General features: G+C 42.7%; 115 protein-coding genes, 4 tRNA genes, 2 pseudogenes and 1 CRISPR repeat array (2 of these 122 only partly in view). Of the genes and pseudogenes, 72 read left to right on the forward strand and 49 right to left on the reverse strand.

Translation table 11 applies throughout. The features are described 5' to 3' along the window. Nucleotides 1–156, forward strand: partial view of a hypothetical protein gene (locus tag A3L04_RS04695; RefSeq protein ID WP_068578741.1) — the final stretch only. 471 nt of this gene lie to the left of the window's left edge; the window shows 156 of its 627 coding nt (coding positions 472–627); its start codon lies off the left edge, out of view; its stop codon occupies nt 154–156. Here A3L04_RS04695 and A3L04_RS04700 read toward each other — a convergent pair. Next, nucleotides 153–1,007 carry a damage-control phosphatase gene (locus A3L04_RS04700; protein WP_068578739.1) on the reverse strand — a complete coding sequence of 285 codons (855 nt, stop codon included), beginning with the start codon at nt 1,005–1,007 and terminating at the stop codon, nt 153–155. The two genes, A3L04_RS04695 and A3L04_RS04700, sit on opposite strands and share 4 nt — an antisense overlap. A 70-nt stretch (nt 1,008–1,077) precedes the next feature. Here A3L04_RS04700 and A3L04_RS04705 point away from each other — a divergent pair, with 70 nt between their 5' ends. Then, complete coding sequence (locus tag A3L04_RS04705) at nt 1,078–2,055, forward strand: AIR synthase family protein (RefSeq protein WP_068578737.1); 978 nt, start codon at nt 1,078–1,080, stop codon at nt 2,053–2,055. Here the strand turns inward: A3L04_RS04705 and A3L04_RS04710 are convergent. From A3L04_RS04710 to sppA, 3 genes are read right to left on the reverse strand one after another with little or no spacing between them, the layout of a single operon-like run. After that, complete coding sequence (locus A3L04_RS04710) at nt 2,015–3,040, reverse strand: AI-2E family transporter (RefSeq protein ID WP_172799792.1); 1,026 nt, start codon at nt 3,038–3,040, stop codon at nt 2,015–2,017. The two genes, A3L04_RS04705 and A3L04_RS04710, sit on opposite strands and share 41 nt — an antisense overlap. After that, the gene (locus tag A3L04_RS04715; protein WP_068578734.1) at nt 3,034–3,486 is read right to left on the reverse strand and encodes a PH1570 family protein; all 453 of its coding nucleotides are present in this window, start codon (nt 3,484–3,486) and stop codon (nt 3,034–3,036) included. Before A3L04_RS04715 ends, A3L04_RS04710 begins: the two co-directional genes overlap by 7 nt. Before the next feature lie 4 nt (nt 3,487–3,490). Next, a complete protein-coding gene (gene sppA, locus A3L04_RS04720; protein ID WP_068578732.1) occupies nt 3,491–4,483 on the reverse strand; it encodes a signal peptide peptidase SppA in 993 nt (330 codons plus the stop codon). 128 nt (nt 4,484–4,611) lie between these two features. Between sppA and eif1A the strand changes: the two genes are divergently transcribed. The 8 genes from eif1A to A3L04_RS04760 all read left to right on the forward strand — a co-directional run bounded on the left by eif1A (nt 4,612) and on the right by A3L04_RS04760 (nt 11,668). Next, nucleotides 4,612–4,953, forward strand: a complete 342-nt coding sequence (eif1A, locus tag A3L04_RS04725) for a translation initiation factor eIF-1A (protein ID WP_068323711.1) — start codon at nt 4,612–4,614, stop codon at nt 4,951–4,953. A gap of 6 nt (nt 4,954–4,959) precedes the next feature. Next, on the forward strand, nt 4,960–5,760 hold the full coding sequence (locus A3L04_RS04730) for a serine protein kinase RIO (protein WP_068578730.1): 801 nt from the start codon (nt 4,960–4,962) through the stop codon (nt 5,758–5,760). Next, nucleotides 5,733–6,401 carry a KH domain-containing protein gene (locus A3L04_RS04735; RefSeq protein ID WP_068578728.1) on the forward strand — a complete coding sequence of 223 codons (669 nt, stop codon included), beginning with the start codon at nt 5,733–5,735 and terminating at the stop codon, nt 6,399–6,401. The genes A3L04_RS04730 and A3L04_RS04735 overlap by 28 nt, the downstream gene beginning before the upstream one ends. A gap of 9 nt (nt 6,402–6,410) precedes the next feature. Continuing rightward, the gene (gene top6B / locus A3L04_RS04740; RefSeq protein WP_068578726.1) at nt 6,411–8,105 is read left to right on the forward strand and encodes a DNA topoisomerase VI subunit B; all 1,695 of its coding nucleotides are present in this window, start codon (nt 6,411–6,413) and stop codon (nt 8,103–8,105) included. Beyond that, nucleotides 8,080–9,228 carry a DNA topoisomerase IV subunit A gene (locus tag A3L04_RS04745; protein WP_068578724.1) on the forward strand — a complete coding sequence of 383 codons (1,149 nt, stop codon included), beginning with the start codon at nt 8,080–8,082 and terminating at the stop codon, nt 9,226–9,228. The genes top6B and A3L04_RS04745 overlap by 26 nt, the downstream gene beginning before the upstream one ends. A gap of 6 nt (nt 9,229–9,234) precedes the next feature. Then, nucleotides 9,235–10,482, forward strand: a complete 1,248-nt coding sequence (locus A3L04_RS04750) for a DUF530 family protein (protein WP_068578722.1) — start codon at nt 9,235–9,237, stop codon at nt 10,480–10,482. A gap of 6 nt (nt 10,483–10,488) precedes the next feature. Further along, a complete protein-coding gene (locus A3L04_RS04755) occupies nt 10,489–10,914 on the forward strand; it encodes a DUF1699 family protein (protein ID WP_068578720.1) in 426 nt (141 codons plus the stop codon). Between the two features lie 166 nt (nt 10,915–11,080). Beyond that, nucleotides 11,081–11,668 carry a hypothetical protein gene (locus A3L04_RS04760; RefSeq protein WP_068578718.1) on the forward strand — a complete coding sequence of 196 codons (588 nt, stop codon included), beginning with the start codon at nt 11,081–11,083 and terminating at the stop codon, nt 11,666–11,668. Here A3L04_RS04760 and A3L04_RS04765 read toward each other — a convergent pair. Both A3L04_RS04765 and A3L04_RS04770 read right to left on the reverse strand, forming a co-directional pair. Next, nucleotides 11,646–12,974, reverse strand: coding sequence for a TldD/PmbA family protein (locus tag A3L04_RS04765; protein WP_068578716.1), 1,329 nt, complete (start codon nt 12,972–12,974; stop codon nt 11,646–11,648). The genes A3L04_RS04760 and A3L04_RS04765 overlap by 23 nt on opposite strands. Before the next feature lie 5 nt (nt 12,975–12,979). After that, nucleotides 12,980–14,347, reverse strand: a complete 1,368-nt coding sequence (locus A3L04_RS04770; protein WP_068578714.1) for a TldD/PmbA family protein — start codon at nt 14,345–14,347, stop codon at nt 12,980–12,982. Nucleotides 14,348–14,506: 159 nt separating this feature from the next. On the opposite strand from A3L04_RS04770, the gene A3L04_RS04775 reads away from it, so the two are divergent. Next, complete coding sequence (locus A3L04_RS04775; RefSeq protein ID WP_231963785.1) at nt 14,507–15,265, forward strand: hypothetical protein; 759 nt, start codon at nt 14,507–14,509, stop codon at nt 15,263–15,265. Continuing rightward, nucleotides 15,262–15,612, forward strand: a complete 351-nt coding sequence (locus A3L04_RS04780) for a hypothetical protein (protein ID WP_068578710.1) — start codon at nt 15,262–15,264, stop codon at nt 15,610–15,612. The genes A3L04_RS04775 and A3L04_RS04780 overlap by 4 nt, the downstream gene beginning before the upstream one ends. On the opposite strand, the gene A3L04_RS04785 is transcribed toward A3L04_RS04780, so the two are convergent. Continuing rightward, the gene (locus A3L04_RS04785) at nt 15,606–16,106 is read right to left on the reverse strand and encodes an ACT domain-containing protein (protein WP_068578708.1); all 501 of its coding nucleotides are present in this window, start codon (nt 16,104–16,106) and stop codon (nt 15,606–15,608) included. The genes A3L04_RS04780 and A3L04_RS04785 overlap by 7 nt on opposite strands. A 161-nt stretch (nt 16,107–16,267) precedes the next feature. Here A3L04_RS04785 and psmA point away from each other — a divergent pair, with 161 nt between their 5' ends. From psmA to pth2, 18 genes and pseudogenes are all read left to right on the forward strand, one after another. Beyond that, complete coding sequence (gene psmA / locus A3L04_RS04790) at nt 16,268–17,050, forward strand: archaeal proteasome endopeptidase complex subunit alpha (RefSeq protein WP_068578706.1); 783 nt, start codon at nt 16,268–16,270, stop codon at nt 17,048–17,050. A gap of 30 nt (nt 17,051–17,080) precedes the next feature. Beyond that, nucleotides 17,081–17,702, forward strand: a pseudogene (locus tag A3L04_RS04795) (ribosome assembly factor SBDS). Beyond that, nucleotides 17,699–18,484, forward strand: a complete 786-nt coding sequence (rrp4, locus tag A3L04_RS04800) for an exosome complex RNA-binding protein Rrp4 (protein ID WP_068578701.1) — start codon at nt 17,699–17,701, stop codon at nt 18,482–18,484. The pseudogene A3L04_RS04795 and the gene rrp4 overlap by 4 nt, the downstream one beginning before the upstream one ends. Continuing rightward, nucleotides 18,468–19,217 carry an exosome complex exonuclease Rrp41 gene (rrp41, locus tag A3L04_RS04805; protein WP_068323756.1) on the forward strand — a complete coding sequence of 250 codons (750 nt, stop codon included), beginning with the start codon at nt 18,468–18,470 and terminating at the stop codon, nt 19,215–19,217. The genes rrp4 and rrp41 overlap by 17 nt, the downstream gene beginning before the upstream one ends. Further along, entirely contained in the window at nt 19,210–20,040 is an 831-nt protein-coding gene (gene rrp42 / locus A3L04_RS04810) for an exosome complex protein Rrp42 (protein WP_068578699.1), read from the forward strand. Before rrp41 ends, rrp42 begins: the two co-directional genes overlap by 8 nt. Before the next feature lie 40 nt (nt 20,041–20,080). Next, nucleotides 20,081–20,157, forward strand: a tRNA-Thr gene (locus A3L04_RS04815). Nucleotides 20,158–20,159: 2 nt separating this feature from the next. Continuing rightward, a tRNA-Pro gene (locus A3L04_RS04820) sits at nt 20,160–20,237 on the forward strand. A gap of 395 nt (nt 20,238–20,632) precedes the next feature. Continuing rightward, nucleotides 20,633–20,935, forward strand: coding sequence for a hypothetical protein (locus A3L04_RS10960; RefSeq protein WP_162287186.1), 303 nt, complete (start codon nt 20,633–20,635; stop codon nt 20,933–20,935). A gap of 50 nt (nt 20,936–20,985) precedes the next feature. Continuing rightward, a tRNA-Thr gene (locus A3L04_RS04830) sits at nt 20,986–21,062 on the forward strand. A gap of 112 nt (nt 21,063–21,174) precedes the next feature. Then, complete coding sequence (locus tag A3L04_RS04835; RefSeq protein WP_068579629.1) at nt 21,175–21,423, forward strand: DNA-directed RNA polymerase subunit H; 249 nt, start codon at nt 21,175–21,177, stop codon at nt 21,421–21,423. 19 nt (nt 21,424–21,442) lie between these two features. Then, entirely contained in the window at nt 21,443–24,796 is a 3,354-nt protein-coding gene (locus tag A3L04_RS04840) for a DNA-directed RNA polymerase subunit B (RefSeq protein WP_068578695.1), read from the forward strand. 3 nt (nt 24,797–24,799) lie between these two features. Next, entirely contained in the window at nt 24,800–27,523 is a 2,724-nt protein-coding gene (locus tag A3L04_RS04845) for a DNA-directed RNA polymerase subunit A' (RefSeq protein WP_068578693.1), read from the forward strand. 5 nt (nt 27,524–27,528) lie between these two features. Next, nucleotides 27,529–28,719 carry a DNA-directed RNA polymerase subunit A'' gene (rpoA2, locus tag A3L04_RS04850; RefSeq protein ID WP_068578692.1) on the forward strand — a complete coding sequence of 397 codons (1,191 nt, stop codon included), beginning with the start codon at nt 27,529–27,531 and terminating at the stop codon, nt 28,717–28,719. 3 nt (nt 28,720–28,722) lie between these two features. Further along, nucleotides 28,723–29,022 carry a 50S ribosomal protein L30e gene (locus tag A3L04_RS04855; protein WP_014734531.1) on the forward strand — a complete coding sequence of 100 codons (300 nt, stop codon included), beginning with the start codon at nt 28,723–28,725 and terminating at the stop codon, nt 29,020–29,022. An 8-nt stretch (nt 29,023–29,030) separates the two neighbouring features. Beyond that, nucleotides 29,031–29,468 carry a NusA-like transcription termination signal-binding factor gene (locus A3L04_RS04860; RefSeq protein WP_068578690.1) on the forward strand — a complete coding sequence of 146 codons (438 nt, stop codon included), beginning with the start codon at nt 29,031–29,033 and terminating at the stop codon, nt 29,466–29,468. Nucleotides 29,469–29,478: 10 nt separating this feature from the next. Then, nucleotides 29,479–29,922 (forward strand): 30S ribosomal protein S12, encoded by a 444-nt coding sequence (locus tag A3L04_RS04865; RefSeq protein WP_014734529.1) that lies wholly within the window; start codon nt 29,479–29,481, stop codon nt 29,920–29,922. Nucleotides 29,923–29,927: 5 nt separating this feature from the next. Further along, nucleotides 29,928–30,575 (forward strand): 30S ribosomal protein S7, encoded by a 648-nt coding sequence (gene rpsG, locus A3L04_RS04870; protein ID WP_068578688.1) that lies wholly within the window; start codon nt 29,928–29,930, stop codon nt 30,573–30,575. Nucleotides 30,576–30,606: 31 nt separating this feature from the next. Beyond that, the gene (gene pth2 / locus A3L04_RS04875) at nt 30,607–30,963 is read left to right on the forward strand and encodes a peptidyl-tRNA hydrolase Pth2 (protein ID WP_068578686.1); all 357 of its coding nucleotides are present in this window, start codon (nt 30,607–30,609) and stop codon (nt 30,961–30,963) included. Here pth2 and A3L04_RS04880 read toward each other — a convergent pair. Next, nucleotides 30,938–32,287 (reverse strand): ATP-binding protein, encoded by a 1,350-nt coding sequence (locus A3L04_RS04880; RefSeq protein ID WP_068578684.1) that lies wholly within the window; start codon nt 32,285–32,287, stop codon nt 30,938–30,940. The two genes, pth2 and A3L04_RS04880, sit on opposite strands and share 26 nt — an antisense overlap. Before the next feature lie 74 nt (nt 32,288–32,361). Between A3L04_RS04880 and truD the strand changes: the two genes are divergently transcribed. Continuing rightward, nucleotides 32,362–33,594, forward strand: coding sequence for a tRNA pseudouridine(13) synthase TruD (gene truD / locus A3L04_RS04885; RefSeq protein ID WP_068578683.1), 1,233 nt, complete (start codon nt 32,362–32,364; stop codon nt 33,592–33,594). Here the strand turns inward: truD and A3L04_RS04890 are convergent. The 3 genes from A3L04_RS04890 to A3L04_RS04900 form a co-directional block, all read right to left on the reverse strand. Further along, nucleotides 33,563–33,811, reverse strand: a complete 249-nt coding sequence (locus A3L04_RS04890; RefSeq protein ID WP_068578681.1) for a hypothetical protein — start codon at nt 33,809–33,811, stop codon at nt 33,563–33,565. The genes truD and A3L04_RS04890 overlap by 32 nt on opposite strands. Before the next feature lie 35 nt (nt 33,812–33,846). Next, complete coding sequence (locus tag A3L04_RS04895) at nt 33,847–34,782, reverse strand: tRNA (cytosine(49)-C(5))-methyltransferase (protein ID WP_068578679.1); 936 nt, start codon at nt 34,780–34,782, stop codon at nt 33,847–33,849. Nucleotides 34,783–34,986: 204 nt separating this feature from the next. Further along, nucleotides 34,987–35,463 (reverse strand): Lrp/AsnC family transcriptional regulator, encoded by a 477-nt coding sequence (locus tag A3L04_RS04900; protein WP_068578676.1) that lies wholly within the window; start codon nt 35,461–35,463, stop codon nt 34,987–34,989. A 225-nt stretch (nt 35,464–35,688) separates the two neighbouring features. On the opposite strand from A3L04_RS04900, the gene A3L04_RS04905 reads away from it, so the two are divergent. From A3L04_RS04905 to A3L04_RS04945, 9 genes are read left to right on the forward strand one after another with little or no spacing between them, the layout of a single operon-like run. Next, on the forward strand, nt 35,689–36,312 hold the full coding sequence (locus A3L04_RS04905; RefSeq protein WP_239233795.1) for an aspartate/glutamate racemase family protein: 624 nt from the start codon (nt 35,689–35,691) through the stop codon (nt 36,310–36,312). Nucleotides 36,313–36,317: 5 nt separating this feature from the next. Further along, entirely contained in the window at nt 36,318–37,403 is a 1,086-nt protein-coding gene (locus A3L04_RS04910) for a DUF917 domain-containing protein (RefSeq protein WP_068578673.1), read from the forward strand. Continuing rightward, the gene (locus tag A3L04_RS04915; protein WP_231963784.1) at nt 37,378–38,307 is read left to right on the forward strand and encodes a DUF1177 domain-containing protein; all 930 of its coding nucleotides are present in this window, start codon (nt 37,378–37,380) and stop codon (nt 38,305–38,307) included. Before A3L04_RS04910 ends, A3L04_RS04915 begins: the two co-directional genes overlap by 26 nt. Next, nucleotides 38,304–38,963 (forward strand): AroM family protein, encoded by a 660-nt coding sequence (locus A3L04_RS04920; RefSeq protein ID WP_068578670.1) that lies wholly within the window; start codon nt 38,304–38,306, stop codon nt 38,961–38,963. Before A3L04_RS04915 ends, A3L04_RS04920 begins: the two co-directional genes overlap by 4 nt. A 2-nt stretch (nt 38,964–38,965) precedes the next feature. Then, nucleotides 38,966–39,916 (forward strand): aminopeptidase, encoded by a 951-nt coding sequence (locus tag A3L04_RS04925; protein ID WP_068578668.1) that lies wholly within the window; start codon nt 38,966–38,968, stop codon nt 39,914–39,916. Between the two features lie 16 nt (nt 39,917–39,932). Continuing rightward, nucleotides 39,933–41,519 (forward strand): OPT/YSL family transporter, encoded by a 1,587-nt coding sequence (locus A3L04_RS04930; protein ID WP_068578666.1) that lies wholly within the window; start codon nt 39,933–39,935, stop codon nt 41,517–41,519. A 57-nt stretch (nt 41,520–41,576) separates the two neighbouring features. Beyond that, nucleotides 41,577–42,629, forward strand: coding sequence for an aminopeptidase (locus tag A3L04_RS04935; RefSeq protein WP_068578664.1), 1,053 nt, complete (start codon nt 41,577–41,579; stop codon nt 42,627–42,629). Nucleotides 42,630–42,652: 23 nt separating this feature from the next. Continuing rightward, a complete protein-coding gene (locus tag A3L04_RS04940; RefSeq protein WP_231963872.1) occupies nt 42,653–43,162 on the forward strand; it encodes a nitroreductase family protein in 510 nt (169 codons plus the stop codon). Further along, entirely contained in the window at nt 43,134–43,424 is a 291-nt protein-coding gene (locus A3L04_RS04945; protein WP_068578660.1) for a DUF6092 family protein, read from the forward strand. Before A3L04_RS04940 ends, A3L04_RS04945 begins: the two co-directional genes overlap by 29 nt. A gap of 53 nt (nt 43,425–43,477) precedes the next feature. After that, nucleotides 43,478–44,373: a CRISPR direct-repeat array (repeat unit 30 nt; unit sequence CTTTCAATTCTCTTCTAGTCTTATTGGAAC). 472 nt (nt 44,374–44,845) lie between these two features. Here A3L04_RS04945 and A3L04_RS04950 read toward each other — a convergent pair. Beyond that, nucleotides 44,846–45,274: an archease gene (locus A3L04_RS04950; protein ID WP_068578658.1), complete on the reverse strand. Its 429-nt coding sequence runs from the start codon at nt 45,272–45,274 to the stop codon at nt 44,846–44,848. A 260-nt stretch (nt 45,275–45,534) separates the two neighbouring features. Here A3L04_RS04950 and A3L04_RS04955 point away from each other — a divergent pair, with 260 nt between their 5' ends. From A3L04_RS04955 to A3L04_RS04985, 7 genes are read left to right on the forward strand one after another with little or no spacing between them, the layout of a single operon-like run. After that, a complete protein-coding gene (locus tag A3L04_RS04955; protein ID WP_068578656.1) occupies nt 45,535–45,843 on the forward strand; it encodes a hypothetical protein in 309 nt (102 codons plus the stop codon). 38 nt (nt 45,844–45,881) lie between these two features. After that, complete coding sequence (locus A3L04_RS04960; RefSeq protein ID WP_068579627.1) at nt 45,882–47,150, forward strand: TIGR00375 family protein; 1,269 nt, start codon at nt 45,882–45,884, stop codon at nt 47,148–47,150. Nucleotides 47,151–47,201: 51 nt separating this feature from the next. Then, entirely contained in the window at nt 47,202–47,582 is a 381-nt protein-coding gene (locus A3L04_RS04965) for a DUF2178 domain-containing protein (protein ID WP_231963783.1), read from the forward strand. After that, complete coding sequence (locus tag A3L04_RS04970) at nt 47,583–47,783, forward strand: helix-turn-helix transcriptional regulator (RefSeq protein ID WP_068578653.1); 201 nt, start codon at nt 47,583–47,585, stop codon at nt 47,781–47,783. A 17-nt stretch (nt 47,784–47,800) separates the two neighbouring features. Beyond that, complete coding sequence (locus A3L04_RS04975) at nt 47,801–48,160, forward strand: hypothetical protein (protein ID WP_068578650.1); 360 nt, start codon at nt 47,801–47,803, stop codon at nt 48,158–48,160. Next, on the forward strand, nt 48,147–48,872 hold the full coding sequence (locus tag A3L04_RS04980) for an ABC transporter ATP-binding protein (RefSeq protein ID WP_068578648.1): 726 nt from the start codon (nt 48,147–48,149) through the stop codon (nt 48,870–48,872). The genes A3L04_RS04975 and A3L04_RS04980 overlap by 14 nt, the downstream gene beginning before the upstream one ends. Continuing rightward, nucleotides 48,865–50,139 carry an ABC transporter permease gene (locus tag A3L04_RS04985; protein WP_068578646.1) on the forward strand — a complete coding sequence of 425 codons (1,275 nt, stop codon included), beginning with the start codon at nt 48,865–48,867 and terminating at the stop codon, nt 50,137–50,139. Before A3L04_RS04980 ends, A3L04_RS04985 begins: the two co-directional genes overlap by 8 nt. On the opposite strand, the gene A3L04_RS04990 is transcribed toward A3L04_RS04985, so the two are convergent. The 3 genes from A3L04_RS04990 to A3L04_RS05000 are packed head-to-tail and all read right to left on the reverse strand — an operon-like array spanning nt 50,126 to nt 52,823. Beyond that, a complete protein-coding gene (locus A3L04_RS04990; RefSeq protein ID WP_068578644.1) occupies nt 50,126–50,638 on the reverse strand; it encodes a metallophosphoesterase in 513 nt (170 codons plus the stop codon). The two genes, A3L04_RS04985 and A3L04_RS04990, sit on opposite strands and share 14 nt — an antisense overlap. Then, on the reverse strand, nt 50,635–51,666 hold the full coding sequence (rtcA, locus tag A3L04_RS04995; protein WP_068578643.1) for an RNA 3'-terminal phosphate cyclase: 1,032 nt from the start codon (nt 51,664–51,666) through the stop codon (nt 50,635–50,637). Before rtcA ends, A3L04_RS04990 begins: the two co-directional genes overlap by 4 nt. Then, nucleotides 51,663–52,823, reverse strand: coding sequence for a hypothetical protein (locus tag A3L04_RS05000; protein ID WP_068578641.1), 1,161 nt, complete (start codon nt 52,821–52,823; stop codon nt 51,663–51,665). The genes rtcA and A3L04_RS05000 overlap by 4 nt, the downstream gene beginning before the upstream one ends. Nucleotides 52,824–52,917: 94 nt before the next feature. Here A3L04_RS05000 and A3L04_RS05005 point away from each other — a divergent pair, with 94 nt between their 5' ends. The 4 genes from A3L04_RS05005 to A3L04_RS05020 all read left to right on the forward strand — a co-directional run bounded on the left by A3L04_RS05005 (nt 52,918) and on the right by A3L04_RS05020 (nt 54,826). After that, entirely contained in the window at nt 52,918–53,964 is a 1,047-nt protein-coding gene (locus A3L04_RS05005; protein ID WP_068578639.1) for a M42 family metallopeptidase, read from the forward strand. A 43-nt stretch (nt 53,965–54,007) separates the two neighbouring features. Beyond that, complete coding sequence (locus A3L04_RS05010; RefSeq protein ID WP_068578637.1) at nt 54,008–54,352, forward strand: DUF7132 family protein; 345 nt, start codon at nt 54,008–54,010, stop codon at nt 54,350–54,352. 33 nt (nt 54,353–54,385) lie between these two features. Further along, nucleotides 54,386–54,473: transfer RNA gene (locus A3L04_RS05015), tRNA-Leu, on the forward strand. A gap of 23 nt (nt 54,474–54,496) precedes the next feature. After that, nucleotides 54,497–54,826, forward strand: a complete 330-nt coding sequence (locus A3L04_RS05020) for a nascent polypeptide-associated complex protein (protein ID WP_068578635.1) — start codon at nt 54,497–54,499, stop codon at nt 54,824–54,826. Here A3L04_RS05020 and A3L04_RS05025 read toward each other — a convergent pair. The 3 genes from A3L04_RS05025 to A3L04_RS05035 form a co-directional block, all read right to left on the reverse strand. Further along, nucleotides 54,812–56,179 (reverse strand): HEAT repeat domain-containing protein, encoded by a 1,368-nt coding sequence (locus A3L04_RS05025; protein ID WP_068578633.1) that lies wholly within the window; start codon nt 56,177–56,179, stop codon nt 54,812–54,814. The genes A3L04_RS05020 and A3L04_RS05025 overlap by 15 nt on opposite strands. Beyond that, the gene (locus tag A3L04_RS05030; RefSeq protein WP_068578631.1) at nt 56,176–57,633 is read right to left on the reverse strand and encodes a HEAT repeat domain-containing protein; all 1,458 of its coding nucleotides are present in this window, start codon (nt 57,631–57,633) and stop codon (nt 56,176–56,178) included. Before A3L04_RS05030 ends, A3L04_RS05025 begins: the two co-directional genes overlap by 4 nt. A gap of 77 nt (nt 57,634–57,710) precedes the next feature. After that, nucleotides 57,711–58,166, reverse strand: a complete 456-nt coding sequence (locus A3L04_RS05035) for an Lrp/AsnC family transcriptional regulator (RefSeq protein ID WP_068579624.1) — start codon at nt 58,164–58,166, stop codon at nt 57,711–57,713. Between the two features lie 147 nt (nt 58,167–58,313). Here A3L04_RS05035 and A3L04_RS05040 point away from each other — a divergent pair, with 147 nt between their 5' ends. Together A3L04_RS05040 and A3L04_RS05045 are read left to right on the forward strand one after the other, a co-directional pair. Beyond that, entirely contained in the window at nt 58,314–58,544 is a 231-nt protein-coding gene (locus tag A3L04_RS05040; RefSeq protein ID WP_014734507.1) for an LSm family protein, read from the forward strand. A gap of 11 nt (nt 58,545–58,555) precedes the next feature. Then, nucleotides 58,556–58,744 carry a 50S ribosomal protein L37e gene (locus tag A3L04_RS05045; RefSeq protein WP_068578629.1) on the forward strand — a complete coding sequence of 63 codons (189 nt, stop codon included), beginning with the start codon at nt 58,556–58,558 and terminating at the stop codon, nt 58,742–58,744. On the opposite strand, the gene acdAI is transcribed toward A3L04_RS05045, so the two are convergent. Both acdAI and A3L04_RS05055 read right to left on the reverse strand, forming a co-directional pair. Further along, the gene (gene acdAI, locus A3L04_RS05050; RefSeq protein WP_068578627.1) at nt 58,738–60,126 is read right to left on the reverse strand and encodes an acetate--CoA ligase II subunit alpha; all 1,389 of its coding nucleotides are present in this window, start codon (nt 60,124–60,126) and stop codon (nt 58,738–58,740) included. The two genes, A3L04_RS05045 and acdAI, sit on opposite strands and share 7 nt — an antisense overlap. A 94-nt stretch (nt 60,127–60,220) precedes the next feature. Continuing rightward, the gene (locus tag A3L04_RS05055) at nt 60,221–61,120 is read right to left on the reverse strand and encodes a dihydroorotate dehydrogenase (RefSeq protein ID WP_068578625.1); all 900 of its coding nucleotides are present in this window, start codon (nt 61,118–61,120) and stop codon (nt 60,221–60,223) included. A gap of 77 nt (nt 61,121–61,197) precedes the next feature. Here A3L04_RS05055 and A3L04_RS05060 point away from each other — a divergent pair, with 77 nt between their 5' ends. The 4 genes from A3L04_RS05060 to malP all read left to right on the forward strand — a co-directional run bounded on the left by A3L04_RS05060 (nt 61,198) and on the right by malP (nt 66,459). Next, nucleotides 61,198–62,454: an amidohydrolase family protein gene (locus A3L04_RS05060; RefSeq protein ID WP_068579621.1), complete on the forward strand. Its 1,257-nt coding sequence runs from the start codon at nt 61,198–61,200 to the stop codon at nt 62,452–62,454. A 78-nt stretch (nt 62,455–62,532) separates the two neighbouring features. Continuing rightward, a complete protein-coding gene (locus tag A3L04_RS05065; protein ID WP_162287187.1) occupies nt 62,533–63,405 on the forward strand; it encodes a DUF835 domain-containing protein in 873 nt (290 codons plus the stop codon). Next, nucleotides 63,402–63,959, forward strand: a complete 558-nt coding sequence (locus tag A3L04_RS05070) for a [protein ADP-ribosylglutamate] hydrolase (RefSeq protein WP_068578622.1) — start codon at nt 63,402–63,404, stop codon at nt 63,957–63,959. The genes A3L04_RS05065 and A3L04_RS05070 overlap by 4 nt, the downstream gene beginning before the upstream one ends. Further along, nucleotides 63,949–66,459, forward strand: a complete 2,511-nt coding sequence (malP, locus tag A3L04_RS05075; protein ID WP_068578620.1) for a maltodextrin phosphorylase — start codon at nt 63,949–63,951, stop codon at nt 66,457–66,459. The genes A3L04_RS05070 and malP overlap by 11 nt, the downstream gene beginning before the upstream one ends. Here the strand turns inward: malP and A3L04_RS05080 are convergent, their stop codons facing one another. From A3L04_RS05080 to rd, 5 genes are all read right to left on the reverse strand, one after another. Then, nucleotides 66,460–67,266 carry a slipin family protein gene (locus A3L04_RS05080; protein WP_068578617.1) on the reverse strand — a complete coding sequence of 269 codons (807 nt, stop codon included), beginning with the start codon at nt 67,264–67,266 and terminating at the stop codon, nt 66,460–66,462. Next, the gene (locus tag A3L04_RS05085; protein WP_394326720.1) at nt 67,263–68,612 is read right to left on the reverse strand and encodes an NfeD family protein; all 1,350 of its coding nucleotides are present in this window, start codon (nt 68,610–68,612) and stop codon (nt 67,263–67,265) included. The genes A3L04_RS05080 and A3L04_RS05085 overlap by 4 nt, the downstream gene beginning before the upstream one ends. 41 nt (nt 68,613–68,653) lie before the next feature. After that, nucleotides 68,654–69,976 (reverse strand): NAD(P)/FAD-dependent oxidoreductase, encoded by a 1,323-nt coding sequence (locus tag A3L04_RS05090; protein WP_068578611.1) that lies wholly within the window; start codon nt 69,974–69,976, stop codon nt 68,654–68,656. A gap of 103 nt (nt 69,977–70,079) precedes the next feature. Then, complete coding sequence (locus A3L04_RS05095) at nt 70,080–70,427, reverse strand: class II SORL domain-containing protein (RefSeq protein ID WP_068578610.1); 348 nt, start codon at nt 70,425–70,427, stop codon at nt 70,080–70,082. A gap of 10 nt (nt 70,428–70,437) precedes the next feature. Beyond that, complete coding sequence (gene rd / locus A3L04_RS05100; RefSeq protein WP_068578607.1) at nt 70,438–70,599, reverse strand: rubredoxin; 162 nt, start codon at nt 70,597–70,599, stop codon at nt 70,438–70,440. A 145-nt stretch (nt 70,600–70,744) separates the two neighbouring features. Here rd and A3L04_RS05105 point away from each other — a divergent pair, with 145 nt between their 5' ends. The 4 genes from A3L04_RS05105 to A3L04_RS05120 are packed head-to-tail and all read left to right on the forward strand — an operon-like array spanning nt 70,745 to nt 74,866. Beyond that, nucleotides 70,745–72,511, forward strand: a complete 1,767-nt coding sequence (locus tag A3L04_RS05105) for a DUF3160 domain-containing protein (protein WP_068578605.1) — start codon at nt 70,745–70,747, stop codon at nt 72,509–72,511. A gap of 15 nt (nt 72,512–72,526) precedes the next feature. Next, entirely contained in the window at nt 72,527–73,897 is a 1,371-nt protein-coding gene (locus A3L04_RS05110) for an ATPase domain-containing protein (protein ID WP_068578602.1), read from the forward strand. Next, the gene (locus A3L04_RS05115) at nt 73,890–74,189 is read left to right on the forward strand and encodes a NitrOD5 domain-containing protein (protein WP_068578600.1); all 300 of its coding nucleotides are present in this window, start codon (nt 73,890–73,892) and stop codon (nt 74,187–74,189) included. The genes A3L04_RS05110 and A3L04_RS05115 overlap by 8 nt, the downstream gene beginning before the upstream one ends. A gap of 2 nt (nt 74,190–74,191) precedes the next feature. Beyond that, nucleotides 74,192–74,866: a hypothetical protein gene (locus A3L04_RS05120; protein ID WP_068578598.1), complete on the forward strand. Its 675-nt coding sequence runs from the start codon at nt 74,192–74,194 to the stop codon at nt 74,864–74,866. 10 nt (nt 74,867–74,876) lie between these two features. Here A3L04_RS05120 and A3L04_RS05125 read toward each other — a convergent pair whose 3' ends face one another. After that, complete coding sequence (locus A3L04_RS05125) at nt 74,877–76,094, reverse strand: FprA family A-type flavoprotein (protein ID WP_068578595.1); 1,218 nt, start codon at nt 76,092–76,094, stop codon at nt 74,877–74,879. Nucleotides 76,095–76,413: 319 nt separating this feature from the next. Here A3L04_RS05125 and A3L04_RS05130 point away from each other — a divergent pair, with 319 nt between their 5' ends. Continuing rightward, nucleotides 76,414–77,106 carry an SDR family oxidoreductase gene (locus A3L04_RS05130; protein WP_068578593.1) on the forward strand — a complete coding sequence of 231 codons (693 nt, stop codon included), beginning with the start codon at nt 76,414–76,416 and terminating at the stop codon, nt 77,104–77,106. On the opposite strand, the gene A3L04_RS05135 is transcribed toward A3L04_RS05130, so the two are convergent. The 4 genes from A3L04_RS05135 to A3L04_RS05150 all read right to left on the reverse strand — a co-directional run bounded on the left by A3L04_RS05135 (nt 77,103) and on the right by A3L04_RS05150 (nt 81,175). Then, nucleotides 77,103–77,489 (reverse strand): transcriptional regulator, encoded by a 387-nt coding sequence (locus tag A3L04_RS05135; protein ID WP_068578591.1) that lies wholly within the window; start codon nt 77,487–77,489, stop codon nt 77,103–77,105. The two genes, A3L04_RS05130 and A3L04_RS05135, sit on opposite strands and share 4 nt — an antisense overlap. A 31-nt stretch (nt 77,490–77,520) precedes the next feature. After that, nucleotides 77,521–78,798, reverse strand: coding sequence for a phosphomethylpyrimidine synthase ThiC (gene thiC, locus A3L04_RS05140; RefSeq protein WP_068578589.1), 1,278 nt, complete (start codon nt 78,796–78,798; stop codon nt 77,521–77,523). Between the two features lie 78 nt (nt 78,799–78,876). Beyond that, on the reverse strand, nt 78,877–80,775 hold the full coding sequence (locus tag A3L04_RS05145) for a GNAT family N-acetyltransferase (protein WP_068578587.1): 1,899 nt from the start codon (nt 80,773–80,775) through the stop codon (nt 78,877–78,879). A 43-nt stretch (nt 80,776–80,818) separates the two neighbouring features. After that, nucleotides 80,819–81,175 (reverse strand): Mth938-like domain-containing protein, encoded by a 357-nt coding sequence (locus A3L04_RS05150; protein WP_068578585.1) that lies wholly within the window; start codon nt 81,173–81,175, stop codon nt 80,819–80,821. 356 nt (nt 81,176–81,531) lie between these two features. Between A3L04_RS05150 and A3L04_RS05155 the strand changes: the two genes are divergently transcribed. Beyond that, nucleotides 81,532–82,350, forward strand: a complete 819-nt coding sequence (locus A3L04_RS05155; protein WP_068578583.1) for a type II restriction endonuclease — start codon at nt 81,532–81,534, stop codon at nt 82,348–82,350. On the opposite strand, the gene A3L04_RS05160 is transcribed toward A3L04_RS05155, so the two are convergent. From A3L04_RS05160 to A3L04_RS05185, 6 genes are all read right to left on the reverse strand, one after another. Further along, nucleotides 82,336–83,637, reverse strand: coding sequence for a DNA methyltransferase (locus A3L04_RS05160; RefSeq protein WP_068578581.1), 1,302 nt, complete (start codon nt 83,635–83,637; stop codon nt 82,336–82,338). The two genes, A3L04_RS05155 and A3L04_RS05160, sit on opposite strands and share 15 nt — an antisense overlap. Before the next feature lie 4 nt (nt 83,638–83,641). After that, the gene (locus A3L04_RS05165; RefSeq protein ID WP_068578580.1) at nt 83,642–83,953 is read right to left on the reverse strand and encodes a hypothetical protein; all 312 of its coding nucleotides are present in this window, start codon (nt 83,951–83,953) and stop codon (nt 83,642–83,644) included. A 494-nt stretch (nt 83,954–84,447) separates the two neighbouring features. After that, nucleotides 84,448–84,663: a hypothetical protein gene (locus A3L04_RS11250; protein ID WP_157092439.1), complete on the reverse strand. Its 216-nt coding sequence runs from the start codon at nt 84,661–84,663 to the stop codon at nt 84,448–84,450. A gap of 323 nt (nt 84,664–84,986) precedes the next feature. Further along, the gene (locus A3L04_RS05175; protein ID WP_068578577.1) at nt 84,987–85,751 is read right to left on the reverse strand and encodes an ABC transporter permease; all 765 of its coding nucleotides are present in this window, start codon (nt 85,749–85,751) and stop codon (nt 84,987–84,989) included. A 4-nt stretch (nt 85,752–85,755) separates the two neighbouring features. Next, on the reverse strand, nt 85,756–86,742 hold the full coding sequence (locus tag A3L04_RS05180) for an ATP-binding cassette domain-containing protein (protein ID WP_088859111.1): 987 nt from the start codon (nt 86,740–86,742) through the stop codon (nt 85,756–85,758). Beyond that, on the reverse strand, nt 86,743–87,207 hold the full coding sequence (locus tag A3L04_RS05185; RefSeq protein ID WP_331711183.1) for a PadR family transcriptional regulator: 465 nt from the start codon (nt 87,205–87,207) through the stop codon (nt 86,743–86,745). Between the two features lie 436 nt (nt 87,208–87,643). On the opposite strand from A3L04_RS05185, the gene A3L04_RS05190 reads away from it, so the two are divergent. Both A3L04_RS05190 and A3L04_RS05195 read left to right on the forward strand, forming a co-directional pair. Beyond that, a complete protein-coding gene (locus A3L04_RS05190; RefSeq protein WP_088859112.1) occupies nt 87,644–89,914 on the forward strand; it encodes a glycosyl hydrolase family 18 protein in 2,271 nt (756 codons plus the stop codon). A gap of 146 nt (nt 89,915–90,060) precedes the next feature. After that, nucleotides 90,061–91,031, forward strand: a pseudogene (locus A3L04_RS05195) (imidazolonepropionase); the annotation flags it as partial. Nucleotides 91,032–91,036: 5 nt separating this feature from the next. Here A3L04_RS05195 and A3L04_RS05200 read toward each other — a convergent pair. The 8 genes from A3L04_RS05200 to A3L04_RS05235 form a co-directional block, all read right to left on the reverse strand. Next, nucleotides 91,037–91,972, reverse strand: a complete 936-nt coding sequence (locus tag A3L04_RS05200) for a BadF/BadG/BcrA/BcrD ATPase family protein (protein WP_068577012.1) — start codon at nt 91,970–91,972, stop codon at nt 91,037–91,039. A gap of 10 nt (nt 91,973–91,982) precedes the next feature. Then, nucleotides 91,983–92,702, reverse strand: a complete 720-nt coding sequence (locus tag A3L04_RS05205) for a hypothetical protein (protein ID WP_068577010.1) — start codon at nt 92,700–92,702, stop codon at nt 91,983–91,985. Between the two features lie 4 nt (nt 92,703–92,706). Further along, nucleotides 92,707–93,600 carry an ABC transporter permease gene (locus A3L04_RS05210; RefSeq protein ID WP_068577008.1) on the reverse strand — a complete coding sequence of 298 codons (894 nt, stop codon included), beginning with the start codon at nt 93,598–93,600 and terminating at the stop codon, nt 92,707–92,709. Nucleotide 93,601: 1 nt separating this feature from the next. Continuing rightward, nucleotides 93,602–94,582 carry an ABC transporter permease gene (locus A3L04_RS05215; RefSeq protein ID WP_068577005.1) on the reverse strand — a complete coding sequence of 327 codons (981 nt, stop codon included), beginning with the start codon at nt 94,580–94,582 and terminating at the stop codon, nt 93,602–93,604. A 57-nt stretch (nt 94,583–94,639) separates the two neighbouring features. Next, the gene (locus A3L04_RS05220) at nt 94,640–96,457 is read right to left on the reverse strand and encodes an ABC transporter substrate-binding protein (RefSeq protein WP_068577004.1); all 1,818 of its coding nucleotides are present in this window, start codon (nt 96,455–96,457) and stop codon (nt 94,640–94,642) included. Between the two features lie 107 nt (nt 96,458–96,564). After that, on the reverse strand, nt 96,565–97,608 hold the full coding sequence (locus A3L04_RS05225; protein WP_068577003.1) for an SIS domain-containing protein: 1,044 nt from the start codon (nt 97,606–97,608) through the stop codon (nt 96,565–96,567). A gap of 53 nt (nt 97,609–97,661) precedes the next feature. Next, nucleotides 97,662–100,391: a putative glycoside hydrolase gene (locus tag A3L04_RS05230; protein WP_068577001.1), complete on the reverse strand. Its 2,730-nt coding sequence runs from the start codon at nt 100,389–100,391 to the stop codon at nt 97,662–97,664. A gap of 106 nt (nt 100,392–100,497) precedes the next feature. Beyond that, nucleotides 100,498–101,772 (reverse strand): neutral/alkaline non-lysosomal ceramidase N-terminal domain-containing protein, encoded by a 1,275-nt coding sequence (locus A3L04_RS05235; protein ID WP_068576999.1) that lies wholly within the window; start codon nt 101,770–101,772, stop codon nt 100,498–100,500. A 91-nt stretch (nt 101,773–101,863) separates the two neighbouring features. On the opposite strand from A3L04_RS05235, the gene A3L04_RS05240 reads away from it, so the two are divergent. Genes A3L04_RS05240 through nagA form a run of 4 tightly spaced genes read left to right on the forward strand, consistent with a single transcriptional unit; the run spans nt 101,864 to nt 105,871 of the window. Then, a complete protein-coding gene (locus A3L04_RS05240) occupies nt 101,864–103,039 on the forward strand; it encodes a M14 family zinc carboxypeptidase (protein WP_068576997.1) in 1,176 nt (391 codons plus the stop codon). Between the two features lie 6 nt (nt 103,040–103,045). Beyond that, nucleotides 103,046–103,975: a GNAT family N-acetyltransferase gene (locus A3L04_RS05245; RefSeq protein WP_068576995.1), complete on the forward strand. Its 930-nt coding sequence runs from the start codon at nt 103,046–103,048 to the stop codon at nt 103,973–103,975. 2 nt (nt 103,976–103,977) lie between these two features. Next, nucleotides 103,978–104,709: an SIS domain-containing protein gene (locus A3L04_RS05250; RefSeq protein WP_068576992.1), complete on the forward strand. Its 732-nt coding sequence runs from the start codon at nt 103,978–103,980 to the stop codon at nt 104,707–104,709. A 13-nt stretch (nt 104,710–104,722) separates the two neighbouring features. After that, nucleotides 104,723–105,871 carry an N-acetylglucosamine-6-phosphate deacetylase gene (nagA, locus tag A3L04_RS05255; protein WP_068576990.1) on the forward strand — a complete coding sequence of 383 codons (1,149 nt, stop codon included), beginning with the start codon at nt 104,723–104,725 and terminating at the stop codon, nt 105,869–105,871. Between the two features lies 1 nt (nt 105,872). Here the strand turns inward: nagA and A3L04_RS05260 are convergent, their stop codons facing one another. From A3L04_RS05260 to A3L04_RS05280, 5 genes are all read right to left on the reverse strand, one after another. Then, complete coding sequence (locus A3L04_RS05260) at nt 105,873–106,409, reverse strand: Lrp/AsnC family transcriptional regulator (protein ID WP_231963857.1); 537 nt, start codon at nt 106,407–106,409, stop codon at nt 105,873–105,875. A 73-nt stretch (nt 106,410–106,482) separates the two neighbouring features. Beyond that, nucleotides 106,483–107,445: a Gfo/Idh/MocA family protein gene (locus A3L04_RS05265; protein WP_068576989.1), complete on the reverse strand. Its 963-nt coding sequence runs from the start codon at nt 107,443–107,445 to the stop codon at nt 106,483–106,485. Between the two features lie 5 nt (nt 107,446–107,450). After that, nucleotides 107,451–108,254: a sugar phosphate isomerase/epimerase family protein gene (locus tag A3L04_RS05270; protein ID WP_068576987.1), complete on the reverse strand. Its 804-nt coding sequence runs from the start codon at nt 108,252–108,254 to the stop codon at nt 107,451–107,453. Then, nucleotides 108,251–109,468 carry a hypothetical protein gene (locus A3L04_RS05275; RefSeq protein ID WP_068576984.1) on the reverse strand — a complete coding sequence of 406 codons (1,218 nt, stop codon included), beginning with the start codon at nt 109,466–109,468 and terminating at the stop codon, nt 108,251–108,253. The genes A3L04_RS05270 and A3L04_RS05275 overlap by 4 nt, the downstream gene beginning before the upstream one ends. Before the next feature lie 114 nt (nt 109,469–109,582). Continuing rightward, on the reverse strand, nt 109,583–110,701 hold the full coding sequence (locus A3L04_RS05280) for a TRM11 family SAM-dependent methyltransferase (protein WP_068576982.1): 1,119 nt from the start codon (nt 110,699–110,701) through the stop codon (nt 109,583–109,585). A 77-nt stretch (nt 110,702–110,778) separates the two neighbouring features. Between A3L04_RS05280 and A3L04_RS05285 the strand changes: the two genes are divergently transcribed. The 3 genes from A3L04_RS05285 to metG form a co-directional block, all read left to right on the forward strand. Then, complete coding sequence (locus A3L04_RS05285) at nt 110,779–111,732, forward strand: hypothetical protein (RefSeq protein ID WP_068576980.1); 954 nt, start codon at nt 110,779–110,781, stop codon at nt 111,730–111,732. Continuing rightward, nucleotides 111,729–112,583, forward strand: a complete 855-nt coding sequence (locus A3L04_RS05290) for a DUF7343 domain-containing protein (RefSeq protein ID WP_068576976.1) — start codon at nt 111,729–111,731, stop codon at nt 112,581–112,583. Before A3L04_RS05285 ends, A3L04_RS05290 begins: the two co-directional genes overlap by 4 nt. A gap of 80 nt (nt 112,584–112,663) precedes the next feature. After that, nucleotides 112,664–113,979, forward strand: partial view of a methionine--tRNA ligase gene (metG, locus tag A3L04_RS05295; RefSeq protein ID WP_068576975.1) — the 5' portion only. It continues 859 nt past the right edge of the window; only the first 1,316 of its 2,175 coding nucleotides appear in the window; its start codon is at nt 112,664–112,666; its stop codon lies beyond the right edge, outside the window.

A 113,979-nucleotide genomic window follows, 5' to 3' on the forward strand; every position in this document is an offset into this window, starting at 1 on the left:
AGTGAGATAACCCTCCACTATGCACTTCCAAAGCTTGACGGAAAGCTACTTTTAACTCCGGGCCTAATTGAGTTTCAGAAAAGGGAACTTGGATACGAGGAGGATGTTAGTGACGAGGAATTAGTAGAGTATTTTGAGGGGAAGAAAGAGCTCTAGATGTTCCTCTTGCATACCAGAGCTCCCTGTGGCACTCCAAGACCTCTAGCCACCGCGGGACATTTTGCCTTCAAGAGGAAGAACACCCTCTCATCCTTTATTTCGCTCAGGGTTTCAAAGTTCCCTTGGCCCTTCGCTATTATGACGTCCGCTTTCTCAAATATTTCCCTAAATTCTTCACTGATTTCATCAAGGGGAACTCCCACAACTCTAGTTCCTGTTGAGATTATCTTGCCAAACCTCTCGAAGCCATCCCTCTTCAGGTCTTCCACGGTGACATCGTTTATTATCGGGCCCTCTTTTCCTGCTATGTATATTTCAGCTTTTGATATCTCTCTGATTTTCTCCAGAAGGATGGAGTCAAAATAGTGCTCTCCAACGTTGTCCGTGAGGTACAGAATTACCTCTGCTTCTTTTATTCTTTCAGTCAGCTCATTACTCTCATCCACGTACAAGTCTTCCTTGAGCATTTCCTCAACCTGCCTCTCAAGGTCTTCGGGAGAGAATCCCACGGAGAAGTCGATTATATTTCCAATTATGGAGAGCTTTATGGCTGTTTTTACATCTATTTCGAGTCTGTTCCTTAATAGCGAGACAACTTTCTTCGCTACTTCCCTCGACTTTTCCTTGTATTCCCTGAAAGGATCGTCATTTTTAAGGAATTTATAAAGCTCAAGGAAAACTTTGCTACCGGCTATTGCTGGTATAGCATCTTCATGATACTCCCTTGCTATTGCTTTTGCTGCTAAGAACATTGCATTTCTCCTCTTTTCTAGATCCTCTGTTGCCATCTCAACGATCTTCTTGCACTGATTGGCCATGCACGTGAAACATTCATAGTGAACCTTCATTTCACCACCCTCGAATGGGTTGTGGGATAGGTTAATAACCGTTCGCATTCTTCGTTATGGGGGGAATAAAATGCTGGTAGGGAAAGTTCCTCCTGAAATATTGAAAGATGTTATATTCAGAGGCTTAAAGCATGGTGACAGGGTTATAGTTGGTCCTGGGGTTGGAATAGATGCTACCGCCATAGATTTTGGTGACTATGTTCTCGTTGCATCCACAGATCCAATAACTGGGGCTGAAGAGCGGATTGGATTCTATGCGGTTCACGTTAATGCGAACGATGTTGCAACCTTTGGGGCAGTGCCTAAGTGGTTTTTGATTACTGTTCTCCTGCCTGAAGGGGCTGATGCAGAGTTAGTTAAGGAGATCATGGAGGAGATGAAGAAAGTAGCCCAGGAAATGGGTATAGCTATTGTTGGTGGGCATACGGAAGTTACCCCTGGGTTAAAGAAGCCTATAGTCGTTGGAACTATGCTTGGAGAAGTTGAAAAAGAGATGCTGGTTGTTCCAAAGCCTAGGCCTGGTGATGCTATAATCCTAACAAAGGGAGCTGGGATCGAAGGAACGTCAATAATTGCACACGAGAGGGAGGATGAGCTCAGGTCAGTCTTTGGCAAGGATTTCGTCGAAAGGGCGAAGGCCTACATATATGAAATCAGCGTGGTTAGGGAGGCCTTGATGGCTAGAGAATTTGCCACAGCAATGCACGATCCTACCGAGGGAGGAGTTGCGAACGGCCTGCATGAGATGGCGGATGTTGGCGACTTGGGCTTCAGGATTTTTGCCAATAAAGTCATAGTTAGGGAGGAAACTAGGAAGATATGCGCATTTTATGATCTCGATCCCTTAGCATTAATAAGTTCTGGCTCTCTCTTGATTTCAGTACCTAGAGATCACGCCAAGGTTCTAGTGGAGAGGTTGCTGGCTAAGGGAATAAATGCCAGCATAATTGGTGAGTTCTTGGCTGAAAAGAAGAGGGTTATTATAGAGGACGGAGTTGAGAGACCTCTCAGGCGTCCTGAGACTGATGAGCTTTGGAAGGTTGTTTAGTCTCGTACTCCTTCCAAACCTCTATCAACGCAAAGAGGAGTCCTATTGCTATAGGCCCCAGGATTATTCCAACTGCCCCAAAAGCCATTATTCCTCCAAATATTCCTACTAAAGCTACCACAGAGCTTACCTTTGCCCTGTGTTTGGTTAGCTTTGGCTTTATGGTGTAGTCTGGCAGGGGGGATATCATGATGAACCCGTAAATTGCAAATAGAACAGCTACTCCTGGAGATCTATTCCAGAGCAACATCGCCCCTATCAGCCACATTATCCATCCGCCCATGAAAGGTAGCAATTCAAGAATTATGCAGAGAATACCTGCCGCTATGGAGCCAGCCGCATTGCTGAGTTTGAAGACGTAAAATCCTATTGAAAGGAAGAAGCCTTTGGTTACGCTGAAGAACAGCCATGTTTTGAGTATTGCATCGACGGTGTCTTTTACCTTCGTTAACATTCTCTCACTTATCTCCCTGTTTGTGGATGGGAGTAGCTCGTAAACCTCTCTAGCCAAGAAGTCAGCATTTGCAAGGGTTGCGTAGAATACAGCCAGGAACACTATTAGTTGGAGGGCCAGTTTTGGCAGGGAAAGGGTGTACTGAAGGAGCATCCCTCTTAACTTTTCGGGGAAGCTCGTTGCCATGGCATCAAACAAGGATGAGAGGGCCCCAGGAACTTTGAGCGTTCCAAGCCAAGAGAAGAAAGCGTCGAGGTATGTGTATAGATTTTTCAGGGTGTCGGTTATCCATAGTGCAACCCCTATTAGGAACAAAATTGAGAGAAGTGAAACTATGGCAGAAACGATAATCAGACTCCATTTCTTTCCAACTTTATTGCCAAGCTTTACGTAGAAGGGGTAAGCTATGTAGGTTGCGGCTATCCCAAAGACTATGGGGGTTATCAACTCCTTTAAGGTCTTCCAGACAAGGAAAAGTATTATGGCAACTAAAGCAGCCCAAACTATCTTTTCTCTCTCCAACCCTACCACTTCCAGATATATCTCAGTATCTGCTTCGCTAGGGAGGGCTTGTTGAATACGAACAGCCTCCCTCTCGGGTCGAGGATGAAGTTTTTGCCCACAACTAGATAGCCCTCTTTGGTCTTGTACACCTCTGCATCCTTTATATCAACATCAACGTTCAGCTTTTCAATCATGTTCTCTATCTTCTGTCTCACTTGATCAGTCATGAATTTTATTTGCTTTAAGTTAACTTTCTCCCCCTCTATTTCTGAGGGATCCATGTAGATTTCCCAGAACTCCTTTGCACATTCAAAGGGATACACGTATTCTGATCCGTATTCCGGGTAGTACATCTCATAAATTAGGGCCAGCAGTACCTTCCTTCCGTCTCCCCCAAACACCTTTACCTCTACGTTAAACTTATCGTCCTTGAATCCGTTCTCAAAAACCTCGAGCTTCTCCTCACACTGCATGCTCTCACCCCTTTATGTAGGGGTATACATAATTCGCCGGCATGTACAGAGCCGCACTCTCCGATATCTCGAATTCCTGGGGCTTTGAATCGAACATTATGACCTTTGCTGAGGTCACGTTCATCAGCTTAAGCAGTGTCCTTATCGCTGAGTCAAGGTCTCCAGTTTCATCAACTAGTGTTCCTTTCACGTCTTTCGCAAACCATACCCTTCCATCCGCGTATTTCTTGGTTTCATTTAGTGTCATGTTTCTTCCTTCGCTGACGACGTTTAGGAATTCATTAAAGTACATCTCTATCTGATCCTTAATCATTTTTCTTTCTTCTGGAGTTAAATCTCTCCAGTCGGCTCCCATATCCTTGTATGGTCCCGTCTTAAACACCTCAACTTTTATTCCGTTCATCTCGTAGTATTTCTCAGCGTTAAAGTGAACGTATATTACCCCTATGCTCCCAACCTCTGCCAGTGGGTCAGCAACTATCTTATTGGCAGCACACGCAATGTAGTACGCTCCCGAATCCATGTACCCTCCAGAGTATGCAACTATAGGCTTAAGGTAGCTTAACTTTTTCAGCTCTTCGTATATTATCCTGACGGGTCCTGCCATTCCTCCCGGGCTCTCTATCCAGAGAAGAACTCCTCCGATTGAAGAGTTTTCGCGGATTTCCCTTATGATCTTTACAACGTGCAGGGCGAGCTGGTCATCTATGGGCCCAAAAATGGGAACTATTGCAATGCTAACGTTGCCTTTCCCCTTTTCCTGGGATAATAGAGATTTTAAGTACTCAATTTCGTTCTTCATATCCTCTATCTTCAACTTCAGGAGAAGGGTTTCGTTTGTTGTTTGATTTAAGCTACTAACTTGAACTTGGGGAATCGTTTGATTGTACGATTTAAGGGCCCCAATTTGCATGTAAAGCAGAACGTTTGCTATTGCCGAGAACCCGAGTATTAAGAGTAGGATGAATGTAATATATTTCCAGACTCCATTTGTCATTTTTGCACCTCCCACTTTTTATCGCGGTTCCTCCTTTATATACCTTCCAAACCTTATGCAAAAATTTTTAAAGTTGCCATTTAAGGTGTATGTGGAAAAATTTTTGCAAAAATCAGGAGGTGATGCTCATGCCTAAGAAGGAGAGGAAGGTTGAGGGTGAAGAGGTTATAAGAGTTCCGCTTCCAGAAGGAAACCAGCTGTTCGGTGTCGTTGAGCAGGCACTGGGTGCAGGGTGGATGGATGTTAGATGTGAAGATGGGAAGGTCAGAAGGTGCAGGATCCCAGGAAGGCTCAGGAGGAGGGTCTGGATCAAGGTCGGTGACCTTGTGATAGTTCAGCCGTGGCCAGTTCAAAGTGATAAGAGAGGGGATATAGTCTACAGGTACACGCAGACCCAAGTAGATTGGTTGCTTAGAAAGGGCAAGATAAGCCAGGAATTCCTGACTGGTGGCTCCCTGCTATTAGAGTGATGAACTATGGAGAGACTTGACAGGGAAATTGCAGAGGTTCTTGGTCTTACAGAAAAGAGGGAGAAGGATAGTGAGCTCTTTAAAGTTTTCAGCGAGGTATTCGACAGGACAACAGTTGAAACGATAAGTTACTTTTACAGGAGAGGCAAGATAGAAAGGTTATATGGCGTCTTAAGCACGGGCAAAGAAGCTAATGTGTTTGCAGGCTACGATGCCAAGGGAAACAGGATCGCCGTGAAGATATACAGGACGTACACAACGGAATTCAGGAGGATATGGGAGTATCTCGCTGCTGATCCTAGGGTTGGATACCTTCCTAAAGACATTAGAAAGCTTGTGTTTGTCTGGACGAGAAGGGAGTTCAAGAACCTGCAGAGGGCTATGAAGTACGCCGTTAGAGCTCCAGAACCAATAGCCTTCCGCAATAACATCTTGATTATGGAATATATAGGTGATGAAATGCCAGCTCCAAGATTAAAAGATGTTGAGAAGGATCTGGAGCTTAAAGACTTTGAGGAGCTTTATGACTTCGCAATGGGGGCTATAGAAAGGTTGTGGAAAAGGGGAGACATGGTTCATGGAGACCTAAGCGAGTACAATATACTCATTTGGAATGAGCCCGTGATAATAGACTGGTCCCAGGCCACAGTTAAAAGGAACAGAATGAGTCTAACTCTCCTTTACAGGGATATAAGGAATATAATCAACTACTTCGGCAAAAAAGGTGTGAGCGTTGAAGATCCTGAGGAAAAGTTCCGCGAGTTGGCGGGTGATGAATTATGGGAGAGGAATTTGAGGAGCTTATGAAGAAGTATGAGAAGGTAACTAAGGACGGCGAGATAGTTAGGGATGAAGAAGATGATGAAGAATGGGAAGAATTCTTCAAGCAGGAAGAGTACGTTAAAATACCCAAGGAGAGGATCGCCGTCCTTATAGGAAAGAAGGGTAGCACTAAAAAAGAAATTGAGAGGAGAACCAAGACCAAGATAGAGGTAGATAGCGAGACTGGGGAGGTTTGGATAACCTCAACAAAAGAAACTGACGATCCTCTTGCCGTTTGGAAGGCGAGGGATATAGTTTTGGCTATAGGGAGAGGTTTCTCTCCAGAGAGGGCCTTTAGGCTACTCAACGAGGGAGAGTATCTCGAAATAATAAACCTCCCCGATATAATTATTGGCAATGAGAAAAACGCCCTACCCAGGGTTAGGGGTAGGATAATTGGCAGGAAGGGTAGGACAAGGCAGATAATTGAGGAAATGAGTGGAGCGAGCGTAAGCGTTTACGGAAAGACTGTGGCAATAATTGGCAACCCAATTCAGATAGAGATTGCAAAAACGGCGATAGAGAAGCTCGCTAGGGGCTCACCTCATGGGACGGTCTACAGATACCTAGAGAGGAGGAAGAAAGATCTCGAACTTGAGGGCTCGATGTATTATGAAAACCTGTGAGGTGTTGTTATGGCCGAAGCAAGGGATCTATTTAAGGAGTTTAAGGTTCAGAGTGTAAGTGAGTTCTTCAGAAGGAACGCGGCAATGCTTGGTTACACTGGGAAGGTTAGATCACTGACAACAATAATCCACGAGGCGGTAACGAATTCTTTAGATGCATGTGAAGAGGCTGGGATACTTCCCTATATTAGGGTTGAAATTGAGGAGCTCGGAAAGGAGCACTACAAGGTGATAGTTGAGGACAACGGTCCTGGGATTCCTGAGGATTACATTCCACACGTCTTCGGTAAGATGCTCGCTGGAACTAAGGCTCACAGGAACATACAGAGCAGGGGACAGCAAGGTATAGGCATATCAGGAGCGGTAATGTTTGCTCAAATAACAAGCGGTAAAGCTACTCGCGTTATCACATCCACTGGTGGGGACATAGTTGAGGCCTGGGTTAAGATAGACGTTCAGAAAAACGAGGGCAAAATTGTGAAGAAGATCAAGCATCCAAATCCCAAAGGCTGGAGAGGTACGAGGATAGAGCTCGAGGTTAAGGAAGTAAAATACGTTCGGTCAAAGCAGGGTGTTTACTGGTACCTGAAGCTCACGGCAATTGCTAATCCTCACGCTCATATAGAGTTAATTGAACCGGATGGAAAGCTGATTGTATTTCCAAGGTCGAGCGATGAGATTCCTGAACCGCCTGTAGAGATGAAGCCCCATCCAAAGGGAGTAATGACGGACGACGTTTACACCATGGCCCACAGGAGCAAGAGGAGTAGCGTTAGGAGGTTCCTAGTTTCTGAGTTCTCGAGGATCAGCGACAAGAAAATTGATGAGCTCATAGAGTACATAGCCGCTCTCAGGCTGATAAAATCAGAGGAGAGAAAGGAGATCAGAGAGCAACTATACGAAAGGCTGGCCAAGGGAGAGGTAGATGCCGTCCTCAAGTCCTTTGGCAGGAAGTGGAAGAAGGTCGTGGAACAGGTAGCCAAGATCATGGAGAAGCCCCCCGAGAAGTTAACTTGGCACGAGGCGGAGGAGATAGTTGAAGCCTTTAAGCTGATGAAGTTTTTAGCACCACCAACTCACGGCCTAAGGCCCATTGGGGAGGAAAACATCGAGAAGGGTCTCAAGGCAATTCTGAGGCCTGAGTTTGTAACGGCAATAACTAGGCCTCCAAAGGTGTACGCTGGAGGTATACCGTTCCAGGTGGAGGTTGGGCTGGCCTATGGAGGACACATAACAAGTTCTGAAGTTTTAAGGTACGCTAATAGGGTTCCACTTCTCTTTGATGCAGGTTCATGTGTAATAACTTCGGCAGTGAGGAGCATAGACTGGAAGAGATATAGAATAGATTCGTTTGACACCGCTCCCCTAGTCGTTTTGGTCAACGTTATCAGCGTTCACGTTCCCTACACGAGCACTGGCAAGCAGAGTATTGCTGACATCGATGAGATATACAACGAGATAAGGCTCGCTTTGATGGATACTGCAAGGAAGCTGGCCTTCTACCTTGGAGGTAAGTTCAGGAGGTTGTATCAGGTTAAGAGAAGGAAGACTCTTGAGAAGTACCTTCCTGAGATTGCTAGAGCCTTGCACATTCTAACCGGGGAGCCAGAGGAGAAGATCAAGGAGTACTTCCTGAATCTTATAGAGAGCAAAATTGAGGTTGAGGAGGTGAGTGAGGTTGAAGCTGAAGCGACAGAAGCCTAGGGAGAAGTTTTCTTACGATCCTCAAAAGGTTCTCAAAAAGCTTGAGGAGGTAGCTCAAAAGATACTGGAAGAGGTTAAGGCCGGTAAGAATCCCTACTTTGACGTTCCGACGAGGGGATTAAATAACGTATACTTTGACGAAGAGGCGAGACTAATAAGGATGGGTGATAAGCTCTCGAGGAGGTACTTCCTCAACGTGGCTCATGCAAGAAAGTTCATGCAGACCCTAATCTTAATGGCCTACGTTAAGAGACTGGTGAGTGAGGGGAAGCACGCGAGCTTAAGAGAAGCGTACTATGCCAACAAGCACACCATCCCAGGGACTAAGGAAAACACATTCGAAGATCAGAGCGAGAGCGATCCGATAATAGAGGATCTTGAAAGGATGCTTGGTGTTCTGAGAGAGGAGATGCACATTACGGCGGATAGAAGAGGGTACATCTATGGAGATATAGTCATTAAGGATGGCGAAGATGAGTTCAATGCATCTAAGCTCGGTACGGGCGGCTGGGCCGTCCCTGGGACGGTTGAGCACATTCAGTTTCCGGAGGTAAATGTTGACTACGTTCTCGTCGTCGAGACAGCTGCAATGGCCGATAGGCTGATCGAGGAGAAATATCCGAAGAGGGAGAACTGTTTAATCGTGGCAACCCAGGGTCAGGCTTCGAGAGGTGTTAGGAGGCTAATCCACAGGCTCCACTATGAAGAGGGCCTCCCGATAATAGTATTCACGGATGGAGATCCATACGGTTGGTACATTTACTCTACGATAAAACAGGGATCAATTAACCTCGCCTATCTAAGCGAGAAGCTTGCAACCCCCGATGCGAAGTTCGTGGGAATGACTATGGATGACATAAAGGAGTACGGTCTTGAAAACGTTACCGAGAAGCTCAAGGGTATTCCTCCAGATAAGAAGGGAGGGCCAACCGGGGACTACAAGAGGATAATCGAAGAGCTCAACTACCCATGGTTCCAGAACAAGGAGTGGCAGAGGCAGCTGAAGCTCGCACTCAAGTGGGGAGTGAGGATTGAACAGCAGGCTCTGGCAAACAAGAGTTTGGAGTTTGTGGCGAAGGAGTATTTGCCCGAGAAAATAAGGGAGGGTAAGCTTCTTCCGTGATGAGCCATGCCGACTACTGAGGAGCTAATAGCTAGGATAAACAAAACATTGGACGATATAGCAATAGACACCCCAGGGTTATTTGATGATCTCGATGTTCCTAAACTATTTTTTGTATTTAAGAACCGGCTGGAAGTTTTGAAAGATCTAGAAGAAGAGCTGGAAAGAAGGGTTGGCGAACTTGGTCCTGCTCCAATATTCAAGGACAAAAAATCAAAAGATCCTCACCTGTCTTGGATATACAGAAAGAGGCACTACAGGTCATTAACCCTCGAAAGGCTGAGAGCCGCGATAACCGCTCACAGAATGGCCCTTGCAATTCTCGATGCAAACTATGTACTAAGGAAGGGAAAGGTGGACATTCCCCCAGATGCCCTAAAGAGAAGCGATCTCCAAAAGGTAAAAGCTGTTGAAAGACCTGTAAAGCTCGGTAGGATAGATATACTACCATATCTGGCCTACTCTGGGGATGTCCTAAGATTGCTTGGTCAGAGGGGTATTGAGATAAGAGAACACTTCAAGCTAATAAAGGGCAAGCTCAGGGAAGAAGGTACGGTAAGAAAGGAGAAGTTTAGGATAGAGGTTGAGTACTGGGAAAATGGAAAGTTAAAGAAGGAGAAGCTTGATCTGCCCGTAGATGCTGACATAGAAGGGGAACTCAGGAAAAAGTATGGGAAAAGGTTTAGATGGAGGGTTTTGAGCTACGTGAAGACTGTCGGTGTTTTAATAAATAACCATTACACCGTTGATAACCTTGCGCTTGCTTATTCTACTCTGAACCCAAAAGAGGGCGTTAGATTGCTGGCTCTCGATATTTTCAGGTACTACTTCTTAACATCTGAAAAAGAGAGGGAGAATGTCTCCATATACCCTGGGATAAGGTCGTGTATAGACTGCCACTACTCCCTGTTTGATATTCCATTCAAGGAGAGAGCAGACTTCAAGGTTGGATTTGGTAGTCTGCTCCTGATAAGGAAGTGCGAAATAGAGAAGATGCTGGTTAGGAGAAGGAGTGACATAACTAGATTGCCCAACTACGTATTGGGCGGGGTAATATTGTATGGCATTTCAAGCTTTACGGAAGAGGAAGTTGCAAACCTACTTGAGATAGACATTGGAGAGCTTAGGGAAGGCATTAGGAAGTTCGTTGTCTCGGGCCTTCACAAAGTCGTGTTCTCGGATGTAAGCAAGTTTGAGAAGTTTATGCCGAAGAGCGAGAAGGCGAAGAAGTTCCTTGAGCTCCTCCAGGGGTGATATTTTATGAGAGTTGAGATAACTGCGAGAAACGTGAGAGAGTTGCTGAGGAAGATAGATGAGAATCTTAATGAGGATGTAACTGAAGTTTACATTAACTTAAGGCCCACAAAGGAGGTTGTAGTTAGGATACTCGAGAATGCTCCTAACGTTAAGGTGATAGGGTGCCCTCCTAGCCTTTATCCGAAGGTGTCTAAGAAAGTAATTAATGCCCTTGAGAGGATGGGGATAAAGGTTATCCCGATAGCCAAAGGAAGAGGTAGGCCTAGAAAGTACTCGGAGAAAACGGTAAATTTAATTCAGGAGATGCTCAGCCGAGGTAAGAGCCCCAGGGAGATAAGTAGATCCCTGGGAATACCTTTAAGAACCCTGTACTACCTTATCTCCCTCTACAACTTAAAGCCTCTAGTTGTTGAAGATGAAGAGGATTGAAAAAATTTTGAGTTGTAGAATAAGAGGTAGGAGTACCTTTTGTTTTTATGACAAACTTCCTAAGAAGCAATCTGAATGCAGAAGCTGTTGCTAGTTCTTATCAAAATTCCTGCTTACAAATATATTATAAAGCAAATAACATGAAATAAAAGCTGAGGGATTTAATTTGGGTAAGAACGAAAGAATTATAATAGTGACCTCAATTTTTGTGGTTCTTGTAGGCCTTCTGACCGCCCTCTACTATGGGAGGAGTGATCACATATACAGATGCTCTGTTGCATTGTTCGGCCTATCAATTCCCCTCTGGTTGCCAGAGGTTTACACTCCTAAGGGCACGTTAAAGAAGCTCTTAGCTCCTGTGTATGATACTGAGGTCATGGCCTTCTTGGGAGTCTTCATAGCGGTTCACGTTTCCCTGGTTAATGTTCCCTTCACGACTGTCGATCTGTTCCACAAGGAGTGGAGAGATGCTGACATGATAAGCCACTTTCTTGGTGGTTTGGTGCTCTGGCTCATGATCGCGAGGATCTTAGTGGAGTTTAACATTCCATGGCGTGACATTTTAAAGTACTCGGTGGTTGCTTTTTACATTTTGGCAATTGGCTGGGAGGTTGCTGAAAAGGTAAGCGAATCAGAGATATCATTCATCACAGAAACCGTTGGCAACAAAATGAGGGATCTCATTATGGACTCCCTGGGAATGATAAGTGGAATAAAAATAAGAAAGAAAATCACTTCTTTCCGGCGATCTTGACGTTCTCAAACTTTATGTATGGTGTTATCACAGTGTACATTGCTGGTAATGCCCTCTGTTCCTTGCTGACTTCCGTGGCCTGCTTCAATAGCTCGTAAATGTTCCCGGCAATTAGGAAGACGCTTGATCCAACGATCTCTCCGTCCTCTATTAGGTAAGCTGGATTTGCCGTCACGGCAAAGTTACCGTTGTCGGGGTTACTTGAGTGTGCACCCTGAACGCCATCGACGAAGTAGCCGTGCTTGATTTCCCCAATTATATCCTCGAGTGACCTCTTGCCCTCTTCAATGACGACTGTGTTGAGACCTATGCTGACACCTCCGCCCCTCCAGTCTCTTTGCCCGTGCCCCGTGCTCTCCGTGCCGTATATCTTTGCCCAGTAGTTGTCCCATACGAACCCCTTGAATATTCCTTTCTCTATGAGCATCGTCTTTCTCGTTGGAACCCCTTCCCCATCGAAGACAGCCTTTGCTATGCTGAGCTCGTGGAACGTGTCATCGTACATCGTTATAACCTCACTCGCGATGCTCTCTCCAACCTTATCAGCTAGTGGCGTGGTCTTCTTCACTAACCTCTCACCGCTGAAGGCCGGGAAGAGCGTGTAGAATAGTAAGCCTGAGGTAGCCCAGGGGCCAAAGATTATTGGTACTTCTTCGTTCTTTGCCTCCTTGACCTTATAGGCCCACTGAACCTTCTGCACGCCTTTCTCAACTACTCCCTCAACGTCCAAGTTAAGATTATCTTTAGCATCGAATTCGAATATTCCTGGGGTGACTACACCCTCCTTCTTCCCAACGAATTCAAAGAACAGGTGTGAGTAGCCGAACTCTTGGGTCACGTTTATCCCTTGGGAGTTGTAAATTCCTACCTCAACCCATGAAGCTCCTGCAGATCCTCCAGCTACAGTTATGTGCTCATCCTTCTCTCTTGCGAGCTTTATTCCTTCAAGGACGAAGTTAACGAGCCTATCTGGTGAGACCTCCTTTAGCTCTTCATTGACCTTTGGCTTTTCCCTGTACTTTCCTGGGCTTGGGAGGGAGTGCCACTTTTCATCTGGGTTATTTAGTTTGGCCATCTTTGCGGCCGACTCTATGGCCTTCTTCACTTCTTCCTTATCGGCGGTGTCTATTATGGCAATTCCGATCCTCTTGTCTTTAATTCCTCTGATTATCGTGACGACGTTCGTTCTCGTTGAGGCCATTGATATTTCGTTAAGCTCAACGTCGACGCTTACGTCCCTTCCCCTCTGGACGACTATCTCAAGCTCGTCAAAAAACTTCTCACCGTACTTAATCAGCTCCTCCATCTCCATCACCCGATGAGAATTCCTCCATCGAACCTCATGTGGGGTCCACCTGAGCTAACAAATGCCGTCTGTCCCTTTCCACAGAATCCAACCTCAAGCCCGAAGTCCTTACCTACTGCTGTTATCTTCTTCAGGGCCTCAATTGCAACTCCCGTGATTGAAGTATCCCTTATCGGTTCTGCAATCTCTCCGTTCCTTATCACATAGCCCTCCTGAATTCCCACTTGGAACGCAGAGTTGAGCTGGGCCTGTCCTCCCCTGAAGTCTACAACGTAGTAGCCGAACTTGATGTCCTCTATCATCTCCTCAAATGACCAGTCTCTCGGCTCGAAGATCGTGTTCCTCATCCTTATTATCGGTGGGTACCTGTAGTCTTGGGCCCTTGCATGTCCATTTGGCTCCATGCCCCACTTTGCAGCGTACTCCCTGTTCAGCATTATCTCCTTCAGTATTCCGTTCTCGATGATGTGTATGTCCTTGACTGGGACCCCCTCATCGTCGTACTTGTCGTTTCCAAAGCCTCCCTCGACGTACCTCTCGCTCATCGTTACGAACTCTGGGGCAATCTGCTTGCCCATGAGATCCTTGAACGGTGAGTTTATGGTGAGGTCGGCCTCAGCTAGGTGGCCGAGTGCCTCATGGGCTATGATCCCGACGACTATCGGGCCGGCAACTATTGGCCACTCTCCCCTCTTTGGAGCAACTCCATTGAGCTGTGAGTGTAACTTCCTCAAGAGTCTGTCCTTTACCTTCTCATTGGGCTCTTTCTCCGTCATGAGCTCCCAGCCGTAGTCAACGGCCCCGATGCTGTCCCTTGCCATAGCCAATCTTCCCTCTTTCTTTCCGGTGACATAGACCCCTTGGTAGAGGTAGTTGTAGTCCCACTCTATTCTCGTTCCCTCGTTAGTTAGGAGTATTTTCTGGCCGCCTCCGTCTTCGTACCTTATGTTAACGCTCTTTACTGCTTCATCCTCCTTGAGGAGCTTCTCAAGTTCCCTGAGGTGGTTAACTTTCTCTTCTATGTCGACTTCCTTGGGCTTGACTTTCATCTTGCTCTTAACAAAGTCCTCCACGGGCTTTATCTCCGCGAGCTTTATCTTCTCTTTCTTTGTCTCTGCTGCGGCCTTTGCGAGCTTGTATGCCTCTTTGATAGCTTCCTCTAACCTGCTGAGATCGCTCGTGGAAGAGAAGCCCCACGCTCCATTTGCGAGAACCCTAATTGCTACTCCCCTGTTCAGCTTTTCAGTAAAGCTCACGAAAACTCCGTCTTTGAGGTTTAGCGTTGTTTTCTTGAGGTTTTCGTACCTCAGCTCGATGTACTCTGCCTTAATATTTTCCTCGGCCCAGCGAAGGGCTTTTTCCAAGGTCTCCATAAGAACCACCATTGACATTTGTACAGTAGGTGTATAACGTGTTGTGTATAAAAGGCTTTTGAACATTTCGATATAGATCGAAGATAATTACTACTTAAAAGAGTTTTTATTCACTATTATCAATATTTTGCCAATTTTTAAGCAAAAAGGTTATATATCATGAAGTTCATGAAATTAATTGCAAGAATATTATGGGGGGGTGATATGAGGAAGGCAATTTTAGGGGCTATAGTAGCCCTCCTCCTTGTTGGGGCGTACGCCTCTTATGTTATAAGTTATCCCAAGTATCCAAAGGTTGAAGGTTGTGTAAACCCATTTGCCGTAGTGAAGCCAGTAAGTAGAGTTCAAGAAAATTGGTCAAAGATTAATGTATTCTTCAAACTTGCTACCAGTAGGGATTTTTGGAAGTTAGCTAAACCCTGGAACGTTGACTACTCCCATGTAACGGTCGTTAAGCATACCCTTGAGTACAAGGGCAAAAATATAACTATGCTCGCTATAGGAGCCTTACTGAGAGATAAGAAGCATGTTGTTGTATATTATGAGTTCTCAGAACCAGTGAGAGGAATGGTAACAGCCTCTAAAATGTTTAGTATAAACAATAGCTCTAAACTAAAGTTAGTTGCTATGATGATTAACGGCCGATATAAACAGGTAGAAGATTGTACGAGGGAATGTGAATCTGACGATGAATGTGGAGAATTTTGGAGCTGTTCTTCATATTGCTGTGACACCAACATCAGGTGTTTTATAGGATGTTGTGGATCGTGTGGTCTTGCATGTTTTTCCTGTCTTGTAGGTGAAGCCTCTTCGTGTTCGGAATGTGTTTTATGTGTTGGGACTTGGTGTCCCACGTGTGGAGTTCTGTGCTGTGATAAGGAAGGTACAGTATGCTTAGACTGGGGGAATATGCCATGAAGAAGATAAACTCCCGGTTAGTTTTTTCCGTGCTTCTTTTAGTATTCTTATTAATACTATCATTGCAATTTAAATTTATACTTTTTACAGCACTTCTCTCCGTCATAGTGTTGTTACTATTTGAGTATAAAGGAGAACACCTAAAAGCAATAATCTATAGTGCGATATTATGGCTTGCTACGAATTCTGTTGTAGCGTATTTGATAATTGGTGAAGTTGAAATAAAACATCTAGTGGGGGCTATTGGAGGTAGCATATTCCTGATAGCTATAAGTTTACTTACTTGGAAAGTTTCGAGACCAAAGGACAACTTACAAAGAGGGAATAAAGAGATTAATGGTCAATAAATCGAGATCCTCTTAACCCCCTCAAGCTTTGATAACTCATTTATTAGGTCCCCAGGAATTGGCTTCTCGGTGATTATCGTTAGCGTTGCCTCCGGATAGAGTTCAGGATCCTCCGCTATTGCCTGCACGATATTTATTCCCCTATCTGAGATTTTCTGGGCAACTTTCGCTAGAATTCCAATGGCCCGTGGTTCTGGTTCGATTTCAATGACTCCGTAACCTACGTGCTTTCCAACGTACTTCATGTGCACCGTAGGCTCTAAGTTCATGTATATCTCCCTAAGCTCTGGGGTTTTGAGAATCATTGCAACTGTTTCCTTGACTACCCTTCTGTCAACATTTAGTGCCTTTGCAATCTTTGTATATGGGACTTCAATTTCTCCTGCCTTTATCTTCATGTCTTCAGAGACTTTTAAACCATATCTCAGCAAGGTTTTTGCGATGAGTTTCCTAACTGGGTACTCGTCGAAATGATGTTCAATTCTTCCCCACATGCTCCATCACCGCCATTAAAGTTCAGCATTCCACTATTGGGTTCATTGGTATTAAAATGTTTCCATGTCCTCAAATATACCTTAGACAATAAAAGATAAAAGCTGTGAAAACGCGGAAGGTATATAAAATCCCTTCCCGAGTATCAGTGGGGGGTGAAGAGATGGCGTTTGTACCACCTCAAGCAGGATACGATAGGGCGATCACAGTTTTCAGCCCTGATGGAAGACTGTTCCAAGTGAACTATGCAAGAGAAGCAGTTAAAAGAGGAGCAACAGCAGTTGGGGTTAAATGCAACGAGGGTGTTGTTCTTGCTGTAGAAAAAAGGATAACAAGCAGATTAATTGAACCTGAGAGTTATGAGAAGATTTTCCAAATTGATGATCACATTGCAGCAGCATCGAGTGGGATAATTGCAGATGCGAGAGTTCTCGTAAATAGAGCAAGGCTCGAGGCTCAAATTCACAGACTAACATATGGTGAGCCTGCTCCCCTCTCGGTAATAGTCAAGAAGATATGTGACTTAAAGCAGATGCACACCCAGTATGGCGGTGTAAGACCATTTGGCGCCGCTCTGTTAATGGCTGGCGTTAATGACAGGCCAGAGCTTTATGAAACAGATCCCAGCGGTGCATACTTTGCTTGGAAAGCTGTAGCGATCGGAAGTGGTAGGAATACAGCAATGGCTATCTTTGAAGAAAAGTACAGGGATGATATGACGCTTGAAGATGCAATAAAGCTTGCAATATTAGCCTTGGCCAAGACTATGGAAAATCCGACCGCTGATAACATTGAGGTTGCCGTAATAACTGTGCAAGACAAGAAGTTTAGGAAGCTCTCAAAGGATGAGATAGCGAAGTACCTCGAGGAAGTTATGAAGGAGGTCGAGCAAGAGGAGGTTAAGGAGAAAGAGGAGGATTATTCCGAGCTTGACAGCCACTACTAACTTTATTTCTCTTTTCTGGAGGTGATGTCTATGCCGATTAGTGTGGACAAGGCCGTGATTGCTAGATTGAAAGTTCACGGTGAGACTTTTGAAATTCTTGTTGATCCTTATTTGGCCAGGGATTTCAAAGAGGGCAAAGATGTTCCAATTGAGGAAATTCTTGCAACTCCTTATGTGTTTAAAGATGCACACAAGGGTGATAAGGCAAGCGAGCATGAGATGGAGAAAATCTTTGGCACGAGTGACCCCTACGAAGTTGCTAAGATAATTCTAAGGAAAGGAGAAGTCCAACTTACTGCCCAACAAAGAAGACAAATGCTGGAAGAGAAGAAGAGGCAGATAGCGACTATAATCCATAGGCATGCGGTAGATCCAAGAACGGGCTATCCCCATCCAGTAGATAGAATATTGAAGGCAATGGAGGAAGTTGGTGTTAGGGTTGATATATTCAAAGATGCCGAGGCTCAAGTTCAGGATGTCATAAAGGCACTAAGGAGGGTTCTCCCACTGAAGATTGAGGTCAAGATAATAGCAGTGAAGGATGTTCCTGATCGAAATCCCTGGGGGAGTTGAGGAAGAGTTTTATGAAAAGTTGAACGCCCTTACAAAGGGCAATGTCCAGACTAAACTTATAGAGAGGAAGGGCTTATGAAGAGGATATTTGTTCAGAATAGGGAATTAGTTGTTCCAGGAACCTTACTAGCCCAAGGTCCATATAAGAACGGAAGGGGAACATTTAAGGAAGGCTCGAGAATTTACTCGACCGTTATAGGCCTCGTTGACATTAAAGGGAATACTATTAGAGTCATCCCTCTTGAGGGCCCATATATTCCTGAGGTTGGGGATAACGTTATTGGGAAAATAGTTGATGTCAAGTTCTCTAGCTGGGTTGTCGACATAGGAGCTCCCTATCCAGCAACTCTTAAAATACAGGACTATACAGATGAGAAGATTGACCTCATAAGGACGGATCTGAGGAAGTTCTTTGACATTGGGGATATAATCTATGCAAAGGTCAAGGCGATAAATGAAGTCAACAATATCGACCTTACAACGAAAGGCATGCCCTTCAATGGTGGGCCCCTTAGGGGGGGTCAAATTGTAAAGATAACTCCCTCAAAGGTTCCTAGGGTTATAGGAAAGGGGGGCTCAATGATAAACATGATAAAGAAGCTTACAATGAGCAGGATAATAGTAGGGCAGAATGGCTGGATATGGGTCAACAGCAAGAACGATGCCCTAGAGAAACTTGCTATTGAGGCGATATTGAAGATAGACCGGGAGAGCCATACAAGGGGATTAACTGACAGGATAAAGTCCCTTCTTCTCTCGAGGCTTGAAGAGCTAAAGGAGCAGGGGATTATTGAGGAGATACCAAAGCTTGAGGAAGAGCAGGAAGAGGAGAAGGTGGGGGAAAATGATGGAGAAACCTGAAGATATCAAGCTGATTGATGAAAATGGTAGAAGAATTGATGGGAGAAAGAAGTACGAGTTGAGACCAATAAAGATGAAAGTTGGCGTTTTGAAGAATGCAAATGGTTCCGCGTATATTGAATGGGGTAAGAACAAAATAATAGCTGCTGTTTATGGTCCTAGAGAGATACACCCCAAACACCTTCAGAGACCAGATAGAGCTATTCTGAGAGTCCGTTATAACATGGCCCCCTTCAGCGTTGAGGAAAGGAAGAAGCCTGGGCCTGATAGGAGGAGCATAGAGATAAGCAAGGTAATAAAGGGTGCCCTTGAGCCTGCTTTAATCTTGGAGATGTTCCCTAGGACCGCAATAGACATCTTTATAGAGGTCCTTCAGGCGGATGCAGGTACTAGGGTTGCTGGAATTACTGCTGCATCACTTGCATTGGCTGATGCCGGAATCCCAATGAGGGACTTAGTTGCAGCATGTGCCGCTGGTAAGATTGAGGGTCAAATAGTCCTCGACCTAAATAAAGAGGAAGACAACTATGGAGAGGCCGATGTTCCCGTTGCAATAATGCCCCTCAAGAATGACATAACACTGCTCCAGATGGATGGTTATCTGACTAAGGATGAGTTCATTGAAGCAGTTAAGCTGGCCATAAAGGGAGCAAAGGCCGTTTACCAGAAGCAGAGAGAAGCCCTGAAAGAGAAGTACGTTAAGATAGCCCAGGAGGTTGAGGGAAGTGAGTGATAATGAAATTATTGCCGGTATAATGAGAGATCATATCGTTAACCTGCTCAAGGAAGGCAAGAGAATTGATGATAGAGGATTTGAAGATTACAGACCAATCGAGATTGAAGTAGGATTAATTGAGAAGGCTGAAGGCTCAGCCTTAGTTAAGCTGGGAAGTACTCAAGTTTTAGTGGGAATAAAGACTACCCTTGGTGAGCCCTTTCCTGATACCCCCAACATGGGCGTAATGACTACCAACGTTGAACTTGTACCATTAGCTTCACCGACATTTGAACCCGGTCCACCGGATGAGAGGGCAATAGAGCTCGCTAGAGTCATAGACAGGGGAATTAGAGAAAGTAGGGCCCTTAATCTAGAGAAAATGGCTATAGTCCCAGGCAAGATAGTTAGGGTGGTCTTCATAGATGTCCACGTTCTTGATCATGACGGGAATTTGATGGATGCAATTGGAATAGCTGCAATAGCAGCTCTAATGAATGCAAAGGTTCCAAAAGTTAGGTACAATGAAGAGACCGAGGATGTTGAAATTCTAGAGGAGACTGAGCCTCTTCCAGTAGAAAAGATACCAGTTCCAGTTACCTTTGCTAAGATAGGGAATGCTCTTGTCGTTGACCCTAACCTAGAGGAAGAGCAGGTCATGGATGGGAGACTAACTATAACTACCGATGAAACTGGACACATCTCTGCAGTCCAAAAAAGCGAGGGAGGGGCTTTTAAGCTTGAAGAAGTAATGTATGCTGTTGAAACTGCGTTTAAGAAGGCCGAACACATAAGAAAACTGATCATAGAGGCCGTAGAGAAAGGACATGCAAAAGGGTAAATTTTATAAACTAATCTTCTTCCCTTTATTTCGGCCCCAAGCCCCGGTAGCCTAGCCTGGTGGGGCGGGGGACTTGTAATCCCCAGGTCGCGGGTTCAAATCCCGCCCGGGGCTCCAGTGGGGCCGTAGGGTAGCTTGGTCTATCCTGCGGGCTTTGGGAGCCCGTGACCCGGGTTCAAATCCCGGCGGCCCCACCATTATTTTTTGCCATGAACCTTTACTACATTGTAAAAGTTTTTAAGGATATATTGAAAAGTGAACTTGGTGGGTGGCCGTGTATTATGAACATGCTCCGGCCCTTGGCTCTTACCTGATCTTGTACTTCTTCTACCTGATTCCCCTACCAGTGACGATCATATTAATATTGCTTTCTAGGAGAGTCTATATACAGAAGAGACAATGGATGAAAGTTGTGAAACCACTAGTTGCATGGAGCATTTTATGGATGTTTATAAGTTCGATAGCTCAGTTTTACTTAACTCACCAGTACCTGTACCTGTATTCCCTAACAGCCACCGGTACGTGCTTTACGTCCTCGTGCTTAAAAGAAAGCATGGCACGAGATGAACTTTACAAATTCAACATTACAGGAATGGAAGAGTATGGCATGCCGAACTTTGGAATAATGAGGGCATACAGGGTTACTGATTCAAGACTGGTCATGGGAATACATCCACATATCGAGCGCGTAAACGCGGTTATCATAGCAAGATCTATGTTTCCGTTGCCAGTTGTCGAAATATGGGATTACAAAGTAGATCCGAGGGATCCTCATAGAATTATTGGACTTGAAAGGTTTTACATTGTATATCCTAGCAATCCTGGGGAGGTCCTAACAGAGCACTTTGACTTTAAGTTTGAGATGTTTTCATGGGGGAAGAGGTATAGTGGATGAATAACCGAAAACCTTATATATCATCTTTATTGGAGCATTTTTCGGCAGGCGCCCCGGTGGCTCAGCCTGGTAGAGCGGCCGCTTGGTAAGCGGCAGGTCCCGGGTTCAAAGCCCGGCCGGGGCTCCACCTTCTAATAAGCTTTTCGCAATGGATATAAAATCTTAGTAAAGCTTATATATCAGAACCTAAAGGCGGAGTGTGGATGACATTCGTAAAAACTTCTGGGGGGCAATTTTCCGTGGCGGGGAGAAAAGAGTTTAACATATTTGATCACGTATTAGTGCCTGAGCATAGAGTACTCAGTGAGGAAGAAAAGAAGGCACTATTTGAGAAGTACAAAATAACTCCTGCTCAGCTACCTCAAATTAAGGCTAGTGATCCTGCTGTTAAAGCCCTTGGCGCTAAGCCTGGAGATGTTATTGAAATCAAGAGAAAAAGTCCTACAGCTGGAGTCTACTATTATTATAGGATAGTGGTTGAAGATTAAAGCTTCTTGAGGTGAGAATATGAGAGGTCCGACGGTTGTAGAGGTTACTCCCGACGATCTTTGGATTGTTATGGAGAGTTACTGGCAGGAAAAGGGTCTTGTAAGACAGCATCTCGATTCTTACAACGCCTTCATTGAGAGAGGTCTTCAGGAGGTTGTTGACGAGTTCGGTGGAATAAAGCCGGACATTCCAGATTTCGAGGTAAAATTTGGAAAAATCAGAGTTGGTCAACCAGAATTCCAGGAGCCCCATGGTCAGAGAAAGCCTTTATATCCAATGGACGCGAGGATAAGGAATCTTACATATTCTGCCCCGCTCTACCTTGAAATGATTCCAGTGATTAGGGGAATAGAACAGGAGCCCGTTGAGGTTAGAATAGGTGAGCTTCCAATAATGCTAAAGTCTAAGGTCTGTAGGCTTTATGGCCTAAGCGATGAAGAACTTATCAAGCTCGGTGAAGATCCAAAGGATCCTGGGGGTTACTTCATAATTAACGGTTCTGAGAGAGTTATAGTATCTATTGAAGATATAGCTCCTAATAGGACGCTTGTTGAGAGAGACGAGAGGCAGGATAGGTACGTAGCAAAGGTATTCTCATATAGACATGGATATAGAGCATTGATCACCGTAGAGAGGAAGAAAGATGGAATTCTCTATGTCGGGATTCCGAATGTTCCTAAGCCCATTAAGTTCGTTTACATCATGAGAGCCCTTGGGCTTGAGAGAGATAAGGACATCGTCGATGCTGTTGGCAATGATCCTGAGGTTCAGCAAATACTCTTTGATAACTTGGAGGATGCAAGTGACATAACGACCCAGCAGGAGGCCCTTGAGTACATAGGAAAGCTAGTAGCCCCAGGACAGGCGAGGGAGTACAGGCTGAAAAGGGCTGAATACGTGATAGACAACAACCTCCTACCTCATATGGGTGTAAACCCAGAGGATAGGATTAGGAAAGCCTACTACCTCGGAATGATGGCCCTCAAGGTAATTGAGCTTTCCCTGGGCAGAAGAGATGAGGATGACAAGGATCACTATGCTAACAAGAGGCTCAGGCTCGCCGGTGATCTGCTTAAGGACTTATTCAGAGTAGCATTCGGCCAGCTGGTTAAAGATATTCAGTACCAGATGACGAAGACCTATCAAAGAAAAGGTGAAAAGTATACTTTTAGCAATATCCATAGGTTCATAAGAAATTCAATTAGACCCGACGTTCTAACGGAGAGAATTGAGCATGCCCTAGCAACTGGTGCATGGCCAGGTGGAAGGACCGGTGTCAGCCAGCTTCTTGATAGAACTAACTACGTCTCAACTCTCTCCCACCTCAGAAGAGTAACTTCACCTCTAGATAGGGAGCAACCTCACTTCGAAGCTAGAGATCTCCACGGAACCCACTGGGGTAGGATCTGCCCAACTGAGACTCCAGAAGGTCCAAACTGTGGTCTCGTTAAGAACTTGGCCTTAATGTCCCAGATTACAACTGCCGTTCCTGAGAAGGAAGTAAAAGAATACCTAATGTCTTTGGGTGTAGTTCCAATAGAGGTTAGAAGGCCAAGCCCTGAATTATGGAGAGTTTACCTCAATGGTGTTCTCATAGGTACGGTTGAAGACGGAAAAGCTTTGACTGAGAAGATCAGGGCAGATAGGAGAAGTGGGAAGATAAGTGATGTTATTAACGTTGCCTACTACGAAGATGTTAAAGAGGTCTACGTTAACAGCGATGATGGTAGAGTTAGGAGGCCTCTCATAATAGTGGAAAATGGAAAGCCAAGGCTAACTAAGGAACACGTTCAGGCCGTAAAAGAAGGCAGACTCAAGTGGAGCGACCTAATAAAGATGGGTGTAATTGAGTACCTCGACGCTGAGGAAGAAGAAAACGCCTATGTTGCAATGTGGCCCTGGGAAGTTACCGAAGAGCACACCCACCTTGAGCTTATGCCCGCTGCAATCCTCGGTCTGCCAGCTTCCCTAGTCCCCTATCCAGAACACAACGCAGCTCCGAGAAACACCTATGGGGCAGGTATGGCAAAGCAGAGCCTTGGTCTCGGATGGGCTAACTTCAGAATTAGGGTTGATACGAGAGGCCACCTCCTCCACTATCCGCAGGTTCCACTCGTTGACTCGAGGATAATGAAGGCAGTAGGTTACGAGGACAGACCTGCAGGCCAGAACTTCGTCGTTGCCGTTCTTGCTTACCATGGTTACAACATGGAGGATGCCATCATTATAAACAAGGCTTCTATAGAGAGAGGCTTGGCCAGATCAACTTTCTTCAGAACTTACGAGGCTGAGGAGAAGAAGTATCTCGGCGGTCAAACTGATAAGTTCGAGATCCCAGCCCCAACGGTTAGGGGCTACAGGGGTGAGAAGTACTACAGGCACCTTGATGAGGACGGTCTCATATTCCCAGAGTCAAAGGTTGAGGGTAAAGATGTCCTAATTGGAAGAACTTCACCACCAAGATTCCTTGAGGAGAGAGGTCTTGGTAGTGTAGCTTTACAGGAGAGGAGAGAAACTAGCGTTGCTGTTAGGCCAAGTGAAAGAGGTATCGTTGACAAAGTTATAATCACGGAAACTGGAGATGGTACTAAGCTCGTAAAGGTCACCGTGAGAGACCTTAGAATTCCCGAGCTCGGTGACAAGTTCGCTTCAAGGCACGGTCAGAAGGGTGTTATCGGTCTAATCGTCCCCCAAGAAGACATGCCTTGGACTGAGAGCGGAATAGTACCAGATCTTATCGTTAACCCACATGGTATTCCATCGAGAATGACCGTCGGTCAGCTTATTGAGGCAATAGGCGGAAAGGTAGCCTCACTCAAGGGAAGAAGGGTTGACGGTACAGCTTTCATTGGGGAACCTGAGGAGAAGCTCAGGAAAGAGCTCGAGGAGCTCGGATTCAAGCACACGGGCAGGGAGATAATGTACGATGGCATAACAGGAAGGAGGCTTGAAGCAGATATATTCGTGGGAGTTATCTACTACCAGAGGCTCCACCACATGGTTGCAGACAAAATCCACGCGAGAAGCAGAGGTCCTGTGCAGGTTCTCACCAAGCAGCCAACTGAGGGTAGGGCTAGAGAAGGTGGTCTCAGATTTGGTGAGATGGAGCGTGACGTCCTCGTTGGTCATGGTGCGGCAATGCTACTGATAGAGAGGCTACTCGAGGAGAGCGATAAGACCGAAGTCTGGGTCTGTGAGAACTGTGGTCACATAGCAATAGAGGATAAGAGGAGGCACAAGGTCTACTGTCCAGTGTGTGGTGAGGAGGAGAGGATTAGTAAGGTTGAGATGAGCTATGCGTTCAAGCTGTTGTTGGATGAGCTTAAGGCTATGGTGATTAGACCCAAGTTAAACCTCACGGAGAGGGTGTGAGCCATGCAGTCCGTTAAGAAGGTTATCGGTAGTATTGAGTTTGGTATCCTCTCACCCCAGGAAATAAGGAAGATGAGTGCAGTTGAGGTTACAGTCCCAGACACTTACGACGATGACGGTTACCCCATTGAAGGCGGTGTAATGGACAAAAGGATGGGAGTTATTGACCCAGGACTTAGATGTGAGACCTGTGGGGCAAGGGCCGGGGAGTGTCCTGGTCACTTCGGGCACATAGAGCTTGCCAGGCCCGTGATCCACGTTGGATTTGCCAAGACCATACACAGAATCCTTGAAAGCACGTGTAGAGAGTGTGGAAGGATAAAGCTCACCGATGAGGAAATCGAGGAGTACATGAAGAAGCTTGAGCTAGCTAAGAACAGGAGGAGTGAAGTGAACAAGATACTCAAGGAGATTCATAAGAAGGCAAGAGAGAGAATGGTCTGCCCGCACTGTGGTGCTCCTCAGTTCCCCATTAAGTTCGAGAAGCCAACAATTTACTGGGAGATAAGGAAGGACGAGCAGGGTAATGAGTATAAGCACAGGATGATGCCCACAGAGGTTAGGGACAGACTTGAGAAGATCCCGGATAAGGATCTCCCACTCCTCGGCCTACACCCCGAGAAGTCAAGGCCCGAGTGGATGGTTCTCACGGTTCTCCCGGTTCCCCCAGTTACCGTTAGACCCTCAATTACCCTTGAGACTGGTATTAGAGCTGAAGACGATCTTACCCACAAGCTTGTCGATATCATTAGGATTAACAATAGGCTCAAGCAGAACATCGAGGCTGGAGCTCCTCAACTTATTATCGAAGATCTTTGGGACCTCCTCCAGTATCACGTTACCACTTACATAAACAACGAAACCTCGGGGGTTCCCCCCGCAAAGCACAAAAGTGGAAGGCCCCTCAAGACACTTGCCCAGCGTCTCAAGGGTAAGGAGGGAAGATTTAGAGGCAACCTAAGCGGTAAGAGAGTTAACTTCTCAGCGAGAACCGTCATAAGCCCAGATCCAATGATAAGCATCAACGAGGTTGGAGTTCCAATCCAAATAGCTATGGAACTCACGGTTCCCGAGAAAGTAACGGAGTTTAACATTGAGAAGCTTAAGAAAATGGTTCTCAATGGTCCCGACAAGTATCCTGGGGCTAACTATGTCATCGATCCTGATGGGAAGAGAATTAGAATAATGGAGAGTAACAGGGAATTCCTCGCTGAGAGGCTTGACATAGGCTGGACAGTGGAGAGGCACCTTCTCGATGGTGACATAGTGCTGTTCAACAGACAGCCCTCTCTGCACAGGATGAGCATTATGGCCCACCGCGTTAGAGTAATGCCCTACAAGACATTCAGGCTTAACTTGGCAGTTTGTCCACCTTACAACGCTGACTTCGATGGAGATGAGATGAACCTTCACGTTCCTCAGACCGAGGAAGCCCAGGCTGAGGCGAGAATACTTATGGAAGTTCAGAACCATATTCTCTCCCCAAGGTATGGAGGGCCTATCATAGGTGGAATTCAGGATCACATTTCAGGGGGATACCTACTAACCAGAGAGGGAGCGTACTTCACGAGGGAAGAGGTTGAGCAGATGCTAATGTTTGCCGGCGTTGACATTAAGGAGCTCCCTGAACCCGACAAATATGAAGATGGCAAACCATTATGGAGCGGAAAGACGATATTCTCCCTATTACTCCCGGATGACCTAACGGTTTGGTATAGGAACAAGCTCTGCGACGAACCTGAGAGGTGTGAGGCCTTAGAGAAGCTAATTGAGGAGAAGCTCATACCTGATCCTGAGGAAGTAAGGAAACTGGCTTACGATGGCTTTGTTTACATTCAGAACGGTAAACTACTGAGTGGTGCTATTGATAAAAAGGCCTATGGTAGAGAGGATGGAATAATCCTCGACCTCATAGTGAGGGAGTATGGAGTTGAGAGAGCGAGACAGTTCCTTGATCAAGTTACAAAGCTTGCAATATGGGTGATTACTCACAAGGGCTTCACAACGGGAATTGATGACGAAGATCTGCCGGAGGAGGCCAGGGACAGGATAAGGGAAATAATTAGGGAGGCGGAAGAGAGAGTTCAAAGGTTAATTGAGGCTTATAAGAGAGGAGAGCTTGAGCCTCTCCCAGGAAAAACACTTGAAGAGACATTGGAGAGCAAGATCATGGCAGTTCTTGCTGAAGCTAGAGATAATGCTGGTTCAATAGCCGAAAAGTACCTTGGTATGGACAACCACACTGTTATCATGGCCAAGACCGGAGCTAGAGGTAAAATACTTAACATAACCCAGATGGCAGCTTTGCTCGGTCAGCAGTCAATTAGAGGTAAGAGGCTGTACAGAGGATTCAAGGGCAGGGTTCTAAGCCACTTCAAGCCAGGAGATCTTGGAGCTAGAGCAAGGGGATTCGTAGTTAACTCATACAAGAGCGGCCTGAGCCCACAAGAGTACTTCTTCCACGCTATGGGTGGTAGGGAAGGTCTCGTCGATACAGCCGTAAGAACTGCTCAGAGCGGTTACATGCAGAGGAGGCTGATCAATGCTCTTCAGGATCTCAAAGTTGACTACGATGGTACAGTTAGGGATCCAACGGGCGTCATAGTTCAGTTCAAGTACGGTGAAGATGGAGTTGATCCCATGAAGAGTTGGGGAGGAAAAACTGTGGATGTTGATAGGATAATTGTGAGAACTCTGCTGAAGGTTAGGGCAAATGGAAAGAGGTGATTGTTATGGTCTCTTCCTCCACTATTAAATCTTTAATTGAAAAGAAAGGGAAGAACCTTCCAGAGAGCGTTAAACAGGAACTCTATGAGAAGCTTTTGAAGTACAATGAGAAGTACAAGCTCACAAAGGCAGAAGTTGAAATGATAGTTGAAGAGGTTGTAAAGGAGTACGAGAGAGCCTTAGTCGAACCTGGTGAGGCTGTTGGTACAGTTGCCGCTCAGTCAATTGGAGAGCCTTCAACTCAGATGACCCTCAACACCTTCCACTATGCAGGTGTTGCCGAAATTAACGTTACCCTAGGTTTGCCCAGAATCATCGAAATAGTCGATGCGAGGAAGAATCCTTCGACGCCAATGATGACTGTTTATCTTGATGAAGAGCATCGCTATGAGAGGGCAAAGGCAGAGGAAGTTGCGAGAAGGATTGAGGGAACTACCTTGGAGAATCTTGCGAGAAGCACAACTCTAGATCTTATCAACATGGAATTTATAGTTGAAATAGATCCCGAGAGACTCGAGAAGAGTGGGCTTACAATGGAGAAAATCTTAAAGAAGCTTCAGGGCTCGTTTAAGAGCGCCGAGTTTGAGGCGGAGGGTTACACGCTTATCGTTAGGCCAAAGAAAGTTGAGAAGATCTCAGACCTTAGGAGGCTTGCCGAAAAGGTTAAAAAGCACCGTCTTAAGGGTCTCTCGGGCGTTGGGAAGACCATCGTAAGGAAGGAAGGCGATGAATACGTGATCTATACGGAGGGTTCAAACTTCAAGCAGGTCCTTAAAGTTCCTGGGGTTGATCCCACAAGGACAAGAACTAATAACATCCATGAGATCGCCGAAGTGCTGGGCATTGAGGCCGCAAGGAATGCCATTATAGAGGAGATAATAAACACGATGCGCGAGCAGGGTCTTGAGGTTGATATAAGGCATATCATGCTGGTTGCTGATATAATGACTCTTGATGGCATTGTAAGGCCCATCGGTAGGCACGGTGTAGTTGGTGAAAAGGCAAGCGTCCTTGCAAGGGCGGCCTTCGAGATAACTACGCAACACCTGTTTGAGGCCGCCGAGAGGGGAGAAGTTGACAACCTCAACGGTGTAATTGAAAACGTCCTAATCGGGCAGCCCGTTCCAGTGGGAACGGGCATAGTTAAGTTGACAATGAAGCTACCACTAAGGCCACAGAAGGAAGAGGAGGTGTGATGAATGGATTTAGCGTTTGAGCTTAGGAAGGCTATGGAAACTGGTAAGGTTATTCTCGGTTCTAATGAAACAATAAGGCTTGCAAAGACTGGTGGCGCTAAGCTAATAATCGTTGCAAAGAACGCTCCCAAGGAAATCAAGGACGACATCTACTATTATGCGAAGCTCAGCGACATTCCAGTTTATGAGTTTGAGGGAACGAGTGTTGAGTTGGGAACACTCCTTGGTAAGCCCTTCGTTGTAGCTTCACTTGCAATAGTTGACCCCGGCGAGAGCAAGATACTAGCACTGGCAAAGAGGTGAGATAGAAAATGCCACTGAAACTCAACACAGACCAGATAAAGTACATAGCGCTTTTCGAGAGCTTTACAGGGGCCACTGTTCTTGATTGTCTTATTGATCAGGAGAGGAACAGGCTCATCTACGTCATCAAGAAGGGAGAAATGGGTCTGGCCTTGGGCAAGAGGGGAATGAACGTCAGAAGAATCGAAAACCTCATTGGAAAGGAGATCGACCTCGTGGAGCACTCGGAGAATCCGGAAGAGTTCATAAAGAACATATACAAGACGATGGGCGTAAAGGTTAAAAGAGTTCACATAACTGAAAAGAGAGACGGCAAGAAGGTTGCTCTCCTTGACGTTAATCCGAGGGACAAGCCGAGGGCAATTGGTAGGGGTGGCCATAACATTAATATTGTGAAGCAATTAATGGAGAGACACCACGGAATTGAAGATGTGATAATAATTTAAGGTGATGCTCATGCCAGGTAAGAAGGCTCCAAATGGTGAATTCGCCGGTAGGAAGTTAAAGCTCAAGAGGAAGAAGTTCAGGTGGAGCGATATCAGGTATAAGAGGAGAGTCCTTAGGCTCAAGGAGAAGAGCGATCCACTCGAAGGTGCACCACAGGCCAGAGGAATAGTCCTTGAGAAGATAGCTGTGGAAGCAAAGCAGCCCAACTCAGGAATGCGTAAGGCAGTTAGAGTTCAGCTCATCAAGAACGGTAAGGTCGTTACCGCGTTCTGTCCTGGTGTTGGTGCTATCAACTTCATCGACGAGCACGATGAAGTAATCATCGAGGGTATCGGTGGTCCAAAGGGTGGTTCAATGGGTGACATCCCAGGAATCAGGTATAAGGTAGTTAAAGTAAACAGGGTCTCCCTCAAGGAGCTAGTTAAGGGTAGGAAGGAGAAGCCAAGGAGGTGAAGTCAATGGCCAAGCCATTGAGCGAGAGGTTCTTCATTCCCAATGAGATCAGGGTTATGGGAAGATGGAGCACTGAAGACGTTGAAGTTAGGGATCCATCACTCAGGCCTTACATAAACCTCGAGCCAAGGCTGCTCCCCCACACCCATGGAAGGCATGCCAAGAAGCACTTTGGAAAGGCAAACGTCCACATCGTGGAGAGGCTAATTAACAAGATTATGAGGAGCGGTGGAAGCCACTACAAGGTTGCTGGTCACTTCATGAGGAGAGAGCACAGGTCACTTAACAGCAAGAAAGTCAAGGCTTACGAAGTCGTCAAGGAGGCATTCAAGATAATTGAGAAGAGGACTGGGAAGAACCCAATTCAGGTTTTAGTGTGGGCCATCGAGAATGCTGCTCCAAGAGAAGATACAACGAGCGTAATGTTCGGTGGTATAAGGTACCACGTTGCAGTTGATATTTCACCACTAAGGAGACTTGACGTTGCGCTGAGGAACATTGCCCTTGGTGCTTCAGCCAAGTGCTACAGGACCAAGATGAGCTTTGCTGAGGCCCTAGCTGAGGAGATAATCTTGGCTGCAAACAAGGATCCAAAGAGCTACGCCTACAGCAAGAAGCTTGAGATTGAGAGGATTGCAGAATCCTCACGTTGATCTCCTATTCCTTTTCTCTTAGGTGTTTTTAATGTTCAAGTACAAGCAGGTTATCGTTGTTAGGAAAGATTTAAAGCTCAGTAAAGGAAAACTGGCTGTTCAGGTTGCCCACGGGGCCGTTACTGCCGCTTTTAGGGCTTACAAAGAAAAGAGAGAATGGTTTGAGAGATGGTTCAACGAGGGACAGAAGAAAGTGGTAGTTAAAGTTGAGAAGCTTGAAGATCTCTTTGAGCTGAAGGAGAAAGCCGAAAAGCTCGGCCTGCCTACTGCGTTAATTCAAGATGCTGGATTAACAGAAATCCCCCCTGGAACTATAACCGTTCTTGCCGTGGGTCCTGCGCCTGGTGAATTAGTAGATAAAGTTACAGGTCACCTAAAACTTCTTTGAAATCCTTTAAATCCCACACGAGACCTTTTCTGCCCCTGTACTCCTTCGCTATTATGCCGTAGTACTTTTTCCAGCCCTTGAATCTCGTTAGCTCAGCTTTCCTCTTCAATGAGCTTAAAATTGCCTCGATATCTCTGCTCCTTAACTTCTCCCACTTAACTTCGACGAATAAAACCTTCTTCTCCTTTTCATTTATTCCGATTATATCAATCTCCTCGTTCTTTTTCCACCATTTTCCGACGTTGGTGATTTTAAAGGGGAGCATGTCTTTCTTGCCTGCCTCAATCAGGAATTCCTTCCCAACTCTCTCGAAGACGAATCCAAGGTACCTGTTGTACTCCTGCTCAAAGTCTTCAATGTACCCGAACTCTAGGAGCTGGGTTTTGTTTGGATAGACGAACCTGAACCAGAACGTGAAGTAGAGGTCGCTTATATAGTACCTCCTGTTTCTGGCTTTTTCAATATCCCCAAGTGGATACTCCTCCTTGACTATGTGTAGGAGCCTCAAGTTTTCCAAATATTGAGATACCGTAGATGGTGGTAGGCCTGTGTAGTTTACTATCTCTCCGAACTTTGTATTCCCAAATGCTATCGCCTTCAGTATCTTAAAGTACCTTCCAGGTTCTCTCAATTCGCTCCTCAGTAAAAATTCCGCCTCATCAAACAGCATTTTGTTTGGCTGGAAAACTTCCTCGAGCTTTTCCCCTGATTCCAGTCTAAACTTAACTTCCTCTATATAAGCTGGTATCCCATCGGTTATTCCAAATATTCTCACTAGTTCCTCCCATGATTTCTCGGGAAAGAACTCCTTGAGGTGGAAGAACTTTAGGGGTCTGAGTTTTATAGATAACGTTCTCCTACCGTATAGGGGACTCTTGTACCCTAAAACTTGGCTCTCCATTATACTTATTGATGATCCCGTCAGGACAAGCTTTAATCTCTTTGAGCGATCGAAGATTTTCTGGAATTTGGAAACTATCCCCTTATTTCCCTTAATCAGGTTTGGAAATTCATCTATTATGACAACATATTCGTTTTCCTCTAGTATCTCGAAAAGCTCCTCCCAGGTAAGCTCAGCCTTTTCGATTAGCTTGTTTTTGAGACCCCTCGCGACTATTCTCTTAAAGTTATCCAAGTTATCTTTTTCCAGTGTTTCCTCCGCAAAGAAATAGATATGCCTGACTCCTCTTACGGACTCTTTAACAAGCCTAGTCTTTCCAATCCTCCTCCTTCCATAAATTATTATCAGCTCCTTCCTTCTGCTTGAGTACGCTCTCCTTAGCAGTTCCAGTTCTTCTCTCCTATCAACAAATAGTTCACACATGATTATAATAATCTAACGTGAACTATTTAACGTTTGTGGAAACCTTTTTATTTGTCCTTTAGCTCTTAAGGAGGATGAGGTACCTAAGCGAGACCCCAGGAATAGGAGGAAGGATAAAAGTCTATCCCGAGGATTTCATAGTCCGGGAAGTCTTACCTTCATCGATTTTTAAGGGTGGAAAGTGCAGGATATACCTTCTGAAGAAGAGAAATTGGGAGACCATGGCAGCCATAAAGGAAATAGCGAAGAGAATTGGCATTCACTATTCTGAGATCGGCTTCGCGGGAACAAAGGATAGGCATGCTGTAACCTACCAGTACATAAGCATCTGCAGGGATGTTGACCTTGCTCAGGTCAGGATTGCGGATATAGAAATAAAGTTCGTTGGATATGGTAGGCCACTTAGGCTTGGCCTTCTCCTGGGCAACTGGTTTAAGATAAGGGTTAGGGATGCGGAAAGGCCAGAATTAATTAAAGACATAATTACAGAATTAAAGAATAAAGGGGGCTTTCCCAACTACTTCGGAGTTCAGAGGTTCGGCGAGAAGAGGAGCGTCAACCATATAGTTGGTAGGTTGTTGCTTGAGGGGAAGTACGAGGAGGCGGCTGAGGTCTTCCTGGGTTATCCTGGGGAAGGCATGGAGGGAGACGAGGCAAGAAGGAAATTCCTGGAGACGAAAGACGTTGATCTGGCCCTCAAGGAATTCCCCAAGTTCCTGAGGTACGAGAGGGCAATGCTTTACAAGTACAAGGAGACGAAAAGCTGGAAGAAGGCCTTTCTGGTTCTTCCAAGGCCAATATTGAGGATCTTTATCCATGCATTTCAGGCTTACCTATTCAACTTATACCTCTCGAGGAGAATCGAAGGAGGGTTGCCGTTAAATGAGGCTCTCCCAGGGGATATAGTCGTTCAGATCAAGCGTGGAATACCCCTCAGAACGAGAACTTACAGGGTGACGGAAACCAATGTAGACTTCGTGAACTCAAAGATAAAGAAGGGAGAAGCGATGGTTTCCGGGCCGATCTTTGGCTACTCTATGAGAAAAGCTGAAGGCATCCCAGGAAAACTCGAAAAGGAAATCTTGGAAGAGGCAGGAATTAGCCTTGAGGCGTTTAAAAAGCTTCCAAAACCGCTGAGGGAGCCTGGAGGTAGGAGGGAACTCATAATAAAGCCGAGAAAATTTGCGTATAGGATCGAGGGAAATGACGTCGTGTTCAGGTTCTTCCTGCCCAAAGGTGTTTACGCGACGAGCGTTCTCAGGGAATTTATGAAAATTAGAGCTCTATCCCCTTTACCTTGTCGCTGACGTAGCCCTCTAAAATTTCAACCCTAACGTACCTCTCTTCTCCCGTAAGGTCGGCCATTAGTGTCACTGCTCTCTGGTAGTCCCAGAGCCTTCTCTTAGCTTCATCTGTAACTCTGTACGCCATAACAATGATCTCCTTCTCCATCTTCTGGCTTGCCATTTCTATTACCTTTAGGGCATCTTCTTCCGTGAACACTCCCTTCTTCTTCACCAGCATATCCATACCCCCGAAACTAGTTTCGGGGGTATCCATCATAAAGGCTTGACTATCTTCGCTATATAGAACGCCTCAGTATCATTATCCTGGGGATGAATTCTGACAGTCTTCTTTAGCTCTTCGTTGTACTTTCTTCCCTCCCATTCCAAAATCGGCTCAGTTGTCTTTAATGGCAGTTTAATTTTTTCGAGCTTCGCATCCGACTTCTGGAGGAGAAAATCTACCACTTCCTCGTTCTCTAGAGGATCTACGGTGCACGTTGAATAAACCAGAACTCCTCCGGGCTTTAAAGCTTTATATGCAGCTAGTATAAGCCTCTTCTGGAGCCTTGAGTGGTAGTAGACCTTTCCCAAGCTCCACGTCTTTGCAAACTTGAAGTTCTTTCTTATCATCCCGACGGAGGAGCACGGGGCGTCCAAAAGAACCCTGTCAAAGGTGTCTCCATATTTGGCATAGTATGCCCCATCCTTTATGGTAACCTTTGCAATTAAAACTCCTGCCCTGTTGAGGTTAGCTATGAGGATATTTGCTCTATCCTGCTTTGCGTCGTTAGCTATTATACACCCCTCGTTGCCCATGTACTGGGCCATCTGAGTAGTTTTGCTCCCTGGGGCAGCGGCCATATCCAAAACCAGCTCTCCGGGCTGTGGATCTAAGACTACGGGGGGTATCATAGAGCTGGCTTCTTGGGGAATAATCAGGCCGAGGGAGTATTCAATAAGCTGGCCGAAGTTTACATCATAAGATTTTATGAAAAATCCTTCCCCTTTCGTCCATGGAATCCTCTCGAGCTCAAACTTCTCCTCAAGCATCGACTTTATCTCGTCAAGACTCCCCTTGAGCGTGTTTATTCTAATGCTTGGTCTTAAAGGTTTGTAAAGGTAAGTCCAGAAATCTTCTGTATCGTCTAGCTTGGAGTACCTTTCCACGAGCTTTCTGTTGATCTTCTGGAACTCTTCTCTGTAGTTCATGTTTGGCTCGTTCTTGTAAGGGGTATTTAGGTTTTAGGTTTGTGTTTGGAGAGTTCGTTGAGGTGATAAATCCCTAAAACTTTATTTTCCCAATGTAAGTAATAAAAATTCAATTCCTTGGGCTATGATATTGTATATTATGTCTAAGAAATAACAGCAACTTATTAGAGGACATTTCATGGTAGGTTGATATTTTTAGCGCCGCTATTTGCCTGCTAAAGCGTCGTAAAAAGATACCTCAAGACCTTTGAGGGTCTTAACACCGACTAGAACTTTATATTCTTTTACTGTGCTTTCTCCTCTTAAAACACTCTCGATTTCCTTGGTAAGTTCCTCAAGGTTATCTCCAAAGAATCCTACTATAAGATCATAGTCTCCGAGAGTCTTGTATACTTCAAATGTTCTTTTGCATTCCATAAGTTTCCTCATAAATCTAACTATCTCCTCTTCCTTTGCGGCAGGGTTTAGTTTTATTAAAACGATTGCGTAGGAGTAACCAACTTTATCGAATCTTAGGTACGCAGATATGAAGATATATCCTCTCCTTATAAGGTTTGTACGCCTCCATCTTACTGCGGATTTTGACATTCCTAATTTTCTTGCTATCTCCGCGTCGCTTATTCTCCCATTTTTCTTTAATAATTCAATTATGCACCAATCTTTTTCCGATAACTTTGACATGAGGATCCCCCTCTTAGTTCAATCACCATTTTAAAAAGCATGATTAGCTCACTAATGGTAGATATTTATTTTTGGCACTTTGATCTAATGGCCTATAAGTTTTATTGTCTATTGTGAAGTTCCTTATTGCTACTTTCTGATTCAGCAATGTCTAAAATTTGGGCTCAGAAAGCTAATTTGGTGACTAGTGTAATGTACAATATTGGTTTGATTAGGGTTTTAACTTTGGAGGATGAAGATTCCTTAAACGCTCATGGAAGGTTAATTGAACGGACATTTCCCGAACTTAAGGTGGAGAGTCGATGCATAGAAGACCAGCCATTTGGCATATACGATAAAGAAAGCGAAGAGAAAGCCAAACCAAAGGTCATTAGGCTGGCAAAAGCTTTTGAAAAGGATGGAAAAGATGCAGTCATAATAAGCTGTGCTGCTGATCCGGCTGTCAAGGAGTTAAGAAAAGTTCTAAAAATCCCGGTCATTGGAGCAGGATCCTCTGCAGCCCTTCTAGCTTTGGAAGTTGGGGATAGTGTTGGAGTTATAAACTTAACCGAAGAGACTCCAAAGGCTATCTCCGAAATTCTCGGGAATCACTTAGTGGTCGAAGCCAAGCCCAAGAGAGTTAAAAATACCCTTGATCTCCTAAAAGAAGAAAGTAAAGAGGAAATTATTAAACTAGCTAAAGAAATGGAAAAAGATGTTGATGTGATAATTCTTGGATGTACTGGTATGTCTACAATTGGAGTTGCCGGCTTGCTTTCTAAGCGGGTTAATGTTCCTATTGTTGATCCGGTCGTAGCCTCTGGGGCAATGACTCTTGCAATTCTGAAGAATATAGATGCATGGAGGTGATTAATTTGAGAATAAAAATCAATGAAGAAATGGCTGAATTTGCCGTAATTGGAGGAGCATTTTTTGGTGGAGGGGGTGGAGGAAACATTGAATTAGGTCTCAGACATGCCAAACTTGCCTTGGAACTGGGTGATGTAGTGTTAGTAGATATAGATGACTTACCCCAGGATAGTACCATAGTTACCGTATCCCTTGTGGGTGCGCCCTCGTCCAAGGAGGCATTTGTTACACCATCTCACATGATCAAGGCTTTTGAGTGTATGAAAGATGAGATTGGGGAGATCGCTGGAGTTATAACTTCCGAAAATGGTGGATACTCCACGATTAATGGATGGATTCAAGCTGCTGTTTTCGAAATTCCTGTGGTCGATGCGCCTGCTGATGGAAGAGCGCATCCTACTGGAGTTATGGGTTCTTTAGGCTTACACAATCTCCCTGGCTATGTTTCAACCCAAGTGGGTGTTGGAGGTAATCGGGAAAAAGGTAAGTATGTGGAGGTTGTTGCAAAGGGGAGTGTTTTATCAACATCTAGGATAATTAGGGAAGCAGCAGTTGAGGCAGGTGGCCTTATAGCTGTTGTTAGGAACCCTGTTTCTGTTAAATACGTGAAGGAAAATGCTGCCCTAGGAGCTATTAAAAAGGCAATAGATGTCGGAAAGATAATTCTTCGGTATAAGGAAGACCCTGGGAAAATGGCAGAGGAACTGTGTTCAAAACTTGGTGGTAAGGTTGTAGGAGAGGGGAGGGTAGTTAAATATTGGCTCGAAAGTCGGGGTGGATTTGATATAGGGAGGATAATAATTGCAGATGAGAATAGGCGCGAGGTCGAATTAGTTTTCTGGAATGAGTTCATGAAATTACAAAGCAATGGAATAGAACTTGCTAAGTTCCCAGATCTAATAGTTTTATTAGATAAGCAAACAGGACTACCACTGACATCTGCAGAAGTTAAAGTTGGTGATCAGGTTATCGTTCTCATAGTTCCAAAGGAAAAGATACCCTTGGGATCTGGGGTTTTAGATCCTCAGGCTCTTTCTGTCATTGAAAGTGTAATAAACGGGGGTGATGGCTATGCTAAAGCAGGTGATTGAGGCTTATGAGCTTCTGGATAGTGCAAGGGTAGATGGTTATACTGTGGCAGATTTTCTGAAGGGAAGGGGAGTAAAGGAAGTTGAAGTTACAACGATTGAGGGAGAAAAAGGATCCACCGACTTTGTTAAAATAGTCATCCCCGGAAAGGACAGCAAAGCTCCTAAATTAGGAATTATTGGGAGACTTGGTGGTATTGGAGCTAGGCCAGAAAGGATAGGGCTTGTCTCTGATGCAGATGGTGCAATTACTGCAATAGCAGTTGCTTTAAAGTTGGCAGACATGCAAAGCAATGGCGATATTCTCCCTGGGGATGTTATAATATCAACGCACATATGCCCAGATGCTCCTACTAAGCCTCATGAACCGGTTCCTTTCATGGACTCCCCCGTTGATATAGCTACTATGAACAAATATGAAGTTGACAAGAGAATGGATGCAATACTCTCAATAGACACAACTAAGGGAAATAGGATTATCAATATACGGGGATTCGCAATAACTCCTACGATTAAGGAAGGCTGGATTTTGAGAGTTAGTGAAGATCTTCTTGATATTATGGAATATGTGACTGGTAGAATGCCCGCTGTGGTTCCAATAACAATGCAGGATATAACTCCATATGGAAATGGCATTTATCATATTAATAGCATCGTGCAACCAGCAACTGCAACGGACGCTCCTGTTGTTGGTGTTGCAATTACCGCTGAAGTTCCTGTTCCTGGATGTGCGACTGGGGCTAGTCACGAGATTGATATAGAGCTAGCTGGCCGGTTCTGTATAGAGGTTGCTAAGGGATTTGGAGCTGGCAAGGTCAAGTTCTACGATGAAGACGAATTTAGAAGACTGGTGGAATTGTATGGAAGTATGAAGCATTTACAAACTCTAGGGAGGCTTGAAAAGTGAAAGTTGGGTTTATAACAATTGGCCAAAGCCCCAGAGTTGACGTTGTTCCTGAGATACTTCCCTATATACCTGGGGTTGATGTCATAGAATGCGGAGCTCTTGACGGCTTGTCTATGGATGAAATTAAAAGGCTCGCTCCCAGGGAAGGTGATTACGTCCTAGTAACGAGGCTCAGAGATGGAAGTGAAGTGAAACTTAGCCGGGACAAAATTGTGAAGAGATTGCAAGAGTGTATAGACTTCCTTGAGAGCAAGGGTGTTGATGTAATAGGACTACTGTGTACTGGAGAGTTCCCAGAGCTCTCATCAAAGAGTGCAATGTTGATAGAACCATCTAACCTGCTCATAAAGCTCGTTGAAGCTATTAACCCCAAAATCCTAGGCGTCGTAATTCCAGATAACGCCCAAATAGACATGACGAAGGACAAGTGGAGTAGGTGCTGTGATAAGGTAATTGTCGTTAGCTTCTCTCCCTATTCTGGGGATGAAAAAGAACTTCCTAACGTCTTGGAGCCCCTTAAGGATGCAGATCTGATAGTGCTTGATTGTATAGGATATCCGGCTAGAATTAAGTATATCGTTAAGAGGGCTCTAAATATTCCGGTTTTGTTGCCGAGGAGTGTTCTTGGAAAAGTAATAGCAGAACTGGGGGAGTGAAAATGAACATTTATGATGCATGTGAAGTTGCACTGAAGAAGTGTTTGGGGGTAAAGGAAGGAGAAATAGTCCTAATAATAGCTGATGAAAACACTAGAAAAATTGGATGGGCACTTTGGGAGAAGGCCAGAGAACTTAAAGCTGAAGCAATTTATACTGAGATAATTCCAAGGAAAGTGCACGGAGAAGAGCCACCAAAGCCTATTGCTGAAGCAATGAAATTTGCTGATGTTGTAATTGCCCCAACTACGAAATCCATAACACATACCTTAGCAAAGAAGGAGGCATGCGAAAGGGGAGTTAGAGTTGCAACACTCCCAGGAATAACGGAAGATGTATTCGTTAGGACTCTGAACGCTGACTATGATGAGATAGTAGAACTAACGAATAAAATCGCTGATATTCTCGACAGAGGGACTCAAGTAAGAATAGTCACAAGGCTTGGGACTGATATCAGCTTTTCGATAGAGGGAAGAAAGGCTAGGAGGAGTACTGGAGTTTACAAGAACCCAGGGGAATGTGGAAACCTACCTGGGGCGGAAGCATATATAGCTCCTGTCGAGGGGACTGGAAATGGTACTGTTGTTGTGGACGGTTCTATGGCTGGAATAGGCCTACTCAAGAACCCGATAAAGCTGACTTTTGTTGATGGTTATCTTGAAAAAATCGAAGGAGGTGATGAAGCAAGGAAATTGGAAGAAATATTGGCCCCATATGGAAAAGAAGCAAGAAACCTTGCGGAGTTTGGAGTGGGAACAAATCCCAACGCAAGGCTTAGTGGCAATATTTTAGAGGATGAGAAAGTCTTTGGAACTGTGCATATAGCTATAGGGAGTAACTATGATTTTGGAGGGAAAGTAAGGGCTCCTATACATCTTGACGGGATAATAAAGGAGCCTACTGTTTTTGTCGACGGAGAGATGGTGTTTAGGGATGGTAAACTACTCGTATAGTTTGTAGGTGAGTGAAATGGACAACGTTGAGAGAAAGCATCCATCCGCTCTTGAGCCTGGTGTTTTGGTTCTCAACATAGCGATGGCTGTCTTAGGCTCGATAATAGGTCTTGAGCTAATCACTAGACTTGGAATTACAACAAACACATCAATTATAGGTGCCCTTATAGCAATCCTCCTTGCAAGGATACCTATCAAGGTACTAAAAGCATTTCTTGACTTAAATAGACAAAATCTCGTTCAGACTGCAATATCTGGAGCAACCTTTGGTGCCGCAAATGCAATATTTCTCCCAATAGGTGTTACTTGGCTTTTAGGTAGACAAGACCTCTTAGTTCCGATGTGGATTGGTGCGACCCTTGCAGCGATAATCGATATGACAATGATATACTGGCTTTTTGACACTAGAATCTTTCCAGCAAAGAATCCATGGCCCCCAGGCATAGCTACCGCAGAAACTTTGATAGCTGCAGCTAAAAAAGGAAAAAGAGCAATGCTACTTTTATATGGCATGATAGCTGGTGGAATAGTGAGGTACTTAGGAATTCCAGCCGATATAGCTGGAGTTGCTTGGATTGGAAACATATGGGCCCTAACAATGTTCGGAATAGGCTTAATTGTTAGAGGTTATTCACCGAAGCTCTTTGGAGTTGACATCAATAAGTACTATGCTCCTCACGGAATAATGATAGGTGCTGGACTAGTGGCTTTGATCCAGATAATCCTAATAATATCAAAGAAAGCAAAGTCTATAAAAGAGGGAGAGCTTGATTACCCTCTAACTAGAACTGAAGAAGACATTAAGAAAGCTTTAACAAGAGGATTTGGCCTTTACCTTGTCATAGCCTTGGCTCTTGCGCTACTTGGTGGCCTATATACTGGAATGTCGGCGGGCATGTTCATTTGGTGGTTCGTATTCGCAGCAATAGCTGCCCTTGTTTCTGAGCTCATAGTTGGTCTATCGGCGATGCACGCTGGATGGTTCCCTGCGTTTGCAACAGCCTTGATATTCCTAATACTCGGTATCCTAATGGGATTCCCAGCTCCAGCCTTGGGTCTTTTAGTGGGATTCACTGCTGCAACTGGTCCTGCATTTGCAGATATGGGATACGACTTGAAGACTGGATGGATAATTAGAGGAGAAGGCAAGGACATAAAATTCGAACTAGAGGGAAGAAAACAACAGTATATAGCGGAGCTAACTGGTCTTATAATAGCAACTACAATGGTTGCACTCTTTGCAAAGACGTACTTATCTCAGAACTTAGTGCCACCCGTTGACAGGGTCTACGTGGCCACAATCAAAGCTGGTGCTAGCCCTGAAATAGCTAAATACCTAATAATGTGGGCAATCCCTGGGGCAATAGTTCAGGCAATTGGTGGACCAGACAGACAATTGGGTATCCTATTTGCAACGGGTCTTCTTATAAAGTATCCAATAGCGGGTATCACGGTGTTAGTGGCAATAGCAATTAGGCTTCTCGTTACAAAGATGTATAAAGAAGAGGGACAACAAGCTCTTTACGTCTTAGGTGCAGGTCTTATAGCGGGTTCAACACTCGTGAGCTTCTTCACATCGACACTTAAGATAGGGAAGAAGTAGTAGCTTTTTCTATTTTCTTTCCCTACTTTCTAAATTTTGGAGGTGTTAAAGTTGAAAATGTATGAATTTGAATTAGGGTTAGCGGCGGAAAAATTAGTTCGCGATATCCTCAATGTTAAAGATGGAGAAGTAGTGGCAATAACTGCGGATACGCTATCAAGTGAAGACGTTGTAAATGCAACTGCTCGAGAAGTTTTTAAATGTGGGGGGAAGCCTCTCGTACTCTGGATCCCAACCCCTCCGGGAGTTGGAAAAGCCGCGGACCCAGCTCTCCCACAGCGAGCATTGATTGGCATGTTAAAGGGTGTTGATATTTGGATAGAGTTTAACCATAACTGGCTGTTGTATTCAACCGTGTTTGATGAAGTACTCCAGGAGAATAAAGACCTTAGATATATCTGCTTAGTTGGCATGAACCCAGAGATTATGGTCAGGACTATTGGAAAGGTAAACATGGTAGCTCTAGCTGAATTTTTAGAGAAGCTCGGGGAGTTAACGAGTAGTGCCAGGGAAGTCAGGATAACGACGCCCGCTGGTACAGACGTTGAGTTCAGGAACAAAAAAGGTAGGCCTATAATAGTTCACTCAGGACGCGTGAATAAGGGAGAGTACGAAATGCTCCCTGGTCAGATAAGCTGGACTCCTAAATTAAAAACGATCTATGGCAAAATTGTTTTTGATGGATCTTTGTATCCCCCAATAGGTCTTCTAAGGGATCCAGTAACTTTGATCATTGAAAAAGGGAGAATAGTTGATATACAGGGAAAAAGAGAAGCTCAGGAATTTGAAAAATGGCTAGAGAGTTTTGAGGACGAGAATATGTATCAACTTGCCCATATCTCATATGGGTTTAATCCAGGCGCTAAACTCACCGGAAACATAGTAGAAGATGAAAGGGTCTGGGGTGCGACTGAGTGGGGCGTTGGCAATATTGGACCCAGATTGGTTCCTGACATCCCAGGTGGCGTTCCGGCGGCTTCTCATTCCGATGGGATATGCTTGAGGTCTTCAGTATGGTTAGATGACACTGCAATTATGAGCGAAGGGGAAGTTGTGAGTCCTCAATATCTTGTTGAGCTTGCAAATAAAGCCAGAAAGCTTGAAATGTGAGTGGGGGTAGCAAAGTGGAGATAATGACCATAATTAAAGGTAGGAGAGCAGTTAGAAAATTTGATGATAAACAAATTCCCCTACACGATCTCAAGGAAATTTTAGAGGCAGGGATATGGGCCCCGAGTGCCAGTAACATCCAACCCTGGGAATTTATCCTTGTAACAGAAAAACAGAAAATTGAAAAAATTAAATTAGTGTCCCCTGGGCTCTTTGGGAATCCAGCTGCTTTAGTAATATTATGTATCAACAAAGAAAGGGCGAAAAAAGGTGGAAGGTTGGGTGAGAAGTATGCTCTCATGGACATAGCAATGGCCGCTCAGAATATGATGCTGGTTGCGTACTCTAAGGGCATTGGTTCTTGTCCAGTTGTTTCTTTTAATAGAGTTGCAGTTAAGGAAATATTATCAATTCCAGAACATGTAGATCCAGTTCTGATACTCACCCTTGGATATCCAAAATTCTGGCCGAAGCCTCCAAAAAGACGAAAAGAGGTGATGCATCTTGAAGAATACGGAAACGTTATTGAATGATGACCATTTTAAATTAATAGTCTTTCTTATAACAAGTGCTCGAGGACTGTTAGGTGAACCATGTCTATATGGACCACTAAGATTGCTTGATGCTGCAATTAAAACTATAGAAATAATGGAAAAATATGGCAAAGTTCCCCCAGAGATTCTTGAAATAAAGCGAGAAATAGAGAACAAGAAAAATTTAGTAATGTACGATGAAGAGGAGTTTATGGCTTTTCTTGATGAATTATCCAGGAAAATAGCCAAGCTAATTAAATAAATATGGATGTTTTTCATTATTTTCCCAGTTAGAACCTATGAGTATTTGGCTCGCTTTCAATTCTCTTTTAGTCTTATTGGAACACTACCATCCTTCAGTGTGAAGACTGAACCAAACGTCTTTCAATTCTCTTTTAGTCTTATTGGAACAACTGGTATGGCCATCTGTTCTACTATCTCACCCGTCCTTTCAATTCTCTTCTAGTCTTATTGGAACGTGACCGAGATCTACCAGCGCTACACCGGGGTGTGCTCTTTCAATTCTCTTCTAGTCTTATTGGAACCTCCACCATAGTGACACCCCCAAAGAAAAGAGAAATCCTTTCAATTCTCTTCTAGTCTTATTGGAACGCGATCAGCTCCTCGACTCTTTCCGCGTCCTCAACGGATGCCTTTCAATTCTCTTCTAGTCTTATTGGAACACAATCAGTATAGTTCCTCCAATCGAAAATCTAACTGCTTTCAATTCTCTTCTAGTCTTATTGGAACAGCCTTCCAATCAGCAGAATCAATCGTTGAACCCTGCTTTCAATTCTCTTCTAGTCTTATTGGAACGAGAGTGGCAAGGTACTGAGGTTCAAGGGCATCTTCCTTTCAATTCTCTTCTAGTCTTATTGGAACAACCCCGGCCCCAACCCCAACAACAACCACAAGCTCCTTTCAATTCTCTTCTAGTCTTATTGGAACATTAAGTGTTAGACCTGTAGTTGAGACTTTCACATACTTTCAATTCTCTTCTAGTCTTATTGGAACCCGCAATTATTGCCAAGACCGCTATCAACCCAAACCTTTCAATTCTCTTCTAGTCTTATTGGAACACCAACAGGCCAACGTGGAGTACGGGGCATTGATAAACTTTCAATTCTCTTCTAGTCTTATTGGAACAATAAAGTGAATTAGCTCCACGTCAACACGTCAGCCTTTCAATTCTCTTCTAGTCTTATTGGAACAGGCGCGATTTTTCTCTCGTTTCGTCTAAACTCTTCTAAGGTGTCCCTATTAATATAAGCTTTTTGCTGAAGGGGAGTTATGAAAACCCTATGAAAATATCTGTACTAAAGGGATGACAAACTGGCTGAAATTAGTGATTGTGGGCAGTATTGATTATATTTCTTATCAGCGTTAAGGACGTGCAAAGGTTACTCCCCACTTTGTACTGCGAATTCATGATCTAGATAGTATTTTTACCAAGAACAACGATGTATACGCTCGAACACTTATATTAAAGCGATTTTCTCTTAAATCTGAAAATTTCAAAAATATTTCGTAATATTCTAGCATGCTATATTGGGCATGTTGGTATTTAGTGACAAAAGATTACCAAAAACATCCAAACGCTTTTCCGGGCTGTAATAGTTGAGAAAAACATCAAAAGGGCGATAGCTTTTAAATTGGGGCATCTACTATTGCTTCTAAATATCTTCAGATGTCAGGAACCAATTGTGCCATCCATCTTCCATCTGGCAGTTGTTCTATCTTCATGTCATGATAAGTTATCGCCTTAACTTCCTCCTTGGGCTCGTGTTTTTCAGGATCAAACTTTTCGCCGTAGGCTTTTGCTTTCAGTCTATACTTTCCGTTCACCCTCTCTATTTTGACTTCAAAGTCCCTAAAGACCAGCCCTTCGATATCATGAATTACTAATAGCTCTTCAAGGAAGTTGTAGAGGAGAGATTCGAGGTCATCCCCCTCGACTTCGATTTCCCTAACTTCTTTCTTTTCAACCTTGTTTACGTCCACGATTACGTCAAAGAGGGCTATCGCTACGGCCTCAAACGCCTCTTCGAGGGAATCTCCATACCCCCTGATTCCTATGTCGGCCGTATGTTCGTAGTGCTCCCATGTTTTCATTTTTCATCCCAGGATAAAACTTAGTAGAGGGAGGTTTTAAATTTTTGAATAGAATTAGTCCTCCCCGGGTTTGTTCGGTGGATGAATTGAAATAATGAATTCTGCCATTTGTTTATATATTACATAGTAAAATATAAAAAATATAAAAATCCAAATGCAAAAAGTAAAATCACACACAATTCATCAGTAATATGAATTGCCTTTATCGAAATTAGTTTGGAAAATTTAAACACATCGTAATTGCTGGGGGTGTTTGTGCTATGTCAGATAAAACGGTTAAGCAGACAATAATAGAAATGGGTGCGTGTAGTGCGGCTTCAAGTATAAACATTGCCCTGGGCGTTATTGCCTGTCCGTTGATAGTAGTTTCGGATCTAGTTAAGCATAAGAATAAGCTTTCTATAATCAAGTTTTTCGCGCTTTTGCTGTATCCTGCTGGGATTTACTTTTTGAAAACATACAATGAGGTTTTCGGGGTAAAAATTGGGCCTCTCGAAGGTTTTGGACTTGCCTTTGGAATATTCGCGGTTCACTCACTTATAAACATCAAGCTTGAACCCAGGGGATAATTAGAGATGCTTTTAAACTCCCGTCCCTTTTTATGAACATGCTCGTCGATGGTGATCTTCACATCCACTCCCACTACTCCAAGGCAGTGTCAAAAGTTATGGTTTATCTGGTGATAGCTGAGAATGCCAAGCTTAAGGGCCTGGGATTAGTTGGGACAGGGGATATACTCAATCCCAAGTGGGAGGAGGAGTTGCTTAAGTACTCCAAAAGGGTTGATGATGGAACTTTTGATGTTAAAGGTGTCAGGTTCATTCTCACCGCGGAGGTTGAGGACAACAGGAGGGTTCACCACCTCCTAATTTTCCCATCGCTGAGCCAAGTTCACGAGCTCAGAGAGACCTTAAGGAAATACTCCCAGGATATAGATACAGAGGGTAGGCCACACGTAAACTTGAGTGCAGCTGAAATAGCTGAGATAGCCAATGACTTGGGAATTCTCATAGGGCCAGCTCATGCCTTTACTCCATGGACAGCCCTTTATAAGGAGTACAATTCGCTGAAGGAGGCCTACGGAGATGCAAAAGTTGATTTTCTTGAGCTCGGCCTTTCGGCGGATTCGGAAATGGCGGACATGATAAAGGCCCACCATAACCTAACCTATCTTAGCAACTCCGATGCTCACTCTCCTCAGCCTCACAGACTGGGGAGGGAGTTCAACAGGTTCAAGGTTGAGGATATAACTTTCGAGGAAATCAGAAAGGCAATACTTAAGAGAGGAGGCAGAAGGATAGTTCTCAACGCTGGATTAGATCCGAGGTTGGGCAAATACCACTTGACGGCATGCTCCCGCTGTTACACTAAGTACACTCTTCAGGATGCAATCGCGTTGAGGTGGAAGTGCCCAAAGTGCGGTGGAGCGATCAAGAAGGGTGTTAGGGACAGAATCCTCGAGCTTTCCGACACCAACGAGAGGCCCAAGGACAGGCCTCCCTATTTGAGGCTTGCTCCCCTAGCGGAGATAATTGCTATGGTTTTGGGCAAAGGCGTTGAGACCAAGGCCGTTAAGATGGTGTGGCAGAGGTTTCTTAAGGAGTTTGGGAGCGAGATTAAGGTTTTGGTTGATGTGCCTATCAAAACGCTCGCGAAAGTTCATGAGGGCGTTGCGAAGGCGGTCTGGGCTTACAGGAATGGTAAGCTTATTGTGGTTCCTGGGGGAGGGGGTAAGTACGGTGAAATAAGGCTTCCTGAAGAAATAAAAAATGCCAAAATCGATGATCTGGAGGTGTTGGAAATAAAAGTTGAGGAAGAAGCTCCAAAGCCAAAACAGAGCTCTCTTCTAGACTTTCTTAAGGGGAAAGGTTTATAAGCCTAATGTAAAGAACACTTTACGTAAAGGAAACTTTACATGGTGGCGGGGATGGAAGTTGAGAGGATAGTACCTTTAGGAATTATAGTGGCAATGGGAGCCTTCTTGGGATGGTTCATTGGGAGGGGGAGCTTTGTAGGGGCGATGGTGGTTTTCGCCCTTGGAGCGGTGTTCTTAAACCTCTACTATGAGTTCCTGAGAAGGAAGGGCTACATTCTTGAGGACGAAAGGATCATAAGAATGGAGGAGATATCCGCAAGGAGAACCCTTCAAGTTATATTAGTGATTCTGGCTGTCTCTATGATTTACCTTTCAACGAAGGTTCGAAGTAACAGCTCCTATAAAGGACTTATGAGCTTCTCGGGCTTATTGCTCTTTGTCCTGTTGATAATTCATGGGATCTTCAGGATTTATTACTCAAGGGTGATGTGAGTGAAGAATAGACTTAGAGAGTTTAGAGAAGTCCATGGTTTAACCCAGGAAGAATTAGCTAGGGCTCTAGGGGTTACCAGACAGACGATAATCGCGATAGAAAAGGGGAAGTACGATCCCTCTTTAAAACTTGCGTTTAAAATAGCCCGATTTTTTGGAGTTAAAATTGAGGATATATTCATATATGATGAAGATCAATAACCAAGAGGTGTGGAAATATGAAGTTGGCTGGCTTGGGAGTTTACCTCCTGGGAATAGCTCTTTCCGTGGTAAGGCCACCCTTAGAGAGGCTTGCGTGCATTAACATGACTACTGGTCAAGTAATGACTAGGATAAATCCATTCTTTCTGGTTCTCGAGCTTGGCTTGATAATGATCGGTGCTCTATTTATTGCTTTGAACTATGAGTTTAAAAACTACCATGAGAGGAATGGGTGGTTAGCAGTTAGTACCGGCCTTGGGTTTGCGTTTATCGGTGGATACTCCAAAATTTATGAGCTCTTTCTGTTTGGAGTTGTCCTAGCAACTCTTGGAATAATAGTCTACAAGATCGGGAGGGCTAAGTATGGCGGCAGTTGAGGTCGAAAATCTTGAGAAAGATTACGGAAAGATCAAGGCTCTTAAGAGGATAAGCTTCACAATAGAAGAGAGGGAAATCTTTGGTCTGATAGGTCCAAATGGTGCCGGTAAGAGTACTACGTTGAGAATCCTTGCCACTCTCCTAACCCCTACTGGGGGTAGGGCTGAGGTATTTGGTCACGACGTCGTTAAGGAGGCCGAAGAAGTTAGAAAGCTCATAAGCTACCTCCCCGAGGAAGCTGGAGCTTACAAGAGGCTGACGGGACTAGAGTACCTCGAGTTCATGGCCAAACTCTATGCAAAGGATAAAAAGAAAGCCGAAAAGATGTTAAAGCTAGGAATAGAGCTTAGTGGGCTCGGTGATAGGCTTAAGGACAAGGTCTCAACGTACTCCAAGGGAATGACGAGAAGGCTTCTTCTAGCTCGAGCATTAATGGTTAAACCAAGGCTTGCAATTCTTGACGAACCAACAAGTGGGCTTGATATAATGAACGCCTTCGAGATAAGGAAGACGATAAAGAAGTTCGTCAAAGAGGGGGTAACCTTCCTGATATCTAGTCACAATATGCTTGAAGTTGAGTACCTCTGTGACAGGGTAGCGCTAATCCATAGGGGAAAGATCGTTGAGATCGGCGAGCCCGAGGAGCTAAAGGCCAAATATAATGCTGAGAATTTAGAAGAAGTTTTTATGGAGGCGATCAAAAATGTCTGATTTCATGGTAATTCTAATGAAAGAGCTGAAGGACATGTTCAGGGATAAAGGTATTCTCATAGGGCTTGTGATAATTCCCCTCGTTCTGTATCCAGCGCTTGGCCAGATGGTGCAGGTTGGTATGGAGCAGGCTCAGAAGGAAACGAAGGTCGTAATTGCGAATTTTGACTCTGGGGAGTACGCTAACATACTGATAAAGGCTTTAAAAGTTGCCCCTAACGTTACTGTAGTTGAAATAGAAGCCAAAAGTGTCGATGAGGCGTTAAAGATTGCGACTTCTAAAGGCTATAACGTTCTTGTTGTTATTCCCTCGAATTTCTCGGAATGTATAAAGGAGGATAAAAAGGCGGTAGTTGAAGTTTATGGCATATTCACGGGTATGAGTCTTGGAATGAGGGAGAGCGTGAGTGAGGGAAGGATAAATGCAGTAATCGGTGTTCTAAATGAAGAACTTGCAAAGCTCAAACTGAAGTCCAACTTCCCTAACCCTGAAGCTGTGCTTCATCCGATTGACGTTAAGAGTTACTCCGTGCTTAAGGGCAGAATTATTAACCTTCCTCCATCCGTTGTTTCAGGGGTTATAGCATCTCAAGCGTTCTCTATTCCGCTGGTTATCTTTATAATGTTCACCATGGTTTCTCAAATGGCTGCAGGAACTATGGCGAGCGAGAAGGAAAACAAAACTTTGGAAACGTTGCTCACTCTTCCAGTCTCAAGAACTGCCATAGTTGCTGGAAAGATGGCCGGAAGTGCTATCTTGGGACTAATAGCTGCTCTGGCCTATATGTTTGGAATGAGCAGGTACTTCTCGAGCCTTGGAATGCACTCTAACATTAAGCTTGAGGATTTGGGCCTGAGGATCACGCCTTATGGCATGATTCTCTTTGCGATCATAATATTCCTCACGATAACCTTCGCTATCTCCCTCTCCATGCTCTTGGGAACCTTTGCGGAAGACACCAAGAGCGCTGGCACTCTGGTGAGTACCGTCATGATGCCCCTACTGTTCCCCACTTTTGCGTTCATGATTGTAGATGTTGACACTCTTCCCCCTCTCATAAAGTACATCCTCTATGCTATTCCTTTCAGCCATCCTGTAATTGCTTCGAGGGAGATGATCTTAGGAGAGTACTCTAAGATGTATATGAGCATAGCTTATCTCGCTTTAGTGTCCCTGGGAACACTATATGTCACAGCATGGTTCTTCAGAACTGAGAAGATCCTTACGGCAAAGATAAGATTCAGAAAAAGAGTTAGAGGCTCATAAGGCCTAAAATATCTCCGTTCTCGAGGTCAACTATCTTTATCTCTCTTTCTTTTACGTTGAGTATTGCAACACTCTTGACACCTGTAAGGTAACCACAAACTTCCCCTGGGTTTATTATTATAGTTCTCCCTACCTCTTGTATCCCATGTCTATGAGTGTGCCCCCTTATTACAATGTCATAGAGCTGGCTTCTGGCCAGTGCCTCGACTACTCTTTCGTCGGTTCCGTGAAGGACTACTGTTTTTAGACCGTTTAAGTCTAAGGTTAAGATTTCATCCTTTATCCCTAGTTTTTCCCTAAGTCCCTCTCTTTCCCCGTCGTTGTTTCCGAAGACTCCTTTTAGTGGAGCATTGAGCTTCGAGAGCTCCCTTGCAACAAACGGTGCTACGTAGTCTCCAGCGTGAATTACAAGATCTACTCCCTCTCTGTTAAAGAACTCCACTGCAAGCCTTATTGCAGGCAGGTTATCGTGTGTGTCGCTCATAATCCCTACCTTCATAGCTCAACCCTCCTAACAACCTCCACAATCCCAGGATTGCTAATATCTCCCTTTACCTCAAAAACCTTCCCTAAGAACTGCTCAACAACCCATACATTTGTTATTAAGTGTTTAGTTATTTCGGCAACTTTAATCTTTCCCCCCGAGAAAGCTAAAAAGGGTATGAGCTGATCTCCGAGGAATTTATCTACGCAGGCTCCTGTTTTCAGCTGATCAAGGAGCTCTTTGGCAGCTTCCTTGCCAACAACTTCAGCGGGCTTGCCCTTCTTTCCAAGGGCATCTCCGCCGAGCCTTAGGCAGTCCGTCTCAGCCCACACGACTATTCCGCTTCCTGGGCCAAGTGATCTTGATACTTCAGTCCTTATATCTATTGGGATTCCTAGCGTTTCGAGTACTTCTTTTGCTGCTTTTGCTTGTCTCTCCGCAACGTGGGCAGGGAGGTTCGTTGCGTGGCTAATCCCCTCAACCTTATCTATCTGTGTGTACTCAATTGCAACAAGTTCCCTCTTTTCTTCCCATGGGTCTATGAAGCCCCTGACTATCCCTCCTCCTTTGGGATAGTGGCCCCTCCTCTCAATAACTATTTCCCCATTAATTCCGAGTTTTTTCAGAGCAAATAAAGTTACGTTTCTCATGTAATCCACAGGAGGGCTCCAAGGGACGTCAGTTCCTCCCGTTATTCTGAACTTTATTCTTCCATCTGCAAAGGCCATTGCTGGGAGGAGTGCTTGAAGAACTAGGGTTATGCTGCCGGCAGTTCTTATGTTGACGTTTATGTTCTTGGCTTTAATTTTCCCTGGGATAAAAGTAAGTTCCTTTGAGCCGACTTGAGCTCCCTTAACCTTTGCATTGCTTAACTCTTTCAGTGCTATTATACCATGTAGGTGCTGGGGCCTTAACCCTGGGTTTGGCCTGTTTGCCCTGATGTTGATTATCTTCACAGGCTCTCCAGTTATCGCCGAGAGTGCTATTGAAGTCCTAAGTATTTGACCCCCGCCCTCTCCGTAACTGCCGTCAATTACTATCATGGCACGCCCCCGCTTACTATAGCCGCGACCTCCCTTAAAAGCTCTATTCCATCCTTTTTCTCTTTCTCCTTGAGTTTCTTCCAGAGGTTTGTTATTATCTCTATCCCCAGGAACGTTCTATATTCTTCGGGAAATGTTGGCGTTAAATCTTGGGGAACGGATATTCCTAAAGCTTCCGATAGCATTGATGAAAACGTTTCATCATCCATTGGAGGCAAGTTTATCCTAACTGGGAACTTAAGCCCAGAATAGTTCTCCGGATACTTTGTATCTACAATTATTGTGAAGTTTACTGGCAATCTAACTCTCTTTCCGTCTAAGGTTACTTTTACTTCTCCTCTTTTCTTCATCTTTAATAGCATCCTAACTAAGTCTCTCGGAGGTTCCGTTAGTACTAAGAAACCTGAGAACGCCTTTAAGAAGAGGGGAGCTGAGTATACATTTTCTTCAATTTTCTTAAATGAAAAATCCTCAACGCTGTCTATGTGGGCATCCCAGTGGATTATTGGGGGATCGACTAAGACTTTGTCCAAGTACGAGCCTTTAGCTATGTGAAATTCTTCGTCGAATACCCTTACTATTATCCCGTCATATTCAAGCAACCTTGGAATTGCTACTGTTCCACTTATAGTCTTCTTTAGCAACTCTGAAAGGTCTAACTCTACCCTATTAAGTATCAGCGTATCTTCCATTAGGGAGAGCAGGCTTAGTCTTTTTGTGTACTTCTCGGGCAAGGAAACATTGGAGAAATCTAAATTTATATCCTCTATCACTTCCTCGGTGTCCCTTCTGCTCTCTAAAAGCTCACGTGATATTGCCGTGATCTGATATATTTTGTCTCTCCCTTTTAGGTAGAGAATACCGTTTGACACAAGCTTTAGGCCTGCTCTTGCAAGTATAGCTGAAAGTTCTTCCTCAGTTCGAGTAGTTATTACCTCCTTTCCTTCTACATCTTCATAACCCTGCTCAACGACGACAAAATCAGAAGGATGAATGTGATTTTCTTTGAGGAACTGCTCGAGGGCTTCAAGGGCAAGGGTTTCATCAATTGCATAAACTCTAATGAACTGGATCTGGCCATCTCTCGTTATCCCTGCAAATACTACAAAATTGTCCCTCTCCTTGGGCTTGTTTATATCTTCCATACCTAACCCCATACATTAAACTCAGCATTCTTCCTTAAATAATTTGCAAAACCCTTATATAGCGTAAACGAAACACTCAGATAGAGATCTTAATGGGGGTGGGAAGATGGTGGATTATGAGCTTCTGAAGAAAATAGTTGAAGCCCCAGGAGTCTCGGGCTATGAATTCCTTGGAATTAGAGACGTTGTAATTGAGGAGATCAAGGACTATGTTGATGAAGTGAAGGTCGATAGGCTTGGGAACGTTATAGCACACAAGAGGGGTGAAGGGCCTAGAGTCATGATAGCAGCTCACATGGATCAAATAGGTCTTATGGTTACTCACATCGAAAAGAACGGCTTCCTTAGAGTCGCTCCAATTGGTGGCGTCGACCCAAAGACTTTGATAGCTCAGAGGTTCAAGGTTTGGATCGACAAGGACAAGTTCATTTATGGCGTTGGGGCATCAGTTCCTCCTCACATCCAGAAGCCTGAAGAGAGGAAGAAGGCCCCTGACTGGGATCAGATATTCATAGACATTGGCGCTGAAAGCAGGGAAGAAGCTGAAGAGATGGGTGTTAGAATTGGCACTGTGATAACTTGGGATGGTAGGCTTGAGAGGCTTGGAAAGCACAGGTTTGTGAGTATAGCTTTTGATGATAGAATAGCAGTTTACACCCTAATAGAAACCGCTAGGCAACTTGAGGACACCAAGGCTGACGTTTACTTCGTTGCGACAGTTCAGGAGGAAGTTGGCCTTAGGGGAGCAAGGACTTCGGCTTTTGGAATAAACCCTGACTACGGCTTTGCAATAGATGTTACAATTGCGGCCGACGTTCCCGGAACGCCAGAGCACAAGCAGGTTACCCAGCTCGGAAAGGGAACCGCGATAAAGATCATGGATCGTTCTGTTATATGCCATCCTGCAATAGTTAGGTGGCTCGAGGAGCTCGCCAAGAAGTATGAGATCCCCTATCAACTTGAAATTCTGCTCGGTGGAGGAACAGACGCTGGAGCAATACACCTAACCAGAGAGGGGGTTCCAACGGGAGCAATTAGCGTTCCAGCGAGGTACATTCACTCAAACACTGAAGTTGTTGATGAGAGAGACGTTGATGCTGGAGTCAAGTTGATGGTTAAAGCCCTAGAAAATATCCACGAACTCAAAATCTGAAGGTTTATTTACCTCTTCTTCCTCCCCTTTATTTGGTGATACTATGAAGGTTATTAAGGAGTGGAATGTTAAAGTCAAGCTGGTAAGGACGAAGAGGGGAGCCATTCTTCACATGATTGAGCTAAGGCCCGGACACTTTTTCCTTGAGCAGAACCCACTCAAGGATTCGAAGTATGGTGTTGCATACAGAAGGATAAAGCAGAGCTTTCCAGAGTTCTATCTGTTTTGGGAGATTAAGGATAACAAATACACTGGAAGGGTCTTAGCTGGGGCATTCCTAGAGAAGGATGAGATAGATGAGTTCGTGACGCTATTGGCTAAAACTGAGGACTTCAAGAAGTTTGAGCACATACTTGAAGAAATTGAGGAAGTTGAGGAAGAGGAATAAGCTTTTTAAACTCACCTTAACACTTTTTTGTGAGCGGGGGTGCCCGAGCCTGGCCAAAGGGGCCGGACTTAAGATCCGGTGCCGTAGGGCTGCGCGGGTTCGAATCCCGCCCCCCGCACCACTTCTCTTTTGTAGGTGATGAAGATGATGCCCATGAATCCAAAGCAACTGAAGAAGCTCATGAAGCAACTCGACATGAGGCAACTTGATGGAGTTGTTGAAGTAGTAATCAGGATGGAGGATAAGGAGATAGTCATTAAGGAGCCCGTCGTTACCGTGATCAAAGCCATGGGGGAGAAAATGTATCAGATAGCTGGAGGCCAAGAGGAAGAAAGAGTGACACTTAAGATCTCCGAGGATGACATAAAGCTCGTAATGGAGCAGGCTGGAGTAGATTATGAGACTGCAAAAAAGGCATTGGAGGAAACAGGTGGAGATTTAGCTGAGGCTATATTAAGGCTAACTGAGCAGTGAGTTTGCCAGCTTTATTGAAATCTTCTTCTTTAGCTCTGGATCAAGCTCCTCAATCTCCTTTTCGTGCTCTTTCAGAAACTCAATGACTTCTCTGGGCAACTCTTCAAGTTTCACTATTCTCTTTGCTACTTCCTCTAGGAAGCCGAGGTTCTCCACTCTATTTAGGAGTGCCGATGCTAATTCTATTCCTCCCCTTACATACTTGTACTCTCCCCTTTCAAGGAGGTCGAGGGCAATTTTAATAGCCCTGTCCATTATTGAAGAGTATGTTAAGGCAAGCTCAGCAAGAACCTTTGCGGATGTTGATCTAATCCATGGATTATCGTGAAGCAGAAACTCTGTAAGCTGTGGTATTATCTTCTCTGCGTCGTCTCTTTTTATGTAATTGGCGGCGTTTGAGAGAACCCAGAGGGCGTCCAATTTCGTTAGTAAATCTTCTGAGAGGAAGACCCTAATTACGAGTTGTAATACTTTGTAATCAGACTTAGCAAGTTCGAGAACTGCAGCATGCTGCTCCCTCTCAAACATTTTCTTTATAACTTCAACTGTGTATTCCTCAAGCTCTTTTCCTACCCTTGACTTTTCTTTGGGAGGATGTTCAAGGTAATCATCTATCTTTGCTTTGGCTTCCCTAGCCATAGTTCCCAGGTTAGATGAACCTAATTCCTTCGAGGCCCTTTCAAGGGATTCTCTGGACAGATATTCAGCTCTGTCAACTGCGACCTCTATTATACTTAAGGCAGATTTTCTTACAACGGGATCTTCGTCGTTCAGCAAATCTAAGGCGAGATTGAATGCCTCCTCCATTATTTCGGGGTTTTCGGTTCTCGCTATTATCTCCTTTAGAACCCTAAGGGAGGCTATTTTCTTCCTTGATGACTTCCCCTTGATAATTCCTCTTATCCACTCGAATATCCTCCTGGCTATACTCACAATTTTGGCACCTAAGGCAGCGAGTCCCTCCGCTGCGTATTCGTTAATTGGTTCTGGTTTTTCTTCGACAGCCTTCATTAGGATTTCACTAATCTCGCTACTAAGATCGGGTGGAAGTTCTATGAAGGTCAAGATAGTATTTAGAGTTTCAACAGCTTGAAGAACTACCGACTCATCTCTATCTCCAAGGAGCTCTATTATTTCGGGAATTATCCTCCTAACATCCTCTACATCAAAGTGGCCTTTCATAACCAGCTTTTTAATTATGTAGAGGCATCCCTTCTTAACTATTGGATCTTTTTCTTTGAGACCCTTTATAAGGAGATCAACTCCTTCTTCTTTGTTTGCTGAGATGAAATCTATTGCTTTCCTTAGTCTCCATCCTTTTAGGTACTCTAAGAATTCTTCGTATGCGCTCATTCTTTTTCCTCCCTTTTAAGTATGCTGTTCAGTAGGTCAAGTAACGACATAATAATTTTTTTCTCCTCATCTGTCGCATCCTCATATATGGAGTTCAGCTTGTGGAATAACGCCTCTAAGATGTCCCTGTCCAAGTTAAGAAAATTCTCTGCAGTAAGTGCATAGAACCTTAGAATTGGGAATCTTACCTCTCTGTCATTAAGTCTTTTCATGGTAAGTATAATGGCTGCCGTAAATAAATCCTTCGTTGGTGAGTGGGTTGAAATCTCCTTTATAAGTTGCAATCCTGCTTCGACCGCTCTTTTGTCCGACGATTTTAGTAGGAGGTCGAGAAGGGATATTATGTAATCTTTTGTTCCTGGATAGAGGAAATATATGTTTGAGAGTGTCTTGACAGCCGTATTTCTCACCCATGGGTTCTTGCTCTTTGCAAGGTCTCCTAGTGTAGGTAAGATTGAGTATGCCCTAGTGGGTCCCAAGAAGTCGACTATTCTGGAGATAACCCAAAGAGCGTCTGTTCTCCTGATATAGTCGGGAGATGATAGCATGTCTATAACTTTATCTAGTACTTCCTCATTTTCCTTCGCCATCTCAGCAACTACTTCATGCTTTTCCATGTCTAGTAGTTGCTCTATCCCATATCCGCTGTATTCTTCTGCTTTTGGAACTTTTTCTGCAACTTCTATTGCTGTGAGGACTTCTTCCGCCTTTCCTTCAAGTACTCCTCCTTTGAACTTGCCAACTCTATCCTTTATTTTGTCGATTAAGCTCTTTGATATCCTAGTCTTTTGTGTAGTGACAACCCTTCCAAGGGCTGAAAGTGCCCTCTCCTGGAGGTACCGATCATCAGAATCCAGGAAGCCCATCATCTCACTCACTATTTCTTCCACGACCTCTTTGTCTTTCGATTTACTCGCAATTTCTGTCAGCGCAGTCATTGCTGCGCTTTGGACTTCTCTTTCCTTAGTTCCTTTGATCAGCGATACTAGAAAGCCTACTATCTTCCTAACCAGTCTTGAGATCTTAATTCCAAGTAGCCCTAGTCCTTCTGCGGCATATTCTCCGAGTATACCTCTACCTGAACTAACGACATCCATTAGGGCTTCCATGACTTTATTGTAACTTTCATCTGAAAGGTCAACATTTTCGAGAACGTATCTCAGGAACTTTATTGCATCAAGAGCTGTCCTCTCAGAAGAATCTTTTACGAGAGGTATTATATCATCGAGGAGCTCTTCAATTTCTTCTGGCTTTAGATGTCCCTCTTTTGTCATCTTCTCTATTAAGAATAATGTGTTCGAACGAATTGTGTTGTTTTTATCTCTTAGTAATTCCTTAAGAATTTCGATCTTATTCTTTGCCAGGGATAATGTGTCAATGGCATCCTTTATCTTCCACTTTCTAATATCCTCTCGGAGTTGCCTAATATTTATGATGGAGAAGCCTTTCTCCATCTCAGAGCCCTCAAGAATTATAGGGGGTTGGAAATTTATTAAGGTTTGAGGAGTGGTTCGAAAAATGAACAATTACTTCACTTTATTGGAAGTTCAGTTGTTTCTTTGTGCACCTTGAGGACTATCATTGTATGGGTTCCCTCTACACCCTCGATACTCCCAACCATATCCAGGAAGTTGTTCAACTCCTCGCTGTTCTTTGTCCTTATCTTAACAACCATATCATAATCTCCCGTGGTTTCGTAAATCTCCATGATTTCCGGATACTTCACGAGCTTTGAAGCGACATCGGAATACTTGCCTGCCTTAACCTTTATCAGAATAAACGCTAGCATTGTGTATCCTAAAGCTTCGGGATCAACTATTGCAGTAAACTTCTTGATTATTCCACTCTCCCTTAACCTTTTTATCCTCTCGTGGATCGTTGACTCTGCGAGACCGGTAATTTTTGATATTTCTCTTAAAGGAACCTTTCCATCTTTTTGAAGAATTTCTATGATCTTCTTATCGACATCGTCAAGTACTCCCCTCACCATTAACACCTCTGGAAAAATTTTTCAAGAGGAAGATATAAATTTGTTGGAGGTTGTCTTCATACGACACTTTGAAAGTCGTATGAAAAAGGAAAGAGTTATAAAGGCACTTCCAATTATGTGTGTGAAACTAAAGGGGGGAGGAAAATGGCTGAGAGGCCTCTTGATGTTATCCACAAGTCTTTGGATAAGGACGTGCTCGTAATTCTCAAGAAAGGGTTCGAATTCAGGGGCAGGCTCATCGGATATGACATTCACCTTAACGTCGTTTTAGCTGACGCAGAGATGATTCAGGATGGGGAAGTAGTGAAGAAGTACGGCAAGATCGTGATTAGAGGAGACAACGTATTGGCGATTTCCCCAACAGAAGAGCTGTGAGGTGATGGTTAATGGGTAGTGGTACAGCAACTTTCGGTAAAAGGAACAAGACACCAACCCACATCAGGTGCAGGAGATGCGGTAGAAAGGCATTCAACATAAAGAAGGGCTATTGTGCAGCCTGTGGCTTCGGCAGAAGCAGAAGGCTTAGGAAGTACAGATGGAGCAAGAAGTGGAAGAAGAAAAAGAACGTTCACTGATTCTCATACTTTTTCTTCCATTTACTCCACTTGTAGAGTGCTGATAGTGCCTTAATTGCTCTTTCTGGCTCTGGATATGCTGGTATTCCGTTCTCGTTGAGCATGTCAATTGCTTCTTTAGCCTCGATTCCACCGACAATTGCCACTACTAATGGTTTCTTCCTTCCGCTCTCGTTGTACTCTCTGATGATTATCTCGGCAAGCTCCCTTGGATCGAGAACCGCGGTTTGGCAGTAGAGGACAGCTATGGCGTGCATCTCTGGGTGGGCAAGGCCATCTCTGATTGCTCCCTCATAGCTCTTTCCATCTGCCATTCCAGTTAAGTCAACGGGGTTCTTGTAGGAACCGAATGGTGGCATGTGGTTGGCGAATATCTTGAGTTGTTCAAGGTCATCGTATAGGTGTAACCCTTCCTCTTCAGCTGCATCTGTCGCCATAACTCCAATTCCGCCACCGTTCGTTATTATAACAACATTGTCTCCCTGGGGCTCTGGAAGGTTGCTCAATGCTCTAGCCCAGTCGAATGCTTCCCCAATTGTTAGAGCCCTGAGAACTCCGCTCTGCTTGAATGCTGCGCTGTATATAGTATCGCTTCCCGCGAGAGAACCGGTGTGAGATGCTGCAGCTTTTGCTCCCCTCTCGCTCCTTCCAGCCTTTATCACTATTATCGGCTTTTTCTTGCTGACTTCTTTTGCTACCTCCATGAACCTTCTACCGTCCTTCACACCTTCCATGTAAATGAGAATTGCCTTAGTGTTGTCGTCATCCTTAAAGAACTCGAGTAAATCTGCATCGTCAATATCAGCCTTGTTTCCTACGCTAACTACTGCAGAAAGGCCGATCTTCTCAAGAATTGTCCATCCCATAAGGGCAATTCCTAGAGCACCGCTTTGGCTTATTAATGCTAGGGGTCCTGGGAGAACATCAGTTGGTCCAAAAGTAGCGTTGAGCTTTGCTGGCGTGTAAACAACCCCGAATATATTTGGGCCGAGTATTCTCATGCCATACTTCCTTGCGGTCTCAACTAACTGCCTCTCAACTTTCTTCCCTTCTTCCCCAAGCTCACCAAATCCTGAACTTATTATTGGAACGACTTTAACCCCCTTCTGTCCGCACTCCTCGAGAACCTGGGGCACGAACTTCGCTGGGACAACTATGACTGCCATATCGACTTCATCAGGAACTTCAAGGATGCTCTTGTAGACCTTAAATTTTCTTCCGCTGATCTCTATTTCCCCACCTTTAATGTTTACTGCATAAATTTTGCCCTCATAGCCGTACTCAATAAGGTTCTTCATAATTGCGTGTCCTATCTTCCCTGGTTTTGAAGAAGCACCTATAACAGCGATGCTTTTTGGATTAAAAAGAGCTTCCAGGCTCATTTCTATCACCTCTGAAAGCGTTTACATTTTTCGATTTTCGACGAATGTTATAACTTTTCCCTTCCATTTTCGACGAAGTTATTTTCGACATTTGTTAAACATTCAATGCTAATCCAATTATCTCTTTTATAGACGTGAAGCCTTCTTTCTTCAGATATTCCTCTAATCCATGTGCGATCTCCCTGAATACTGAAAACCCTTTGAGATACACGGCAGTTCCTATCTGAAGGGCTGATGCTCCGGCTAGCAAAAATTCTACGGCATCTTGCCACGTTGTTATTCCCCCAATCCCTATAACAGGTATATCCAAAGCCTTAGCTAGGTCGTATACTGCTCTTAATGCAACAGGCTTAACGCCTGGTCCGGAGTATCCCCCCACCTTATTGCTCAGTATGGGCCTTTTGGCATAGATATCAATTGCAATAGCCTTTAACGTGTTTATGGCAGAAACTGCATCTGCCTCCGCTTTCTCGGCTGCAAGACCAAGCTTGGTTATATCGCTCGTATTAGGAGTTAGCTTTGCTATCACAGGCTTCTCTGTTACGTCCTTAACAGCCTTGACAACTTTATAGACGTTGTTTGGATCTTGACCAATTTCCATTCCATATCCCCTGGCGTGAGGGCAACTTAAGTTCAGCTCAAAGGCGTCTGCGATCTCTTGAAGTTTTTCAGCCAGAAATGCGAATTCTTCTGGAGTTCCACCGAAAATAGAAACTATGATCGGGAAGTCAAACTCTTCCCCTCGGAATTCTTCTAGAAATGCTTCCCATCCCGGATTTGGTAAACCCATGGCATTTATTAGACCATATGGAAGTTCAACTACAGTAGGGTTATCATATCCCTTCCTTGGTTCTTTTCCGATGGACTTCGTGACAACCGCTCCTGCACCCTCTCTGTGGGCCCTCCTTAGCAACTCTGGTGTCATGTCTACAACACCAGAGGCCAAAATTAGCGGATTCTCCATTTTGAAGTCAAAAATTTCGATCTCAAGCATCTTTATTTCCCCCAGGATACTTGGAAAAAGCTTTTTATATTTCTTAACAATTAAACATAACGGGGGTATCATTGTCAGTGTTACTTAAAAATGGTTTGGTTCTTTATGGAGAAAATTATCAGCTAATCAGAGCAGATGTTTTAATTGAAGGCAGCAGAATAATCAAGGTTGGGAGGGGAATAAACGCTGGTTCTGATGTAGTAATTGATTGTTCCCATTCACTAATTATTCCCGGTTTTGTAAATGCACACACGCACTCCCCAATGGTTTTACTTAGGGGTCTCGCTGAAGACGTCCCCCTAATGGAGTGGCTTGAAAAGTACATATGGCCAAATGAGAGGAAGCTCGGGAGAAGAGATATTTACTGGGGTGCTCTTCTGGGGCTAATCGAAATGGCAAGGTCCGGAACGGTGACATTTGTTGACATGTACTTTCACATGGAGGAAGTTGCAAAAGCAACTATGGAAGTTGGACTGAGGGGTTTCCTTGGGTACGGGATGATAGATTTAGATGACGAAGGGAGGAGGAAGGCTGAAATAAGAGAAACAGAAAAGTTTAGAGAGTTCGTACTAAAATTAAATTCTGACCTTGTTAACTTTATCCTAGCCCCTCATGCTCCATACACTTGCTCGCTGGATTGCTTAAGATGGGTCGCTGAGAGAAGCTCTGATTGGGGATCATTAGTTACCATACATCTCTCGGAGACAAAAGGGGAAGTTGAATCAATTAGGAAGAAATACGGGAAGAATCCAACTGAAATTCTCCTTGAAGCTGGGTTGCTAAACAACAAGTTGATAGTAGCTCACGGAGTTTGGTTGAGTGATGAGGAAATATCACTTCTGTCGAAGCGTGGTGTAACCGTTGCCCACTGTCCTGCCAGTAATATGAAGCTGGGAAGTGGAGTTATTAGGCTTAGAAATTTGCTCGATAGTGGCGTTAATGTTGCCCTGGGTACAGATGGAGCAGCGAGCAATAATACCCTAGACATGTTTAGAGAGATGAGGCTTGCATCTCTTCTTCAAAAGGTTTACAGTTTAGACCCATCTATCGTGAAAAGTCGGGAAATATTTAGGATGGCAACATTAAATGGTGCTCGAGCTCTTAGGTTAAATTCAGGCGTTATAGAAGAGGGGAAGTTGGCAGATATCGCAATTATAGACATAAGGAAACCTCATATCCTTCCTTTAAATGATCCTATCAGCTCTCTTGTGTTCTCTGCAAAGAGTGGGGATGTGGACACGCTAATAGTGAATGGTGAAATCATTATTCTGGATGGAGAGTTCCAAACAGTTGACGAAGAGAAAGTTATTGATAAATTCTTGGGGGTACTGTGAATGATAATCTTAACGCCCTCAATATTCTTGGGTATCACACTTCTCATGTTCTATGTTTTGCTATTCTATGAGTATTATATGAGGAGGGAGAAAGTTCTGCTCTATTTCTCTCTTGCGTTTCTTTCCCTGAGCATTGGTTGCTTGGTAGATGGAATAACTAGCCTTGTAAGCCTATCGGTTTTCGTTTCTTTTTTCTGGGTAGGTATTATTGAGATGTTGTCTCCAGGGATACTGAGCAAATACTCTGATGACCTTAAGTACCTTAGCTTGGTTCCCATAGTTGCCTACCTTTATCTTTCCACTTATAGCCAGTTTATTGTTCTCTTGATCGATGCGCTTATAATGGTGGTTATAGCATTTTTAGTATATTTAGAAAAGGATCGCACTTTGAAGTTTGTTCCCTTTTTAATAATTCTCTTTGCCCTTCTTACGTTTGGCATTGGGGTATATCCTGAAATTGTGTTTAAAGTTCAGGTGATAATAGCAATAATCTTGGGGTATCTGATAACAGTGAACATTTTTAAAGTCACTATACCAGTGGCTGTTCAAGATAAGGGAATCAATATTAAGCCAGGGATTGTATTTATGAAGAACGTTCCTGAGGAGATATTAAAAACGTCCTTAATATTTTCGAGGAACCCAGGAGGAGATAATGAGAGATGGTTCTGGATAACTAAAGTTCAAAAAGGTCCAAGAACTGTAGAGCCTACAAATCTTGTTAAAATACTGAACCTGGCAGTAAGATATTTGGAGCAGGGTGGTACTGTAGTTATAGATGGAATAGAATATCTAATCTTAGAAAATGGATTTGATTCAGTGTTAAAGTTCCTTGCTAACCTAAGGGATTATGCAATGCTCTATAACTCTACTGTAATTATCGTTAGCGACCTAACAACTTTCTCGGAAAAAGAACGGAAGCTGTTATTAAGGGTAATTGGTGAGGAAACATGAAGATTGTAAAAGGAGATATAACAAAGTTCAGAGCCGAGGCTATAGTCAATGCCGCAAATAAATATCTTGAACACGGTGGTGGGGTTGCATATGCCATCGCAAAGGCTGCCGCTGGAGATGTATATGAATATATTAGAATTAGTAAGGAAGAAATGAAAAAACAAATTGGGAGGGAGTATATAGAGCATGGAGAAGTTGTTGTTACTCCTCCTTTAAAATTGGCACAAAATGGTGTTAAGTATGTCATTCATACCGTTGGTCCATATTGTGGGGGAAAATGGGATAAAGAAAAAGAAGACAAATTGAAACTTGCAATTTTAGGGGCACTTAAAAAGGCTGATGAGCTTGGTGTTAGGAGTATTGCCTTTCCGGCTATAAGTGCTGGTATCTACGGTTGTCCCTTGGAAAAGGTAGTTAAAGTGTTTAAAGACACTGTTGAACAATTCCTAAAGGAAGCTAAGAATGTAAAAGATGTGTTTTTGGTATTATATTCCGAAACAGACTATAAGAAGGCCCTAAAAGTTTTAAAAGAGGTGGAAAACGATGAAAATTGATAACAGTATTAAGGAAAAAATATTGAAAAAGCTTCCCGAAAATCTTTCAAGACTAGCCGATCTTGCCTATAATTATTGGTGGAGCTGGGATCATAAAGCAATGAAACTATGGCAGAAAATAGATGAGGAACACTGGAGGCAGTATAAGAATCCTGTCAAGTTGCTTCTTGAAGTTCCAGAATCTAGACTTAGGGAACTGTCTAAAGATGATGCATTTCTTGATCTATACGAGCTCGTCATAGAGAGGTTTGAAGGCTATATGAACCAGAGTACTACATGGTTCTCTACGAACTATCCCCGTTGGGATAAGCCGATAGTTTATCTTTGTATGGAATATGGAATAAGCAAGAGCCTTCCAATATATTCTGGGGGATTGGGAATTCTTGCTGGAGATCACCTTAAAACGGCAAGTGACCTTGGATTGCCTCTTATTGCAGTTGGGCTACTCTACAAGCATGGCTACTTTAGGCAGGAGATTGATAAAGATGGAAGACAGATAGAGATATTTCCAGAGTACAACACTAAAGAAATGCCTATAAGACAAGTACTTACCAACGATGGAAAACCTTTGCTGATTGATGTCCCAATAGAGGGCAAAATGGTTAAGGCAAGAGTTTTTCTCGTTGAAGTCGGGAGAGTTCCATTATACCTTCTTGATACGGATGTTTTAGAGAACCCGGAGGAGGACAGAAAAGTCTGTGACTACCTATACAACGCTGAGCCTGACAAGAGAATAAAGCAGGAAATCCTCCTTGGTATTGGTGGAATGAGGCTTCTCAAGGCATTAGAGATAGAACCTGGGGTTATTCATCTAAATGAGGGCCATCCATCATTCGCAAACTTCGAAAGAATAAGATGGTTCATGGAGGAAGGACTCAGCTTTGAAGAGGCCCTAGAAGTTGTAAGGGGAACGAGTGTATTTACAACCCACACGCCCGTGCCAGCTGGTCATGATGTGTTCCCCGTAGATTTCGTGAGAGAAAAGTTAGCGAAGTTCTTTGAGGGGCTGCCTACTGAGAAGTTCCTTGAGCTAGGAAAGGCAAATCCAAGTGATCCAAACTTTAACATGACGATACTCTCGATAAAGACATCAAACTTTGTAAATGGTGTTAGCCAGTTGCATGCTAAGGTTACGAGGGAAATGTGGGCAGGACTCTGGGCGGGAGTACCTCTGGACGAGATACCCATTGAGGGAATAACGAACGGTGTTCATACAGCAACGTGGGTTAATGAGAACTTAGCAAAGCTCTACGACATATACATTGGCAAGATATGGAGAGAGCACGTTAACCTTGAGGGTATATGGTATGCAATAGAGAGGATTCCTGATGGAGAACTATGGGAGGCCCATCTTAAGGCAAAGAGAGAGTTAATAGAGCTCATCAGGAGAAAGATAATGAGGAGGAACGAAAGGATCGGTATAGACGAACCTCTTCCAGATATAGACGAAAATGCTCTTATAATAGGTTTTGCAAGAAGGTTCGCGACGTACAAGAGGGCGGTGTTGCTGTTCACGGATCTTGAGAGGCTGAAGAAGATTGTAAACAACTCTGAGAGGCCAGTTTACATAGTCTTTGGAGGAAAAGCTCATCCTAGGGATGAAGCTGGAAAGGAGTTCCTCAGAAGAGTTTATGAAGTATCTCAAATGCCGGAGTTTAAGGGCAAAATAATCTTGATAGAGAACTATGACATGGGTTCAGCAAGGCTTTTTGTTTCTGGAGTTGATGTTTGGCTTAACACTCCAAGGAGGCCTCTAGAAGCCAGTGGAACGAGCGGTATGAAAGCTGGCCTTAACGGTGTCATAAATCTGAGCATATTCGATGGGTGGTGGGTTGAGGGGTACAATGGAAGAAATGGTTGGGTCATCGGAGACACGAGCACTGAGCCAGAAACCGAGGCTGATGACTACTGGGATGCAATGAGCCTCTACGATATCTTGGAGAACGTTGTAGTTCCAATGTATTATGAAAACAGGGATGCATGGATAAGGATGATGAAGGAGAGCATAAAGAGCATCGCCCCGAGATTCAGCACTCACAGGATGGTTAAGGACTACGTGACAAAGTTTTACTCAAAGGCTATGGAACTTGGCATCTACTTAAGTAGGGATAACTTCAGGTGGGCCAAGGAGCTTGCTAAGTGGAAAGAGAAGATAAAGACGGAGTGGGATAAAGTCAACATCGAGGAAGTTAAGGTCAACGAGCACATTGTTAATGTTACGATAAACCTTGGAAACTTAAAGCCAGAAGATGTAAGAGTTGAGCTATATTATGGAATTAAAGAAGAGGAGTTCAAGATACTAAAGCCTCACATAGTTGAACTCAGGAAAACTAAAGATCTTGGGAATGGGAGGTATATCTACACTTACATGGGCAAAGCCCTCAAGAATATCGGTAATCCATGTTGGCACTATGCCATCAGGGTCTACGCTTATCATCCAATGATGCCCGGAAAATTCCTGTTGGGTGGCTACATAAAATGGAAAGGGGTGGAGAGGTAATTACTCTCTCTTTTCTTCCTCAACTCTCTTCTTGTATGCTTCTGCAGCTTCTCCCAAGCTCTTGAAGAGTTTAAGCATCTCCATTGGTAGGGTGAGTACGATAACGTTGCTCTTATCGCTTGCGACGTCACTTATTGTCTGTAGGGTTCTAAGCTGCAAGGCCATTGGGTGTTCGCTTATAATTTCTGCGGCTTCCCTAAGCTTCTCAGCCGCCTGTCTCTCGGCCTCTGCGAGTAGGATTCTGGCTCTCCTTTCTCTCTCTGCTTCTGCCTGCTTTGCCATAGCCCTCTGCATTCCCGCTGGAAGTTCTACATCCTTGATCTCCACGGCTGTAACCTTTATCCCCCAGGGATCCGTTGCTTCGTCAATTATCCTCTGCAACTGCATGTTGAGTTTATCCCTCTCGCTCAAAAGCTCATCTAGATGTGCCTGGCCTATGACGCTCCTCAAGGTTGTTTGTGAGATCTGGGATGTGGCCATGATGTAGTTCCTAACTTGGGTTACGGCTTTTACCGGATCTACGACCCTAAAGTAGACTACAGCGTTAACTCTTACTGGCACGTTGTCCTTGGTTATCGTCTCTTGGACTGGAACGTCAAGAACTTGAGTTCTTAAGTCGACTATAACCGCTTTTTCGAATATCGGGATTATGAAGAACAATCCTGGTCCTCTAGCTCCAACAACCCTACCGAGCCTGAATATCACTGCCCTCTCGTACTCCTTAACGATCTTGATGGCGCTGGCTAAGAATATCAATACAAACAGCACTACTATTCCAATAACAAACAAATCTCCAGGCAAGATCATTTCCTTTCACCTTCTTCTTCCTTTTCCCTAACAACGATAAGAGTCAGGCCATCCATATCAACTACCCTAACTTTCTCCCCCTTTTCTATAGGCTTTCCAAACTTGCTTCTAGCCTTCCATAATTCGCCCCTAACCTTGATCATACCCTCGGGGTTCAGATCTTCAACGACAACACCAATTAGCCCTATCATCTCCTCCCTACCAGTTTTTGCTTTCTTCCTGTGAGCCTTTATCACCGCGGCCATCCCAAAGGCGAAGAATAGTGCTAGCAGAACTCCTATAGTTATTATGACTATTCTCAGCTGGGAAAACACCTCCCTGTTAACTAGGTACTCCACTTCTCCACCCCCAAACAGCAGTATTCCCCCTAGTATGAACGAAATCAGCCCTGCAACTGTGAAGAGTCCAAACGTTGGTGTTAATGCTTCGGCGACAAAAAACAGCATCCCCACAACTATTAATAGCAGCCCCGCAGCGTTGTAGCCAAAATAACCAAAGCCTATTATTGCGAGGACTATCATGATCGCCCCCACTGTCTCTGGAACGTGCCATCCTGGGGTCAGAAAGCCTATTATCAACGCCCATATCCCCAGGGAGAGGAGAAGGTAAGCCATGCTTGGGTCAGTTATGTACGTAATCACCTTGTCCTTAAGTGACGGTTTCAGGTAAACAACTTTAGCGTTGGTAAAGTTGAGGGTTACATACTTACCATTTACGGGGAGTTTTGTCTGCATTCCATTCGCTTTCTCGAGCAACTCGTTAACATCCCTGGCTATGACTTCTATAACACCATACTTTAGTGCCTCCTCAGGGGTTAGGCTTAGATCCTTAGTTATGAACTCCTCTGCTATGGTGGCGTTCCTTCCGCTTTCCTGGGCAAGGCTTTTTATATATGCGATGTAGTGATTGACTATCTTAGGGGGAGCTTGTATTATAGAACCGTTCTGAGCATAACCCAGGATGGGTCTACAGGCTCCTATGCTAGTTCCTGGGGCCATGGCGATTAAGTGGGATCCGAGGGCAATATATGTTCCAGCTGAAGCAGCCGTTGCCCCTGGAGGATAGACGTAGATTATCACGGGAACCTTGGCTTGTTGGATTCTCTGTATTATGTTCATCATAGCATCTCCCCTTCCACCTGGAGTATCAAATTCTATAATTATAGCTTCGGCTTTGTTCTCCTCTGCCAGGCTTATGTACCTGTTGAACTGGTCATAGGTATAGGAAGTTATCTGGCCCCTAATTTGAGCAACATAAACGACCTTCTCCTGAGCTAGCGTTGGAAGGAACAGAAGCGAAAAAACAAGTAACCCCAGGATCAGCTTTCCCCTCATCTTAGTCACCATACCTAACAAAAGTAGTAAAAAGAATATTTAAATGTTTTCAATCAAAGCCTGAACTTTCTCATAGCCATTTCTGCGGCCACCGTAATTGGGTCGATGGTTGGGCTTATTGGCGGGGCATATGCAGTTTCTAAGTAAGCAACGTCTTCAACCGTTGCGCCCTTCTGGGCTAAAGCTGAGAGCGTCATTATCCTGCCCCAGACTCTTTCCCCTCCAACTATTTGAGCCCCAATAAGCTTCTTGTCTTCCTTCCTGAATATCAACTTCACGGTTATCGGTTTGCCCCCAGGATAGTACTCTGGCTTTGTTGAGCCTTTGAACTTCCCTACAACTACATTAATTCCTTCTTTCTTCGCTCTCTCCTCTGTTATTCCAAACGTTCCTATTTCCAAATCAAATAATTCTGTAATTGCAGTATTGAATACTGGTCTAAATATGGAATTCTTGCCAGCTATATGCTCCGCCGCAACTTTCGCCATTCTAACCGCGGAAGTTCCTAGCTGGCTTAGGGTTCTCTTTCCAGTTACGGCATCTATAACCTCTGCACAGTCCCCGATGGCGTATATATCGGGATCGCTTGTCTGGAGGTGCTCATTAACGACTATTCCCCTACTTACCTCCAAACCCGCATCTCTGGCTAAGTCAACGTTAGCCCTAACCCCTGTTGCTACTAGGACTATGTCCGCTTCAACTATCTCCTTTCCGATCTTCACGGCCTCTACAGGACTGCCAATTATCTCGCTTACACCCACACCGAACCTAAACTTAATTCCATGTTTCTCCATTTCCTCTTGCACGAGCTTTGCCATGTCTTTGTCGAGCATGGTTGGAAGCAAATGCTCGAGAAGTTCAACAACTAGGACTTCCATGCCAAGTTTAGCAAAAGCTTCTGCCCCCTCTAGGCCTATTAGTCCCGCCCCTATCACAACGGCCTTCTTTGGCTTTCTCTCCGCTATGTACTTCTTAATCTTCCTAACGTCGTCCAAGCTCTTAAGCGTGAATACTCCCTCGTTTTCAACGCCTTTTATCGGGGGGATGAAAGCCTTTGATCCTGTGGCTATTACGAGCTTGTCATATGGAACTTCGCCTTTATCTGTAATAACGACCTTCCTCTCTCTGTCTATCTTTTTGGCCTCTACTTCAAGCATCATTTCAATTCTCTGCTTCCTGTAGAACTCAGTCGGAAACACTATTACGTCTTCGGGCTTTTCTATCGTTCCGCTAATTACGTGGGGGAGAGCACAGGGAGAGTACTGCATCGTTGGTTCTTTGCCTATGACTATTATCTCAGCTTTTCTATCGAGCTTCCTCATGAAAAGCGCGAAGTTGCTTCCTGCGGTTCCTGAGCCTATTACAACTATCCTCATAGAACCACCAAAAAATGGGGGAGGAGGGGAGATATAAACGTTGGTGTTATCCTTGGGGAGGAAAGTCAAGTTACATCAGGATGAAATATTTAAAGTTTGGAAATCATTCAAGGTTGGCCTCGTTCTCCCAGAGGCCATGGATGTTGCAGTAACTTAGAGCGTAAAGCTTGCCCTTCTTATTTGTCTTTATGTAAAATACCGCCCTTGGCTCCGTTAGTGGATCGCCGTGAGCTGTAAAGGCAACCCTACCAACCATTATTGGGAAGCTTTCTCCCTCTGGGTGGAAGTACAGCTCTATCCATGCTATGTGGTGCTCTGGGGTGTTTGGATGGGGAACCTCTTTCCCTACTGAGACCTCAACTTTTACGAGGTCTCCCTCCCTTGTGTACTCTATAACTGGAACGTGCTTCTCTCCTTTCCAATCTCCACTTTTTATCGTGTCCTTCAACATCTCCATCACCTCAATCTATTCTTTCAAATTCATCTTTAGGTGCCCCGCATAGGGGGCAGATCCAATCTTCAGGAAGGTCTTCGAACTTAGTTCCTGGGGTTATTCCGTTTTCTTCATCTCCTTCCTCTTCATCATAGATGTAGCCACAGATTTTGCATCTCCACTTTGCCATATTGGTTTCCTCACTTCATGATTTGTAGTTCGTCCTTATAAGGTTTGTGGTTCAAACTCAATTAGTTTTCTGCAATATATATTTTATCTCCACAAAGGTTGGATTTTAATATGCTGATATCAAATTGAAAGTTTGGGGGACTAGAATGAAAGGCAAGGTTGCAATTCTGCTATCACTAATTATCCTAGTTGCAGGGTGCCTTGGTGGGCAAAGCACTACACCTCAAGAGAAGCTGGAAAATTTGGATCAAATAAAAACTATCTTTAATTTATCAAAATCTCAAATTGATTACCTTACAAATAACGGCATTCTCGTTATACCTAATGGGAGAGGGGCTGGAGATATTTATTCGCTTCTCGTAAAAGATGAAGTTCCTGGGATTATCACAGTTGATTCTGCTTTCCTATTATATTCTCAGGTCTATTTAATTTCCTATTTTTGGATTCTCGAAAATGACGTATCCCCCACTCTTAGAAATCTCCTTTTATACCTAGTAAGGGAGAGTGCCAAGGCGGGAGATATAGATGTTGCGTCGTATCTTGCTGTTGCCCTTCTAATGCTTGATCCGAATGTAACTTTGCCTGCACCCCTGCCTGTTTCTAAACCCAATGAAACAGGGATACTGTCTGCAATTACTTGGCTTACTAAAGAGGGAATAAATGTATCGTCTAAGGAGGGCAACTTAGAAGTTGTAAGGTTAGCGAAAATAATTAAAGGATGCCCTGAGTGTCTCCAGAATATCTCGAGAATAGATTCCGAATTAACATTCTTCTTAGGCCCTTCAAGAGGATTAAGTGTCCTTGACTACGTTAATAACCTTGATGCCATTGCTTCGGGAAGAGTTTCTCCACTTCAATTATTGGCCTCTAAGCAACCTCTAATAGTCAGGGGTAGAAGCTTAGAAAAGGAGTTACGAGTTTCCTTATTTGGTGTGAGGCTTGATCCTGGAAGTTATATCCTCGAAACATTGATATATCCAAATCTAGGACCTAACCCAACTTCTAAGACGTACTCGAGAATATTAGCTTATGGTGATTCTGCGGGATTACTTTCGAAGCCTATATCGTTCTATAGGACCTGCGACAATCTGGACCAGAATAGAGACAAGTATTGGGGGGAGATATATGAAATAACCATAAGCTTGTACAAGAGGAAGATAATATCTGCAAAAGATGCAAATAATATTATTCCCCTCCTTCCAAATCTAGTATACTTACCAGCGGTTTTAGGGTCTTCATATGCTTACACTATAGCATCGTCTCTAGGGTACTGTGATTTTCAATTCCAGTATAAGAGGTTGGTAAATCAATTCAGGGAAATTCCCCCCGATTCAATGAAAAATAGAGCGGCAAGGGCCATTAAACTACTTTTCGAAGCAGGAAGACCAAGATCAGATGGTTGGGAGAAAAGGTTCATTAATACGACTATCTCATTCTGGCTTATTATGAATGGAGCTGAGAATTTTACAATTGTCAAAGATACCATACCCTCTGGTAGGCTTGCGGATGCGTACATTGAACCTTACCCTGAAGTTTATGCAGAGCTGTATGCGTCTCTTAAAGAATTGGATGGTTTCCTAACTGCAATGGGAGTCAACGATGAAACTCTGAGATGGGCAGTTAATAGGGCAGCCGCATTGATGCTTAGGGCTTACCAAGTCTCTACCAAGATAAAGGAGGGCAAGACGCTAACCGAAGATGATTTAATATTCTTGACCCAAGAATTTCCAAGGGATTCTATTGCAATACCCCACTCGTTTGGTGGCATTAGGTTACCGAAGAATCTTGTCATTTATTCCCGGGAGGGCATGTCTCTCAGAGCAGAAGTTGAGTTGGGTACAGTCCTAGTAGTTTATAATAACAAAATATTTGTTGGCCCAATAATTATTAATAAGGCTTGGATAGAGGGATGAATGTGGTGGGAAGGGATGGGAAAATTATTTGGTATTGAATATTTTGACAAAGATATAATTGAAGGAGGATTTCCAGATGGTTCAGTAATTCTAGTTGCGGGGGAGCCTGGATCTGGCAAAACGATATTCTCTGCAACTTTCTTATACAATGGTTTTGTGAAGTTTGGAGATAAAGGTATCTACATCTCTCTTAGCGAGACAAAGAGAGAGTTCTACGAGCAAATGAAGATGTTGGGGATGGACTTTGAGACGTTTGAAAAGGCAGGAGTTTTTAAGTTTATAGATCTTGTAACGGTTCCTGCTGAGACAGTACAAAAGGAGATAGAGCTTATAATGAATGAGATAATCAAATTCAAGCCAGATAGAATTGTGCTTGATTCGGTTACAGTAATTTCAAATCTCTTAGGGAGGGAGATGACGAGGACTTTCCTCCATACAATGTTAGGGCGGATAGTAAAAGCATACAATTCGACAGCTATTCTCATAGCTGAAAAGCCAATTGGAAAGGACAGCATTGGTTTTGGGGTGGAAGAATTTGTTGTCGATGGCGTAATATTCCTAAAAAGCAGGAAAGTTGGGGAAAACATTGTGAGAACAATCGAAGTTAGAAAAATGAGGAGAAGGAGGATAAAAAGGCCAGAATATGAGTATGCAATAACTGATTATGGAATTGAATTCTTTGCTGTCCCTGAGCTTAAGAGGGCAGAATATGAGGAACCAATTTGGGAGAAGATAACCACTGGAATAGAAAAACTTGATAAATTACTGGAAGGTGGAATATACCGGGGGTCTACTGTCCTTTTAGTTGGGATGACAGGAACAGGAAAGACAACATTTGCATTACACTTTGCTATTTCAAATGCCCTACAGGGAAGAAGAGTTGTGTATGTATCTTTTGAAGAACCTATAGATCAGCTCCTAAGAACTGCTCAAAACTATGGACTCAAAATATGGGAGGCTTTAGACTCAGGAAATTTGATATTACAGAGTTGGATCCCTGAAGCAACAACGCCTTTGCAACTTTTCATTAATATCAGGAATCTTATAGAGGAGTTTAAACCTGTTGCAGTGGTAATAGACAGTTTAAGTGCTCTTAGAGAACACATAGGCGATAGAGACATTTCAAAGGTTCTAAGATACCTCTCAATTCTCGCTAAATCCAAGAAAAGTGCTCTTTACTTTACACTTACTGACGAATCTAACTCCTCAATTGTTCCCTCAACGAATGCAAGCACCTTGGCAGACGTCATAATTTGGTTAAAGTACTTCATATCTGAGGGTAAACTCGAGAGGAGGCTTATAATAGTAAAGGCAAGGGGCTCTAATCATTCGAGGAAATTGCACAAGTACGACATCACGGACACTGGGGTGATTATCTATGAGTAAGGGACAGGAAATTCTTGTTAGAGCTCTAGCAAATGCATTAGACAAGGTCAGCCCAGGGCTAAAAGCAGTTCTTGAGACCCATTTGAGAGTCTCTCTTGGTGAAGGTTTGGAAGTTGCATATAGTGATCCGAAAAAGTTTAAAGAGGCTGTAGCTAAGTTATTTGGGGAGTATAGCTCAAGATTACTCGAAATGGTTGTTATTGATCAGGTTAAAGATGTCTTAGGAGGTTCTGAACCTCCAAATACACTAGAGGAGTTAGTGGAGATTCTTAAAGAAGTCTATGGTGAGTAGGTATGAGAGATCCACTATCAATAATTGCAGAGGCCGCTAAGAGACTTAGCCCAACCCTTATAACTCATGAGATAGGAAGTGACGTTGAGATTATTTTGTATAATCTTGCTAAAAAGATCAGAGCAAGTTATGAAAATTTTGTAGTTATCTCTTTCAATGATGCGTATGCTGCAGTAATGAGGTATCTCAGATCAATATTCAATGATGCTGACCAAGTATTTGGAGCTGATAGGCTGATATCCATCAATCCCTTTCTTGAAGAGGATTTAATGCCTGAAATAATAGTTGAAACATCTGACCCTGAGATTATAGCTGGGAGGATTGGAGAAGCAATAAAGGGTCTTGATAACTCTCTTTTCTTCGTTCTTGGTCTGGATCTTTATGGAGTAAGGCATAAGGGGGAATTACCCCTAATGATACCTGGCATAACAAAGGTTCTATCGAGAGCCCCAGGAAATAGCGTCGTAATGACCTTTAACACGAAAATGTTTCCCGAGAGCATACTTGAAATAGTTAACAGTTTTGCGCTGAATGTAGTCAGGCTTGAAGTCAAAGTTGTTGGAGTTTCAATAAAAAGGATCCTAACAATAATAAGAAGCCCATTCATGGAATACAATCTAAAGTCCTGGAGGTATGAGGTTACCAGAAATGCTGTAATATTCATTCCCGAGAAATAAAGGAGAGTATTCAAAAGAGAGCCCTGACAGTTTCTCTAATCTTTTCTTCATCTTCCTTTGTTGGCCTTCCCCTGCTTTCGATGGTTGCCATATGATCAAACTTACTCCTTGCAATCAGGGTCTCTATCTTCCTACCTGCCACACCGCCCCAGCCAAATGCTCCAACTATAAGGACTGGCTTCTCATAGTTAGCCTTGTCTAGTATTTCAAATAGGGCATATCTGATTCTGGGGTGTATATCTGCTTCAAACGTTGATGCTCCAATTACTATTGCCTCGGCAGTGGGGACCTCCCCAAGGATGTCGGCAACTGCTGGACTCTCTCTATCCGTAAATCTGTACACAATGGGCTTCTTTCCTAGCTTCTTTAGCTCGTCTATCACTATCTTCATTCTCTCCTCAACGAAGCCATACATAGAATCATAAATTACGAGAACTTTGTCCTTTTCAGGAATCCCAGCTCCTATCCGCTCGTAATGTTCAAATATTCTACTTGGGTTCTTTCTCCAGATAAGCCCGTGACCAGGAAGAATCATCTTGGCATTATCTATAATCCCGAGCTTCTTTAGCTTCTCAATATTCTGGACGATGTACTTGTGGTAGTGCCCGATAACAGTTACAACGTACTTAGTAACATATGGGAGGTACTCCTTTACAACTTCTTCGCTGGAATCATCTATCTCCTCTGGAATTGAGTAGCCCCCTCCTGCATCACAGCTGAATATAAGTTTGTCCTCAACCACGTATGTTATCATTGTATCGGGCCAGTGAAGCCACGGGACAGTTATGAATCTAAAAGTTCTATTCCCTATCTTGAGCTCCTCTCCATCTTTAACGACTTGGAAGTTCTTAACAACTTCTTTCCCATAGAAACCCTCCAAGAGGTTTCTTGCGAATGCAGTTCCTATAACTCTAGCCCTATATCCGTTTGCTTCGAGAACCTTAGGCAAAGCACCGCTGTGATCTGGTTCAGTATGGTGGACTATGATATGGGTTATCTCCCTGGGATCAACGAGCTTAGTTAGCTCCTCTAAAAACATATCTGCATAATCCTTCTTTACGGTGTCAAAGAGAACAACAGCGTCTTTGAGTTTCATTAGGTATGAATTGTAAGTTATACCCTCTGGAATATACCATGTTGCCTCAAAGTACTTTATTTCATCATCATTTATCCTTATGAGGTAGAGCTCAGGCTCATTAAGTATCTTCTTTACTAAGATTCCAGCCATATTACCACCTCAGAATGATTTGCCACATGTCATATAAAGTTTTCTGTGCTCACCTCATCATTACGATTTTCGAACCTATATAGTTTGATGATATTGCAGAAGCAATACTGTTCTATCCAGCGCTTTCTTGGCAAAGTTAAAGGATTTTTGATCTCATTTAACTTAGTTTGGAAGTATGTTCTCGAGGGTAATAATCTAACAACTGTTTTTAAAGAAGTTCCAAAATAAAGCAGTCTCACTTTATTTAACAGGGAATTTTGGCATATGTTCTAAAGCCAAGAGAATGACTTTTTAAATTATATCTTTCAGAGCTATTTTTATGAAGAAGGTTGCGGTAATTACTGGGGCTTCAAAGGGGATTGGTAGGGCGATAGCCAAAGCCCTGTCTGAAGAAGGATTTTCTCTTTCTTTGGGAGCTAGAAGTGTTAATCTCCTTAAAGAATTAGTAGAAGAATTGAACACGGAGGTTTTCTACTCTTATCTTGATGTTTCTGATCCTGTGAGCGTCAAAGAATTTGCCACTAATACTCTCAAAAAATTCAGGAACGTTGATGTTGTCATAGCGAATGCTGGAATAGGAATCCCAGGGAGACTCGATGAGATAAGCGAAGATGACTTTATGAGAACCATCCAAGTAAACTTACTGGGAGTCTGGAGGACAATAAAAGCATTCCTCCCCTCCCTAAAGGAAAGAAGGGGTGTTGCGATAGTTGTCACTTCAGATTTATCAACTAGGCTACTCCCTGGAAGCGGGGCTTATGTTGTGAGCAAATGGGGGGCTAGAGCTTTAGTGAGAACCTTCCAGCTTGAAAATCCTGAGGTCAGATTTTTGGAGCTCAGACCTGGAGCCGTTGACACTCACTTTTATGGCAAGCCTGGAAGAAAGAGAGAGGAAGGCTTCATGAAGCCGGAGGATGTTGCCGAAATAGTGAGGATGGTAGTGAAACTACCTACCCATGTTAGGGTTGAAGAGGTCATGTTCAGGTCAATTTACCAGGACCCCGTTTACTAACTAAACAGCTCTAAGCAGACGTTGCACTCCTTTGGATTTAGCGTTGGATCTATAAGGGAGTGGAAGTTACAGACGTATCCCTTACCTAGCATCTCCAAGGTTAGCTTTACCAGAGACTTGTGGATTTCGTACTCGCTGGGCCTCTCCTCTATTACCCACTCTGCTATCTCTTTGACTTTTTCATCTATGTCCTTGAATTGCTCGACGTCAATTAATGCTCCCCTGTCTTTCTTTAAGTACCTTGAAACGGCCGACTGGGTTATGTGTAAAAGTTCAGCTATCTCATCTTGCTTCAACCCTTTTTCCCTTAGAACTTGAACTAACCTCCTCCTTAAAGATGGGTAAACGTAGCGGGAAGCGACTTCGAAGGCTGAAACTTTCATGGTCGTAAATTATGACACGTGGTATATAAGGTTATTCCCTGAGCATATCGTTTATCAGCTTTATCGCGCACAGGTCTCCGCACATTGAGCACGCCTCAGTCTTTGTTGGCCTCTCCTTCCTTATTTCAATGAACTTTTCCTTATCCATGGCGAGCTCATATTGTTTGGCCCAATTCAGGCTTCCCCTTGCAACGCTCATTAGATAGTCCTTCCTGTAGTCCTCTTCGAACCTCGTGAGGTTTACTGCGTGGGCGGCGAGCTTCGTTGCGATAACTCCTTCCTTAACGTGCTCCACTGTGGGCAGGCCAAGGTGCTCGGCTGGTGTGACATAGCATAGGAAGTCCGCCCCGTTCAGGGCGGCTATTGCCCCTCCTATAGCTCCAGCTATGTGATCGTACCCGGGAAATATATCCGTCACGAGAGGCCCTAGGACGTAGACTGGAGCATTGTCCGTAGCTATTTTCATCAGCTTTATCTGGGCGGGGATCTGATCTATTGGGACGTGCCCCGGACCTTCAACCATCGTCTGAACTCCGACCTCCCTCGCCCTTCTAACGAGCCTTCCCAGTGTGTAGAGTTCCGCTACTTGTAGCTCATCTCCAGCATCTGGCAATCCCCCAGGTCTAAGCCCATCTCCCAAGCTTAAGACTACATCATACTCTTTGGCAAGCTCTAGTAGGTAGTTATAATCCTTGTAGAATGGGTTTTCTTCACCCCAGTGCAGTATCCACGCGGCTAAGAACGTTCCTCCCCTCGAAACCATTCCTACTACCCTTTTGACTCTCTTCATTTTTTCCACTACTTCTTTAGTAACTCCAACGTGAATCGTTGCAAAGTCGACACCATCCTTGAAGTGCTTCTCTACGGCCTTCCACATGTCCTCTTCACTCATTTCTATTATTGCCTTCCCTTTAGCCAGCATTTCCTCGGCTGCCTGATATATTGGAACTGTTCCAACTGGAACATTTACGGCCTTCATTATCTTTCTCCTTATTTCATCTAGATCTCCACCCGTCGAGAGATCCATTATAGTGTCCGCCCCATACTTAACGGCGATTTGAGCTTTCTTTATCTCCTCTTCCACGTTCACAATGTCCCTTGAAGTCCCTATGTTTGCGTTTATCTTTACCCTAACCCCTTGGCCAACTGCTACTGGCTCGACCCACTCATGAACTTTATTCCTGAATATAACGGTGTATCCCTTAGCTACGAGCTTTCTCAATTTTTCCGGGCTTATACCTTCCTTTTGAGCGATTTGCATCATTTCATCCGTGATTACACCTTTCTTTGCCTGCTCGATTTGCGTCATTTTTATCACCAAGTTTTTATTTTCGAGAACTTGGTAATCCAATAAGTATTAAAATCTTTGCCTAAAGAAAAGAGGATGTCAGAGAGATTTCCTCATAACTGCAGTTCCATACCCAACAAAGAGTACCCTGTCTGGATCCAAGGCCTTAACGACCTCAGGCCTGTGGGTAATTATTACCGCTGTTATTCCTGCTTCCCTTACAATTTCTGCAACCTTTCTTGCTACCCTCATTGCCGTTAGTGTGTCAAGATGAGCTGCGAACTCATCGATAAGTATTAAGTTTGGCTTTTCCGCGAGAAGGGACGCTATTTTGGCCCTCTCTTTCTGGCCCGTTGACAGCTCGGAGAACTTGGCCCTGTAAAGGACCGCATCACTTAACCCTGCTCTATTTAGCACTTCTACGGCAGCATTTAGATCCTTGATCTTTCTGTAGACGTGCTCTAGAATGCTTTCCGAGCCGAATTCTGGCTCAAACTCTCCAGGAATCATTACTGCAACCTTAACGTTATTTGGAACTTCGATTTTTCCACTAGTTGGCCTGTACTTCTCTTCCCAGTAACCTTTGACGGCCCCTAGGATTAGCCTAAGCAATGTTGTCTTACCGGCACCGCTTGCTCCTACAACTGCTATAACCTCTCCAGGCTTTATCTCGAAGTTTAGGTTCCTCAACACCGGCCTCTGAATTATTCTATGCCTAACCCCGAAAGCCTTCAACAACTCTTGAATTTCTTCTGGGAGGCCTTTTATGTCGAGCTCGCTCTCGAAGACCTTGCTTACATTCTTGAACACTATCGGACCCTTAAGCGGTTCCACTTTTCCGTAGCTTGGCTTCCAGAGAGGTTCCTTGGGAGCATAGGGATCTTCCTTAAAATATCTCTCTAGGTACTCCTTGGCCTCCTGGGTTAGGGGGTATATCAGGACGGGCCTTCCGCTCGCGGTTTCCCAGACGAACCTAAAGCCAACTTTCTCGAAGAATGGATTGTAGCGGGCCATTTGTGCTATTGTTTCCACAAAGTGCTTCTTCTTCCTCATCTCGGGTATTCTCCTCTCCGCGACCCATTCCAGTGCCGCTTTAACGCTTAACTGTCCAATGCCGTCCGAGCGGTAGTCTGGGTGAACAACGACTCTCGCAATCCTCGCTCCTGCTGTGTTGCTCTCTCTCAATGCCCTTTCTTTGGCCTTCTCCCATAACAGGGATCTGGCTATCTTCTTTGGGTACTTCTTCCTTAGCTCCATGAACAGTTCGTGCATTATCTTCTCCGGCCAGAAGCTTGGCTTTAACCAGTCTTCTGGAAACACCTTCTCCCTTATATTCTTCTCTATCTCCCCATTGGGTAGCCTCCTGTGCATTAGGGGTATCGGTGGATCTACCCTAACGTACGCCAGAATCCTGGGCTCGTACTCCTCCCTCTTAACGAGTTCAAGGAGGAGAAACCTTGAGGCTGGGGTGGAGCCCTTAATCTCTAATATGTGAACGTACTTGTCGGTTTTACACTTGGGGCATATCGGCTTAGTGTTTGCCTCGATTATTGTTCCGCACTTCTCACACCTCCACAGGGCCACTTTCTCCTTCTGGCTTGCGTAGTGGTACTGCTCGAGTTCAGCTATCGCCTCAAAATCGCTCTCGTACGTTGCCTCTCTCGCCCTTATTTCGTACTCATACAGTAGCTCGCCCGTTAGGGGGGAGTAGCGCTTTGCTTTGTACGTCTTCTCCCAAAGGGGCCAGACCTTTATCTTCTCTCTATTGTAGAACTTGTACAGCTCGTAATCGTTGAATTCTAGAATTTTTACTCCGTCCTTCTCCTTTGGCTCCTTCAGTGGCTTTATCTCAACTTCATCTCCCTCTATGAACCATTGGGCTATGCCGCTCATGTACAGCCTGTATACTCCCTCCTCTGTATCAACCTCGAGAACGCCGAACCAGCGGTGCTTAAACTTCGGTATCTTGCTTTCCCTAACCTTTCCTCTGATGAGCATGAAACCACCGAAAATATAGTTGAAGAAAAGTTAATAACGATTTCTAACAGGTAACGTGGATAACAGCTAAAACCTTCTTCTTGCCCCAGAGCTCTTCGACCAACTTCAAGGCCTCTGGAGTTGGTCTTTCTACTACCTCCTTTTCCTTCACTAGTTCCTTCGCCCCCGGGAGTAGGGAGAGCATCCCATATATTCCGGTACCTACTATTAGGACATCGAAGTCCTCCCTAAGGTATTCTTTAAGCTCCTCTGGATCAAATTTATGGCTCGTCCCGTGCTTTTTCTTGCTTATCTCCTTCTTCCTCCTCTCTATTCTGCCACTTGGATAGATGACTATGTCGTGGTTGTACTTTATCCCGTTTATTTCAACGCTCCCGAACTTCACCTCTCCGACTTTCATCGGGCTCAGCCTCCACCGGTCCCGGGCATCAGATACCCCAAAGGCCAATCTACATCATTGCCCTTTTATTCTTCTCTAATCTCTAAAATTGAGAAAGATAAGTCCTTCTCATAATGTTCTTGTGCTTTGTTTGTTTTTATTTTTATCTCTGCAATTCCGTAACTATTTTGTTGTACCTATTCTATCAACGCATTTCCAACTGTCCCATAGAGGAATGTACAAACACCAACTGTATGTCAAGTTATATTAAACAATAATACTGGAGAAATTCTTTGTATTATGATGAAAATTCAAAAGAAGAGCTTAGACATGATAAATTTTTATTATAGCCTCTGTTAATATTTTTGGTGATTTGGATGGTTAGAAATCTCGTTATTGATATAACAAAGAAACCAACACAAAATATTCCCCCAACAAATGAAATAGTTGAGGAAGCAATTACTGAATTGAATGTAGATGAGCTTCTTGACAAATTATTCGAGAAAGACGAGAGAGGAGAAGTTATAACTCCCTCAAGAATTGCAAAAATGCTTGAGGAAAAAGCATTCGAGATTTACAAAGAATATGAAAAACAAGTAAGGGAAGCTTATCTTTCAGCTAGGTATAGCAGAGAGAAACTTGAACAGTCTTTTCAACAGGCTCGATTCTCAAGAGGTGGAAAGACATTCGAGGTAATCTTTACAAAACTACTTGACAGGTTTGGAATTAGATATGAACACGACAGAATGATTAAAATCTACGGTTACATTACAGAAGGCGAAAAGCCTGATTTTATTATACCCTCTGTAAGGACTTTTCTCAATGACCCTTCTTCAGCAATATTAATAACAGTGAAAAGGAAGGTTAGAGAAAGATGGAGGGAGGCCGTTGGTGAAGCACAAATTCTAAGAAATAAGTTTGGAGACAAAATCAATTTTTGGTTCGTTGGGTTTGATGAGGAATTTACAGTATACTCAGCAATTGCAATGCTCGACAATGGAATTGACAGGGTCTATGTCATAGATGGTAGATATGACAGCCTCATTGAAGAACTTAAGCGGATATCCGACCCTAATTTTAATGAGGACAAATACATACAGAAAATCAGAAGATTCTCAGATATTTTTGATGACATAATACAATTCATGAATAAGCATGAAAATAAGAAAAGAGAAAAACAATTAACTCTTGTGTAATACAACAATGTTTTCCTCTGCCATCGTTTCGACAGTCTCTCCTTTTCTATTTGACGGTGAAACTCTGTGGGGCATTCTCTTATTTGGAATGGCTCTCACATATGTTACCTCATGTTCATAACCAAAACTTTCGAATATTTCGACATAAATTTCATCAGTTGGTATCCTTACCCCTTTTACTGTCCTGTTGGCAACGACAAAAACAACGTATCCTTCCTCATTTAGGAGTTCATCGAGGTTTTTACTGGCTTTATAGAAGTCTATGAAATATGAGAGTACCTCTCTTGCTCTCTTTTCATCCTTCTCTGCAATTAGGTGAATTACTTTATCAAGCTTTTCTGATGGGATAGAGTGTTTTAGCGACTTTGCAGGCTTTCCTCCAAGGGCTATTTTGTCTATTGCTCTTATCAATTTATAATCAAAGTCCATCCATTGGAGTGACAACCGAGAAAACTGCCCATAAGCAACAGTGGTCTTTGAATCGCCATAGGGAGGAGAAGTTAATATTAAATCAACGCCCTCAATGTCAGCTTTTTCAAGGACATTATGGTACATAGGCTTTGCGAAAGCAGTCTTATCTTTTGCTATATTATAAAATTCAGCCATTTTTAGGATATTCCTCTCTGCATACTTTACAAAGGTTTCATAGACATCTGGATTCCAGTCCTTTAATTTTTCCTCTGGAATCCTATATAATTTGTGTTCGCTGTTCCTTGTATTGCTCACATATCTAACAGTCTCGCTGAAAGCAACTTTGAAGAAATCTCTAATGTTTTCATCTTCAATCTTCCAAATTTCTTCTTTAACAATCACGAGATGTTTCGAGACACGTGGCTTAAACCAGTAGTCGATGTTGAAGTAGTTTGGAACTTCAACATCAAGTTGTCCTCTCTCAAATTGGTCGAGTTTCCTTCTAATGTTTTCTCTTAACTCTTTAAAGTACCTTTTCAATATCCTTGGGTCTATTGGCGTTGTTTTGACTTTTGAAAGTAAAATTGCAAGTGGATTGATGTCGAATCCATAGCTGTTTATATTCTTTATTTTCGCCTCGACTAAGACAGTTCCTGAACCGCAAAAGGGATCAAGAATGACCTTTGCATTCTTGCCCCAAAGCTTTATCGATTTTCTGGCAACTTGTGGTATCATCATAGCCGGATAAGAGTGTATTCCATGGGTTAAAATTTTAGTATTAGCTGTTGTGAAATCCCAACTCGGATCTCTAAATTTCTTCTCTCCAACTTTTTTCAATACAACTTGTGCGTTAATGAACTCATCAAGTGTCTTCATGTGATCACCTCTCAGCATACTGTTCAATTGTTGAAATAACCCTCTCCATGACTTCATCCCAACTCATTTTGTCATATAAGGCCCATTTTATGAAGTCGTCTGTGTGGAGTTTTAGTATCTTGAGGAATAACTGCCATCTAATGCCCATTTTCTTGAGTTCTGGCTTCCAATTATCCCAAAGAAATTTTTGGAGTTTATTAAATGACCATACAGCAAGAGAGTCATGGTCAATATTATTTGTTGAACCAAAATTTTGTCTTACATTCCTGATAAACTCTTTTATTTCGTAAGGTTCTTTAAGCTTTTGTAATCCCATGGCTATATCCCCCTACCGACATATCTGGATATCCCAATATTATAGATCCAAACAGAGGGATGTTTATATAAACATTTTTCGATCTAAATCCTTTAAGTCGAGCACCTCGGGAGTTTTACCATCTATTTCCTCTGCCATGAGCAGGAATTTCTTTTTCTTGGCGTTGAATGCTCCTGATTTCCTCTTGAGGTCTTCAAGAATACCCTCTACCTCTCTCCTCTTTTTAACCTAGACTAACATTTGTCCGTCTTTAAGCTCCAATACAGCATCCACCCCTCGCCCCTATCTGACTAAAATCTATTATTTTCGATATGAACATCTCCCTGACGAGTATCTCGAACATTTGACCGCAGTATTGGTCGATGATCCCATTTGAGATGTTTCCCTATCTAGTCCCGTATAGTTCATTAGCTTTCCCAGGGCCTCGTATCCCAGCGATAACTCTTTCAATATTGGCTTATATACCTGGGCTCTCCGTAGATAACTTCTACCTTTTAGAGGACTTTTTCCTTTATTGCCTCTTTAGGCTTGAGCCCTCTTGTTATGTCAAGGTAATAGGGGATCCCTCCGAAAATTGTGTATATTTTTACAATGTTTTCTATGCTCTCATCGGAAACGCCAAGTTCTCCTCCCGTGTACTTCATAGTTCTTTTCATCGTCCAATTAATGAACTGCACAGAATTAGGAACCGGTATCTTTAAGGTGCTCATCCCAGGCTCTTTGAAAAACGCTTAGGATTCCTGGGTTTAGGGGACATTAGGTACTGGAATTCGTCGAATGATCACGCAGATTCTTTCTCCCCTATTTTCTCGGCAAGATACTGGAACAACTTTCCAATGTCATTATATTTTCTCTTTTAAGAATTCCTTAAGAAGCATGTTTTCTAACTCTTCTCCTCCCATGGATGATTATTAGTTGGGCCTTATTCTCTTTCCATTTTCCTCTCAAGAAATTCGAGCTCTCTTTCTATTCACAAACATTGAACCACCTAGAAGAAAAATGGATATAGGAAAAGTATAATAACCTTGCTACATCAATCAATTGTTGCCTTCCTGAACTCTAGGGCAGCTATTCCAACGAACACTATCGCCAGCAGCCCCAGGACTAGCCAGTCAGTTGTTAGTGAAAACGTTGGCTGGATTCCTGCTAGGTAGTACCTTGCACCATCAACAGCATACGTTAGTGGATTTATCTTTGCCAGGTACTGCATCCATTCAGGCATGGTGCTTATCGGATAAAATGCCCCACTGAGGAATGTCATTGGGAGCATGAGCATGGTCACTATTATCTGGAAGCCCTCCATGGATGTCATCTTCATTGCTATTGCCATTCCAAGGCCGGAAACTGCTACGCCTACGAGGAATGCCAGTGCGAGCGTTGGCAAAACTCCCGAAACCTTTAGGTCGGCCATCGTGAAGCTCAGGGCTAGTATTATCATCCCTTGGATTAGGGCCATCAGAGCCCCTCCAATGCTCCTCCCTATTATTGCTTCAACCCTTGATGCTGGTGCCACAAGCAACTCCTTGAGAAATCCGAACTGCCTGTCCCATATCAGCGTTATCCCTTGCATAAAGCCCATGTTGAAGACCGTCATTGCAACTATTCCTGGGACTAGGTACGTCATGTAGTCAACTCCTCCAAAGATCATCTTGGCCCCAGGGAAGTTGAATGCGCCCGCCCATCCCTTTCCGAAGAATATGAGCCAGATAAGTGGATTTAGCAGTGAACCAATAACCCTCGCCTTTGAGCGTATGAACCTCTTAAGCTCCCTGTAGACCATTGTAGCGAGAACCCTCATCCTCTCACCTCCTCATTCTAGCCCTCATAATCATCTTGGCAACGTTCTGCTCTCCACCCTCATCCCTGATCTCCCTTCCAGTTAAGTGCAGGAAGACATCGTTCAGGGTTGGCCTGTGGTACGTAACCTCGAGGATCTTAACTCCTGACCTTTGGGCAAGCTCAAACAACTTTGGTAGAGCCTCAGTTGCGTTTTCAACGTCTATCCTAACTCTCCCATCTGGAAGGAGCTTGCATCCTCTTATAAAATCGGCTTTTAGGCACTTTAACTCCTCTTTTGGACTCTCGAGCCTTAAGTAGATTATGTCGTTTCCAACGAGCTTCTTTAGCTCTTCTGCCGTACCTTCCGCAATTATCCTACCGTGATCTATTATAGCTATCCTATCGGCCAGTTGTTCTGCCTCGTCCATATAGTGGGTTGTTAGGAAAATAGTCATGTCGTGCTCTTCCTTCATTGTCTTTATGTAGTCCCAAATGTGGGCCCTCGTCTGGGGATCCAAACCTATTGTGGGTTCATCAAGGAATAGAATCTCAGGCTCGTGAAGTAAGGCTCTCGCAATTTCTAGCCTTCTCTGCATCCCTCCGGAGAAGTACTTGACAGGTCTGTCCTTGAATTTCCACAGCTCGACGAACTTCAGTAGCCTTTCAATCTTTTCTTTAAGCTCTCTGCCTCCTAGTCCATAGATCCTCCCATGGATGTACATGTTCTCATAAGCTGTTAACTCCCTGTCAACGCTTGGGTCTTGAAAAACTATCCCTATCTTTTTCCTAACCTCCATGGGCTCCTTAACAACATCATGCCCAGCTACTATGGCCTTGCCTGACGTGGGTTTCAGGAGAGTCGTCAGAACGTGGACAGTAGTTGTTTTTCCTGCTCCGTTTGGCCCTAAAAATGCAAATATTTCTCCTCTTTTAACCTTAAAGCCGATACCTTTAACCGCTGTGAAGTCCCCATACCTTTTTACAAGATTCTCAACCTCTATTGCGTACATCTAATCACCTCTCAAGAGAATGAGCATTATCCTCTTTGTAAACTCAAGAATTTCCTCTCTGATTCTTTCTTTTTGATCTTCATTTAACTCTGGAAGTTTTTCAAGAAGTTCCTTCATTGTTTTTCCAAGTTCTCTCCCTCCAAGCTTTGAAAACTCCTTGTAAGCCTCAATTTTTTGCAGAATTTTGGCTAATTCTCCCTGATTTTCTTCTAAGAACTTTAATCCTTCCTCAGTTATCCTATAGATTTTCTTTTCTCTTTTTCCTTTGCCCTCTACCTCAATGAGCTTTAATCTCTTGAGTTCGGATAGAACTGGATAAATAGCTCCAGCACTTGGTTCTGGAATTCCGTACTTACTTTCTAGTTCGCTCATTATTGCATAGCCATGCATAGGTTTCTCCTTTAACATATGAAGGATTAATAGTCTAAGGTAACCCTTCAGTCTTGGCCTTTCCAAATATATCACCAAACATATCTAATGATATATCGTTTATAAATTTGTTGGTTGTAAGTTATCATTCAATTGTAAAATCATGATATTTTACAAAATTTGAAGTTTTATAAATAATTAACGATTCCTCCGAGGAATTAAACGCTTAGTTGGCATCATTTATGCACATTCTAGTATAAAAATGAAACAAAGGAAATTTGTATTAGATGAACATTAATGATCATTAAAGTCAATATAACTCCATTATTTTCACACACTTTGAACAACATCCGACATATTTGCCTAGTAGTAATATTAAAATTGTCGAGTGCTTTGCAATTTTGTAAGATCTTTGTCTCTTATATAAATGTGGTAACCTATAAACTAATAAGTCCTTCTGTGCTAGTTATTAATGGGGATGAACTAGTTGGGACCCTATAGATCAAATTTGTACTTTAGGAGGTGGGTAAAAATGAATACCAAAAGTAAAATTGCGGCACTACTGGTAGTGTTAGTTGCAATCGGGGTAGTGCCGCCATTAGTTACAGTGCCCTTAGTGTCCGCAGAGACTCAAATCCAGCTCTCTGCATACCCGATCGCCTGGGACATCGTGAACCTCACATGGACTCCAGTGAGCAACGTCTCAGGGTACGAGATTTACAGGAGCACTAGTCCAGAAGGCATAATATCCCCACAGAACTTAATAGTGTATGTTAACTGGAGCTCATATCCGCAATACGAGCCAGGTAAAACCTATTACCAGGGTGATATTGTAGAGTACAATGGTAAAATCTACAGAGCTAAGTATTGGACAACTTCTCAGCCAAGTGATGATCCATATGGCGCTTGGGAGCTTCTTGGTGAAGCTGAACCCACAACTAACTATCTAGACCAGTATGGATTACAGCCTGAGACCACATACTACTATGTTGTTGTTCCAGTGTTCAAGGACGGAAGTAAGGGTACTCCATCAAATGTAGTGGAAGTAACGACACCAAAGAAGCCTTTCAGGGTCGTGGTCTACTACATCTCATGGGGAATCTATGCAAGGAAATTCTACCCAGAGGACATACCATTTGACAAGGTTACTCACGTCCTGTATGCATTCCTCAAGCCCGAGCAGGACGGTAGTGTTGTAATGTATGACACTTGGGCAGACCCACAGAACCTTGAGAAGTTCAAGGAACTTAAGAAGAAGTACCCACAAGTTAAGATCCTTATCTCCGTCGGTGGCTGGACTCTAAGTAAGTACTTCTCAGTAATAGCTGCTGATCCAGCAAAGAGGCAAAGGTTTGCTGAAACTGCACTAGAAATAATCAGGAAGTACGATCTCGATGGTGTGGATATTGATTGGGAGTATCCAGGCGGCGGTGGAATGGAGGGCAACTACGTTAGCCCAGACGATGGCAAGAACTTTGTACTACTACTGAAGACCGTAAGGGAGGTTCTCGACCAGGCAGAGAAAGAAGACAAGAAGCACTACCTCTTAACCGCAGCAGTTCCTGCAGATCCTGTCAAGGCAGCAAGAATTAACTGGACTGAGGCTATGAAGTACCTTGACTTCATAAACGTCATGACATACGACTACCACGGAGCTTGGGAGAACATAACTGGACACAACGCTCCACTATATGCTGATCCAAACGCTCCGTACACTGATCCTAACGTCAAGTGGAACTTCAACGTGAACGCTTCAATTCAGTGGTACCTCCACCATGGTGTTGCACCAGAGAAGATAAGCCTTGGTCTGCCGTTCTATGGAAGGAGTTTCGCCAATGTTCCTCCAGAGAACAATGGTCTCTACCAGCCATTCCAGGGAACACCTGACGGAACATGGGGTCCTGCTAGTGAAACGTATGGAGTAATGGACTACTGGGACATCGAAGAAAAGAAGGCAAGTGGACAGTACAACTATTACTGGGATCCAGTGGCCATGGTTCCATGGCTATACTCACCAAGCCTGAAGATATTCATAAGCTACGATGATCAGAAGAGCATTGGAATTAAGGTAGATTACGCATTAAAGTACAAGCTTGGTGGAGTAATGGTTTGGGAGATTACTGCAGACAGGAAGCCAGGAACGAACAACCACCCACTCCTAGACACAATAATCCAGCACATCGAGCAGGGTGGTGGGGTAGTCCCAACACCTGCACCTCAGCCATCACCAACTCCGACTCAGACCACCACGACTACTACAACGTCAGTTCCAACAACTACGACTACTACTACCACTACGACGACTTCAGTTCCAACTACTACGACTACCACTACTACCACAACTACCACAGCAACTCCAGCTCCAACTACAACCACAACTACCACTACAACTACGAGCGCTCCAACCCAGACTACTACAACGACTACTACGACATCACCAACTGCCACTAGCACGTCAACTCAGACCACAACGACTACTAGTTCGGCTGGTAGTCCGGTTAAGCCTGGTTCGATGAGTGTTAAGGTTAATGATTGGGGTACTGGTGGGCAGTTTGACATTACCCTAAACCTTGGTGCTCAATACGACTGGGTTGTTAAAGTCCAGCTTGATTCATCAACCCAGATGGGCAACTACTGGGGTGTCCAGAAGAGCCAAGAGGGTGATTGGGTAGTCTTCACGCCACTCAGTTGGAACAAGGGTCCAACGGCAAGCTTTGGATTCATCGTCAACGGCCCAGTCAGCGGAGTCAAACAAATAATCCTCGAAATAAACGGAGAAATCTGGGACATATGGTCACAATGATCCCCTTTTCTTAATTTTATTTATTTACTGTTTATCGTCCCTTGTTCTTGAATATTATAGCCATAAGGGGAGTTACAATCATGAATGGTCGCTTATGATCAGTCAAGTATTTAAGTGCTAAGATATAAGTCGAAATGGTGATTGGTATGAAAGCCGTTAAGGCAACTCTTCTATATGACGGATTGGGAAATGTAGTAAAGGACGTCTACGTCGTGTTTGACAGAGAGATAGTTGACATCACGAAGGAGAAGCCCAAGGATGCTGAGATAATTGCTGAAGGCGTTGTAACTCCGGCATTTATAGATGGTCACAGCCACATAGGTATGGATCGTTATGGCGAGCCCTATCAAGAGGGAGAGGCAAATGAAGAGATGGATTCTGTACTACCATTAGTTGATGCTTTGTATTCGATATACATGGACGACAAAGCCTTTAAGCACTCAATAGAGTTCGGCGTTCTCTATTCCTCGGTTCTCCCAGGAAGCGGAAATATCATAGGTGGAAAGGCTGTTTTCATAAAGAACTACGGCAGGGACATAGAGGAGGCCTTCATTAAGTACGTAGGCGTTAAGGCCGCCTTTGGCTACAACCCGAGGTCAACGATCAACTGGAAGGGAACGAGACCAAGCACGAGGATGGGTGCCATAGGGATACTCATCAATCTGGCTTATTAAGACGCAGAAGACAATGAAGCTTTTGGAGAAAGGCAAGAAAGAGCCCGAAGAAGTTGAGCCGACAGTTGAAGCTTTAATACCGGTTCTAAAGGGAGAGGTTCCGCTTAGGGTTCACGTTCACAAGGAAGATGATATAGCGGCCCTACTCATGATAAAGAGGAAGTTCAACCTCAAGATAACCATTGAGCACGCTGGCGACGTTCACAGCAGGGAAACATTTGAGAAGATAAAGAAAGAAGAGGGGTTCCGGTAATATATGGCCCCTTCGACTCCCATCGCTATAAGGTTAAGCTCAAGCACGAGGATTGGAGGAATGCAAAGTACCTCCTCGAAGTTAAACCGCTCTTCGGCCTGATGGCGATCATCCGGTTACGCTCCAGGCAAACCTCTATTTACATTATTTTGAAAGCTTCGCCCCTTTAGGGGCGGAGAAGAGATCAGCTTCGTTTCACCATGACTTATTAATTGAAGCTTTTAGAGCGACTTTTGCCGCGACCTCCGCGTTACTCGTGGTTGGCTCTCTTAGATCGACGGGATATCCAAATACTTCCTCTAATTTACGGAGGAGAATGGGTCTAAGTATATCCCTAGCTCCAAAGTAAAATCCTCCTGTTATTCCGAGTTTACATTGAACACTTTCAAATTTAAGCCTTCGTATTGCAGCTAGATAGGATGAGACAATTTCTTCACTAGCCTTTTCTAATATTAGTTTAGCCACGTGATCTCCTTCTCTTGCAGCTTTAACGACATATGGGGCAAATCCTGCAATGAGTGTTTTCTTGTTTTTTGAGGAGTATATTGCCCCTATAATACTATCGGGGTCATCATTTTTTATGCCGAGATAATCCTTCAGGTAATCATAGAGGATCGTGGGCTTTCCTCTTCCATCATAAAATCTTAGTCCTGCTCTTATTCCTTCTTCCCCAACCCAATACCCACTTCCTTCATCCCCAACTAGGTGACCCCATCCTCCAACTCTAATCGTTTCTCCTTTTTCGTTAATTCCATATGCGATAGAACCAGTACCAGCGATAAATACAATCCCAGGTTCAAAATTGAAGCATGCTATATGAGCAATCTCATAATCTCTTCTTATTATGAGCTCTGCATTGGGTAAGATTTCGCTTAAAATGTCTCTTAGTATCTTGGTATTCCCACCGAGCGTTCCTGCAATTGATATGCAAGCAGATTTCACGTGCTCTCTCCTGTCCTCTTCTGATAATGCTTCTATGATCGCTTTAGAGAGGGAACTCTTCACGATGTGAAGAGGAGACGAATTTAGATTTGCTGGGCCACCATAACCTATTCCGATAACTTTTCCTTTTTTATCAATAATTACTGCCTCAGTTTTTGTAGCTCCTGCGTCAATTCCTAGAAACAACATCTGTCTCACCCTACAATTTTCTTAACCCCATATACCAGGAAATCATAACGCCACTAAGGTAAACTTGAACTAAGAATAACACTTGAGCAAGTGTACCAAACGTTATTTCTCTTATTGCAAGGGGTACTGTAAGTAATGGAGGAAGAATAAAGCTTATGAAAAGTATGTAGGCGATGTATCTGCCCCTATATATGGAATATATAGCTCCACAATTTAACAATCCAAATAAAATTCCCATAGCTCTCCATGTTTTTATTTTAGTTTTTGCTGCAATCCCGCGAATGGCATCTGGAGGCACTTGGAATTTAAGTCCCCCATATGCTAATATAACACCCAATATTAGGAGAAGAATTAGGAGGGGATATGCTATGTATTTTAATTTTTCTGTTTCTTCTTCTTTTTTAGACCAAATACCAACTAGGGTAATTAAGAGATATAGGAAGGCTAGGAACTTCCATGAGATTATTAGGCCTCCAATATTTATCCCTCTAAAGGAGGGCATAAAAACTAAGACGAGTACAGACATGCCCCCATTTATTATAAGCAGGTTCCTATATCCAAATTTTAACCCCAGGCTCAATATTCCATTAACTACGAGAAGCCCAATCAAAGTGATGCCAATGATAAACGACGTTCTAAAGTATACAGGTAACATATCTAGGAAGATCAGAGTAAGAATACCAATAGCAATCACCCCTATTATAAACAGAGTCCTGTCCTCCGTTTTCATATTATCACCTCTCCCTGAGTTTTGGATTTAGGTAATCTTCTAGGGCTTCTCCTATACAGACAAATGCTATAACGGCAAGGGATATCATTATTCCAGGAACTATAATCCACTGCCACATTCCTTTCATCACGATAATCATCATATTCTTATTCGCCGTGTACATTACATAACCCCAATCAGGGTTATTTGGGTCCCCTAGTCCCAAAAATGTTAAAGAGGCTACCGTTACAATAAATCCCGCTATTAATATTGCTGCCCTAGCAAAGAGGAGTGGAATTATGCTTGGTAATATGTGTTTGAAAATTATTCTCCTATTACTAGCTCCTAGGGCTATGGCAGCTTGAACATAAAGTCTATGCTTAAGTTGAAGTGTTTGAGCCCTAACCATTCTTGCGGTAGAAGGCCAAGATATCAACGCTATCACAATAATAGTGTACCAAATATTCCATATTGAAGAAAATAGGGATGCTATGACTAACAAAAGTAAAAGGCTAGGGAGCATCATTATGGAATCTGAGATAAACATTAAGAAATCATCCAATACTCCTCCATAATATCCCGCGATAGTTCCTATAAGGGCTCCTACTAGGATTGTAAGTATTGCCGCAATGAATCCTACACTAAGAGAAATTCTTGTTCCATACACTATTTGAGTCCAAATATCTTTTCCCTGATGATCTAAGCCACATGGGTGTTCCCATGATGCAGGCTCAAATATCTCATTGGACGTCCATTCTGGCGTGTATTTAGTAAATAGCTGAGGAAAGAGGGCCATTATTAAAAGGAGAACTAAGATTATAATTCCTAATCTGCCCATTTTGTGATTCCATATAAATCTGAATACCTCCTTTAAATTCTTAATTACTTCATCTCTTCTTTTAGAAACCTTTTTTACCATATTACTCACCTCTTATTCTAGGATCTAAGTATGCATACGTAATCTCGGCTATTGTAATTGCAACTATTACAGCGATTGCAATGATATAGAACGAAGCCAACACAACAGGGTAATCTTTATTCCACATTGCCTCATAGATGAGAGTACCCATTCCAGGATAATTGAACACTGTCTCAGTAACAACGGCTCCTCCAAATAAGAATCCAATATCTATGGCCATCATCGTAATAATTGGGGGCATTATGTTTCTCAATACATGTCTTTCGACAATGTAGTTCTCCTCCAATCCAAAGGCTCTAAGAGCGGTAACATAATCACTTGTATACTCCTCTGTTGTCATGTTCCTTATAGTAAGTAGGTATGAAACGGCATATATTTTGGATAACACAATTATGGGCAATAGGCTATGCCACAACCAGTCAATCATATAATGAAACACATTTTGGGGCTTTAACTCCGATGCTGTTAAATACGGAAATAACCCCGCTTTAAATGCTAAGAAATATAATAAAACCATTCCTAACCAGAATACAGGCAAGGCCCTAATTCCTAGGACTAACCATAAAATTATTGACTCCTTTAGCGTTCCACGGTTTTTTGCACAATATAATCCAAGTAACATACCCAACATAGTTCCAAAGAAGTATGCAGCAGTCACAAGACCTAATGTATAGGGAAGCCTAACTGAAATTAGTTCAATTATGGGCTTATTATAAACTGGAGACTTCATTTTGAATAAATTAAATGTAAACATACCATAAAGAACTTTAATAGCTCCTGTGATGAAATTATCTTTATATCCCCACTCTTCCAAAAGTCTCTCATACTGTTCTTCGGTTATTTTACCTTGGTATAAATATTGATCAAAGGGCGTTCCAGGAGCAAGTCTAAGGAGGGCATATATGAGTAGTATTACAAATATTAAGGTTATTATCTTATGGAGCAATTTGATTGCTATATATGAAAAGAGACTTCTCCCCATATTTGATGCACCACCTTATCTTTGTTAATTGAAGTAAAAAGGGAAAGGGATAAAACCTTACTTTCTTCTCTTTCTCCTCAAAATTAATGGTAGTGGTGTCAAAGCAATCAAAATTGCTGGTCCACAGACTCCCTTTTCTACTGTTTCAGTTTTTGTTACAGTCTCTTTCTTCTCTATTGTCTGAGTCTTTTCGATTACGGATGTAGTTACTGAAGTTGTTGTCATAATTTTTGTTTCAGTCTCTTTTATGATCTTTGTTGGACTTCCTATTAGTGACCAATACCCAACTGTGTAATACCTTGGGTTGGGCTTCCATCCCCTGTAGTGATCAATTCTGTAGGGAGTAGCTACAATTGGATGATACAGAGCTATGAATGGAATATCTTTAGCTAGTATCTCCTCAAGCTGGTGGGCTATTTTCGGATCACCGGTCTTCTGGAATTCATTAAATAGTTCATCGAATTTTGGATTCGAGTATCCTATCCTATTTCCAGGATTATCCGTAGTGAACCATGCCAAATCAGTTGGCTTTGATGGCACGTATCCAACTATTGCAAGATCCCAGGAACCTGCTCCCCACTTGTCCCAGTAATCACCAGCTTTATCTACCTTTACTTTCAATCCAACTTCCTTCAGGTACCTTGCAATCTCATCTCCAATGGCGTCCCTGAAGAATGAGTCTCCTGGAGCTCTGGTAAGGAGGTAAATTTCAAACGGCTTACCATCTGGTGTTTCTCTGTATCCATCTCCGTTAATATCTTTAAATCCAAGCTTATCAAGTATCTCTTTTGCCTTTTCAGGATTATATGGATAAAGCTTTTCTTTTGGAAGGTATTCTGCAAAATCTCCGAAGAATGGTCCTAAGAATCCCATGCTACCTAATACTGCTCCATCGGTACCGTAATACTTTTCAACAATTTTATCAACTGGAATTGCATAAGCTATTGCTTTCCTGAATTCCAAATTATTGTAGGGGAACCCTTTCTTGAAGTTAAAGGCTAATAAGTGGATTGATTTCGAGGCAGTCCTGTATATCTGAACATTTGGATCTCCTGCAACCATCTTCTTGAATTCCTCTAAATACTTTCCGAAGAAGTAATGATATCCTGCATCTACCTCTCCCGCAGCAACCATCATTGCAAATTGATTCCTATCATTGATTATCTTGAAAATTACCTTATCTACTTCAGGCTTTCCGAGATAGTGGTCTGGAAAGGCTTCTAACTTTACGTATTCGTCTGGCTTTATCTCTACAACCTTAAATGGACCACATCCAATGAGTTGTTGAGGCTTGTCTAGGGAAGCCGTTGGATCTGGAATTATATTCTTGTTCTCCCATATGTGCTTTGGAACTATGAAGAGAGTTGTAAATGCCATTTCAAGGAAGGAATTTGCAGGAGCTTTATTTTCATCATATATTAACTGAATTGTATACTTATCTAGCACTTTAATATCTTCAAGTCCCTGAAGAATTAACGGATCTGGATTAACGAATGTTGCAGGGTCTTTCTTAAATAACTCTATTGTATATTTAACGTCATCTGCCGTTACTTCCTGACCATCGTGCCATTTAACGCCTTTTCTCAAATAAAACGTCAAAATTTTCTTGTCTCCATTAGTTTTGAACTCCCACTTTTCTGCCAATGCTCCTGTAAGCTTGAATCCACTGTCATCCCACCTAATTAAAGGTTCATAGATCTTGTCAAGAACTATGTTTGCATACACTGTGCTAGAAGTAAGAGGATTGAAGGTTTTCCATTGTCTTGTTGCAAGGACTAATTCGATCTCTGGTTTTCCAAGAACTTGTGGAAAGGCTCCTATGCTTAATATAATAACTCCAACTATGGCCGCGACTAGTAACTTTGGCGCTTTCACAGCGCCCACCTCATATAATCTTTGTCATTTAGTATATAAATTTTTTCGCTATATTGGGCTAACATTTCATGTTTTTCTCAACTGTGTAATAAAAACAAAAAATGACATTAGAAGTTAGAGACATACCTAACTAATCCACTAGGATTATCTGGGTCGTACCCAAGGGAAATACTTAGATAATAAGCCATAATCTGGTAAGGGATTACAAACGGGATTATGCTTAATATCTCGCTTCCAGACCATGGAACTAGATATGTGTTATCACTAGACTCAGATAATTCAGAATAATTTGTAATTATTATTGGCTCCAAATCATTAATATCGAGAATAAACCTCCTTATATTCTCTTCATATTCTTTACAGGTTTTGTGAAGAACTAAGAAAGTCGCTATCTTATCCTTATGAACCTTTAGTGCTATTGGCCCATGTCTGAATTCAAACATCGGAAAGACCTCGTTTGCAATATATGATGTTTCTCTAAATTTCAAAGCTCCTTCAAGGGTTACTATGCATGTTGCTCCAGAGCCAAGGTGGACAAATAAGCTCTTATTTGTCAATATCCTATCACTTATCTTCATAAACTCTTTTTCATCTTCGATGATCTTTTTTACTGCTTTTGGAATTTTAGATATCTCTCTTTCAAGAGATTCAATGGCTCCTATCTCATTTAGCAAAGATATCGCAATTTTTTGGAGAATTAAAGTTATCGCTGAAAACGATTTAGTTGCGGGTATGTTTGGTTCTTCTCCACCATGTATAACGTAGGACATATCTGAAGCTTTTGTTAAAGTGGAGTTTTCATTGCAGGTAATCCCTATAACTTTACCTCCCTTTTGTTTCACGATTTTCGCTGCAGTTATGATTTCCTTGGTCTCCCCCGAACGAGATGATAGAAACACTAGACTATCTTTAGAGAGGTTTGAATAGTTAAGAATGAATTCGGAGGCCGGAAATGCAACGGTCTTTATCTCTGAAGATAACCTAAGAATTGTATACGCTCCTGCTAAAGATGAGTAATAGGAACTGCCACATCCAATAAAGAGTATTCTCTTGTACCTCTTAAAATCCTCTAGAATGTCAATTGGAACCTTTACAACATCTTTTAGAATTTTAGGAGTCTCTCTTATTGACTTAATCATCCAATATTCCATCATAAGCCACCTCTTTTATCTTTGTAATTAATAAAGAGGAAATAATCAAAAAATCATGAAGGGACAAAAAGAACTATTGGAGTTTGAGGAAGCACCATGATAAGGTATTCTTTTTCAATCTTGTTATTGCTTGTAGTCAAAGAAACTTCGTTTTCAGCTTTTACACTGGCAGTTACTTTAATCTTGTGTAATCCTATTCTTGGGGTTAAAGAGGGTCCCAGGATTATAGTCTCATATTTGACTTCTCCTGGGGATAATATTCCTAATGTTCTGGAAATCTCTAAGACCTTTTCAGTATTATTGAGAGTAAGAACTATATCTACTGTCACGTTCTTTGCTTCTACCTTTCCATAATTTACAACTTTCACAGTTAACATTGCTCCTTGAGCGTGGACTTTTATACTGACATCCGGACTGTTCAATCTACTCTTGTACGTTGCCCACCTAAAGTATACGATTCCTTTTCCGGGTTCAAGAGTAATCTCTCTGCTCTTTCTAGAGACAAAATACACTGCGTTGAATAGTAGCCTATAGTTGTACCTAGTATCTAGGATACTATTTGGTGCATACTCTGTATCTCCACTTGTTAATTCTGGGTGGAAACTGAATAAGACTATTCTTCCTTCACCATATTTTGAGAATATTACTGCAGATGCATTTTCCATAACACTATTTACGTATGTTTTATTAAAGTCTCCCCATCCATAACTAAAGGCTCCTTCTGTATTGTCGGTTGATACATATTTAACAAGCTCAACATAGGGAGCAACATCCAATCCAAGTGTTGTATTTACCTTTAGGTCATAGGGTTCAAATACTGGACCATTCCAGTATATAGCCTTGAAACTATCTTTAAATCCAAAAGTTACTGGATTGCTTTGGTTTACTACTTTGACATTTACAATCCCTACTCCTAACCACCACTTTGGCCAGTTTTTAAGTCTTGCATCAACAAGTTGTATTTCGGAAGTTGGTTCATTATATCCCTTTATTACGGCGTACCCTCCAGCACAAATACCTATTAGACCTCCTCCACCGGCAATGAACTCAGAAACTTTTACTGATCCTTCTTTCCCTAGTAATTTAGCTTCCCAAGTTCCACTCCCAGGGGGTAGTATTAAGATGTCATATTTGTTCAATTCCCCTTCTTTTATTTTTTCTGCTGGGATAATGTCGTACTGGAATCCAAGTTCTTTCAATACTTCATGTACGGTATACTCTGATCCAACATCTAATATCGCGATTTTTGGGGGAATTAAAGGAATTGCTTGTATCTTGGGAAGTTTGTTGATCTCAATGGCCTCCATAGGTATCTGGAGGAGGATATTATTTAGTATGGCTTTCTCTCCAACTACTATGAGAGAACCCTTTGGAATAGTTGTTCCATTTATATCCAAGATTCCAAGGGTCATGTATCCTTCGATGTTCCCCTTATATAACTCTTTGTTAATTTTAGTGAGTGTTTTTATTACCTTTTCAGCGGTATTTGGATCTGAAGGTATGTCATCAGGAAGGGGTATTATCGCAGCTTTTTTATCACCGAGTTCAGAGAATACGTATTTTTCCTCATTAAGGATATCTTCCCAAGATACACTATATGTTTGAACGCCGACTAAGGGCACGCTTACATTTCCTGCTGTATTTATTACATGGCTCTTAACAATCCCTACCCACTTAACTGGTTCTCCATAGTCCTTGTAGTAGGCCATAGGAATCAACCAATCTACCCCTAACTTCACAAAATCGGACCATACTTGGCCATAGTGCAATAGTTGAAATTCCTTTGGATAAAGAATGTTATCTCTCGTCAGGTCTGGCATCAATGCGGCAGAGACTATTGGGACTTTATTATCCCAAGTCTTCAGTGAGTGAACGAATTTTGTAATATTCCCTACATATGAATCAACATCTTTTCTTCTAAGCTCAAACCACTTTACTATGTCCGGATCCCTTTTCAGGTATAACTTGAAGATGTAATAGGGATCCCTTGGACCGGCAACACTCCCATTTTGCAGTGGAACATCATCATAAAATGTGTGCCTAACGGCAAATATTACCTTTGTAACATTAATCCCATATTCCTGAGCTCTTTTTATATCAGCTGGGGAAAAACTGTATACCATATGTGGATATCTTATATAGTCTAAGTGTATTCCATCGAATCCCATGGAGATTAATTCCTTTGAGATTTGCTCAAGGACTTTTAGGTATTCCTTATTCGCTAATCTTACCCTGCCAGGTATTGGAGTCGGCTTCCAGTTATACTTTGCTTTTCCAACATGCCATATTGGATCTATTTTACCAAAGAAGTCTTTATCATAATGGACAATTATCCAGGCATGTACCCTAATTCCATTCTTGTGAGCCTCCTTCAGTAGGGGGATTAGGATATTAGTATCATTATATGGATAGGCCGGATATGTTCTTTCTGGATAGACCTTACTTGGGTATATTAAGTATCCTGTAGTTAATTTAACTTCTAAGAATATATCTGTTATACCGGCATTCTTTAATTCTTGGATAAGTTGTTTTGCTGCCATATTTAGGGCTTTTTCTCTTATCTCCTTTGGAATCTTTGGGTATACTGTGACATTAAAAGGATCCTTGTATCCAAAGCTCTCAAGAGCTTTTTCATAATATCCCCTATAGGTACTGGGCCACATCCATACTCCGACTATCTTCTCTTCATTATTCTTACTCTCTGCTAACACATAGTGTGGCTGAAATATTGAAAGGCCAAATATTAAGACTATTAATATTCCCAATACTTTTTTTGTGTTCATGCTACTACACCTCATCATCCTTAAGTGTTTAAAAAATAATAAACTTTTCGATTAATTTTGTCAGGATAACACTAATCAGTGTGAAATATGTTTATGATTAAGAAAATCATTCAAAAATGAAATTGAGGATCTCCTCTTTGAATTTAGGGTATTCAGAAGGATCAATAATAGAGTTATATACCTCATAAGTATCAAGCTGAGTTCCAGGGTATGGAAAGTATCCAAAATAGCCATTTGAATATCCAATGACCATGGTATATTCATAAGGTGAATTCCTCTTAATTTCTAACTGATACTCTACAAAAGGCTCCCCCGGAATAAATACTGCAAGAAGTTTGTTACCTATAACCAATTTTGCAATTTTTATTTTTATTTTCCGAATCCTCTTTAGCTTATTTATCCTCTTTTTTAGAATTCTTAATCCTAGGTAGTTACTTTCAAGCATCCTAATTTTTGGTGAAAAACATTCCTCTGCTTTTAACCTTTTTAATTTTTCATAAATTTCCCTCTCTTTCTCTTCGAGTTTATCAAGTTCCTCTTTTTTAATTCTTCTAGATCTTAATTTCGTTGTCTTCCAATCAATAGTAATATCGCCCTCAAGTTTGGTAGTTACTGAAAGCCCTTTTGTAAATTGAGAATAGAATAATGTTGCAAGCCTCTTAACTTCTCCGTAAGTTTGGGATCTCCTAGTAAACCTAGTGCTAATATTTCCAGCAGCTCCATTGAGATATAGGGCTACGTTAAAATTGAGAGAATTCTCGAACATAGAAGAAATCATTCCCGCAAGATCTCCAGAAAATTTTTTATTTGTTGCGGGTAAGATTGTTGGATGGCAGGAGTAATTTATGACTAAAAAACAGTTTTTTGACGCTAAAAACGTACATTCTGGATCAATTGGTCCTTCTTTGTGTATTCTATTACTCGCAACCCCATGAACAGGAACTTTGCCTGCAAATACACTCTCAATTTCTTTTACCTTGATATTTTCCATAGCTCTAAGTATGGACTTGATTAAGGATTCTCTATATTCCCTGATTAGTTTTACGTCTTCAGGTCCTAATTCTGTGCTATTCCAAAAATGGATCGAAATTTCCGGACCTGAATGAGTATGGGTTGCAGTGACAATTATATTATCTTTATTTATTCCAATATTATCCGAAATCTTAGCGATGATTTCTTGATACAACTCATTATCAACCCTGATAAGATCCAAAGAGATTATAACAACTGGATCTCCTAAGTTAGAATTAAGGGTAAGAATCCTAGCATAAAGGGGATCCAATATCCCCTCACTTCTGCCCACTCTAAGGGCATATCCAGCCATAGGCATTGGAATTTTTGGGGTGATTTCTACTTTATTTATTCCAGCTAAAATGCTCATATTATCAACCACCTATTAAATTATGTTCATCATCCTCTGAACACCTTTAAATTTTTAAATCTTAATGCAAAGATTTGGTATGGTGAGTGAAATGGCAAATCCCTTGTTTCATATGATTTCATATGAAGACGTTGAAAAGATTGTGAGGGCTTCGGGATGGGAATATAAAGTTGTTGGAAAAACCCCTCTAGGTAGGGATATATTCCATATAAAGGTTGGAAATGGGAATGTAAGGATTCTAATAGTTGCTGGTATTCATGGGACTGAGCCCGCTCCTGTAAATGCCTCCCTGTTGCTATTAAAACTATTAAAGGAAGAATATCCTATGAATTATAACTTCAAAACTCTCGAAAATGTTGAACTTCATATAATCCCACTAGCGAATCCAGATGGCTTTCAAAGGAATTATGAGTTGTTTAAAGCTAAAGATTTCATCCCCCATTGGAGCCATGTATGGGAAGAGGCGAGAAGAAATGCAAACGGTGAAGACTTAAATAGAGATTTTATGTACCTGCGTCAACCCGAAACAAGAGCTATCCATGATGTTTTTAATAAGGTTGATCCTCACCTTGTTTTAGACCTCCATGAGTTTTATGCAAAGGGAGGTTGTCCTCCCAAATGGGCAGATGAGACAGAAGGATTTCTCTCAACAATTACGGACACGCCCTATAACTGGGTAAACGAGAGTATTAGGCTCATCTCAGAAAAAATTGCAAAAGAAATAGGGAGAGCGTTGCCGTGGAAACCAAAAATGAGGCACTTTATGGCCGAGGCTCAGGAATTTCCTGTGGTTCCTAACAATGTTCTAGGCACACATTTCCCATTTGAAGGGGCAGCTAAGGTACTAATAGAGACCTGGGGGGTAGGCTTGGCAAATTATTTAATGACAGATAGAGTTTCAGTTCATCTCCATGCAATTCTTACAGCGATCGAATTTGCAGAGAAAAATCCAGAGAAATTCATCAAAATGAAAGAGGACTGGGAAAAAGAAGAGATTAAAGCATGTAGGGAGTACCAGGGATTCATAATTAGGGGAAATAAAGAGGAGTTAAATAAAGTGGAAAACTTATTAGCTCTACACGGAATTGAAATGACAAGAAAAGAAAAGGACCTTATCTTTGTCCCTATGCCCCAAAAACGGGGAAAGATTAGCATACTCCTTCTTGATAGATACCATTGGTATAATCAGGAGTTAGAAAAAAGGAGGAGAGGACCGTTTACAATTGACAAAATCTTTGACATTAGCGTTGAAGTTTCTAAAGGGTGACATGGAATGATAGTCAGGGGAGATGAAATTGAAGTACGTGATATTGTTAGCTTCATGAATAGTTGCTTTAGAACATACAGAGAATGGAAGTTGACTGTAGAAAAGTTCAAGGTGTGGTTAGCGAGTGATAAAGGTATAAAACAAGAAAATATGTTCTTTTACTTATGTGATAACAAAATAGCAGGAATGATTCAAATTGTAGAAAGATTTGTCAAGATTGGAGATTCATTTAAATCATGTGCAGGAATTGCAAATGTATGTACAAAGCAAGAATTCAGAGGTAAAGGAATTGCAAAAAAATTATTAGAAGAGGTTCTGAATTACGCCAAGGAAAATTATGAGATATGCGCTCTGTTAGCTGGATATGGAGAATTAGCCCATGCGATATATAGAAAATATGGATTTAAGGATTCTTATTTCACGGAATATGGGATAATGCTGAGGGAGGACTTAAATAGTACAAATATTGAGTGCCCATACATTAGGAAGGCAAATGAAAAAGATGTGAAGGAGATTGTCAATCTGTATGATAATTACATCTTACTAAACGGCTTATCAGGAGTAATTAAAAGAGATGAAAGATATATCTTAGAGAAATTCATTAAAAGAACATTCTGGCACACATTCTTTTATTCCCCAGAACAGGGAAACGTTATAGTGTTTAATGATGGAAAACTCCAAGGATACGCTTTCACTTTAGAGGGTCCGAGGATTGGAACAGTGATAGTCAGAGAAATAGTTGGGAGGGATAGGGATATTGTTAGAGACATGCTTGGATATATATTTGAAAAATATAATGCAAAAAGCCTTACTATTTATGCTCCTTCTCAGGAGCTAAAATCGTTGAATATAGAAACATTCCGTATTCCTGAAAGTTACATGTTTAAAGATTTTCATGTCAAAAATGCGTATATATTTTACTCTGATAGGTGGTAAAAATGATAGAAGAATACTATACGAAGGTTAGAACCCTTCTCGAAAAAATCCTTATAGAAGAGAAGCAGGCAATTGAAGAAGCTGCAGACCTTATTGTAGCCAGCATCAAAGAAGGAGGTATACTTCATGTAATAGGCGCTGGACACTCTGCAATGGCTGGGGAAGAATTATTTTACCGGGCAGGAGGTTTAGCCATTGTTAACCCTATATTGGACAGTGACATAAACATATCCCATGGTGCTCAAAAATCAACAGCCATGGAAAAAATTCCTGGATATGCAAGAGTTCTACTAGAATCAGCAGGCATAAGAGAGAACGACGCTCTTTTAGTTGTTTCAACATCTGGAGTAAATCAATTTCCGGTGGAAGCTGCCATGGTTGGAAAAGAGAAAAAATTAAAGACGATCGGAATTACTTCAGTGTCTTATTCTAAGACCCTAGAGCCCAAGAATGAGTACGGAAAGAGACTTTTCGAGGTCGTAGATGTTGTAATAGACAATAAAGTTCCTCCTGGAGATGCAGTAATAAAAATTGGTGATTTAACGACAAAAGTAGCTCCTATTTCTACAATAACGAACTGTTTTATCGTCAATTCCTTAGTTATAAGAGTTGTAGGGAAACTGCTAGATGAAAATATAATTCCTCCCATATGGGTTAGTGCTCATTTACCTGAGGCAAAATTGCATAATAGTCGTCTTTTTGAGAAATATAGGGAAAGAATAAAGCTATTATGAGGAGGAGACAAAAATGGAATTGATCTTAACAAATGCGAAAATATATACTCCTACAGAGGTCATCGCACCAGGAACAATTGTTATTGAAGATGGCATTATCAAGCAAATAATGGAGGGAAAAGTAAAGGATGGCATTGATTTGGAAGGGAAAATAGTAGCTCCTGGATTTATAGATACTCACATACATGGATGTTATGGATTTGATACAAATAATGGAGAAAGTTTAAGATTTCAAAAGATGAGCAAAATGTTAGTAAGACACGGTGTTACAAGTTTTATCCCTACAACCGTCACAGATTCTCATGAAAATCTTCTCAGGATTTCAAGGGAAGTGGGTAAAATTATTGAGGAGTATAAAGGAGATGGAGGAGCTAGGATTTTAGGATTACACCTAGAAGGTCCTTATATCAATCCTAAAAAGAAAGGAGCTCAAAATCCTGAATATATACGGAAACCCGATTTTGGAGAGTTTATGGAATATTGGAAAGCTTCAAATGGGAATATAAGGGAAATTACAATAGCACCAGAGGTTGAAGGAGCCATAGAGTTCATAGAAAATGTTACAAGACTTGGGGTTATCGTTCAATTAGGTCATACAAATGCCACATATGAAGAAGCAAAAAGGGCTATAATAGCAGGAGCAAGTAAAGCAACCCACTTATTCAACGCGATGAGAGGTATTCACCATAGGGAGGTTGGTGTAGTTGGTGCATGCCTTGAAAGTGAAAATATATACCTTGAAATGATATGTGATTTAATTCATCTCTCTCCCCAGATAATTAGGCTTGTATATAAATTAGCAGGACCATATAGGATAACTCTGGTTACTGACGCAATCAGTGCTACAGGTCTACCAGATGGCAGATACACATTAGGAGGGTTGGATGTTATTGTTCAAGGTGGTATATGTAGATTGTTAGATGGCACTTTGGCAGGAAGCACATTAACTATGGACAAAGCGATAAAGAACTTAGTTAATATAGGTATTCCTCTTCGAGACGCATTGATCATGGCTTCCTATGTTCCAGCTAAGGCCATCGGAGAGAGTGACATAGGGATTTTAAGACCAGGATATAGGGCAGACTTTGTTGTTTTAGATAATAACCTTACCGTGGTGCAGACATATATAAACGGAAGATTAGTGTTTGAGAGAGATACTTAAGTTATTCCATTTCATTTTCTTGCTCAATTAACTCTGAAAATAACTTTGGAGTATGTATGTTTGCAAGTATGGTGTAATGATCAACGACATCACTCTCTAACATGAATTCTTCAATCTTTTCCTTTAAAGTTTTGAAGTCCTTCTCAAAAAACCTAAATAAGAAGTCATATTCTCCTATATATTCACTAATTTCATATATCCTGGGTTCTTCCAAGGCTTTGTTAATGAAATCTCTCACTGCTTCAGCAGAACATCCGGGTTTCAGTTTAATGAGAACATCTGCAGATGCTAGTTTTAGTTTGTCAAATCTAAGAAATCCTCTAACTTTAATTATTCCCTTCTCTTCAAGTGCTATTCTTCTCCTTCTGGCAGTGGGAATAGATACATTGGCTATTTTTGCTAGATCTGTGTCAGATATCCTTCCATCATCCCTTAGAGCGAGCCAAATTAAAATATCAATATCATCGAGATAATCTTTTAATATCTCTTTAAAGAATTCCAGTTCTCTCTTATATTTAGCCTCGTTTTTAGTTATCAAAATTTTTCACCTCCTTGGGTATTCCTCTCCATACTAGAATTATTGAGCTTAAAAATTTTAAATGAAAAACGCCTCAACGCAAGGTTATTACCCTTCCACTCTGTGAAGACCTATATAGGGCATTGACAACCTTATGAACTTTTAATCCGTCAACTTCATTGACAATTGGTTTTTCATTACTTTCTATTGAATGTATAAAGTGTCTAAGTTGTCTTGCATACATTTCCTCCACAGGCTCGCTAAAATTGCCTTTTTCAAGAATCTGAAGCTCCTTCTTCGAAATTGTATACTCACCCTCTAGATACCCCTCAACAGTTACAGTTCCCTGGGTAGCCTGTAGACCCCATTTTCTCCATCTATGTTGGGCACTCCAAGTTTGCATTATTGTAGAAACCGCCCCACTTTCGTGAATAAACGTTGCAACAGCATTGTCTTCTATACTTACATCTTCATTGAGTGTCCAACATTTTCCAATTACCTTCTTTATATCTCCGGCATACCATAAAAAGTAGTAGATTATGTGAACTGCATTTTCGTTTATCATGCCTCCACTTTTGTCCTTGCTTCCAACCCATTCATTGCGGGGCAATCTTCCTAGCGCTATGTGCCACTGGAATAGAATATCTCCCAGATCTTTTTCCAGATAGTCCTTTACTTTTGAGAATAGTCCATGAAACCTAAGGCTAAACGCAATCATAAGTCTATTTGTTCCTTTAGCTTTTTTGTATATCGCTATAGCATCAGTTAAACTAGCCCCCATAGGCTTTTCCAGCAATACATGAAAGCCCTTCTTAAGTGCATAAATCGCCTGTTCTCTGTGAAGATAAGGAGGAGTTGCAATTATTACGCCGTCAGGGTTCTCTTTTTCTAGCATTTCTTGATAATCAGTATATACAGGAACCCTGTATTCTCTTTTTACCTTTTCAAGGATATTGGGGTTAATATCACAAACTCCAGATATCTCCACTCCAACCATTTTCATTACCTTAAGGTGAAGTTGCCCCATGTTTCCAGCGCCAATTAGAGCTATTCTCATTTTGATCACCCGAATATTTTCTTAAGTGAAGTAAATGAGTCCTCAGCAGCCTTTATGGGATCACCTAGATACGGAGGAACTTCTGGTAGGATATATCCTTTATAATTCGCCTTTTCCAAGGAGCTCCTCACAGCTTCCCAGTTTATGCTACCACTTAGTGGAATTCCGAATTTCAGTTCAACCAAGTTGAAGTCTTTGACATGAACTTGGAGTATCTTTTCCCCAAGAACTTCTATCCAGTGCTCTGGGAGGGAGTGAGGTAGGGTGTTACCGACATCAAAGTACGCCCCAACATTATCCCTATTTATCGTATCAAGAAGCATTTTAAACTCTAAAGGCCCTGCAAAAACCCTGTTCCATACATTTTCAAGTCCTATGCTAACTCCATAGTCTTCTGCTATGGCAGAGGCTTTTTGGATAAAATCAGCTGCCTTTTCAAAATGTTCCTCATAAGATACATTTGATACTCCACTTCCAGGAACTACGAGGATTATTTTTGCATCAACTAAAGACGCCGCTTCGCATTCAGCCTTTATAACCCTTAGAGCATCTTCAGTATTCGTTATTGGATTATACTTCCAGAACAAGCCAGTGGCAACACTTGGAATTTCGATGTCAAGGCTTTCTGATGTTTCTTTGATATGCCTGAACCTGGCCTTAAATTCATCTTTTCCAAATTTTTCAAAATCGTCTAATCCCAGCCCAACCTCATATCCATCATATCCTATTTCCTTTGCAGCTTTAAGGGCCCTTTCAATAGGAAAAGCTTTTGGAAAACTCCAACAATTTATGCCAAATTTCGGTTTCATACTTTCACCTCCTCAAACAACTCTTTTATTTTTAGGAGATTTCCCTTAGGAGTCCATCCATATGAGTAGAAACTTACCCCATTTACGGGGAGCTTTAATGCCATGTTGAATTGACGCTCAATATCCTCAGGAGTTGTCGGTGGCCAAGAAGCAAGTCCGAGAACTATTTCCACGTTATTTTTAACAAATTTCCTAGCTAACATTGCCTCATATGGTATCCTACATATTGACCTTTTGAATGGTCTAACGTATATCATTATTTTTATCCTGTCGACGATTTTCGATATTTTTTTGTAATTCTGCCCCAACAACCAAGAACCAGAAGGAGGGTATAAATCAGCACTTATTTCTGCTTTTGGGTTATTCCTCTTTATAATTTTAGAGAGCTGAAGAAGCAATTTGCTTATTTGATTTTCCCTAAATTCTAACCACTTTTTGAGTATATCGTTCTCTAATAATTCCTTAGTGAAATCTAAATACATAGCTTCACAATAATCTAAATCGGTACAATACTCTTGGAGTCTCAAAAAATACTGAACGTGCCATTCAACTATATCTTTTAGAACTCCTCTAACTTCTTCAAGATTAATTCCATAATCTGCCGCCTCATCCCTACAGTATTTACAAAAACAGGGGGAAAGTGCTAGGTCCAAAAGGGGAGTACTGTAAGTTGTTGGAATTTCTGGGTATCTTATAAAATCAAATTCAAATTCATCAAATTCATATTTCTCAGAAAGCTCCTCGACCATTGTCGAAAGAGCTTCTTTTACACTTGGGTTTGAAGGACAAAGAAACATTCTTTTGTAACTAGGATGAGATCCATAAATGTCAACAACTCCAATGAGTGGGTTATCCCTTACGGCTTTTTCCCATCTTAATGTAGGAAACCAAAGAACACTTCTAATGGAGTTTTCTTCGCAAGCCCTTACAAATTCCCCCACAACATCTCCCTGGATTTCTTGAGACTGAACTGGTCTAAGATATGGGGGGATATTCAAGTATCTATTTTTTTCAACATTCCAATATACAGCGTTTTCTTCTGAAGTGTAAGTTCTTCGTTGAAAGTTTTGAAAAATTATGTTCGGTCCAGGCCAATTTTGTCTCTCTTCAATATAACGGACAGCTAGACTTATGTGCGTAAATCCAAACTTCGATAATTCTGCTATTACATCTCTATCAAAATCCCAAGGATGCATCCATATTCCCTTATACATTACACTCCCCAAATTTTAATAGACATGTTAAACTTTTAAAATTTTACCGTAATATGTTAAATTTTTATGTGTTATCGCCGATTAGAGACAATTGATATCAATCTGCTATAAATCTTAATATTTTTTGGTAATAACGTGGATGTCCCTCACTATCTTGTGCTTTTCATCCCTATCCAAAACGGAAGTAATAACATCAAATCCAAGCTCGTCGAGCCAGGGTCTGTTTCTCCTATAGATTCCACCCTCAGCTAAATTAAATGCAGGAAACACAAAAACAACTTTTGCATTCCTCTTTAAAACATCAGCAAAGCTCTCAAAGGCCTGATAGTAGAGCCTATCCAATTCTCTAGCCATCTTTACAGCTTCGCTCCTCGTTGGCTTAGTCTTGAGGGCCTTGCCCATATATGGCTCGGTAATTATAGCGTCAAATCTCGTCCTGAAGCACTTCCTCAATCTTCTTACGTCACAGACCCTTAAACTTGCCGAATGCCTTATTCCAAACTCCTTTCTAAGCCACTCGACATTTTTCCTTGTGTCTCTGATCCTATCCTCGCTGATGTCGCTGCCATATGCTATAAGCCCTTGGAGAAGGAGCTCCATTACTATAGTCCCAGTTCCGCAAAATGGATCAAGGACGTTTCCTCTTCTAACCTCAGAGAGGTTGACCATTATCCTCGCAAGTCTTGGGGGAATGGAGATGGTAGGTCTCACTACCGGCCTCTCAACGTCGAGCTTCTTTAACTCAAAGGGATCAGCTATTCTTACCGTTTCGCCAACGAGCACCTTATTACCTTTAAAAAAGAACACTATATCCTTAGTTTCAGGGAAGCCCTTCAAGATAAGCTCGCTCGGCATAGCATAGATCTTTGCAGGTTTGAAGAATTTCGTTGAATCCTTTTCTTTAAAGATCCTCTTGATAGTTGAGCCTAGCTTCCTCCATAATTTCCAATCGTCTCTCCCATAAAGGCTTACCGTAAACAGCCTCGCATACTCCAGATATTCTACGGCTTCTATCCCCTCCCCAACTATCCTTACTAGCTTTAAAGAACCCCCAATGAATCGAAAGTATCTTTCGATATCTTCTTTAGCCTTTATTAGGGCATATGACGCATTTGGTGGCCCTGGGTGCTCTTCAAGGATTTGAACACCTAATCTAAACCTCCTAGAAAACGATTTTAACTCCAACATGCTTAGTTCATAGTTTTTGCCGAATACGATACCATACCTTTCCATCTTCCTCTCCTCGATTCCAGCTTCGAAACTTTTTAAGATATTCGCTACTAAACAGTGTGTCAGATATGGTGGTAGCTATGAAAAAGATCGCGCTTATCGGATGCTTACTTACGATAATGGTTATAACTCCTATGGTACTTGGTGCAGAATATAAATACGATTGGGATGGGTTAATCAGTATTATGAGACAATCGGCGAAGATTATAAGGGAGATCAATGGGAACACAGCTGAGGTAGTGGTAAAGATCTTGAAGAACCTAAATCCCGATGATTATCAAGAAATTTTATTGGCATCTCAACAGATTACAAACCTTACGGTAGAGAAGCTCTCCAGGACAACTCCAGTGAGAAAGATAAACCCCATCATGGGGCAGATAGAGAGACTCGAATACTATGCAGAGATTATTAACGACACCAAGCTAATGAGTATTATAAACTTTGCAAGAAGACAATTTGAGAACGGGAACATTAAAGCAACACAAGATAGTATAGATTTTGCAAATGAGGTCTTAGAAAAAGATATAGAGAATCTAAGAGAGGTTCAAGCCCCAACTCCGCAAGAGCAAGTTGATTGGCTTATATTCAAGTACACGAGAACACTCAAGTATGCCATTCAAGTTGCAATAGCTTTGCCCGAAAATGAGAGCGAGAAGGTACTTCAAGAAATTTCAGCATATGAAAACATTTTGAAGGAAGCGACAAAAATGAGAAACGAGGGAAGGTACATAGAAGCGTTATCTCTTCTTAGTGAAAACTTGGATTCTCTGCTATTATTTCAAAGTAACCTAGAAAGGATGCATGTCATGATAATGAGGAATCTTACCAAGCAGGAGGGAAGAATATTAATAATAAAGCTAAAATTGGCAGCAAAGAAGGAGAAAGAATGCCAGCTAAGAGAGATTGCACTAATGGAGCTCAGTTTAGCTGAAGAGGATCTTGACCTTGGAAGGACAAATATAGCGACTCTTCGTATAATTAGAGCATCCAGAATAGTGAATTACTTAACAAGAAATGGGGGGATATCTGAGTGAAAAAACTTCTACTTTCAGTAATCCTCCTCATTCTCCTATCCCCTTTATCCTCTGCATATATAGTCGAAACGCTAGAGGTGCACGTATGGCACGATGGTAATGTAACTATTGACGAAAGAATATATCCAGAAGACTATGAAATAAAAATCAAAGTTCCAGTTTTTGGAGAAAATGTAAGGGATATTATTGTTCTCTCAAATGATGGAAGAGCACTTCCCTACACTATTCAGGGAAACATGATACTGATCCATGTATACAATGCAACGAAGGTTAGGGTAATATACACAGCAAGTGGGCTTGTATCTAACATGGGTAGCCTCTGGGAGCTGAAACTACACCTCAACAGGTGCCCAGCCAAGATAATTCTCCCCAAAGATGCAAAAATAGTTGGACTATCCGACATCCCCATAGAGGTAACAAACAACACACTCATAATCGGCCCAGGAAATGTTACCGTATACTACACATATCCGGAGATCATAAGAAAAGAGGGTAGCATATTCTCCAAAAGGCTTATCGTAATTCTGCTTCTTTTAGTCGGAATGGCTATTGGAATACTTTCCAGATTCAGGAAGAAGTCAAGCACTCAGAAGCTTCCGTATTCTGAAGACAAGCTTGCAAAATTAGCGAAGCAGTACAATCTCAACGACGATGAAGTTAGGGCGATTAAGTACTTACTAGAGGTTGGGGGGAAGTCCAGCCAAGCTGAACTTAGAAAGGCTCTTGATCTCCCGAAAACAACCGTGTGGAGGATGGTTCGTAGGTTGGAGCAGATGGGTTTAATAAAGGTATACAAGGTAGGAAGGGAGAACTGGGTTGAGCTGAAAATCGATATGCATAAATTTACATAATCTTGTCCTATCCAAATAACCCTCCGTAATGTTTAAATTAAAGAAAAAGTTTAATGCCCACAAAACAGGAGGTGGATAAAATGGTTCGCTATATGGTCACCTCTGCCCTTCCCTATGCTAACGGACCCATACACGCAGGACACTTGGCGGGAGCTTATCTACCCGCTGATATATTTGTAAGGCACCTCAGGCTCAAAGGAGAAGAAGTCGTTTTCATCTGCGGAACCGATGAGCACGGTACTCCAATATCCTTCAGGGCAATAAAGGAGGGAAGAAGCCCCAGGGAAATCGTCGATGAATACCACGAGCATATAAAGATAACGTTCCAGAGAGCAAAGATAAGCTTCGACTTCTTCGGAAGGACGGAGTTACCAGTCCACTACAAACTGAGCCAAGAATTCTTTCTCAAAGCACTAGAGAACGGGCATCTGGTTAAGAAAGTCACGAAGCAGGCGTACTGTGAGCACGACAAGATGTTCCTGCCAGATAGATTCGTTATAGGGACGTGTCCCTACTGTGGAGCCGAAAATCAGAGGGGAGATCAGTGTGAGGTCTGCGGAAGGCCCCTCACTCCAGAGATTCTGATAAATCCGAGGTGCAACATCTGCGGGAATCCGATAACGTTCAGGGACTCAGCCCACTACTACATAAAGATGAAGGACTTTGAGGAGAAGCTCAAAAAGTGGATAGAGGAGAAGCACTGGAAGCCCAACGTTAAGAACATGGTGCTAGGATGGATCGAAGAAGGATTAGAGGACAGGGCGATTACAAGAGATCTGGACTGGGGGATTCCGGTTCCTCTAGATGAGGAAGATATGAAGGGCAAGGTTCTCTACGTGTGGTTTGAGGCTCCAATAGGGTACATTTCAATAACAAAGGAGTACTTCAAGAGAATAGGAAAGCCTGATGAATGGAAGAAGTACTGGCTTAACATTGACGGCCAGACTAGGGTTATCCACTTCATAGGCAAAGACAACATCCCATTCCACGCGATATTCTGGCCTGCATTCCTGATGGCCTACGGGAAGTACAGGGATGAGGAAGTTGAGGCGGAATGGAACCTTCCCTATGACATCCCGGCGAACGAGTACCTGAACCTAGAGGGCAGAAAGTTCTCAACGAGCAGGAACTGGGCAATCTGGCTTCACGAGTTCCTGGATGTATTCCCGGCTGATTACTTGAGGTATTATTTAACCACCATAATGCCCGAAACTAGGGATTCAGACTTCAGCTTCGCAGAGTTCAAGACTAGAATTAACGAGGAGCTCGTTAATAACCTGGGCAACTTCGTTCATAGGGCGATGACCTTCGTCAACAGGTACTTTGATGGAATCGTGCCAGAGAGGGGAGAGCTGGATGAACTAGATAAGCAGGCGTTCGAGGAGATAGAGAAGGC

This window comes from Thermococcus chitonophagus (genome assembly GCF_002214605.1).
GTDB lineage: Archaea > Methanobacteriota_B > Thermococci > Thermococcales > Thermococcaceae > Pyrococcus > Pyrococcus chitonophagus.

Excerpts from the sequence above, each read along its gene's own strand:
- A3L04_RS05245 (WP_068576995.1), top strand. The coding sequence starts at position 103,046 with ATGATAGTCAGGGGAGATGAAATTGAAGTACGTGATATTGTTAGCTTC.
- A3L04_RS04700 (WP_068578739.1), bottom strand. The coding sequence starts at position 1,007 with ATGAAGGTTCACTATGAATGTTTCACGTGCATGGCCAATCAGTGCAAG.
- A3L04_RS05065 (WP_162287187.1), top strand. The coding sequence starts at position 62,533 with ATGAGGAGGGAGAAAGTTCTGCTCTATTTCTCTCTTGCGTTTCTTTCC.
- A3L04_RS05190 (WP_088859112.1), top strand. The coding sequence starts at position 87,644 with ATGAATACCAAAAGTAAAATTGCGGCACTACTGGTAGTGTTAGTTGCA.
- A3L04_RS05145 (WP_068578587.1), bottom strand. The coding sequence starts at position 80,775 with ATGCTCATCAGAGGAAAGGTTAGGGAAAGCAAGATACCGAAGTTTAAG.
- rtcA (WP_068578643.1), bottom strand. The coding sequence starts at position 51,666 with ATGATAGTAATTGACGGCAGTTACGGAGAGGGCGGGGGTCAAATACTT.
- A3L04_RS04865 (WP_014734529.1), top strand. The coding sequence starts at position 29,479 with ATGCCAGGTAAGAAGGCTCCAAATGGTGAATTCGCCGGTAGGAAGTTA.
- A3L04_RS05010 (WP_068578637.1), top strand. The coding sequence starts at position 54,008 with ATGAAGGTTATTAAGGAGTGGAATGTTAAAGTCAAGCTGGTAAGGACG.
- malP (WP_068578620.1), top strand. The coding sequence starts at position 63,949 with ATGAAAATTGATAACAGTATTAAGGAAAAAATATTGAAAAAGCTTCCC.
- A3L04_RS05225 (WP_068577003.1), bottom strand. The coding sequence starts at position 97,608 with ATGGAATATTGGATGATTAAGTCAATAAGAGAGACTCCTAAAATTCTA.
- A3L04_RS04990 (WP_068578644.1), bottom strand. The coding sequence starts at position 50,638 with ATGAAGGTAGGGATTATGAGCGACACACACGATAACCTGCCTGCAATA.
- A3L04_RS05210 (WP_068577008.1), bottom strand. The coding sequence starts at position 93,600 with ATGGTAAAAAAGGTTTCTAAAAGAAGAGATGAAGTAATTAAGAATTTA.
- A3L04_RS04755 (WP_068578720.1), top strand. The coding sequence starts at position 10,489 with ATGAGAGTTGAGATAACTGCGAGAAACGTGAGAGAGTTGCTGAGGAAG.
- A3L04_RS04985 (WP_068578646.1), top strand. The coding sequence starts at position 48,865 with ATGTCTGATTTCATGGTAATTCTAATGAAAGAGCTGAAGGACATGTTC.
- A3L04_RS05150 (WP_068578585.1), bottom strand. The coding sequence starts at position 81,175 with ATGAAAGTCGGAGAGGTGAAGTTCGGGAGCGTTGAAATAAACGGGATA.
- A3L04_RS04855 (WP_014734531.1), top strand. The coding sequence starts at position 28,723 with ATGGATTTAGCGTTTGAGCTTAGGAAGGCTATGGAAACTGGTAAGGTT.
- A3L04_RS04860 (WP_068578690.1), top strand. The coding sequence starts at position 29,031 with ATGCCACTGAAACTCAACACAGACCAGATAAAGTACATAGCGCTTTTC.
- A3L04_RS05095 (WP_068578610.1), bottom strand. The coding sequence starts at position 70,427 with ATGTTGAAGGACACGATAAAAAGTGGAGATTGGAAAGGAGAGAAGCAC.
- rrp4 (WP_068578701.1), top strand. The coding sequence starts at position 17,699 with ATGAAGAGGATATTTGTTCAGAATAGGGAATTAGTTGTTCCAGGAACC.
- A3L04_RS04880 (WP_068578684.1), bottom strand. The coding sequence starts at position 32,287 with ATGTGTGAACTATTTGTTGATAGGAGAGAAGAACTGGAACTGCTAAGG.
- A3L04_RS05235 (WP_068576999.1), bottom strand. The coding sequence starts at position 101,772 with ATGAGCATTTTAGCTGGAATAAATAAAGTAGAAATCACCCCAAAAATT.
- A3L04_RS10960 (WP_162287186.1), top strand. The coding sequence starts at position 20,633 with ATGGAAGAGTATGGCATGCCGAACTTTGGAATAATGAGGGCATACAGG.
- A3L04_RS05080 (WP_068578617.1), bottom strand. The coding sequence starts at position 67,266 with ATGATCTTGCCTGGAGATTTGTTTGTTATTGGAATAGTAGTGCTGTTT.
- A3L04_RS04840 (WP_068578695.1), top strand. The coding sequence starts at position 21,443 with ATGAGAGGTCCGACGGTTGTAGAGGTTACTCCCGACGATCTTTGGATT.
- A3L04_RS05115 (WP_068578600.1), top strand. The coding sequence starts at position 73,890 with ATGAGTAAGGGACAGGAAATTCTTGTTAGAGCTCTAGCAAATGCATTA.
- A3L04_RS04775 (WP_231963785.1), top strand. The coding sequence starts at position 14,507 with ATGAAGTTCATGAAATTAATTGCAAGAATATTATGGGGGGGTGATATG.
- A3L04_RS04980 (WP_068578648.1), top strand. The coding sequence starts at position 48,147 with ATGGCGGCAGTTGAGGTCGAAAATCTTGAGAAAGATTACGGAAAGATC.
- A3L04_RS05180 (WP_088859111.1), bottom strand. The coding sequence starts at position 86,742 with ATGTACGCAATAGAGGTTGAGAATCTTGTAAAAAGGTATGGGGACTTC.
- rpsG (WP_068578688.1), top strand. The coding sequence starts at position 29,928 with ATGGCCAAGCCATTGAGCGAGAGGTTCTTCATTCCCAATGAGATCAGG.
- A3L04_RS04935 (WP_068578664.1), top strand. The coding sequence starts at position 41,577 with ATGTATGAATTTGAATTAGGGTTAGCGGCGGAAAAATTAGTTCGCGAT.
- A3L04_RS04975 (WP_068578650.1), top strand. The coding sequence starts at position 47,801 with ATGAAGTTGGCTGGCTTGGGAGTTTACCTCCTGGGAATAGCTCTTTCC.
- rpoA2 (WP_068578692.1), top strand. The coding sequence starts at position 27,529 with ATGGTCTCTTCCTCCACTATTAAATCTTTAATTGAAAAGAAAGGGAAG.
- A3L04_RS05240 (WP_068576997.1), top strand. The coding sequence starts at position 101,864 with ATGGCAAATCCCTTGTTTCATATGATTTCATATGAAGACGTTGAAAAG.
- A3L04_RS04785 (WP_068578708.1), bottom strand. The coding sequence starts at position 16,106 with ATGTGGGGAAGAATTGAACATCATTTCGACGAGTACCCAGTTAGGAAA.
- A3L04_RS04715 (WP_068578734.1), bottom strand. The coding sequence starts at position 3,486 with ATGCAGTGTGAGGAGAAGCTCGAGGTTTTTGAGAACGGATTCAAGGAC.
- pth2 (WP_068578686.1), top strand. The coding sequence starts at position 30,607 with ATGTTCAAGTACAAGCAGGTTATCGTTGTTAGGAAAGATTTAAAGCTC.
- acdAI (WP_068578627.1), bottom strand. The coding sequence starts at position 60,126 with ATGAGCCTGGAAGCTCTTTTTAATCCAAAAAGCATCGCTGTTATAGGT.
- A3L04_RS05155 (WP_068578583.1), top strand. The coding sequence starts at position 81,532 with ATGGTTAGAAATCTCGTTATTGATATAACAAAGAAACCAACACAAAAT.
- A3L04_RS05135 (WP_068578591.1), bottom strand. The coding sequence starts at position 77,489 with ATGAAAGTTTCAGCCTTCGAAGTCGCTTCCCGCTACGTTTACCCATCT.
- rd (WP_068578607.1), bottom strand. The coding sequence starts at position 70,599 with ATGGCAAAGTGGAGATGCAAAATCTGTGGCTACATCTATGATGAAGAG.
- A3L04_RS05215 (WP_068577005.1), bottom strand. The coding sequence starts at position 94,582 with ATGGGGAGAAGTCTCTTTTCATATATAGCAATCAAATTGCTCCATAAG.
- A3L04_RS05130 (WP_068578593.1), top strand. The coding sequence starts at position 76,414 with ATGAAGAAGGTTGCGGTAATTACTGGGGCTTCAAAGGGGATTGGTAGG.
- nagA (WP_068576990.1), top strand. The coding sequence starts at position 104,723 with ATGGAATTGATCTTAACAAATGCGAAAATATATACTCCTACAGAGGTC.
- A3L04_RS05030 (WP_068578631.1), bottom strand. The coding sequence starts at position 57,633 with ATGGAGAAAGGCTTCTCCATCATAAATATTAGGCAACTCCGAGAGGAT.
- A3L04_RS05275 (WP_068576984.1), bottom strand. The coding sequence starts at position 109,468 with ATGTATAAGGGAATATGGATGCATCCTTGGGATTTTGATAGAGATGTA.
- A3L04_RS04750 (WP_068578722.1), top strand. The coding sequence starts at position 9,235 with ATGCCGACTACTGAGGAGCTAATAGCTAGGATAAACAAAACATTGGAC.
- A3L04_RS05105 (WP_068578605.1), top strand. The coding sequence starts at position 70,745 with ATGAAAGGCAAGGTTGCAATTCTGCTATCACTAATTATCCTAGTTGCA.
- A3L04_RS04940 (WP_231963872.1), top strand. The coding sequence starts at position 42,653 with ATGACCATAATTAAAGGTAGGAGAGCAGTTAGAAAATTTGATGATAAA.
- A3L04_RS05000 (WP_068578641.1), bottom strand. The coding sequence starts at position 52,823 with ATGGGGTTAGGTATGGAAGATATAAACAAGCCCAAGGAGAGGGACAAT.
- A3L04_RS05125 (WP_068578595.1), bottom strand. The coding sequence starts at position 76,094 with ATGGCTGGAATCTTAGTAAAGAAGATACTTAATGAGCCTGAGCTCTAC.
- A3L04_RS05110 (WP_068578602.1), top strand. The coding sequence starts at position 72,527 with ATGGGAAAATTATTTGGTATTGAATATTTTGACAAAGATATAATTGAA.
- A3L04_RS04735 (WP_068578728.1), top strand. The coding sequence starts at position 5,733 with ATGGGAGAGGAATTTGAGGAGCTTATGAAGAAGTATGAGAAGGTAACT.
- A3L04_RS05175 (WP_068578577.1), bottom strand. The coding sequence starts at position 85,751 with ATGAGGGTTCTCGCTACAATGGTCTACAGGGAGCTTAAGAGGTTCATA.
- A3L04_RS05025 (WP_068578633.1), bottom strand. The coding sequence starts at position 56,179 with ATGAGCGCATACGAAGAATTCTTAGAGTACCTAAAAGGATGGAGACTA.
- A3L04_RS05085 (WP_394326720.1), bottom strand. The coding sequence starts at position 68,612 with ATGGTGACTAAGATGAGGGGAAAGCTGATCCTGGGGTTACTTGTTTTT.
- A3L04_RS04895 (WP_068578679.1), bottom strand. The coding sequence starts at position 34,782 with ATGAACTACAGAGAAGAGTTCCAGAAGATCAACAGAAAGCTCGTGGAA.
- psmA (WP_068578706.1), top strand. The coding sequence starts at position 16,268 with ATGGCGTTTGTACCACCTCAAGCAGGATACGATAGGGCGATCACAGTT.
- A3L04_RS04890 (WP_068578681.1), bottom strand. The coding sequence starts at position 33,811 with ATGCTGGTGAAGAAGAAGGGAGTGTTCACGGAAGAAGATGCCCTAAAG.
- A3L04_RS05005 (WP_068578639.1), top strand. The coding sequence starts at position 52,918 with ATGGTGGATTATGAGCTTCTGAAGAAAATAGTTGAAGCCCCAGGAGTC.
- A3L04_RS04960 (WP_068579627.1), top strand. The coding sequence starts at position 45,882 with ATGCTCGTCGATGGTGATCTTCACATCCACTCCCACTACTCCAAGGCA.
- A3L04_RS04925 (WP_068578668.1), top strand. The coding sequence starts at position 38,966 with ATGAACATTTATGATGCATGTGAAGTTGCACTGAAGAAGTGTTTGGGG.
- A3L04_RS05040 (WP_014734507.1), top strand. The coding sequence starts at position 58,314 with ATGGCTGAGAGGCCTCTTGATGTTATCCACAAGTCTTTGGATAAGGAC.
- A3L04_RS05165 (WP_068578580.1), bottom strand. The coding sequence starts at position 83,953 with ATGGGATTACAAAAGCTTAAAGAACCTTACGAAATAAAAGAGTTTATC.
- A3L04_RS04730 (WP_068578730.1), top strand. The coding sequence starts at position 4,960 with ATGGAGAGACTTGACAGGGAAATTGCAGAGGTTCTTGGTCTTACAGAA.
- A3L04_RS05045 (WP_068578629.1), top strand. The coding sequence starts at position 58,556 with ATGGGTAGTGGTACAGCAACTTTCGGTAAAAGGAACAAGACACCAACC.
- A3L04_RS04955 (WP_068578656.1), top strand. The coding sequence starts at position 45,535 with ATGTCAGATAAAACGGTTAAGCAGACAATAATAGAAATGGGTGCGTGT.
- sppA (WP_068578732.1), bottom strand. The coding sequence starts at position 4,483 with ATGACAAATGGAGTCTGGAAATATATTACATTCATCCTACTCTTAATA.
- A3L04_RS05200 (WP_068577012.1), bottom strand. The coding sequence starts at position 91,972 with ATGTTGTTTCTAGGAATTGACGCAGGAGCTACAAAAACTGAGGCAGTA.
- truD (WP_068578683.1), top strand. The coding sequence starts at position 32,362 with ATGAGGTACCTAAGCGAGACCCCAGGAATAGGAGGAAGGATAAAAGTC.
- A3L04_RS04765 (WP_068578716.1), bottom strand. The coding sequence starts at position 12,974 with ATGGAGGAGCTGATTAAGTACGGTGAGAAGTTTTTTGACGAGCTTGAG.
- rrp41 (WP_068323756.1), top strand. The coding sequence starts at position 18,468 with ATGATGGAGAAACCTGAAGATATCAAGCTGATTGATGAAAATGGTAGA.
- A3L04_RS05020 (WP_068578635.1), top strand. The coding sequence starts at position 54,497 with ATGATGCCCATGAATCCAAAGCAACTGAAGAAGCTCATGAAGCAACTC.
- A3L04_RS05230 (WP_068577001.1), bottom strand. The coding sequence starts at position 100,391 with ATGAACACAAAAAAAGTATTGGGAATATTAATAGTCTTAATATTTGGC.
- top6B (WP_068578726.1), top strand. The coding sequence starts at position 6,411 with ATGGCCGAAGCAAGGGATCTATTTAAGGAGTTTAAGGTTCAGAGTGTA.
- A3L04_RS04845 (WP_068578693.1), top strand. The coding sequence starts at position 24,800 with ATGCAGTCCGTTAAGAAGGTTATCGGTAGTATTGAGTTTGGTATCCTC.
- A3L04_RS05055 (WP_068578625.1), bottom strand. The coding sequence starts at position 61,120 with ATGCTTGAGATCGAAATTTTTGACTTCAAAATGGAGAATCCGCTAATT.
- A3L04_RS04965 (WP_231963783.1), top strand. The coding sequence starts at position 47,202 with ATGGAAGTTGAGAGGATAGTACCTTTAGGAATTATAGTGGCAATGGGA.
- A3L04_RS05250 (WP_068576992.1), top strand. The coding sequence starts at position 103,978 with ATGATAGAAGAATACTATACGAAGGTTAGAACCCTTCTCGAAAAAATC.
- A3L04_RS05120 (WP_068578598.1), top strand. The coding sequence starts at position 74,192 with ATGAGAGATCCACTATCAATAATTGCAGAGGCCGCTAAGAGACTTAGC.
- A3L04_RS05205 (WP_068577010.1), bottom strand. The coding sequence starts at position 92,702 with ATGAAAACGGAGGACAGGACTCTGTTTATAATAGGGGTGATTGCTATT.
- A3L04_RS05280 (WP_068576982.1), bottom strand. The coding sequence starts at position 110,701 with ATGGAAAGGTATGGTATCGTATTCGGCAAAAACTATGAACTAAGCATG.
- A3L04_RS04780 (WP_068578710.1), top strand. The coding sequence starts at position 15,262 with ATGAAGAAGATAAACTCCCGGTTAGTTTTTTCCGTGCTTCTTTTAGTA.
- A3L04_RS05090 (WP_068578611.1), bottom strand. The coding sequence starts at position 69,976 with ATGAGGATAGTTGTAATAGGCTCAGGAACCGCAGGAAGCAACTTCGCG.
- A3L04_RS04705 (WP_068578737.1), top strand. The coding sequence starts at position 1,078 with ATGCTGGTAGGGAAAGTTCCTCCTGAAATATTGAAAGATGTTATATTC.
- A3L04_RS04900 (WP_068578676.1), bottom strand. The coding sequence starts at position 35,463 with ATGTCAAAGTTATCGGAAAAAGATTGGTGCATAATTGAATTATTAAAG.
- A3L04_RS05265 (WP_068576989.1), bottom strand. The coding sequence starts at position 107,445 with ATGAGAATAGCTCTAATTGGCGCTGGAAACATGGGGCAACTTCACCTT.
- A3L04_RS05270 (WP_068576987.1), bottom strand. The coding sequence starts at position 108,254 with ATGAAACCGAAATTTGGCATAAATTGTTGGAGTTTTCCAAAAGCTTTT.
- eif1A (WP_068323711.1), top strand. The coding sequence starts at position 4,612 with ATGCCTAAGAAGGAGAGGAAGGTTGAGGGTGAAGAGGTTATAAGAGTT.
- A3L04_RS04950 (WP_068578658.1), bottom strand. The coding sequence starts at position 45,274 with ATGAAAACATGGGAGCACTACGAACATACGGCCGACATAGGAATCAGG.
- A3L04_RS05160 (WP_068578581.1), bottom strand. The coding sequence starts at position 83,637 with ATGAAGACACTTGATGAGTTCATTAACGCACAAGTTGTATTGAAAAAA.
- A3L04_RS04915 (WP_231963784.1), top strand. The coding sequence starts at position 37,378 with ATGGCTATGCTAAAGCAGGTGATTGAGGCTTATGAGCTTCTGGATAGT.
- A3L04_RS05285 (WP_068576980.1), top strand. The coding sequence starts at position 110,779 with ATGAAAAAGATCGCGCTTATCGGATGCTTACTTACGATAATGGTTATA.
- thiC (WP_068578589.1), bottom strand. The coding sequence starts at position 78,798 with ATGACGCAAATCGAGCAGGCAAAGAAAGGTGTAATCACGGATGAAATG.
- A3L04_RS05070 (WP_068578622.1), top strand. The coding sequence starts at position 63,402 with ATGAAGATTGTAAAAGGAGATATAACAAAGTTCAGAGCCGAGGCTATA.
- A3L04_RS04770 (WP_068578714.1), bottom strand. The coding sequence starts at position 14,347 with ATGGAGACCTTGGAAAAAGCCCTTCGCTGGGCCGAGGAAAATATTAAG.
- A3L04_RS04930 (WP_068578666.1), top strand. The coding sequence starts at position 39,933 with ATGGACAACGTTGAGAGAAAGCATCCATCCGCTCTTGAGCCTGGTGTT.
- A3L04_RS11250 (WP_157092439.1), bottom strand. The coding sequence starts at position 84,663 with ATGAGCACCTTAAAGATACCGGTTCCTAATTCTGTGCAGTTCATTAAT.